This is a genomic window from Caproiciproducens faecalis, assembly GCF_019448085.1.
GTDB classification, from domain to species: Bacteria; Bacillota; Clostridia; order Oscillospirales; family Acutalibacteraceae; genus Caproiciproducens; species Caproiciproducens faecalis.
This window is the reverse complement of record NZ_JAGFNZ010000006.1, coordinates 1-115,343: the sequence shown is the minus strand read 5'-3', so window position 1 is coordinate 115,343 and position 115,343 is coordinate 1. Positions and strand designations below refer to the sequence as shown.

General features: G+C 49.4%; 114 protein-coding genes, 3 tRNA genes and 1 rRNA gene (1 of these 118 running past the window's edge). 76 read left to right on the top strand and 42 right to left on the bottom strand.

Features of this window, described 5'->3' with window-relative positions; genetic code table 11:
* The 4 genes from J5W02_RS13830 to J5W02_RS13815 all read right to left on the bottom strand — a co-directional run.
* A protein-coding gene (locus J5W02_RS13830) for an ATP-binding protein (protein ID WP_219966291.1) crosses the window boundary here: on the bottom strand, positions 1–336 show its start. Its footprint begins 1,098 nt before the window's first position; only the first 336 of its 1,434 coding nucleotides appear in the window; the start codon lies at positions 334–336; its stop codon lies off the left edge, out of view.
* Positions 337–368: 32 nt separating this feature from the next.
* On the bottom strand, positions 369–938 hold the full coding sequence (locus J5W02_RS13825) for a hypothetical protein (RefSeq protein WP_219966290.1): 570 nt from the start codon (positions 936–938) through the stop codon (positions 369–371).
* 88 nt (positions 939–1,026) lie between these two features.
* Entirely contained in the window at positions 1,027–1,296 is a 270-nt protein-coding gene (locus J5W02_RS13820; RefSeq protein ID WP_219966289.1) for a hypothetical protein, read from the bottom strand.
* The gene (locus J5W02_RS13815) at positions 1,293–1,478 is read right to left on the bottom strand and encodes a hypothetical protein (protein ID WP_219966288.1); all 186 of its coding nucleotides are present in this window, start codon (positions 1,476–1,478) and stop codon (positions 1,293–1,295) included. Before J5W02_RS13815 ends, J5W02_RS13820 begins: the two co-directional genes overlap by 4 nt.
* A gap of 72 nt (positions 1,479–1,550) precedes the next feature.
* Between J5W02_RS13815 and J5W02_RS13810 the strand changes: the two genes are divergently transcribed.
* Complete coding sequence (locus J5W02_RS13810) at positions 1,551–1,940, top strand: hypothetical protein (RefSeq protein WP_219966287.1); 390 nt, start codon at positions 1,551–1,553, stop codon at positions 1,938–1,940.
* Between the two features lie 192 nt (positions 1,941–2,132).
* Here J5W02_RS13810 and J5W02_RS13805 read toward each other — a convergent pair whose 3' ends face one another.
* Both J5W02_RS13805 and J5W02_RS13800 read right to left on the bottom strand, forming a co-directional pair.
* Positions 2,133–2,336 (bottom strand): helix-turn-helix domain-containing protein, encoded by a 204-nt coding sequence (locus J5W02_RS13805; protein ID WP_219966286.1) that lies wholly within the window; start codon positions 2,334–2,336, stop codon positions 2,133–2,135.
* Between the two features lie 115 nt (positions 2,337–2,451).
* A complete protein-coding gene (locus J5W02_RS13800; protein WP_219966285.1) occupies positions 2,452–2,649 on the bottom strand; it encodes a helix-turn-helix domain-containing protein in 198 nt (65 codons plus the stop codon).
* Between the two features lie 225 nt (positions 2,650–2,874).
* Between J5W02_RS13800 and J5W02_RS13795 the strand changes: the two genes are divergently transcribed.
* The 4 genes from J5W02_RS13795 (at position 2,875) to J5W02_RS13780 (ending at position 6,452) form a co-directional block, all read left to right on the top strand.
* A complete protein-coding gene (locus J5W02_RS13795; RefSeq protein ID WP_219966284.1) occupies positions 2,875–3,657 on the top strand; it encodes a helix-turn-helix domain-containing protein in 783 nt (260 codons plus the stop codon).
* An 18-nt stretch (positions 3,658–3,675) separates the two neighbouring features.
* On the top strand, positions 3,676–4,098 hold the full coding sequence (locus J5W02_RS13790; protein ID WP_219966283.1) for an ImmA/IrrE family metallo-endopeptidase: 423 nt from the start codon (positions 3,676–3,678) through the stop codon (positions 4,096–4,098).
* 95 nt (positions 4,099–4,193) lie between these two features.
* Positions 4,194–5,063, top strand: a complete 870-nt coding sequence (locus J5W02_RS14795) for a toprim domain-containing protein (RefSeq protein ID WP_255575775.1) — start codon at positions 4,194–4,196, stop codon at positions 5,061–5,063.
* A 135-nt stretch (positions 5,064–5,198) separates the two neighbouring features.
* A complete protein-coding gene (locus J5W02_RS13780) occupies positions 5,199–6,452 on the top strand; it encodes a tyrosine-type recombinase/integrase (protein WP_219966282.1) in 1,254 nt (417 codons plus the stop codon).
* Positions 6,453–6,565: 113 nt separating this feature from the next.
* On the opposite strand, the gene J5W02_RS13775 is transcribed toward J5W02_RS13780, so the two are convergent.
* Both J5W02_RS13775 and J5W02_RS13770 read right to left on the bottom strand, forming a co-directional pair.
* Positions 6,566–6,642: transfer RNA gene (locus J5W02_RS13775), tRNA-Pro, on the bottom strand.
* 27 nt (positions 6,643–6,669) lie between these two features.
* A tRNA-Gln gene (locus J5W02_RS13770) sits at positions 6,670–6,743 on the bottom strand.
* A 205-nt stretch (positions 6,744–6,948) separates the two neighbouring features.
* On the opposite strand from J5W02_RS13770, the gene J5W02_RS13765 reads away from it, so the two are divergent.
* Positions 6,949–7,476 (top strand): nitroreductase family protein, encoded by a 528-nt coding sequence (locus tag J5W02_RS13765; protein ID WP_219966281.1) that lies wholly within the window; start codon positions 6,949–6,951, stop codon positions 7,474–7,476.
* Positions 7,477–7,526: 50 nt separating this feature from the next.
* Here the strand turns inward: J5W02_RS13765 and gatB are convergent, their stop codons facing one another.
* From gatB to pdxR, 6 genes are all read right to left on the bottom strand, one after another.
* Complete coding sequence (gene gatB, locus J5W02_RS13760) at positions 7,527–8,945, bottom strand: Asp-tRNA(Asn)/Glu-tRNA(Gln) amidotransferase subunit GatB (protein WP_219966280.1); 1,419 nt, start codon at positions 8,943–8,945, stop codon at positions 7,527–7,529.
* Complete coding sequence (gatA, locus tag J5W02_RS13755; RefSeq protein WP_219966279.1) at positions 8,942–10,405, bottom strand: Asp-tRNA(Asn)/Glu-tRNA(Gln) amidotransferase subunit GatA; 1,464 nt, start codon at positions 10,403–10,405, stop codon at positions 8,942–8,944. The genes gatB and gatA overlap by 4 nt, the downstream gene beginning before the upstream one ends.
* 9 nt (positions 10,406–10,414) lie before the next feature.
* A complete protein-coding gene (gene gatC / locus J5W02_RS13750) occupies positions 10,415–10,693 on the bottom strand; it encodes an Asp-tRNA(Asn)/Glu-tRNA(Gln) amidotransferase subunit GatC (RefSeq protein ID WP_219966278.1) in 279 nt (92 codons plus the stop codon).
* Positions 10,694–10,720: 27 nt separating this feature from the next.
* Positions 10,721–12,472, bottom strand: coding sequence for an aspartate--tRNA ligase (gene aspS, locus J5W02_RS13745; RefSeq protein ID WP_219966277.1), 1,752 nt, complete (start codon positions 12,470–12,472; stop codon positions 10,721–10,723).
* Between the two features lie 153 nt (positions 12,473–12,625).
* The gene (pepT, locus tag J5W02_RS13740) at positions 12,626–13,843 is read right to left on the bottom strand and encodes a peptidase T (RefSeq protein WP_219966276.1); all 1,218 of its coding nucleotides are present in this window, start codon (positions 13,841–13,843) and stop codon (positions 12,626–12,628) included.
* 111 nt (positions 13,844–13,954) lie between these two features.
* Positions 13,955–15,325, bottom strand: coding sequence for a MocR-like pyridoxine biosynthesis transcription factor PdxR (gene pdxR / locus J5W02_RS13735; RefSeq protein WP_219966275.1), 1,371 nt, complete (start codon positions 15,323–15,325; stop codon positions 13,955–13,957).
* A gap of 121 nt (positions 15,326–15,446) precedes the next feature.
* Here pdxR and J5W02_RS13730 point away from each other — a divergent pair, with 121 nt between their 5' ends.
* The 4 genes from J5W02_RS13730 to J5W02_RS13715 all read left to right on the top strand — a co-directional run bounded on the left by J5W02_RS13730 (position 15,447) and on the right by J5W02_RS13715 (position 18,844).
* Positions 15,447–15,974 carry a TIGR04002 family protein gene (locus J5W02_RS13730; protein WP_219966274.1) on the top strand — a complete coding sequence of 176 codons (528 nt, stop codon included), beginning with the start codon at positions 15,447–15,449 and terminating at the stop codon, positions 15,972–15,974.
* Between the two features lie 20 nt (positions 15,975–15,994).
* A complete protein-coding gene (locus J5W02_RS13725; RefSeq protein ID WP_219966273.1) occupies positions 15,995–16,570 on the top strand; it encodes an ECF transporter S component in 576 nt (191 codons plus the stop codon).
* Positions 16,571–16,658: 88 nt separating this feature from the next.
* Positions 16,659–17,972 (top strand): lipopolysaccharide biosynthesis protein, encoded by a 1,314-nt coding sequence (locus tag J5W02_RS13720; protein WP_219966272.1) that lies wholly within the window; start codon positions 16,659–16,661, stop codon positions 17,970–17,972.
* A 149-nt stretch (positions 17,973–18,121) separates the two neighbouring features.
* Complete coding sequence (locus tag J5W02_RS13715; protein WP_219966271.1) at positions 18,122–18,844, top strand: hypothetical protein; 723 nt, start codon at positions 18,122–18,124, stop codon at positions 18,842–18,844.
* 159 nt (positions 18,845–19,003) lie between these two features.
* On the opposite strand, the gene J5W02_RS13710 is transcribed toward J5W02_RS13715, so the two are convergent.
* The 3 genes from J5W02_RS13710 to J5W02_RS13700 are packed head-to-tail and all read right to left on the bottom strand — an operon-like array spanning position 19,004 to position 21,483.
* On the bottom strand, positions 19,004–19,753 hold the full coding sequence (locus J5W02_RS13710) for an amino acid ABC transporter ATP-binding protein (protein WP_219966270.1): 750 nt from the start codon (positions 19,751–19,753) through the stop codon (positions 19,004–19,006).
* Positions 19,741–20,553 carry an amino acid ABC transporter permease gene (locus tag J5W02_RS13705; RefSeq protein ID WP_219966269.1) on the bottom strand — a complete coding sequence of 271 codons (813 nt, stop codon included), beginning with the start codon at positions 20,551–20,553 and terminating at the stop codon, positions 19,741–19,743. Before J5W02_RS13705 ends, J5W02_RS13710 begins: the two co-directional genes overlap by 13 nt.
* 39 nt (positions 20,554–20,592) lie before the next feature.
* A complete protein-coding gene (locus tag J5W02_RS13700; RefSeq protein ID WP_219966268.1) occupies positions 20,593–21,483 on the bottom strand; it encodes a transporter substrate-binding domain-containing protein in 891 nt (296 codons plus the stop codon).
* A gap of 359 nt (positions 21,484–21,842) precedes the next feature.
* Between J5W02_RS13700 and J5W02_RS13695 the strand changes: the two genes are divergently transcribed.
* Genes J5W02_RS13695 through J5W02_RS13685 form a run of 3 tightly spaced genes read left to right on the top strand, consistent with a single transcriptional unit; the run spans position 21,843 to position 25,977 of the window.
* Positions 21,843–22,373 (top strand): MarR family winged helix-turn-helix transcriptional regulator, encoded by a 531-nt coding sequence (locus J5W02_RS13695; protein ID WP_219966267.1) that lies wholly within the window; start codon positions 21,843–21,845, stop codon positions 22,371–22,373.
* Positions 22,358–24,088, top strand: a complete 1,731-nt coding sequence (locus tag J5W02_RS13690) for an ABC transporter ATP-binding protein (RefSeq protein ID WP_219966266.1) — start codon at positions 22,358–22,360, stop codon at positions 24,086–24,088. Before J5W02_RS13695 ends, J5W02_RS13690 begins: the two co-directional genes overlap by 16 nt.
* Positions 24,088–25,977: an ABC transporter ATP-binding protein gene (locus J5W02_RS13685; RefSeq protein WP_219966265.1), complete on the top strand. Its 1,890-nt coding sequence runs from the start codon at positions 24,088–24,090 to the stop codon at positions 25,975–25,977. Before J5W02_RS13690 ends, J5W02_RS13685 begins: the two co-directional genes overlap by 1 nt.
* A gap of 56 nt (positions 25,978–26,033) precedes the next feature.
* On the opposite strand, the gene J5W02_RS13680 is transcribed toward J5W02_RS13685, so the two are convergent.
* From J5W02_RS13680 to J5W02_RS13670, 3 genes are read right to left on the bottom strand one after another with little or no spacing between them, the layout of a single operon-like run.
* Entirely contained in the window at positions 26,034–26,957 is a 924-nt protein-coding gene (locus tag J5W02_RS13680; protein ID WP_219966264.1) for an AEC family transporter, read from the bottom strand.
* A complete protein-coding gene (locus tag J5W02_RS13675) occupies positions 26,957–27,121 on the bottom strand; it encodes a hypothetical protein (protein ID WP_219966263.1) in 165 nt (54 codons plus the stop codon). Before J5W02_RS13675 ends, J5W02_RS13680 begins: the two co-directional genes overlap by 1 nt.
* A gap of 44 nt (positions 27,122–27,165) precedes the next feature.
* Positions 27,166–28,485, bottom strand: a complete 1,320-nt coding sequence (locus J5W02_RS13670; RefSeq protein ID WP_255575774.1) for an HAD-IIB family hydrolase — start codon at positions 28,483–28,485, stop codon at positions 27,166–27,168.
* Between the two features lie 203 nt (positions 28,486–28,688).
* On the opposite strand from J5W02_RS13670, the gene J5W02_RS13665 reads away from it, so the two are divergent.
* From J5W02_RS13665 to J5W02_RS13650, 4 genes are all read left to right on the top strand, one after another.
* Positions 28,689–29,378, top strand: coding sequence for a potassium channel family protein (locus J5W02_RS13665; RefSeq protein WP_219966262.1), 690 nt, complete (start codon positions 28,689–28,691; stop codon positions 29,376–29,378).
* Positions 29,360–30,025, top strand: coding sequence for a potassium channel family protein (locus J5W02_RS13660; RefSeq protein WP_219966261.1), 666 nt, complete (start codon positions 29,360–29,362; stop codon positions 30,023–30,025). Before J5W02_RS13665 ends, J5W02_RS13660 begins: the two co-directional genes overlap by 19 nt.
* Positions 30,026–30,135: 110 nt before the next feature.
* Positions 30,136–31,674: a TrkH family potassium uptake protein gene (locus tag J5W02_RS13655; protein ID WP_219966260.1), complete on the top strand. Its 1,539-nt coding sequence runs from the start codon at positions 30,136–30,138 to the stop codon at positions 31,672–31,674.
* The gene (locus J5W02_RS13650; protein ID WP_219966259.1) at positions 31,650–32,156 is read left to right on the top strand and encodes a hypothetical protein; all 507 of its coding nucleotides are present in this window, start codon (positions 31,650–31,652) and stop codon (positions 32,154–32,156) included. Before J5W02_RS13655 ends, J5W02_RS13650 begins: the two co-directional genes overlap by 25 nt.
* Before the next feature lie 76 nt (positions 32,157–32,232).
* Here J5W02_RS13650 and J5W02_RS13645 read toward each other — a convergent pair whose 3' ends face one another.
* The 4 genes from J5W02_RS13645 to J5W02_RS13630 all read right to left on the bottom strand — a co-directional run bounded on the left by J5W02_RS13645 (position 32,233) and on the right by J5W02_RS13630 (position 35,613).
* Positions 32,233–32,901, bottom strand: a complete 669-nt coding sequence (locus J5W02_RS13645) for a potassium channel family protein (protein ID WP_219966258.1) — start codon at positions 32,899–32,901, stop codon at positions 32,233–32,235.
* Entirely contained in the window at positions 32,898–33,344 is a 447-nt protein-coding gene (locus J5W02_RS13640; RefSeq protein WP_219966257.1) for a potassium channel family protein, read from the bottom strand. Before J5W02_RS13640 ends, J5W02_RS13645 begins: the two co-directional genes overlap by 4 nt.
* Before the next feature lie 99 nt (positions 33,345–33,443).
* On the bottom strand, positions 33,444–34,136 hold the full coding sequence (locus tag J5W02_RS13635; RefSeq protein WP_407928389.1) for a response regulator: 693 nt from the start codon (positions 34,134–34,136) through the stop codon (positions 33,444–33,446).
* Positions 34,129–35,613 (bottom strand): ATP-binding protein, encoded by a 1,485-nt coding sequence (locus J5W02_RS13630; protein ID WP_219966255.1) that lies wholly within the window; start codon positions 35,611–35,613, stop codon positions 34,129–34,131. The genes J5W02_RS13635 and J5W02_RS13630 overlap by 8 nt, the downstream gene beginning before the upstream one ends.
* 339 nt (positions 35,614–35,952) lie before the next feature.
* Here J5W02_RS13630 and J5W02_RS13625 point away from each other — a divergent pair, with 339 nt between their 5' ends.
* From J5W02_RS13625 to J5W02_RS13595, 7 genes are all read left to right on the top strand, one after another.
* Positions 35,953–36,342 carry a fluoride efflux transporter FluC gene (locus tag J5W02_RS13625; RefSeq protein WP_219966254.1) on the top strand — a complete coding sequence of 130 codons (390 nt, stop codon included), beginning with the start codon at positions 35,953–35,955 and terminating at the stop codon, positions 36,340–36,342.
* Entirely contained in the window at positions 36,339–36,707 is a 369-nt protein-coding gene (gene crcB / locus J5W02_RS13620; protein WP_219966253.1) for a fluoride efflux transporter CrcB, read from the top strand. The genes J5W02_RS13625 and crcB overlap by 4 nt, the downstream gene beginning before the upstream one ends.
* A 106-nt stretch (positions 36,708–36,813) precedes the next feature.
* A complete protein-coding gene (locus J5W02_RS13615; RefSeq protein ID WP_219966252.1) occupies positions 36,814–39,408 on the top strand; it encodes a heavy metal translocating P-type ATPase in 2,595 nt (864 codons plus the stop codon).
* A 23-nt stretch (positions 39,409–39,431) separates the two neighbouring features.
* Positions 39,432–39,695 carry a metal-sensing transcriptional repressor gene (locus J5W02_RS13610; RefSeq protein ID WP_219966251.1) on the top strand — a complete coding sequence of 88 codons (264 nt, stop codon included), beginning with the start codon at positions 39,432–39,434 and terminating at the stop codon, positions 39,693–39,695.
* 290 nt (positions 39,696–39,985) lie between these two features.
* A complete protein-coding gene (phnD, locus tag J5W02_RS13605) occupies positions 39,986–41,872 on the top strand; it encodes a phosphate/phosphite/phosphonate ABC transporter substrate-binding protein (RefSeq protein ID WP_219966250.1) in 1,887 nt (628 codons plus the stop codon).
* 148 nt (positions 41,873–42,020) lie between these two features.
* Complete coding sequence (locus tag J5W02_RS13600) at positions 42,021–43,028, top strand: CAP domain-containing protein (RefSeq protein WP_255575772.1); 1,008 nt, start codon at positions 42,021–42,023, stop codon at positions 43,026–43,028.
* A 193-nt stretch (positions 43,029–43,221) separates the two neighbouring features.
* Entirely contained in the window at positions 43,222–43,512 is a 291-nt protein-coding gene (locus J5W02_RS13595; protein WP_219966249.1) for a hypothetical protein, read from the top strand.
* An 85-nt stretch (positions 43,513–43,597) separates the two neighbouring features.
* Here the strand turns inward: J5W02_RS13595 and J5W02_RS13590 are convergent, their stop codons facing one another.
* A complete protein-coding gene (locus J5W02_RS13590; protein WP_255575771.1) occupies positions 43,598–43,972 on the bottom strand; it encodes a phage holin family protein in 375 nt (124 codons plus the stop codon).
* 181 nt (positions 43,973–44,153) lie between these two features.
* On the opposite strand from J5W02_RS13590, the gene ytaF reads away from it, so the two are divergent.
* The 20 genes from ytaF (at position 44,154) to J5W02_RS13490 (ending at position 63,466) form a co-directional block, all read left to right on the top strand.
* A complete protein-coding gene (gene ytaF / locus J5W02_RS13585; RefSeq protein ID WP_255575770.1) occupies positions 44,154–44,771 on the top strand; it encodes a sporulation membrane protein YtaF in 618 nt (205 codons plus the stop codon).
* A gap of 153 nt (positions 44,772–44,924) precedes the next feature.
* Positions 44,925–46,490 (top strand): spore germination protein, encoded by a 1,566-nt coding sequence (locus J5W02_RS13580; protein WP_219966247.1) that lies wholly within the window; start codon positions 44,925–44,927, stop codon positions 46,488–46,490.
* Positions 46,483–47,625, top strand: a complete 1,143-nt coding sequence (locus J5W02_RS13575) for a Ger(x)C family spore germination protein (RefSeq protein WP_219966246.1) — start codon at positions 46,483–46,485, stop codon at positions 47,623–47,625. The genes J5W02_RS13580 and J5W02_RS13575 overlap by 8 nt, the downstream gene beginning before the upstream one ends.
* Positions 47,520–47,855 carry a hypothetical protein gene (locus J5W02_RS13570; RefSeq protein WP_219966346.1) on the top strand — a complete coding sequence of 112 codons (336 nt, stop codon included), beginning with the start codon at positions 47,520–47,522 and terminating at the stop codon, positions 47,853–47,855. Before J5W02_RS13575 ends, J5W02_RS13570 begins: the two co-directional genes overlap by 106 nt.
* Before the next feature lie 35 nt (positions 47,856–47,890).
* Complete coding sequence (locus J5W02_RS13565) at positions 47,891–48,991, top strand: GerAB/ArcD/ProY family transporter (RefSeq protein WP_219966245.1); 1,101 nt, start codon at positions 47,891–47,893, stop codon at positions 48,989–48,991.
* 379 nt (positions 48,992–49,370) lie between these two features.
* The gene (locus J5W02_RS13560; protein WP_219966244.1) at positions 49,371–51,437 is read left to right on the top strand and encodes an NAD(P)/FAD-dependent oxidoreductase; all 2,067 of its coding nucleotides are present in this window, start codon (positions 49,371–49,373) and stop codon (positions 51,435–51,437) included.
* Positions 51,430–52,410, top strand: coding sequence for a polyprenyl synthetase family protein (locus tag J5W02_RS13555; RefSeq protein ID WP_219966243.1), 981 nt, complete (start codon positions 51,430–51,432; stop codon positions 52,408–52,410). The genes J5W02_RS13560 and J5W02_RS13555 overlap by 8 nt, the downstream gene beginning before the upstream one ends.
* Positions 52,411–52,415: 5 nt before the next feature.
* Positions 52,416–53,318 carry a UbiA family prenyltransferase gene (locus tag J5W02_RS13550; protein WP_219966242.1) on the top strand — a complete coding sequence of 301 codons (903 nt, stop codon included), beginning with the start codon at positions 52,416–52,418 and terminating at the stop codon, positions 53,316–53,318.
* Between the two features lie 14 nt (positions 53,319–53,332).
* A complete protein-coding gene (locus J5W02_RS13545; RefSeq protein ID WP_219966241.1) occupies positions 53,333–53,722 on the top strand; it encodes a NusG domain II-containing protein in 390 nt (129 codons plus the stop codon).
* A 9-nt stretch (positions 53,723–53,731) separates the two neighbouring features.
* Positions 53,732–54,277 carry a Gx transporter family protein gene (locus J5W02_RS13540; protein ID WP_219966240.1) on the top strand — a complete coding sequence of 182 codons (546 nt, stop codon included), beginning with the start codon at positions 53,732–53,734 and terminating at the stop codon, positions 54,275–54,277.
* A 21-nt stretch (positions 54,278–54,298) separates the two neighbouring features.
* A complete protein-coding gene (locus tag J5W02_RS13535) occupies positions 54,299–55,366 on the top strand; it encodes a hypothetical protein (protein ID WP_219966239.1) in 1,068 nt (355 codons plus the stop codon).
* Between the two features lie 77 nt (positions 55,367–55,443).
* Positions 55,444–56,490, top strand: coding sequence for an FAD:protein FMN transferase (locus tag J5W02_RS13530; protein WP_330659763.1), 1,047 nt, complete (start codon positions 55,444–55,446; stop codon positions 56,488–56,490).
* 43 nt (positions 56,491–56,533) lie between these two features.
* Positions 56,534–58,234: a menaquinone biosynthesis decarboxylase gene (locus J5W02_RS13525; RefSeq protein WP_219966238.1), complete on the top strand. Its 1,701-nt coding sequence runs from the start codon at positions 56,534–56,536 to the stop codon at positions 58,232–58,234.
* Positions 58,221–59,090, top strand: a complete 870-nt coding sequence (locus J5W02_RS13520) for a UbiA-like polyprenyltransferase (protein WP_219966237.1) — start codon at positions 58,221–58,223, stop codon at positions 59,088–59,090. The genes J5W02_RS13525 and J5W02_RS13520 overlap by 14 nt, the downstream gene beginning before the upstream one ends.
* 11 nt (positions 59,091–59,101) lie before the next feature.
* Positions 59,102–59,689: a UbiX family flavin prenyltransferase gene (locus J5W02_RS13515; RefSeq protein ID WP_219966236.1), complete on the top strand. Its 588-nt coding sequence runs from the start codon at positions 59,102–59,104 to the stop codon at positions 59,687–59,689.
* Entirely contained in the window at positions 59,679–60,647 is a 969-nt protein-coding gene (locus tag J5W02_RS13510) for an ABC transporter substrate-binding protein (protein ID WP_219966235.1), read from the top strand. Before J5W02_RS13515 ends, J5W02_RS13510 begins: the two co-directional genes overlap by 11 nt.
* Positions 60,648–60,671: 24 nt before the next feature.
* Positions 60,672–61,463, top strand: coding sequence for an ABC transporter ATP-binding protein (locus tag J5W02_RS13505; protein ID WP_219966234.1), 792 nt, complete (start codon positions 60,672–60,674; stop codon positions 61,461–61,463).
* Entirely contained in the window at positions 61,444–62,199 is a 756-nt protein-coding gene (locus J5W02_RS13500; RefSeq protein WP_255575769.1) for an ABC transporter permease, read from the top strand. Before J5W02_RS13505 ends, J5W02_RS13500 begins: the two co-directional genes overlap by 20 nt.
* A gap of 150 nt (positions 62,200–62,349) precedes the next feature.
* Positions 62,350–62,688 (top strand): four-helix bundle copper-binding protein, encoded by a 339-nt coding sequence (locus tag J5W02_RS14915; protein WP_219966232.1) that lies wholly within the window; start codon positions 62,350–62,352, stop codon positions 62,686–62,688.
* A gap of 214 nt (positions 62,689–62,902) precedes the next feature.
* Positions 62,903–63,466: an acetylglutamate kinase gene (locus tag J5W02_RS13490; RefSeq protein WP_255575768.1), complete on the top strand. Its 564-nt coding sequence runs from the start codon at positions 62,903–62,905 to the stop codon at positions 63,464–63,466.
* A gap of 287 nt (positions 63,467–63,753) precedes the next feature.
* Here the strand turns inward: J5W02_RS13490 and J5W02_RS13485 are convergent, their stop codons facing one another.
* Positions 63,754–64,080: a hypothetical protein gene (locus J5W02_RS13485; RefSeq protein WP_219966231.1), complete on the bottom strand. Its 327-nt coding sequence runs from the start codon at positions 64,078–64,080 to the stop codon at positions 63,754–63,756.
* A gap of 284 nt (positions 64,081–64,364) precedes the next feature.
* Here J5W02_RS13485 and J5W02_RS13480 point away from each other — a divergent pair, with 284 nt between their 5' ends.
* The 3 genes from J5W02_RS13480 to J5W02_RS13470 all read left to right on the top strand — a co-directional run bounded on the left by J5W02_RS13480 (position 64,365) and on the right by J5W02_RS13470 (position 66,156).
* Positions 64,365–64,928, top strand: a complete 564-nt coding sequence (locus tag J5W02_RS13480; RefSeq protein ID WP_219966230.1) for a PadR family transcriptional regulator — start codon at positions 64,365–64,367, stop codon at positions 64,926–64,928.
* A 77-nt stretch (positions 64,929–65,005) separates the two neighbouring features.
* Complete coding sequence (locus J5W02_RS13475) at positions 65,006–65,641, top strand: 4Fe-4S binding protein (protein ID WP_219966229.1); 636 nt, start codon at positions 65,006–65,008, stop codon at positions 65,639–65,641.
* 32 nt (positions 65,642–65,673) lie between these two features.
* On the top strand, positions 65,674–66,156 hold the full coding sequence (locus J5W02_RS13470) for a flavodoxin family protein (RefSeq protein WP_219966228.1): 483 nt from the start codon (positions 65,674–65,676) through the stop codon (positions 66,154–66,156).
* A 546-nt stretch (positions 66,157–66,702) separates the two neighbouring features.
* Here J5W02_RS13470 and J5W02_RS13465 read toward each other — a convergent pair.
* From J5W02_RS13465 to J5W02_RS14845, 9 genes are all read right to left on the bottom strand, one after another.
* Positions 66,703–66,789: transfer RNA gene (locus tag J5W02_RS13465), tRNA-Leu, on the bottom strand.
* Positions 66,790–66,921: 132 nt separating this feature from the next.
* Positions 66,922–67,716 (bottom strand): RnfABCDGE type electron transport complex subunit B, encoded by a 795-nt coding sequence (locus J5W02_RS13460; RefSeq protein WP_219966227.1) that lies wholly within the window; start codon positions 67,714–67,716, stop codon positions 66,922–66,924.
* Between the two features lie 11 nt (positions 67,717–67,727).
* Positions 67,728–68,333: an electron transport complex protein RnfA gene (locus J5W02_RS13455; RefSeq protein ID WP_330659765.1), complete on the bottom strand. Its 606-nt coding sequence runs from the start codon at positions 68,331–68,333 to the stop codon at positions 67,728–67,730.
* Positions 68,333–69,022 (bottom strand): electron transport complex subunit RsxE, encoded by a 690-nt coding sequence (gene rsxE, locus J5W02_RS13450; protein ID WP_219966225.1) that lies wholly within the window; start codon positions 69,020–69,022, stop codon positions 68,333–68,335. The genes J5W02_RS13455 and rsxE overlap by 1 nt, the downstream gene beginning before the upstream one ends.
* A gap of 1 nt (position 69,023) precedes the next feature.
* Positions 69,024–69,578: an FMN-binding protein gene (locus tag J5W02_RS13445; RefSeq protein WP_219966224.1), complete on the bottom strand. Its 555-nt coding sequence runs from the start codon at positions 69,576–69,578 to the stop codon at positions 69,024–69,026.
* Positions 69,568–70,521: an RnfABCDGE type electron transport complex subunit D gene (locus J5W02_RS13440; RefSeq protein ID WP_219966223.1), complete on the bottom strand. Its 954-nt coding sequence runs from the start codon at positions 70,519–70,521 to the stop codon at positions 69,568–69,570. Before J5W02_RS13440 ends, J5W02_RS13445 begins: the two co-directional genes overlap by 11 nt.
* Positions 70,521–71,861 carry an electron transport complex subunit RsxC gene (rsxC, locus tag J5W02_RS13435; RefSeq protein WP_219966222.1) on the bottom strand — a complete coding sequence of 447 codons (1,341 nt, stop codon included), beginning with the start codon at positions 71,859–71,861 and terminating at the stop codon, positions 70,521–70,523. The genes J5W02_RS13440 and rsxC overlap by 1 nt, the downstream gene beginning before the upstream one ends.
* 148 nt (positions 71,862–72,009) lie before the next feature.
* Entirely contained in the window at positions 72,010–73,074 is a 1,065-nt protein-coding gene (locus J5W02_RS13430; protein WP_219966221.1) for an FAD:protein FMN transferase, read from the bottom strand.
* Between the two features lie 128 nt (positions 73,075–73,202).
* A complete protein-coding gene (locus J5W02_RS14845) occupies positions 73,203–75,491 on the bottom strand; it encodes a diguanylate cyclase domain-containing protein (protein WP_219966220.1) in 2,289 nt (762 codons plus the stop codon).
* A gap of 435 nt (positions 75,492–75,926) precedes the next feature.
* Here J5W02_RS14845 and J5W02_RS13420 point away from each other — a divergent pair, with 435 nt between their 5' ends.
* The 17 genes from J5W02_RS13420 (at position 75,927) to J5W02_RS13340 (ending at position 92,007) form a co-directional block, all read left to right on the top strand.
* Positions 75,927–76,415, top strand: coding sequence for a YbaK/EbsC family protein (locus tag J5W02_RS13420; protein WP_219966219.1), 489 nt, complete (start codon positions 75,927–75,929; stop codon positions 76,413–76,415).
* Positions 76,416–76,427: 12 nt separating this feature from the next.
* Positions 76,428–77,090 carry a tRNA (guanosine(46)-N7)-methyltransferase TrmB gene (gene trmB / locus J5W02_RS13415; protein ID WP_219966218.1) on the top strand — a complete coding sequence of 221 codons (663 nt, stop codon included), beginning with the start codon at positions 76,428–76,430 and terminating at the stop codon, positions 77,088–77,090.
* A gap of 96 nt (positions 77,091–77,186) precedes the next feature.
* A complete protein-coding gene (locus tag J5W02_RS13410) occupies positions 77,187–78,200 on the top strand; it encodes a methionine ABC transporter ATP-binding protein (RefSeq protein ID WP_219966217.1) in 1,014 nt (337 codons plus the stop codon).
* Positions 78,190–78,852 carry a methionine ABC transporter permease gene (locus J5W02_RS13405; RefSeq protein ID WP_219966216.1) on the top strand — a complete coding sequence of 221 codons (663 nt, stop codon included), beginning with the start codon at positions 78,190–78,192 and terminating at the stop codon, positions 78,850–78,852. The genes J5W02_RS13410 and J5W02_RS13405 overlap by 11 nt, the downstream gene beginning before the upstream one ends.
* 28 nt (positions 78,853–78,880) lie before the next feature.
* Positions 78,881–79,732 (top strand): MetQ/NlpA family ABC transporter substrate-binding protein, encoded by an 852-nt coding sequence (locus J5W02_RS13400; protein ID WP_219966215.1) that lies wholly within the window; start codon positions 78,881–78,883, stop codon positions 79,730–79,732.
* Positions 79,733–79,888: 156 nt separating this feature from the next.
* Positions 79,889–80,794 (top strand): magnesium transporter CorA family protein, encoded by a 906-nt coding sequence (locus J5W02_RS13395; RefSeq protein WP_219966214.1) that lies wholly within the window; start codon positions 79,889–79,891, stop codon positions 80,792–80,794.
* 251 nt (positions 80,795–81,045) lie between these two features.
* Positions 81,046–82,041, top strand: a complete 996-nt coding sequence (locus tag J5W02_RS13390; protein ID WP_255575767.1) for a LacI family DNA-binding transcriptional regulator — start codon at positions 81,046–81,048, stop codon at positions 82,039–82,041.
* Between the two features lie 18 nt (positions 82,042–82,059).
* The gene (locus J5W02_RS13385) at positions 82,060–83,229 is read left to right on the top strand and encodes a phosphopentomutase (RefSeq protein WP_219966213.1); all 1,170 of its coding nucleotides are present in this window, start codon (positions 82,060–82,062) and stop codon (positions 83,227–83,229) included.
* A 13-nt stretch (positions 83,230–83,242) separates the two neighbouring features.
* Complete coding sequence (deoD, locus tag J5W02_RS13380) at positions 83,243–83,953, top strand: purine-nucleoside phosphorylase (RefSeq protein WP_219966212.1); 711 nt, start codon at positions 83,243–83,245, stop codon at positions 83,951–83,953.
* A gap of 134 nt (positions 83,954–84,087) precedes the next feature.
* Positions 84,088–85,176: a BMP family ABC transporter substrate-binding protein gene (locus J5W02_RS13375; protein ID WP_219966211.1), complete on the top strand. Its 1,089-nt coding sequence runs from the start codon at positions 84,088–84,090 to the stop codon at positions 85,174–85,176.
* A gap of 100 nt (positions 85,177–85,276) precedes the next feature.
* The gene (locus J5W02_RS13370; RefSeq protein WP_219966210.1) at positions 85,277–86,827 is read left to right on the top strand and encodes an ABC transporter ATP-binding protein; all 1,551 of its coding nucleotides are present in this window, start codon (positions 85,277–85,279) and stop codon (positions 86,825–86,827) included.
* Positions 86,802–87,929, top strand: a complete 1,128-nt coding sequence (locus tag J5W02_RS13365; RefSeq protein WP_219966209.1) for an ABC transporter permease — start codon at positions 86,802–86,804, stop codon at positions 87,927–87,929. The genes J5W02_RS13370 and J5W02_RS13365 overlap by 26 nt, the downstream gene beginning before the upstream one ends.
* Complete coding sequence (locus tag J5W02_RS13360) at positions 87,919–88,839, top strand: ABC transporter permease (protein WP_219966208.1); 921 nt, start codon at positions 87,919–87,921, stop codon at positions 88,837–88,839. Before J5W02_RS13365 ends, J5W02_RS13360 begins: the two co-directional genes overlap by 11 nt.
* Positions 88,840–88,878: 39 nt before the next feature.
* Entirely contained in the window at positions 88,879–89,544 is a 666-nt protein-coding gene (gene deoC / locus J5W02_RS13355; protein WP_219966207.1) for a deoxyribose-phosphate aldolase, read from the top strand.
* An 80-nt stretch (positions 89,545–89,624) separates the two neighbouring features.
* Complete coding sequence (locus J5W02_RS13350) at positions 89,625–90,053, top strand: cytidine deaminase (protein WP_219966206.1); 429 nt, start codon at positions 89,625–89,627, stop codon at positions 90,051–90,053.
* Complete coding sequence (locus J5W02_RS13345) at positions 90,046–90,672, top strand: HAD family hydrolase (protein WP_219966205.1); 627 nt, start codon at positions 90,046–90,048, stop codon at positions 90,670–90,672. Before J5W02_RS13350 ends, J5W02_RS13345 begins: the two co-directional genes overlap by 8 nt.
* A 12-nt stretch (positions 90,673–90,684) precedes the next feature.
* Complete coding sequence (locus J5W02_RS13340) at positions 90,685–92,007, top strand: pyrimidine-nucleoside phosphorylase (protein WP_219966204.1); 1,323 nt, start codon at positions 90,685–90,687, stop codon at positions 92,005–92,007.
* Between the two features lie 52 nt (positions 92,008–92,059).
* Here J5W02_RS13340 and J5W02_RS13335 read toward each other — a convergent pair whose 3' ends face one another.
* Together J5W02_RS13335 and J5W02_RS13330 are read right to left on the bottom strand one after the other, a co-directional pair.
* On the bottom strand, positions 92,060–93,796 hold the full coding sequence (locus J5W02_RS13335) for an ABC transporter ATP-binding protein (protein WP_219966203.1): 1,737 nt from the start codon (positions 93,794–93,796) through the stop codon (positions 92,060–92,062).
* Between the two features lie 27 nt (positions 93,797–93,823).
* Positions 93,824–94,339 (bottom strand): peptidylprolyl isomerase, encoded by a 516-nt coding sequence (locus J5W02_RS13330; protein ID WP_219966202.1) that lies wholly within the window; start codon positions 94,337–94,339, stop codon positions 93,824–93,826.
* A 248-nt stretch (positions 94,340–94,587) separates the two neighbouring features.
* Between J5W02_RS13330 and J5W02_RS13325 the strand changes: the two genes are divergently transcribed.
* Together J5W02_RS13325 and J5W02_RS13320 are read left to right on the top strand one after the other, a co-directional pair.
* Positions 94,588–95,376 (top strand): exodeoxyribonuclease III, encoded by a 789-nt coding sequence (locus tag J5W02_RS13325; RefSeq protein ID WP_219966201.1) that lies wholly within the window; start codon positions 94,588–94,590, stop codon positions 95,374–95,376.
* A complete protein-coding gene (locus tag J5W02_RS13320) occupies positions 95,367–96,971 on the top strand; it encodes an MBL fold metallo-hydrolase RNA specificity domain-containing protein (RefSeq protein WP_219966200.1) in 1,605 nt (534 codons plus the stop codon). Before J5W02_RS13325 ends, J5W02_RS13320 begins: the two co-directional genes overlap by 10 nt.
* Before the next feature lie 77 nt (positions 96,972–97,048).
* Here the strand turns inward: J5W02_RS13320 and mscL are convergent, their stop codons facing one another.
* The 3 genes from mscL to J5W02_RS13305 are packed head-to-tail and all read right to left on the bottom strand — an operon-like array spanning position 97,049 to position 101,646.
* Complete coding sequence (mscL, locus tag J5W02_RS13315) at positions 97,049–97,456, bottom strand: large-conductance mechanosensitive channel protein MscL (protein WP_219966199.1); 408 nt, start codon at positions 97,454–97,456, stop codon at positions 97,049–97,051.
* A complete protein-coding gene (locus J5W02_RS13310) occupies positions 97,453–98,742 on the bottom strand; it encodes a 2-hydroxyacyl-CoA dehydratase (RefSeq protein WP_219966198.1) in 1,290 nt (429 codons plus the stop codon). Before J5W02_RS13310 ends, mscL begins: the two co-directional genes overlap by 4 nt.
* A gap of 9 nt (positions 98,743–98,751) precedes the next feature.
* Positions 98,752–101,646, bottom strand: coding sequence for an acyl-CoA dehydratase activase-related protein (locus J5W02_RS13305; protein ID WP_219966197.1), 2,895 nt, complete (start codon positions 101,644–101,646; stop codon positions 98,752–98,754).
* Positions 101,647–102,007: 361 nt separating this feature from the next.
* Here J5W02_RS13305 and J5W02_RS13300 point away from each other — a divergent pair, with 361 nt between their 5' ends.
* The 3 genes from J5W02_RS13300 to J5W02_RS13290 are packed head-to-tail and all read left to right on the top strand — an operon-like array spanning position 102,008 to position 105,136.
* Complete coding sequence (locus tag J5W02_RS13300; protein ID WP_219966196.1) at positions 102,008–102,607, top strand: flavodoxin family protein; 600 nt, start codon at positions 102,008–102,010, stop codon at positions 102,605–102,607.
* Between the two features lie 39 nt (positions 102,608–102,646).
* Positions 102,647–103,387 carry a YebC/PmpR family DNA-binding transcriptional regulator gene (locus J5W02_RS13295; RefSeq protein ID WP_219966195.1) on the top strand — a complete coding sequence of 247 codons (741 nt, stop codon included), beginning with the start codon at positions 102,647–102,649 and terminating at the stop codon, positions 103,385–103,387.
* Positions 103,388–103,435: 48 nt separating this feature from the next.
* Complete coding sequence (locus J5W02_RS13290) at positions 103,436–105,136, top strand: PASTA domain-containing protein (RefSeq protein ID WP_219966194.1); 1,701 nt, start codon at positions 103,436–103,438, stop codon at positions 105,134–105,136.
* Positions 105,137–105,189: 53 nt separating this feature from the next.
* On the opposite strand, the gene J5W02_RS13285 is transcribed toward J5W02_RS13290, so the two are convergent.
* Positions 105,190–106,296, bottom strand: a complete 1,107-nt coding sequence (locus J5W02_RS13285; RefSeq protein ID WP_219966193.1) for a DUF3810 domain-containing protein — start codon at positions 106,294–106,296, stop codon at positions 105,190–105,192.
* Between the two features lie 161 nt (positions 106,297–106,457).
* Between J5W02_RS13285 and J5W02_RS13280 the strand changes: the two genes are divergently transcribed.
* From J5W02_RS13280 to J5W02_RS13255, 6 genes are all read left to right on the top strand, one after another.
* Positions 106,458–106,949: an LURP-one-related/scramblase family protein gene (locus tag J5W02_RS13280; RefSeq protein WP_219966192.1), complete on the top strand. Its 492-nt coding sequence runs from the start codon at positions 106,458–106,460 to the stop codon at positions 106,947–106,949.
* A gap of 186 nt (positions 106,950–107,135) precedes the next feature.
* Positions 107,136–109,760 (top strand): valine--tRNA ligase, encoded by a 2,625-nt coding sequence (locus J5W02_RS13275; protein ID WP_219966191.1) that lies wholly within the window; start codon positions 107,136–107,138, stop codon positions 109,758–109,760.
* A gap of 57 nt (positions 109,761–109,817) precedes the next feature.
* Positions 109,818–111,110 carry a bifunctional folylpolyglutamate synthase/dihydrofolate synthase gene (locus J5W02_RS13270; RefSeq protein WP_255575766.1) on the top strand — a complete coding sequence of 431 codons (1,293 nt, stop codon included), beginning with the start codon at positions 109,818–109,820 and terminating at the stop codon, positions 111,108–111,110.
* 146 nt (positions 111,111–111,256) lie between these two features.
* On the top strand, positions 111,257–111,589 hold the full coding sequence (locus tag J5W02_RS13265; protein ID WP_219966190.1) for an STAS domain-containing protein: 333 nt from the start codon (positions 111,257–111,259) through the stop codon (positions 111,587–111,589).
* Entirely contained in the window at positions 111,576–112,025 is a 450-nt protein-coding gene (spoIIAB, locus tag J5W02_RS13260) for an anti-sigma F factor (protein ID WP_219966189.1), read from the top strand. The genes J5W02_RS13265 and spoIIAB overlap by 14 nt, the downstream gene beginning before the upstream one ends.
* Before the next feature lies 1 nt (position 112,026).
* A complete protein-coding gene (locus J5W02_RS13255) occupies positions 112,027–112,677 on the top strand; it encodes a sigma-70 family RNA polymerase sigma factor (protein WP_219966188.1) in 651 nt (216 codons plus the stop codon).
* A 44-nt stretch (positions 112,678–112,721) separates the two neighbouring features.
* On the opposite strand, the gene metA is transcribed toward J5W02_RS13255, so the two are convergent.
* Positions 112,722–113,645 carry a homoserine O-acetyltransferase MetA gene (gene metA, locus J5W02_RS13250; RefSeq protein ID WP_219966187.1) on the bottom strand — a complete coding sequence of 308 codons (924 nt, stop codon included), beginning with the start codon at positions 113,643–113,645 and terminating at the stop codon, positions 112,722–112,724.
* Positions 113,646–114,072: 427 nt separating this feature from the next.
* Between metA and J5W02_RS13245 the strand changes: the two genes are divergently transcribed.
* Positions 114,073–115,343 (top strand): 16S ribosomal RNA (locus J5W02_RS13245); the annotation flags it as partial.

Here is a 115,343-nt window from a genome sequence, read left to right as displayed (position 1 = left end):
AAGCTGAAGCGGCGTGATAATATCGTCAAGGAACGTCTGCGGCCGAGGAACGTTCAGACCGTTTTCTTTCAGGTTCAGATTTGATGTTTCCATATCGACCTTGCGTTTCCGGTCAATACGGAGGCCGGTGTCGGTTTCAATAATGATTTCTGCTTCGTCAGCACCCTGCTTGACTATGTAATCCCGGTCGGAGCGGTTGGTTAGGGCGTAACGGATCGCGTCCAGAACGGATGACTTGCCGGAGCCTTTCTTGCCGGTCAGCTCGACCGATTTATCGGATATCTGCGTTTCATGCACACCGAACGCGGTGCGAATTTTAATTAGACTTGTTTTCATTTGACTTTTTCCTCCAATCTGCTATAATGCAGTTAAGATATTTTGGTTTGCGCCGCTAATGGAATTGCCGTTCCTTTGGCGGCTTTATTATTTCTTTTATTTCTCTGCTGATCTAAATTTGTAATCCATCTGCAATTTTTGGGGAAATAGCCTTTATCGTTGTCAATTCGGTCAATCGTCAAATTGCCAGTGTATCCACTATTTAAAGCCCAGTTGCAAAATTCAATAAAATCGTTTCTCCATTCGTCACAAATGGTAATTCCTCTGCCTCCATAAATGCGATAGCATTTGTTCGATGGTGAATAGCACCGGTTTTTCATTGATTGCCAAATATGGTATATTCTCATATGGCTAATTCTCATAGTGCCATATTTATTTCCGTTGGGCTTTAGCTGCTTTAGCTTGGCATCTGGCCTGTCGCAACCGCAGCTTTTTGTTTTTCCGGAAAGCAAATACGAAACTCTCACGCAGATTTCTTTACCACAAGAACACTTGCATAGCCAGTACCTTTCACGGTGGGGAGAACTGTGATCGTATTTAATTACCGTTAGTTTCCCGAATATTTGCCCTGAAATATCTTGTTTATAATGCGTTTTCATCATCCTTTCTCACCAATAAGGAAGCGGCATTTTTATTTTGCAGGAGATATCCGCCCTATTCGGCGAAATAATGCTTCATCTAATCCACGTTTCACATCACATTCTTTCGCCCATTTGTACGCGTGGCAGAATTGCCGGCATACTTCGGGAGGAAATCTGCTTTTGCACTTTTCGCACGGGTCATACACGGCTTGTCCCTCCTTTCCGTCCAATTGAATCCCCTGATCCCGATTCCCGCAGCAACGGTGCAGATGATACCGGAAATTGCGCACGGGAGAAGCGGCTGGATTTCAGCGGCTCCGGCGGATATGTACAGGCCGATCAGGCCTATGATAAACAGTGCAGCGTAAAAATGTCTCATGGTTTTTCCCCTTTCTTCGCGGCCCAATACAGCGCCTGTGTGCAATGGCTTGCGGCGTTTTCAACTTCCTGTTCCATCACGAAATAGGCGTTCAGTTTGGTCACGCTGTTGCCCTGGGCATCTGCCGCCGCTTCGAGCGCAGACTGTAACTGCTTCAAAGTGGATTTTACTTTTTCATCCATCGTTTATTTCTCCTTTACTTGAAATATTTTCCTTTCCGCAGTAGAATAATGTCGGAAAGGAGGCGATATAAAATGAATGAGTCCAAAAAAGAAATGTTGTTGACCGCTCAAGCAGAAATAAATGTTGATCGAGAATCAGGAGATACTCGCTCAAAAATAATAGTACTTACTAACTTTGGAATCATAGAATGTGAATTAGACCATAGAATCAAATTGAGTGAAATAAAAGAAGACAAAGAATATCCAATGACTCAGTTGGCTTTTGCGATTGATGATGATCCGGGAATAGACCAAAACGCAGAGACTAAAATAGATAAAGACTGCGTTTTGCTAAAAGAAGCCGTTATCCATTCGTTCTCATCTTCGGGAACAGTTACCTTGGGGTCAGTATGCCTTTCTGTGGATTCCGTGCAAGGCGTTTCAATTGGCCGCTTGAGTAACAATTCTCAACATTTTGAATGATACTCGCCTGCTTGCCGTCTTTGAGTGCCAGCTCAAGGGCGGCTATTTCTTTGGGCTCGCCTTCGATCGTAATAATCCCCGCCCGTATCAGCTTGTCTCTCGTCGCGCAGCACGGGCATATGTAACCAGATTTTGGTATCTGCTGTAGGATACTGACTCGCCAGAGTTTGCCGCAGCGGCAGCAGCGGGCGGTCATGAGGCGACCTTTTGGCGGTCTAAATAAGCAAGCATGTCCTCTTTATTTACCCGCCAGAGCTTACCGATCTTAAATGCCGGGAACTCTCCGCGTTGGGCGAGTTTGCGAATCCTGTCCAGACTGACACCAAGCAAGGTCGCAGCGTAGGGAAGATCAAATACTACCGGTACCCGATCCCATGTGGTTTCGTATTTTTGCATTACTAGCTCCTTTCATAGTTCAAATTACGCCGCAGTACCACAAATGGGTCTGCGAAAATTACAAGGGATTGCAATACAGAACATTTGTGCTATACTATGTATTACTCACAAGAAATTAGACAGCCTGTTTTTGCTGAACGAGTTCTTTTAGGCTTTCACGGAAAGCCTGTTTCGCTTTTTTGGGGCTGCGGTGGCCATTCAAAACCGCGCTGACATATTTAGGGTTGTAACCAAGCTGAGCAGCAAGCTGTTTGGCTGTTATCCCATTTAGGTGCATTTCACCAATAATTTCAGCTGTCCATTGTTCAGGCATATAAAATTCACCTTCTTTACTATAAAATGTTGACTTTGGTTAGCTTTTGAGTTAATATAATTACACTTACGAAAATTACAAAACTTAAAGTTAGCCAATAAGCGAAATTGATTACTTGGGTTATCTGTTTAAGCACAGTATAGCTTAATTTAGTTATCAATGTCAATGCAAAAAGCTTAATTTGGTTAGCTTCTGTGTTTTGCACAAAAAACTGGGGGCTGAATTGTGTTCTTTGATACATTTAAAATGCTGTGTGACAAAAAGGGCGTTAGCCCTAAAAAAGCCGTAACTGAAATTGGACTAAGTAATTCTTTAGCTACCAAGTGGAAGAAGACAGGTGCAACGCCACAAGGTGACACTCTGTCCAAAATAGCAGAGTATTTTGAGGTGTCGGTCGATAGTCTTTTGTTTGATGTAACTATTTGCGAAGACTGCGAATTCCTTTATTCTCCCAAAGTCCCTTCTGATGTAAAAAAACATTTTGAGAGGCATAAACAATGGGAAAATGCAAAGAAAAAATTCGGAATATGGAATAAGTCAGAGCGTGAAAAAAGATATGAATTTGAGCAAATAGAACAAGACCGTTCTCTCCTTCTTACCGATCGAATTAAAGCCGCTGAAAATCGGATATTTGCCTATTTTTCACATAGTGTAGTACACAGTGATTTTGACATAGCCCATATCAGTTTCAAAGAATACATTCCTTATTTTCTCGGGAGTCAAATGGGCTCTTTTACTCCGGACGTCTATAGTAAATTAGTTGAAAAATACGGTACAAAGTTCGGAATGAAAGGAACTGATTGGAAAGCTGAAGAAAAAAAGGTACCTATACTGCCAAAAATAAAACCCGTCATTCCGCAGAAAAACGAGCCTGATATTACCTTTGATGATTTTACTTACGCACTCCATAGTGAAGCGCAGGAATTGACCGATGAAAACAAACAGAAGCTTTTGGAAATGGCTCGACTGTTTAAACTGAGCCAAGATCAAGAGAAAAATAAAAAATAGCTCTTTGGGGAGGGCTGTATGACGGAGTTGTCCAAACTATATAGTGATCTCGATAAACATAAAATCAAACTTTTTACGAAGGATATAGGTTTTGCTGATGCAGCGACGATTGAGGTTAACGGCGAATACGGCATTTTCTTGGATTTGGCATGTTTTCAAAGTATAAAAAGCTATAAAGAATGTTTGGCCCACGAACTCGGCCATTGTGCAACCGGGTGCACGCATAAGGTAAGTAGCCCCTTGGATTTGGTCGCAAAGCATGAGTACAAGGCTAACCGCTGGGCAATCGAACGATATGTGCCATTTGAGGATTTGCAAGCTGCTTTTATGCAAGGGTATTCCGAAATATGGCAGTTGGCTGAATATTTTGATTTGCCGGAAAGTTTCATTAAAAAAGTGGTTGATTATTATTTTATTGCGCGTGATAAGAAAATAGGATAAATAAAAATCCCGCCCACTACCGTAAAAGTGAACGGGATAAAACTGAAAATTCCAGCTAGGATCCTATGACAATATTCCAATTAGGAGGGAGTTCCATGGAAACATCAATTAGAGGTCTTTTTAAGACCATAACCGTGACAGAAAGTTTAATATCGTTTTCAAAGAATAGTGGAAAAGTTTTGCTGGAAATTCCCTTTTCCCTGGTGACCAATTTCATTTTTGTGGAAGGTACAACCTTTAAATATGGATATTTTACTGTTTGCACATCAGACGGAGCGGGGTATGGGGTTGACCATGGGAAATCTGCATCGGATAAAAATAGCATTACCTTTAACTCGACTTGTAACGATCAATTTAAACTTTTATACTCGCGGCTTCTAAACGAGGTTGAATTAAAATCGGTTGAAGATTTAATGCCCAAAGGTGAACACAATATGGACAAGAACCTGTCCGAGCTCGCCAGCCCCCATTTGGGCTTGAGCCACCCTGTAAAAATATGCTTAAACTGTGGTGAGATTCTCCTTGAGCAGGCACAACGATGCCCTAAATGCGGCGAAAAAGGGGAGGGGCTGCGGGTTATTGATTCGGAAGATTCGCATCAGAAACAAACACTTCGAGAGGCCGCAAAGCACGACGGCAAAAAAGGATTTTGGCAGCGTACAATCGAAGAGGGGCGTGAAATAAACCGTCAGAAAGAAGCGGCAAAGATAGCCCAGCCAAAGCCGCTATCAAAGAAAGAACGCATCAAAGAAAACAAATCCAACGGTATTGCTTGTTGCCCAAAATGTGGTTCTACATCGATTAGTGCAGATAAAAAAGGCTTTGGTGTAGGAAAGGCTATTGTCGGGGCGAACATTACAACTCAGATACCGGGCGCAGGAATTATTGGTGCCGTTGCAGGAAACATAGGCGCAAAGAAAGTGATAGTCACCTGCCTTAACTGCGGGCACCAGTGGAAAGTTTAAAATAAAAAAACCGCCCTCTCCTACTTGCGATAGGGAAGAGCGGTCACCATCAACCGAGGGCTGACAGTACGGTATATTACACGCAACAATATTGTACCAGTTCAGCCCTCCAAAATCAATAGGAGGGCTATAATTATGCCTAAAAAGGAAAAAACACCAACAAAGCCGGTCAGAAAGCGGGTTTATCTCGGCAAGGATAACGGTAAGCCCATTTATAAAAATGCGTATGGAAAAACGGACGATGAAGCTGCAGAGAAAGCGCTCCAAATTAAGATCGCACGGAAAAAAGGCGTTGACGTTACCGCTGACCGGGACACTTTCAAAAAATGGGCGGATCGTTGGCTTGCGATGAAAAAGGGCGATGTATCCAATGGTCGGTATAACGTCTACTCCTACGCCGTGGATAAGATGGAGAACCTATGGTTTATGCCGATCATAAAAGTGCAGACCGGAGATATACAGGACATTATCAATGTCCTGTCCGAGAGGAACCCACGAACCGGAAAACCGACCGCGAAAAAAACTTTGATTGATGTAAAAAGTTCCGCGAAGCAGATCTTCCAGATAGCCATCGAATCCCGAGTGATCGAATATAACCCGGCAGAGGCTGTTAAGATACCCAAAAAGGCCCCGCAGAGCGAACGAAGGGCATTGACTGATGAAGAACAGCAGTGGATTATCAACACACCTCACAGGGCACAGCGTGGCGCTATGATAATGATGTATGCCGGCCTTCGTCGTGGGGAGCTAATCCCGCTGCTTTGGTCGGATATTGATCTCAAGGCAAAAACAATTGACATCAACAAATCGGTCGAGATCATCGACGGAAAAAGTGTCCTAAAAGACGGCGAGGCTAAAACAGAATCCAGCATCCGTACAATTGATATTCCGCAGCAGCTTGTTGATTTCCTAACATTTGAACGGAAGAAGGATCATATCACTGCGGAAACGGAGGATACGCTCGTAATGCGATCGGTAAAGGGGAAGATGCTCACCGAAAGTGGCTGGAAACGTTTATGGGATGCATACTGGAACGTCCTGAATCTTAAATATGGGGACTTTACAGCATATAAAAAAGTGCACCCGGAGATTGATTTTGAAAAGCCTGAATCTGTCCACAATCCCCACGGAGTACCACCGATGATACCGCCAATCACCGCCCATTGGCTGCGGCACACCTTTGCAACGCTTTTGTATCTTGCCGGCGTTGATGTTCTTACTGCGCGGGATCAACTTGGACACGCGGACATCAAAACCACATTAGAGATATACACGCACCTAGATAAGATCTATAAGCGTAACAGCATGGATAAATTGAGTGAATATATTTCTGGAAAAAGCGCTAAAAAAGATGGTGCCGTAGATACCGTGAGTTTTACCGCCACATGAGCGCCACATTGTTAATGTTTTTTCATGTTTTTTCGTGTTTTTAATGCGCAAATAAGAAATAAAAAATCCCGCCTGAATAACTGGAAAATCCAGTATTCATGCGGGTTTCAAGCTGGTCGAGGTGACTGGATTCGAACCAGCGGCCTCTACGTCCCGAACGTAGCGCTCTACCAAGCTGAGCCACACCTCGAAAAATGCGGCCCCAAAAATGGGGCCATGGCTGCGGAAGAAGGATTCGAACCCTCACAAACAGAGTCAGAGTCTGTCGTGCTACCTTTACACAATTCCGCATCAAAATATTTCGAACAGCAGGATTAATTATACCAAAAACCAGAAAAATGTCAATCCTTTTTTAAAAATTAAATCTTTTGTTTTTTAATTTGTATTTAACACAAATTGATTGATAAATCATCAAAGGTGAGATATAATTGAAACAATTTATATTAAAATGGATTGTGTGCCAAATGGCGTACGAGTGATTAAGGAGGAATTTACATTGATACTCAACCATACCATAGAAGCTTTACTCGACCGGCGGGCTGTCCGCGCTTATCGGCCGGAGCAGATCTCCGAAGAGGAGCTGACCGATATTTTACTCGCCGCAAAATTTGCTCCTTCGGCAATGGGGATGCAGGCAAGGCATTTTACTGTGGTACAGAATAAACAGCTGATTTCCGATATTGTCTCTGTTGCTGTGGAAGACGGTGCGAAATTCGTGCCGGGTCATGTGCCATTTTACAACGCCCCCACTGTCATCGTTCTGTCGGCTCCCGAATCAGCGAAATATAACCGGGAAGACTGCGCCTGCGCGATTTTGAATATTATGCTTGCCGCACAGGCTTATGGTCTTGGCAGCTGCTATATCTGTTCGGTTAACGACGGTCTGCGTGACGAGCGCATTGCGAAGCGACTGAAGCTGCCGGATCATTACATCCCGTTCGGATGCGTATCCGTTGGGTACCCCAGCGAAAACGCTCCGGCGCCAAAAGAGCGCAGAACGGACGATATCAGCTATGTCAGATAATCCAATCACAATAGATCAGTATGGACGCCGGAATTCCGGCGTCCATACTTTTATTTTTGTATCAGCGTTATTAACAGCTTTTCTGCTTCCACCGCATCTGCGCGGCCGCGTGTCGCTTTCATAACAGCGCCCAGAATTGCCTTGAGCGCCTTTTCCTTGCCTGAAAGGTAATCGGACACTGCGTTGGGATTGGACGCAATAGCCTGCTCACAGGCAGCTTTCAGCGCGTCGGTGTCTACACCGCCCATGTCTGCCTCGCTGATAAGTTCCTTTGGAGCCTTCCCGGTGTCGAGCATTTTTTCAAGCGTTGCCTTTAAAAGGTTCATTTTGATTTTTCCTTCGTCCAGCAGCTTTACAAGCGCGTTTAAGTTTTCGGGCGTTACGTTCACCTGAAAGCTTTCTTTTGCGCTGTCTCCTTCCAGACGGCTGAAAATCTGCCCGATCATGCAGTTCGCGACGACCTTTGGATTTTGAACGCCGTCAATGGCGGTTTCAAAATACTCGGAAATGCTGCGGTATTTAATCAGCTGCTGCGCGTCGGCTTCAGGAATTCCGTACTCCGCCATATATCGCTCCTGCTTTTGATGGGGCGGTTCCGGGAGTTTCTCCCTCAGTCGGGCGACCATCTCGTCGGAAACCTGAATGGTCACAAGATCCGGTTCGCGGAAATAGCGGTAATCGTGAGCGTCTTCCTTGCCGCGCATGCTCTCCGTGCAGTCGTCTTCTTCGTTATAGCGCCGGGTTTCCTGTACGACCTTTTCGCCGCTCTGCACCAGGTCAATCTGGCGGTTTACTTCGTACTCCATTGCCTTAGCCATATGGGTAAACGAGTTCATATTCTTGATTTCGGTTCTGGTACCGAATGCTTCGGTACCCTGCGGCCGTACGGAAATGTTCACGTCGCAGCGCAGGGAGCCTTCCTGCATTTTGCAGTCGGAGATACCGATAAAACGCATAATAAGCTGCAGTTTCTCAAGATATTCCCTTGCCTCGTCAATGCTGCGGATATCCGGTTCGGTAACAATTTCTATCAGCGGCACGCCGCCTCGGTTGTAATCCACATAAGTGCTGCCTCGCTGATGCACCAGCTTTCCGGCATCCTCTTCAATATGAATGCGAAGGATTCGGACTTTTCTGCCGTTGCTCAGTTCCACATACCCGTTTTTGCACAGCGGCATGTCGTACTGGGAAATCTGGTATGCTTTCGGCAGGTCGGGGTAGACGTAGTTCTTGCGGTCCATTTTGGAAATGGGACTGATTTCGCAGTTTGTCGCCAGTCCGGCCATAATGGCGTATTCCACCACTTTTTTATTCAGCTTGGGCAAAGTGCCCGGCAGCCCGATACAGACGGGGCAGCAGTGCGTGTTCGGGTCACCGCCGAACTCCGTGGTGCATGAACAGAAGATTTTTGTTTTGGTGGACAGTTCAATATGGGTTTCCAGCCCGCAGACCAGTTCATAATTGCTCATAGCTTCACCCCCATGTCCGCGCGGGGGAATACCGAGTTGCCCGCAGCCGACTCGTATTGGTGCGCCATATTCAGAATGGTCGGCTCGCTGAAGCTGTTGCCGATCAGCTGCATGCCGATGGGCAGCCCTGTGCCGTCAAAGCCGCAGGGAATGGAAACGGCGGGCAGCCCGGCAATATTCACCGGTACGGTGCAAATGTCCGTCTGGTACGTTTCCACCGCGTCCTGAGCGGTGAAGTTCAGCGGGAAAGCCGTCATGGGGACGGTGGGAGCAAGAATCACGTCACACTTCTGAAAAGCGTCCTGAAACGCTTTAACAAGAGTACCGCGCAGATTCTGCGCCTTTTTATAGTACGCGTCGTAGTAGCCCGCGCTCAGCACATAGGTGCCCAGCAGGATTCTGCGCTTGACCTCTTTGCCAAAACCCTCGCTGCGCGTTTTACAGATCATTTCATTGCGATCGCTGTAATGCGGGGTGCGGTAACCGTAACGGATACCGTCGTACCGTCCGAGGTTGGAGGAAGCCTCCGCGCAGGCCAGGATATAATAGACAGGCAGGCTGTATTTCAGAGACGGCATGTCAAAATAGACGATCTGCGCGCCAAGGGATTCATACACTTTGATGGCGTTCTGAATCGCATCATTTACGTCGTCGCGGATGCCGTCAAAGTATTCCTTCGCTATACCGATCTTCTTGCCTTTAATACTGTTGTTCAAGCTTTCGCTGGCCGGTTTTCCGGTATTGCCGCGGCAGGTGGAGTCTTTTTCGTCATACCGGGAAATTGCGTCGTATACCAGCGCGGCATCCTCCACCGTTGCGGTGATCGGCCCGATCTGGTCAAAGCTTGACGCGTAGGCGATCAGCCCGTAACGCGAAACAGCTCCGTAGGTAGGCTTTAAGCCGACCAGTCCGCAGAAGCTCGCTGGCTGGCGGATGGAACCGCCCGTGTCGGAACCGAGCCCGTAAACGGCAAGGTTGCCGCCCACTGCGGATGCAACACCGCCGGAGCTGCCGCCTGCCACATGGGAAAGGTCGTGGGGGTTCAGCGCGCCGCCGAAGCACGAGGTTTCACAGGAAGAGCCCATGGCGAACTCGTCCATATTTGTTTTACCGAGCAGTACGGCGTTCTGCTGCTGCAGAATCTCCCATACCGTCGCGTTGTAAATCGGGTAGTAGCCCTTCAGTATATTGGAACAGCAGGTGGTTTCGATTCCTTTGGTAGAGATATTGTCCTTCAGGGTCATCGGAATCCCCGCAAGTGGAGAGAGCTCTTCGCCGGAAGCGATTTTTTTATCCACCGCTTTCGCCGCTTCCATTGCCAGCTCCGCGGTGGGGTTGACATACGCATTGATCTTTTTATTGTCGCGTTCCATCGCGTCAAGATAGTTCTGTGTAAGCTCCTGACAGCTGATCTGCCGGGACTGCATCAGCCCGCTCAACTTTTTAATCTGACTTTCCATCCGTACCTCCTACACGCGTTTTCGGACCAGAAAGTATCCGTCATTCTGGCTCTCGGCGTTTTTCAGTATTTCTTCCCGATCATAAGAAGGAACAACCGTATCCTCACGGAATACGTTGGAGAGGTTATTGATGTTGTCAAAATCGGAAGCGTCGGCGCTGGCGGCGTTGATCGTGTCAGCAAAGCCGATGATTTCGCTCATATCCTTCGTCAGTTCGTCCAGTTCTTCGTCACTGACGGAAAGTTTCGCCAGGTTGGCGATATTCAGTATTTCCTCATGGGTAATCACAGGGGAACCCCTCCTTTTCGGTCAGGTTTATTTTCTCAGCTTAATGTGTACCTCGCGCAGCTGCTGCTCGGTGACTTCGCTTGGGGAGCCCATCAGCACATCCTGCGCGTTGGAGTTCATTGGGAACGCGATCACTTCGCGAATATTGTCCTCGCCGGTTAAAAGCATCAGCATACGGTCCACGCCCGGGGCCATGCCCGCGTGCGGCGGAGCGCCGTACTGGAACGCGTTGTAGAGCGAGGTGAATTTGGTCTGAATATCCTCTTCGGTGTAACCCGCGATTTCAAACGCCTTGACCATCACTTCAATATCGTGGTTGCGCACCGCGCCGGAGGAAAGCTCCACGCCGTTGCAGACGATATCGTACTGGTAAGCCAGAACTTCTTCGGGTTTTTTGGTCATCAGCGCCTCCATTTCGCCCTGCGGCATGGAGAACGGGTTGTGGGTAAAGATATAATTTCCGGTGTCCTCGTCGATCTCGTACATCGGGAAATCCACAATAAAGCAGAGCTCGAACGCATCCCTGTCGATCAGGTCAAGCCTTTCGCCAAGCTCCGTGCGGATTTGTCCCGCAAGCTTCGGAGCCATGGTGCGGTCGTCCGCAATAAAGAAAATGACGCAGCCGGGCTCAAGCCCCGCGCGGCGGGCCAGCTCCTCGCGCTTGTCGTCCGGCAGATATTTGTTGATAGGGCCTTTGTACTCATTCTCAGCGGTCACGCTGATATAGCCAAGACCCTTCATCCCGATTCCTTCGGCGAATTTCAGCATGTTCTCAAAGAAGCTCTTCGGCTGAGAAACGCAGTTCGGCACGTTGATAGCACGGATGGTTTTTCCCTTAAACGGGGTAAAGGCCGTATTTTCAAAAATATCTGTAATATCGATAATAGTGAGCGGGTTGCGCAGGTCGGGCTTATCGGTGCCGTATTTCAGCATCGACTCTTCGTAGGGAATGCGTACGAACGGCGCTTTAGAAACCCGCTTGTCAGAGAACTTTTCAAAGGTTGCGCCCAGAACTTCCTCCGCCACGGAGAAAACATCCTCCTGTGTGGCAAAAGCCATTTCAAAATCGAGCTGGTAGAATTCACCCGGAGAACGGTCGGCCCTTGCGTCCTCATCGCGGAAGCAGGGGGCAATCTGGAAATAGCGGTCAAAACCCGAAACCATCAGAAGCTGCTTGAAAATCTGCGGCGCCTGCGGCAGAGCATAGAATTTGCCCGAATGCCTGCGGCTGGGAATCAGGTAGTCACGCGCGCCTTCCGGAGAAGAAGCGGAGAGAATCGGCGTCTGGATTTCCAGAAAGCCCATTTCCGTCATCTTGCTGCGCAGATACGAGATCAGCTGCGAGCGCAGAACAATATTCTGATGTACCTTCGGGTTGCGCAAATCCAGAAAGCGGTATTTCAGACGAACATCCTCTTTGGTTTCCTTCGACAAGTCCACTTCAAACGGCAGGCCGTTCAGTGTTTTGCCCAGCACGGTGAGGGCGGAGACCTTTACCTCCACCGTGCCGGTATTAATTTTGGGATTAACAGTGTCTTCGTCGCGCAGTATAACGGTACCGGCGGCGGTAATGGTGCATTCTTTCGTTACATTTTCCAGCAGGCTTTCGTCGTAAACAACGATCTGCACCACGCCGTAATGGTCGCGCAGATCCAGAAATTTTACGCCGCCGTGGTCGCGGATATTTTCCACCCAGCCGGCCACGCGCACTTCGCTGCCAATGTCCTTTTCGCTGACTTCGCCGCACAAATGTGTACGGTATTGGTTCACACAAATCATATTCCGTTAATCCCCTTTAACCACTTTGATAATTTAAAGCATAATTATACCATAAAATGCATCTTTCGGCAACGGAAACTCTTTTTGATTTCCATTGCCGTACACTTTATCACTTTACTATATCACATTTTGCAGGAAATTGCGATATAAAATTCATTGCGCTTTTACAATATTCCTCAGCACTTCGACCATGCTGTCCATGGACTGTACCGGAATATACTCGAACCGGCCGTGAAAATTGTGTCCGCCGGTAGAGAGGTTGGGGCAGGGAAGACCCATAAACGAAAGCCGTGCGCCGTCCGTACCGCCGCGGATCGCCACGATTTCCGGTTCCACGCCCGCGTCCTCCATTGCTTTTTTTGCCTTTTCAATGATGAACATATGCGGCTCGATTTTTTCCTTCATATTGAAGTAGGAATCGTGCAGAGTAAGCTCAACGGTGTTGTCACCGTATTTTTCGTTGAGATAACCGGCGACTTTTTCAAAACGGGATTTTTTCTCTGTGAATTTTTCCATGTTGTGGTCACGGATAATGTAGCGCAGAACGGTCTTTTCTTCGTCACCCTCCATATGGCTCAGGTGGTGAAAGCCCTCGTAGCCCTCGGTGCAGGCCGGAATTTCGTTCGGGGGCAGCATGGAGTTAAACTCAATCCCCATCAAAAGCGCGTTCTTCATCCGGTTTTTCGCGTCGCCGGGGTGAATGTTCACGCCGTTGACGGTGACCATGGCTGCCGCCGCGTTGAAGTTTTCGTACTCGAGTTCTCCCAGCTTTCCGCCGTCCACCGTATAGGCGTAATCCGCGCCGAAATGTGCCACGTCGAATCTATCCGCGCCGCGTCCGATTTCCTCGTCCGGGGTGAAGCCGACCGCGATTTTTCCGTGCCTGACCTCGCCGTCGCCCAGTCTTTCCAGTACCGTCATGATTTCCGCCACACCGGCTTTGTCATCGGCGCCAAGCAGAGTGGTTCCGTCGGTGACGATGAGATCTTTCCCTTTGTAATCGCGCAGGCTCTCAAATTGTGCGGGACTCATCACGATCTGTTTCTCTTCATTCAGTACGATGTCCCCGCCGTCGTAATGCTCGACGATTCTCGGCTTGATTCCGGCGCCGCTCGCAGACGGGCTGGTGTCCATATGGGAAATCAGCCCGATGACCGGCAGCTTTTCCTCGCAGTTTGCGGGCAGTGTTCCGTAGACATAACCGTATTCGTCCATACGGGCATCCGTGAGGCCCAGTTCCTTCATTTCTTCCACCAGGGCTTTTGCCAGCGCTTTCTGTTTTTCCGTACTGGGGCAGACGCTTTCCGGGGCGCTTTCGTCGGAGGTGGTGTCAAACGCGACATACTTCAGGAATCTTTCGTACGCTCTCATTTTGTGTTACTCCTTTTTATCCGATGGGAATCCGCCGGTGGTAAGAACTGCGGCGGACTCCCATTTATTGTTAATGTACCCTATTTTACTACGATGAGCCTGAAAAAACAATCAGGAGTACCACGCACTTTTCAGGCATTCCACCGCCGCGCCGATTTCCCGGATGGGAATCCCGGCAAAGCCGAGCCGGACTCTGTGGGTGCCGTCCTGCGGCGGCATTGTTCTTACGCCATTTTCCGCCGCAAGAGCGCAGAGCTCCTGCGAAGTTTTTTCAGTCTTATAGTCCAGAATGAGGTACAGCAGCGTTTCTTCCAAAAGAATTTCCATCCTGCCGCCGAAAGCATTTTTCAGGGCTTTCATCAGCGCGGTGCTTTTGGCTGCGTACAGCTTTCTCAGCCGGCGCAGGTGTCGCTCCAGCTGGCCGCTTTTAATATATCCGCTCAGGGCGAGCTGCTCAATTTTGGAAGCGGTCTGGTTGTAGCGGCTTGCCCGCGCGAGGTAACGTTCCAGAAGGGGCTCTGGCAGCACCATATAGCCGATACGCACCGAAGGAAGCAGCAGTTTGGAAAAGGAGCCGATATAAACGATGCTTTCACTTCCCGCCATGCTCTGCATAGCCGGAATCGGGCGCGCATTGTAGCGCAGCTCGCCGTTGTAATCGTCCTCAATGATGATGCCGCCGGTTTCCTTTGCCCAGCTGAGCAATTCAAAGCGCCGCCCCATGGGCAGGCTTGCGCCGGTCTGAATGCGGTTGGAGGGGCTGACAAATAGCAGCTTAACGCCGCTCTCTTTCAGAGCGTCCATCCGGATTCCGCTTTCATCCGCCGGAAGATGCAGAACGGACAGCCCGCAGTCGGAAAAAATCTGCTCCGCCTGCAGAAAGCCCGGCTCCTCCATCGCAACCCGCGTGTCATGCCCGTTCAGCAGACCGCATAGTATGGTTAACAGCGGCTGCGTTCCCGCGCCGATGACGATCTGCTCCGGTGAAGCAACCACCCCGCGTACACTGTAGGTGTAGGCCGAAAGTGCCTCGCGCAGCGCATACTCTCCCTGATGCTCACCGTATCCGGCGATCACCTCCTGCCGGTTCAGCACCTCGCGAATGTGCCGCCGCCAGACCTTGATATCGATATTGTCACTGTCTACGCAGTCGCTGCCGAAGTTGTAGCGGATCGCCGGAGCATACGCCGGCAGGGTGCCGACGCGGCGGGGCTTGCGGCGGACGTCGTCGTGCGCCGCGGTCAGGACAAAGTAGCCGCGCTGCGGCCGGGACTGGATATAGCCTTCCACGCAAAGCTGCTGATACGCGTTTTCTACCGTGGTGCAGCTCAGTTTTAAATCCTCCGCCAGCCTGCGGATGGAGGGAAGACGTTCCCCTTTTGCAAGGTGTCCCGCCTCAATGGAGGCTTTCATGGTGAGATACAGCTGCTGGTACAGCGGGGTGCCTGAGTCGGCGTCTAAAATCAGATAATCGTAGGTCATGGGATTCCTCCAAAAACTGTACTGGTTATATTTTTATAAACTGTATATTTTAATATGAACAGTTCTACGTTACTATTATAGCACAGCTTTCAAGCAAATCAATCATTGGAGTGTTCTGATTATGAAATCAAACCGATATTCTGCGACCGGAACCTATGTCATGACGGCCCTTTTCGCCGCGATGATTTTTGTGGTTACGGCCTATGTCCTGCATATCCCGACGCCCGCGACGGGCGGGTATATCCACCTGGGGGATTCCATCCTTTATCTTGCTGCCAGTATCCTGCCTACGCCTCTGGCGATTGCCGCCGGGGGAATCGGCGAAGCGATGTCCGACGCGCTGACGGGAAGCGCAGCGTACGCGCTGCCGACTTTTTTGATTAAATCCGCGATGGTACTCTGCTTTTCGGCAGCGGGCAAAACGATTCTTCATAAAAGAAATGCCACTGCGGCCGTTGCCGCCGGAATGATCTGTATAGCCGGGTATTATCTGACGGAGGTTTTTTTCCTCCACAGCTTTGTTTCTCCGCTGGCAGAAATACCGGCGAATCTGGTGCAGGCAGGCGCGAGCGCGGCGGCTTATTTTCTGCTGGGAAACGCACTGGACCGGATCAACATCAAAAACCGCATCCGTGCATTTGAACATTAAAGGCTTATGGGGGTATTCTTATGAAAATCAATTCCAACCGGCAAAAAGCTACGGTCAATGTTGCGCTGACCGGTCTCATGGGCGCTCTTGTGATCGTGGGGACCTATCTGAACATTCCGATTCCCGTACTCGGTGACAAAACCATGATTAGTCTGGGCAATGTGTTCTGCATTCTGTCCGGTTTGCTTTTAGGGCCTCTCTACGGCGGTGCCGCGGCGGGCATCGGCTCGTTTATCTTTGACTTGGTCGGCGGCTGGGCTTCCAGCGCACCGTTTACGCTGGTGTTTAAGTTTATCATGGCCTTTGTCTGCGGCTCCATTGCCTGGGGCGGGGACAAATCCGCAAAAAAACTCTCCCGTCTGATTCTGGCGGCGGTTTTGGGTTCTCTGAGCTACTGCGCCCTGTACCTTGGCTATTCCTATGTCAAGGAACTGCTGATCGGTTCCGCGGTGCAGGTCGTCAACATCAAGATTGCGACTAAAGCCGCCACGACCTTTACAAATGCGGTCATTGCGGATGTGGTTGCCGTACCTCTTTTCATTACTCTGCGCAGGGCATTGGCAAGAAATCATATCGGTACAAACCTTCAGGAATGACTGCTGAAATATTGTTAATTTTTTGCGATCATGCTATAATATACTTCTTGTCAAAGAGAACAACGGCAGGTATTGGAGTATCAGATAGATGAAAGAGAAAAAAGACCGCAAAATCAGAAGTTCCATTGTGCGCGACGCGCTCAGTACCTTTGGCACAACCGCATTCGGAGCGGTAATGGGGTTCATTTCCTCCCTTGTGATTACGGGTGTGCTGGATCCGGCTTCCAAGGGGTATATTACGCAGCTGCAGTATGTGGGAACGCTTTTGGTCACCTTTCTTTCCCTGAGCGTCAGCTCCGCGGTGATTTACTACACCTCGCGCTATGGGCTGAAAAATGTGAGGAAAGCGCTGACAAAAATCTGCATAGGAATCGTTGCCTTAATTGTTGTCATCGGTATGGCAAGCGTGTTTGTACTGCGCAACAGTTATTTTGCGGACACTCCGCTGCTTTACAGCGTGCTTGCGGTGGTTTACGGCGTGTTTTCCTTTTTATCCACCGTCTACACCTGCATTCTCCGCGGTGAAAACAAATTCAGCGCATACAATATTATTACTCTGATTCAGCGCGTATTGACCACTGTGTTCGCGTTTAGCGTATTTTTCTGGAAAACGCCGCTGGTGATTATTCTGTCCAGCATCCTGATTATGGTGGCTATGATCGGAATGTGCATTTCCGTGCTGCGCAGGGGTTCGGAGCAGACGGTAGGCACAGAGGACGATGTTCTGGTCGGCGCCGGTACCATGGTGAAGTACAGTTTAAAATCCCATGTCTCCAACATGCTCACCTATGTGAACACCTATGCCGCCAATTTCATTGTGAAGGGATATTACAAGGTCGCCGCACTCGGCGTGTATTCCTTTGCGTCCACCCTGATGGAGCAGGTCTGGCTTTTGCCAAACGCCGTCAGCATGGTCATTATGTCCCGGATTGCCGGTATGAAGGTGCAGGAGGATAAAGTCAAGCTGACGCTGATGTCCTGCAAAATCGTTACTTACATCACTTTTGTGTGCGCATTCCTGCTGACCTGGATAGCACAGATTTTTGTTCCGATTGTATTTCCGAAATATATAGAAGCGATTCCGGCATTGCGCATTCTGATTATCGGTTCCATCTTTATTACTTACGCAAAGGTGCTTGCAAATTCCATCGCGGCGTACGGAAAGCCGGAGTTGAACATTATTTCCACCGTGATCGGGGTTGCATTTAACATTGTTCTCAGCTTTGTTCTGATTCCCAGCATGGGGATTAACGGTGCGGCGGTGTCGACTTCCATTTCCCTTACGGCGCAGGGACTGACCTCCATTATCATTTTCTGCCGGTTTACCCGGACGCCTTTTTACAAACTGCTGTTTCCGAGCAAAGAAGAAATTTCGATTGTGACGAAAATCATCAAACACTAAAGAATGATTGCAATAGCAAGCCCGTGGGTTTTGTCCCGCGGGCTTTTTTCATACAGCCTTAAAATAAAGAACATTCAACCGTCACATTGCACCAATATAATATCCATACATCAGGAAGATATTACCAATTAAGAATGGAGCTGTGAATCATGATGGATAGTATGGTAAAAAGGGTTGGCGCGGTGCTGCTGGCTGCCGTCTGTGCGGTCAGCCTTGCTGCCTGTTCCTCGCAGGCAGCGGCAGCCGACACCGCATCACAGTCCGCCTCCGGGAATGATACGGACAATCAGACAACGGTGTATGGCAAAGTAACGGCGGTTAACGGCAGCAAAATCACTCTTGTACTGGGCACGCTGAACCGGGGAGAAGGCGGTCAGCGGCGGGAAGGCGGGAACCAGAGCGGCGCTTCCCGCAGTGGAGAAAAAGGAAATCCTCCGTCAAAAAACAGTACCGGTTCGGGAAGCAGTCATTCTGAAAGCCAGAACCCAAAGCAGTCGGATTCCGGAAAAGCAGGGAATCTGGGTTTGCTGACGCTCACCGGAGAAACGAAAACCATTACTATTTCCGATGAAAGCGTGGTTACCAAGCAAAACATGCATTTTAACCGGCAGGCACCGAATGGAAAGGCGGAACAGGGGACGGGTTCCTCGACCTCTTCCACAGGGGATACAAGCGATACATACAGTACAAAAGGAATCAATAATACTGATGGTAATGCAAAAGGGGAATCTGCGTCCCTCAATGACATCACGGTCGGCAGCATTTTAAAGGTTACCACCGAAACGGGAACCGACAAACTGGTGTCCGTACAGATTCTAAGCGGGGGCACGGGCGAAAAGCCGGTCGAGTCGGGTACTTCCAGCCAGTCCTGAGTTCAGGAGCGGAAACCGGAAACAATGATTTGCTAAGTTAGCCGCGTAGAAAAACCCTACTGGAAACAAAATGCGCTTTGATACGGTTTTTAAGGCCGTTCAAAGCGCATTTATGTTACAGTGAAAAAACAAGGGCTGTTAAGCAACAGCCCTTGCCGGTTATTGATTGCGGAAACGGGATAAAAACTCACGGGTACTCTCCTGCTGAGGATTGGAAAAGAGCTTTGCGGGAGTGTTTTCCTCGGCCACGACGCCGTCCGCCATAAAGACCACGCGGGAGGAAACGTCACGGGCAAAAGCCATTTCATGGGTTACGATCACCATGGTCATGCCTTCCTGTGCAAGGTCGCGCATAACCTGAAGAACCTCGCCGACCATCTGGGGGTCAAGCGCACTGGTGGGTTCGTCAAACAGCAGCATTTCCGGTTCCATGGCAAGTGCGCGCGCGATGGCGACACGCTGCTGCTGACCGCCGGAAAGCTGGTGGGGTTTCGCGTTGATATATTCGCCCATACCGACTTTTTTCAGGTACTTCATTGCGATCTCTTCCGCGGTTTTCTTATCTTTTTTCAGCACCTTGGTCGTGCCGGCCATGCAGTTTTGGAGCACGGTCATGTTGTTGAACAGATTAAAGGATTGGAACACCATCCCCACTTTGGAACGGTACACGTTGACGTTGCTTCCTTTGGAGGTGATGTCCTTACCGTGGAAAAAAATCTGGCCGGAGGTTGGGGTTTCCAGCAAATTAATACAGCGCAGAAGCGTTGACTTGCCGGAACCGGAAGCGCCGATAATGCAGATGACGTTTCCGTGGCAGGTCTCAAAATCAATATCCTTCAGCACTTGGTGGTCGCCGAAGCTCTTGCTCAGGTGGCTCACCTGCAGAATGGGGGAATTTACTTCTTCCATGTTTGTTTGCCTCCGTGCTTCTTAACAGGATTATGACCGCAGGGATCGGCCATCATATCGATCTCTACCAGAGAATAGTAGCCGGAACCGTCGATCTTGCGCTCCATCCAGCGCAGCAGGCGGGAGCAGGTAAAGGTCATGATAAAGTAAATCACGCTGATAATGAAGAATACTTCAAAGTACCGGAAATAGGCTCCGGCAGCGGAGTTTCCGGAAAAGAACAGCTCCGTGACCGAAATGATATTCAAAACGGAGGTGTCCTTGATGTTGATAATCAGATTATTACCGATCTGCGGAAGAATATTGCGCAGCGTCTGCGGCATAATGACGCTGAACATGGTCTGCCAGTGTGTCATACCAATCGCTTTTGCGGCCTCCGTCTGGCCCACGTCAATGGAGTCAATCCCGCCGCGCACGGTTTCCGCCATGTAGGCGCCGGTGTTGATGGATACGATGAAGAACCCGGCGAACATGGCGCTCATATCCACGCCGAACATCTGCTTCGACCCGTAATAAAGCACCATGGCCTGAACAATCATCGGCGTTCCTCGAAAAACCTCTATATACGCGGCCAGAATAAACTGCAGAAGTTTATACAGAATTTTAAAGACAGGATTGGCCTTTTTATTGTAGGGCAAAGTCCTCAATACACCGACCAGAAGGCCGATGATACAGCCGATCAAGGTGCCGATAAGCGCCAGCATCAGTGTTACGCCGGCGCCGCGCAGAAAAATCATTCCGTATTTATTGAGCAGATACAATACCCAACCGAAAAAATCGGCTTCGTTGGGGAGATTCATAGATTACACTCACTTCCTGCATGGACGCGACGAGTTTTTTTACTGTGCCATTGGCTGCTTTGAAATCGCATCCTGCATAATTTTGTCGCGGTCGGCTTCATTGATACCCGAAAGGGCTTTATTGATTGCCTCTTTTAAATCCGTGGCGGATTTTGAAACCGCAATACCAAGGTTCACTTGTTCATCGGAGGCTTTAAAATCGTCTCCGCTTTTGGAAAAGTCGAGCATAACCAGATTTTTGTTAGTAGAGGTGGCGGCCATCGCCGTGGGCTTGTCTGTTACAAAAACCTCGGTTTTGCCGGAGGTCAGAGCGACGATCAGCGCGGGAACATTTTTCATGGCCGGCTGGATTTTCGCGTCCGGAATCTGTTTGAGCATATCGTACCAAATGGTATTCTGCTGGGAAGTGCAGGTGGCGCCCTTCAGGTCAGCCACCCCCTTGGCGGAGGCATATTTGCTGTCGGATTTTACCAGAGCGTAGATGGAAGCCTTGTAATAAACGTCTGTAAAATCAACGGTCTGAAGACGTTCCTTTGTAATGCTCATGCCCGCGATCGCGGCGTCCAGCTTGCCGGAAGATACGCCCGGAGCAAGGCCGTCCCATTCGGTTTTTACAATCTGCAGATCATATCCGATTGCGTCCGCAATCTTTTTTGCCATCATGACGTCGTAGCCGTTGGCGTATTCGCCGCTGCTGTTGGAAATAGCCACCGCTCCGTTGGAATCGTCCGCCTGTGTCCAGTTGTACGGGGCAAATGCGCACTCCATGCCAACCTTGAGCACCTTTTTCGATGTGGAGCTGCCCGATGCGGCAGATGCGGCGGGCGCGGAGGTCTGTGCTTCATTTTTAGCGCAGCCCGTTAAAGAAAACATGCTGATTGCCATGGCCGCGCAGAGCATGGCAGATAAAACCCTCTTTGATTTTTTCATATTGATACCCCTTCCATTTAAAAAAAGCAATACCGGCACAAGCCGGTGAAACCAATATAAGCTGATATGCAGGGAAAATGAATGAATGCTGCAAAAAATTGTCATTTTATCTGTTGAACCTGCTGAATTATTGCAAATTATAATATGATTACATATAAATGTCAATGGCTGTTTTTTGAAAAATAATGCATGGCACGGGGCTGTTTTATGCATTTTGCACTTTGATAGCACGCTAAAGCAGTCTATTAAAAAATATTTTAATATTGACATTTTTTTTCGTTTCCATTAAACTGAATTAATACTTAACCGGTTAAATATTAATCGGTTAAGTATTTGCGCTGAAATGAGGGAAAGAAAGTATGAGAACAGATCTTCGTTCGATTGTCCAGAGCCTGGGCTATCTGAATATTCTGCGCCGTATTCATATCCACAGGGCGGCTGCGGACAACAATATCTATTTCGGCCAGCTGCCGATTCTGGAGTATGTGGAGCAGCACGACGGGTGTACCCAAAGAGAGCTTGCCGAGCAGCTGCAGGTCAGTGCGCCTTCCATTGCGACTTCCGTAAAACGGATGCAGAAGACGGGCCTTCTTGAAAAAAAACCGGATCAAAACGATTTGCGTTGCACCCGCATTACCATTACGGCAAAAGGAAGAAAATTGGCCGAAAAAAGCCGGATGTGCTTTGATGAGATTGAAGCGCGCATGTTTGTTGGTTTTACAGAGGAGGAGTGTGAGCAGCTCGGCGGTTATCTGAACCGGATGATCGGCAATATTCTGACGGATGAATTCAAAGGAAGGAGCATGTACTCCCTGATTGTCACCATGACCAATGAGAAAAAGCAGCGCTCCGAAAAGGAAGGAGAGGGAAACCTGTGTTCAGACAACTGACTCCGTATATGCGAAAATACTGGTGGGCTATGGTGATTGCCCCCGCTACGATCATCATTGAGGTGCTGGTGGAAATCCGCATCCCTATTTTGATGGCGGGGATTGTCGATCAGGGTATCCCGGGCAAGGATATCGGCTATGTAATGAAAACCGGGGCAGTCATGGTGCTGATGGCGCTCCTTTCACTCGTGCTCGGCACGGTGTCCTCCCGGTTTGCATCTATCGCCGGCATGGGTTTCGGCAGTGAAATCCGCCGCGGCCTGTTCAACAAAGTGCAGGAATATTCCTTTTCCAATATCGACAAATTCGGCACCGCCTCTTTGGTGACCCGGCTCACCACAGACGTAAGCAATGTGCAGATGGCGTTCATGATGGTGGTGCGTATGATTGTGCGCGCCCCGGTCATGCTGGTGAGCGCCACCGTAATGGCGTACTATATTAATTCCAGCCTTGTCACGGTGTTTCTGGCGGCGATTCCGTTTCTTGCGGTTATGCTGGCCATCATTGCGGTGACGGCGTTTCCCAGATTCCAGGCAATGCTCAAAAAGTACGATGTGATGAACGGTTCCGTACAGGAAAACCTGATTTCCATCCGGGTGGTAAAGGCTTTTGTACGTTCCGGATATGAGAAAGAAAAGTTTAAAAATGCAAACGACAGATTAATGAAGGCTTCCGTCAGGGCGGAAAAAATTCTGCAGTTCAATATGCCGATCATGCAGCTGACCATGTACGCCTGCATCGTTGCGATTATGTGGTACGGCGGCGGAATGATTATGGCGGGTTCTATGAAAACGGGCGAGCTGATTAGCTTTATCAGCTATGTTACCCAGATTTTGATGCAGCTGATGATGCTCTCCATGATCTTTGTGAGTGTGGTCATGTCCCGTGCTTCAGCGGGCCGTATTGCGGAAGTGCTTTCCGAAAAACCGGATATCGCGGACAGCGGGTCCGGCAAAGACCCGGCAGTCAAGGACGGCTCCGTCCGTTTTGAAGATGTTTCCTTCCGCTATCAACAGAGTTCGGAGGATAATATTCTGAGCCATATTAATCTCGAAATCCATTCCGGAGAAACGATCGGAATCATCGGCAGTACCGGCAGTGCCAAAAGCACGCTCGTCCAGCTGATTCCCCGTCTGTACGACGTAACCGGCGGCCGGGTGCTGGTCAGCGGCAAGGATGTGCGCGATTACCGCATCCATGATCTGCGTGACGCGGTCAGCATGGTTCTCCAGAAAAACGTGCTTTTCTCCGGCACGATTCGGGATAACCTGAAATGGGGCAGCGAAGACGCTTCGGATGAAGAGGTCGAGCAGGCCTGCCGTGCCGCACAGGCGCATGACTTTGTCATGAGCTTTCCGGACGGCTACGATACTTATCTGGGGCAGGGGGGCGTCAATGTTTCCGGCGGACAGAAGCAGCGGCTCTGTATTGCGCGCGCGCTGCTGAAAAAACCGAAAATCCTGATTCTGGACGACAGCACCAGCGCGGTGGATACCGCCACAGAAGCGAAGATCCGTGAGGCTCTGCGCCTCAATCACAGGGATATTACCACCATTATTATTGCACAGCGCATTACCTCCGTTTGTGACGCGGACAGAATCATTGTGATGAACGAAGGGGAAATCAATGCGGTCGGTACGCATGAGGAACTGATGCAATCCAATGAAATCTACCGTGAAGTTTATGATTCTCAGCAGAAAGGGGTGGCTGACTGATGCCGGGACCAAGAATGGCGACGGGCGCAAAGCCCAAAAGCATCCGTAAAACGCTGCTTAGAATCGGCGGCTACGTTGTAGGCCAGAAGATGAAATTTGTTTTGGTTGTGCTGTTCGTCCTGATTAGTGCGCTGGCAAATGTGGCCGGAACGTATTTTATCAGGCCGCTTTTAAATGATTGTATTGTGCCGATGATCGGAAAGCCGGTTACGGCGGAAAGCCTTCAGCCGTTTGTACGGATGATCGCGCTGATGGCCGGTATTTACGCGGTCGGCGTACTTGCCACTATTGCCTACTCACAGATTATGGTGCGCGTTTCCAACGGCACCCTCAACGCGGTGCGCAACGACCTGTTCAATAAAATGCAGGATCTGCCCATCCGCTATTTTGACACCCGCACCCACGGCGAGTTGATGAGCCGCTTCACGAGCGACGTGGACACCCTCCGTGAAGCCATTACCATGGGCGTGACACAGCTGATGTCCTCTGCGCTCACGGTTGCCGGCACCTTTATTATGATGCTTTTCCTCAGCCCGCTTCTGACCCTGCTGATCGTGGGTATGCTCGTCATTATGACAAGGATTCTCAAAACCATCGGGGGCAGGTCCGCCGGAAATTATAAAAAGCAGCAAAAGGCAATCGGAATGGCGAACGGCTATATTGAAGAGATGATAGAAGGGCAGAAGGTCGTCAAGGTTTTCTGCCATGAGGATAAGGTAAGGGATGAGTTTCAGGAGCTGAACGAATCGCTCCGCCAGAGCGCTACCGATGCAAACTTTTACGCCAATGTGGTCATGCCGATCATGGGTAATCTGACTTACGTCAATTACGCAATGACGGCGGCCGCCGGAGCGGCGCTTGTCATCGGCGGCAGGATGGACATCGGTTCCATTGCTTCCTTCCTGCAGTACACCAGAACGTTTTCTCAGCCGATTACACAGATCTCTCAGCAGCTCAACGTGGTTCTGGCGGCTCTGGCCGGCGCGGAGCGTATTTTCGAGGTCATTGACGCCGAGCCGGAGGGCGACGACGGCTGTGTCACCCTGGTCAACGCTGTCCGCAATGAGGACGGCTCTCTGACCGAAACGGAGCATCGCACGGGAACATGGGCGTGGAAGTACCCCCACAGCAACGGGACTATAACCTATACCCAGCTGAACGGCGACGTCCGTTTTAATGACGTTACCTTCGGCTACGACGAAAAGAAAACCGTTCTGCACGACGTTACGCTTTACGCAAAACCCGGCCAGAAAATTGCCTTTGTCGGGTCGACCGGCGCCGGAAAAACGACCATTACCAACCTGATTAATCGGTTCTACGAGGTCAACGACGGGGAAATCCTGTATGACGGGATCAATGTGAAAAAAATCAGAAAAGACGATTTGCGGCGCTCGCTTGCCATGGTGCTGCAGGATACCCACCTGTTCACCGGTACGGTGCGTGAAAATATCCGCTATGGAAAGCTGGACGCTACGGATGAGGAAGTCATCGCGGCCGCAAAGCTGGCAAACGCGGATTACTTCATCCGGCATCTGCCGCAGGGGTACGACACCATGCTGACCGGGGACGGTTCCAATCTAAGTCAGGGACAGCGTCAGCTTCTTGCCATTGCCAGAGCCGCTGTGGACAATCCGCCGGTACTGATTCTGGATGAGGCGACAAGTTCCATCGACACCCGTACGGAGGCTCTGATTGAAAAAGGCATGGATAAGCTGATGTACGGGCGGACGGTGTTCGTGATTGCGCACAGGCTGTCCACCGTTCGAAACGCCAACGCCATTATGGTGCTGGAAAACGGAGAAATCATTGAGCGCGGCAGCCACGATGATCTGATCCGCGACCGGGGGAAATATTATCAGCTCTATACGGGGCAGTTTGAATTATCATGATGCACAAAAAAGGACGTTTCTTTTGAAACGTCCTTTTTTGATCGGTTTGTGGCCATTTAGAAAATCTCTTTTGCCAAAGCACAGAACACGGGCATTGTTGCCGCGGACAACAGGGTCGTCAGTGCCACCGCCTTGGAAGCGAGCTTAGCGTCGCCGCCGAACTGTACCGCAAACATCGCGGTAGCCGTTGCCGCCGGTGCCGATGAGAGAAGCAGAATGGTAGATGCGATCGTCTTGTCAATTCCAAACGGAAGGAACAACAGAAGGGTCAATCCAGGGAGCACAACCAGTCTTAAAGCGGAAAGCAGGTAAAGGCTGCGGCTCGTAAACAGCTCTTTCAGATTGATTCCGGAAATATAGATTCCCACCACCATCATGGCAAGGGGCGTGTTCATGGACGCCATGGAATCAATCGGAAATTTCAGAATTTCCGGCAGCTGCAGGGAAAAGGCAAAAAGCGGAAATCCAACCGCAAGCCCGATGATTCCCGGATTTGTGAGGATCTGTTTCACCCCCGGCGACCGCTTTTCGCTAACACTGGCGTAGCCGTGTGTCCACATCAAAAAGTTAAACGCAGCGTTGTACATGGATGCGTAGGCGACTCCCGTGCTGCCGAAGACAGCTTCCACCAGCGGAATTCCCATAAATCCGCTATTGGAGTAGACAGCTCCGAAGCGCAGAATTTTCTTTTGGTTGTTGGGGCTTTTACGGAAAAACAGCATACTGACAAAGATCGCTGCGCCCATGGAAACCGCCGACCAAAAGGTAGCAGAAATCAGTGCCGTGATGCCGATATCGCCGATGATGCTCTGCAGCGAAGCAATAATCAGGCAGGGAGTTACAACATATAGAAGAATGGAAGTAATCTGCTGTGCACCGCGTTTTGTAATCATGCCGGTTTTTCCGCAAAGATAACCGATAAAAATCATTATAAAAAGAACGAATACTTTTTCAAAAACAGTTAAAAAGGATGTCAGCATCAGAAATTCTCCCCGATCATTATCAGTTTTTGATTTGCACGAACCGTGGGAAATTTGGTGGTGTAGTAATAATTCAATTCAAGCGTCCTTTCATGATATGTATTATGTAAAGACTTTGGCCTGTCGCTGCCCCACGGAGCGGCGGCGGGCTGTTTTCTTCCCATTTATCACTGGAGCGGCTATATTCCGGTATCCGGGACCCGGAAAATCAGTCAAGCTTTCTGGAATGGAACAGCTTTTCCATTGTTTTGACCACCGCGTCACTGTCCTGACTGCCGATGAGATTCGGCGCCGTTTTCTTCAGGCTGTCCGAAGCGTTGGCCACCGCGTAGCCGTAGTCCGCCGCTTGAATCATACCCGCGTCGCTCTCGTCGTCGCCGAAGACGGCGACTTTTTCCATTTCAAAGCGCCTTTTCAGTTCCGCTACGGCGTTTTCTTTGGAAGCCTCCACACTGAATATTTCCAGAAAATAATGCTCTTCATTGTGCGGGTCGGGGTAGTAAACCGCGTCGATTTGGCCGGCACAGCTCAGGTTCATAATTTCCTCTCGCAGCATTTGAATCGTTTCCAGCCGGTCGACGGCCATGAGGTAGACGACGTCGCGGTTTTCCGGCAGCGGATTGCAGATATAGTTCTTTAAAGGTCTCAGCTTGTGTTCGTGGTAAAAACGTTCTTCCGCGGCGTTGGTGAAATCGCCGTAGTAGATATGAAGGATATCGTTGACGATCGTGTGCACAAAGCAGTTCAGTCCGTATTTGTCAAATACCCCCAGCACTTCCTTCGCGGTTGCGTAGGGGATATTTTTACTGTAAAGGTAGGTCTTTTTCTTTAAATCGTAAAGGGCCGCCCCGTTCATGGTGATAACCGGCAGTGAAAAAGAAATCCCTTTCAGGATCGGCTCCATCGAAGAGGAGGAGCGCTTGCTGGCGACCGTAATCATGGCGCCCTTCTGCAGAAGCTGGTTCAGCTTGAAGCGGGTGAAACTGCTCAGCTGACCGCCGGAATCCGTCAGTGTGCCGTCAAGGTCACTGACAAACAGCAGTTTTCCGTTTTTGCCCCGGGGCAGATGAAACGCATTGACGCCCAGAGAGACGAAAATGCCGATTAGTGTATCAACAATTCTATTTAAAGCGAAAAAATAAGGACTAGCGTCCTGACCGTGAGAAACGGTAATACTCATAAATACAACGCAGGTAATGTAGGAAGCGGAAGTCCTTTTCGCAAGTACGGTGGTATAAATCAGCGGGATGATGGCCGCGGACACCAGCAAATATTTCAGAACCGGCACATCCGGGGGCAGAAAACTCTTTTCAACCATCATGACCAGCATGCCGGCAATACCGCCGATAAAGGTGCCGATAATCCGGTTAATGGCAACCTTCCGACTGTTGGAGACATACGGCTGCATACACAGAACAGCCGCGATTGCGGAATAAAACGGAATTCCGTCTCCGCGCACAAGATAGATCGCGAAGCAGAGAAAAACCGCAACAGAGGATTTGATGATTCGCATTCCGATTTTGGGCATTTGCAGGACTCCTATAACGATGTTTGTTTTTATTAGTTTACCACAACACGGTAAATTTGCAATGTTCATCTCACCGAATTTCCATCTTTACACAGTATTCATATTAGATACGCCATCTTAACACTATCTTTATGTAAATAATGATAGTCTGTGTGATGGGCTGGCACAGGCAATGTGTTCAGCCTTCGAATATTCTTGTAAAAATGGATGGAGCAGGTGAGATCATGTATGTCATTGTAGTCGGGTGCGGAAGACTTGGAAGCAGGCTGGCGACGGAATTGTCTGACTTTGGGCACGACGTTTGTGTGATTGACCGAAGCGGGAGCAGGCTGGACGTTCTTGGCAGCGGATTCAACGGTCAGAGAATACAGGGAATTGAATTCGACAGCGATAATCTGACCGAAGGGGGAATCCGGCAGGCCGACGCGCTTTTGGCTGTGAGTTCGGACGATAATATCAATATTACCGTGTGTCTGATTGCGGAACGAATTTATCATGTGCCGGAAATCATCGCGCGAATCAATGATCCGGCAAGGCAGTATATTTACGAAAAGCTCAACATCAGCACCATCAATCCGGTGGAACTGGGGGTTGAAATTTTAAAAAACAGACTGGATGCTAAAAACGTCGATACCATTGCAGATTTAGGGGATGGCTGTAAAATCATTGCGTTCACCGTGGGAAAGAAGGATGGGTATACGGTAGAAGAACTGCAGGAAAAGTATGCCTGCACCGTTTCGGGGCTGATTCGAGATAAGACGGTTCAGATCCCACAAAAAGGGGAACCGGTCCTGTGCGGGGACAGAATTGTCTGCACCATTTACAGGGAAGAGGAAGAAAAACTGCTGAAAGCATTGAGTAAAGAGGTGCCGATATGGAATCAATCATTATAGGCGGGGGGAAGATCGGATACAATTTGCTGAAAACCCTGAAAGAAAGAGGATACCAGGTCACGCTGGTAGAGCGGGACAGAGATATTTGCGCAAGAATAGCCGACGAGCTTGACGCGGACGTCATCTGCGGGGACGGCACGGATCTGGAAGTGCTGGACGATGCCGGAATCGCGGAAGCGGAGATTGTGGCTGCTGTGACGGGTACGGATGAGGAAAATCTGGTGATCTGCCAGATTGCCAAGATCAGTTTTCATATTCAGAAAACCATTGCGCGCGTTAACAATCCCAAAAACATAGAAATGTTCAAGGCGCTTGGAGTCGACCGTATCGTCTGCAGCACGGAAGTGATTGCAAATCTGATTGAATCGGAGCTTGACCGGGAGGAATACCGCATTATCCAGACCTTTGAACGCGGTTCCATGCTGCTGGTCGAACTGGACATCGGCCATTCCCACCCGTGGTGCTCGATGGTGGTCAAAGACCTTCGGCTTCCTCAGGAATGTGTGATTACTTCCATTGTACGGGAGGAAAAAGTCATCTATCCAAGAGGCGACACGCAGATTCATGAAGGAGACAAGGTGCTGTTTATTACCAATCATACCGCCTTGATGGAACTCATGGATTTTTTACGCGATAGGAGATCATAAAATGCAGCACAAAAAAAATGAACTGATGGGACTTGCGACCGAGCTTTTGGGGACTCTGGTCTATACCGCTGTGATTCTTCTTGTCACAGTGATGATCGTGAGGTCTTGAAATGAAAATCAATCGCAATACAGTCGGCAGTCTGGAAATTATCAGCTACTATACGGGTTATATTGTCCTGTGTATGGCGGTACTGACGCTGATTCCGATTATTACTTCCCTTATCTTTGCCGAGTGGAACCCACTTCTCGACTTTATTATCAGCATGGCAATCACCGTTCTGGTCGGACTGGGACTGGTGCTGTGCGGGTGGCGCACCCGGCTGCAAAAGGCCAACATACAGTGGAAGCATGGGTTTGTGGTAGCGGCTCTTTCGTGGCTGATTCTGATGGTGTTGTGCGGCATCCCGACCTTTCTCAGCGGAAATGTCGGCTCCATGCTGGACGCCTGCTTTGATGTGATGAGCGGATTTACTACGACGGGACTTGTGCTGACACAGAATCTGGACCATCTTTCCAGCGGGCTGAATATGTGGAGGCATATGCTGACCTTTATCGGCGGGCAGGGCATGGTGGTTCTGGCTCTTACCGTCATGGTGAAGGGCACGAACGGAGCATATAAGCTTTATGTCGGCGAAGCAAAGGACATTGAACTGGTACCCAATGTAAAGGGAACCGCGCGGCTGATTTGGAAGATCAGCATGGTTTATCTGTTAATCGGCACAGCGGCGCTTTGGCTGAACGGAGTACTGATTGGGCTGAGCCCGGTGCCGGCGCTTCTGCACGCGCTTTACATATTTGAGTCCGCCTGGAGCACGGGCGGCTTTGCCCCCATGACACAGAACATTATGTATTATCACAGTGTATCCTACGAAACGGTCGCCATGGTAATCTTTATCATCGGTTCCTTCAATTTCGGTCTTCACTACGCCATCTGGCAGGGAAAACGGAAAGAGCTTGTCAAAAACATTGAGACACAGAGCTTTTTCATTACCTCGTTTCTTGCCTGCATGCTTGCGGTTTACGGGCTGGAAAAGCTGCATGTTTACCCTAACACGGTTTCTTTTTTCAGAAGGGTGGTGTTTAATGTACTGTCCGCCCACACCACAACCGGTTTCGGCAGCATATACGCCAGGCAATTTGCTCTGGAATGGGGAGATTTCGGTATTCTGATTATGATAATTGCCATGCTGATCGGCGGTTCCGCGTGTTCCACCGCGGGCGGCTTTAAAGGGCTGCGGGTGGGAATCGTTTTTAAAGGGCTTTTGATGGATGTTAAAAAACTGCTTTGTTCCGAAAGAAATGTAAAGGCTTATAAGTTCCACTATATGAAGGATCATATTCTTGACGATTCTCTGGTGCGTTCTTCGGCAACGATCATCATCTGTTATATGGCTTTATTCAGCGCAGGAACACTTCTGGGAACCTTTTATGGATATCCTCTGGCCAGTTCTGCCTTTGAGGCCGCGTCAGCTACGGGGAATGTGGGCCTTTCGGTCGGCGTAACTGCACCGGGTACTCCTGCTGGACTGAAAATCTACTATATTATCGCAATGTATTTGGGCAGGCTGGAATTCCTTTCCGTCTTTGCTCTGTTTGGCTATGTGGCGGGAGGTGTAAAAAAGCTATGCGTAAAATCCTTCAGACATTGATTCTCTGTCTTATTCTGGTAATTCCCTTTTCTGTGCAGGTAAGGGCGGCAGATGCCGTCAGCATCAATTCTCTGATTGAAAATGCCAAAGCAATGGACGGAAAAGAAGTTTCCGTCCAGGGGGAGGCGATCGGAGAAATGCTGGAGAGAGGGGAATACTGCTGGGTCAATCTCAATGACGGGACCAACGCGATCGGCATCTGGATGAAAACCGCGGACGCCCGTTCCATTACCCGATACGGCGATTACAAAAACACAGGTGACACTGTGAAAATTACAGGTGTATTTTATCGGGCCTGTGCACAGCATGGCGGCGAAGCGGATATCCACGGAACATCTCTTCAAATTGTAAAGAAAGGGGTTTCTTCCGTTTATCCGGTCTCTTCGGGAAAGCTGCTGACGGCTGTGCTGCTGACCGTGCTGGCGGGCTGCCTGTTCACGGTTTATTACAGGATCAGCCGGAAGCCGAGGCCGGTACCGTAACATCCTTTACAGCAAGAACAAGTAACCCCCGCGGTCAAACCGCGGGGGTTACTTGTTCAGTATTTCACTGCTTTGCTTATCTTTTTTTATGCCCGGACAAAAGCGCCGTTACTTCGTCCACTGATTCCGCCGAGGAAAGAATGACGGCGTGGTCGCCTTCCTCCAACTGGGTGTTCCCCTGGGGAATCAGGGTTTGATCCTCACGGATAATACAGCCGATGATGCTTTGAGGCGGAAGCGGAATTTCCCACAGCTTTCTGTTGAGCACTTTGGAATCGGCATCAATGATTGCTTCACAGACTACGACCCTTCCGTCCGCAATCGGCAGATAGCGGCAAATGTGATCTGCAATTTCTTCCTGCTCAATTCTGTCCTCTAAAAACCGAGTAAAGCTGACGCATTTATCAACGCCCAGTTCTTCAAAAAGCTTCTGATTTTTCGGGTCGTTTACAACAGCCAGTGTTTTTCTGGTCAGCATCTGTTTTTTGGCAATTTCACAGACCAGCAGATTAAAGGCGTCTTTGCCGCTGACGGCGGCAATCATATCCATTTTATCCGCCGCTGCCTCTTTCAGTGTAAGCGGGTCGGTGCCATCTCCACAGACGGTTTCCACCTCGTAGTCGTCGGCGAGCTTTTTGCACCAGCCGTAGTCGTCTCCGACGACCCTGACATGATAACCGCGCGCTTTCAGCGCCGCCGCCAAATAGCGGGTTCTTGTGTGCCCGCCCACCAGTAATATGTTCATACCGCTTTCTCTTCCTTGACATGAAATAAAATTTTCTGAGCTTCCTTAACGGAAAGAATGGTGGGGGAGATCATTATCATATTTATTTCGGGACTGTTGACCGCTTTTGAAGTGTTTTCCACATAAGCAATCACGTTCTTCAGCTGGTAATGCCGGCTGGCAATCTGCGCAATCATGATGTTTGCGGCGTCATCGTCGGTCGCCGCAATCAGTGCTGCGGCGTGCCGAATCCCGGCTGTTTCCAAAATGTCGGTATCCGTTCCGTCCCCGATTACGGAGCAGCCTTCATAGGACGCGGGCAGCTTCTGCAGGGCATTTTCGTCGCAGTCAATCACAGTTACGTTCTGTCCCTCTTCGGCCATCGTACGGGCAAGGGAGCTGCCCAGACGGCCGCAGCCGACAATAATGAGTCCATTGCTTTTTTCTTTGACAAACAATCGCATGGGGATCCCTTCTTTCCGTCCATTATCTTAACACAGGCGGTATTATCGCGGTATTAAGAATAGGAGAAAGATATAAAGATTCCATAAACACGCCGAAAATTATTCGTCGGCAAACCGGTACCCAATGCCGACTTCCGTTATAATGTAGCGCGGCTTCGCGGGATTTTTCTCCAGCTTTCTGCGGATGTTTGCCATAAACACGCGAAGCGACTGCATATCACTGTCCAGATATGAGCCCCAGACTTCTTTCAGAATATAGCTGTGGGTAAGCACCTTGCCGGAATTCCGGACCAGCAGGGCAAGAACGTTGAACTCCATCGGGGTGAAATGCACTTCATTACCCGAAAGAGTGACGGTGTGCTTTTCCAGATTTACCTCAAGCTCGCCGATATGGTAATTTTCCTGTACGGGATTTTCCCCTTTGCACAAATGACGCAGAATCACCCTGAGTCTGGCCAGCAGCTCATTGATGCTGAACGGTTTGGTCAGATAGTCATCCGCACCGGCGTCCAGAGCTTCTATTTTCTCTTTGTCCTGATCGCGTGCGGAAACCACAATAATCGGCATATCGGAAAAGGCCCGTACCTGCCGGATAATTTCAAGGCCGTCCATATCCGGCAGTCCCAAGTCCAGAATCATAATATCCGGATGCTCGCTGACAATGGCCTTCATGGCACCTTTGCCCGTGGTTGCCTCAATGGAGCGGTATTCTCGCGTTTTCAGAGAAAAACTGATAAACGACCGAATTTGCCGATCGTCCTCAACGATTAGAAACAGTTCGTTGCTATTCACCGTTTTTGCTCCCTTCATCTGGCAGATAAAACCGAATTGTCGCTCCGCCGTCTTTATTGTTTTCTGCGGTGATTTTACCCCCGTGTGCGTTTACGATCGTTTTGCAGATTGCCAGCCCCAGTCCAAGTCCCCGTTTTGAATCCGCCCTGGCGCGACCCTCCGTATAAAACAGGTCGAAAATTTTAGGCAGGTCACGCGGCTCGATTCCGGTACCGTTGTCGGATACGCTGAACCAGACTTGGTCCTTTCCGGGTTTCACCGTCACCTGGATCGTATCCCCCGGGGAGGTGTGCTTAATGGAGTTGTTAATCAGATTTATCAGCACCTGTTCAATCAGTTTTCCATCCATCGGAACAAAGATTACGTCATTCGGAATCTCTATTTCCACGCTGCGTCCGTCGGCATATTTGGAAGCGTGGCTGACCGCTTCCCCCACGATCTCCTCCACTGCTTCCTGCTGCTTGCGCACGACCAGTTTTCCCTCCTGTATCCGGGTAAGGCTCAGGATGTTTTCCACCATCTGAGTCAGCCAGCGGGAATCGTCGTAAATCCCCTGTACCAGCCGGATGTTATTTTCATCTTTCAGACTGTACAGAAGAATTTCCGCCACGCCGGCGATTCCGGCAAGCGGTGTCCGCAGGTCGTGGGAAATGGCGCGCAGAAGATTGCTTTTGAATTTTTCACGCTCCGCGTCATTTTTTGCTTTTTTTCTTTCGGCGGAAAGACGTTCCCGCTCCATTGCCGCAAAAATCTGTACGCAAATGGAGGAAAGCAGTTTTTCTTCCTCCGGATGCCCCTGCGTCTGTCCGTACGGAAGGCAAATCAGTGCGTACTGGTGATGCTTGTCGGCAATTGGCTGTACAGCCAGATTTTCGGTTAAGGTCTCCAGTTCCGCGGCGTTCAGCGGCCTGATGTCGACGGTTCGTCCGCTCTGCCGGAGGCTGTATTCCTCAAAAACGGCGTTTTCCGTATCCATCGTAACACAGCAAACGTCACAGTCCAGAAGATTGGACAGGCTTTTGACCGAAACGGTCGCGATATCCTGAACGCTGGCGGCTTTTGCCAGTGAGCTGGTAATCTGAAAAAGGATGTTGGACTGTTTTTCGCGCTGCTTTGCGGTGTTGTTGGAATCCATGATTTTACTGGTCAGCGTGCTGGTGAGGATGGAGGCGGTCAGCATCACAAAAAAGGTAACCAGATAATCTTTATTGTAAACATTAAATGTGTGGTAGGGTTCGGTAAAGAAAAAATTGAAACAGAACATCCCCAGCACGGAGGCACAGATTCCGTAGACATATCCGTTTGTGATCCTCGAAACAATTAATACGGAAAGAATATAGATAACCACCGTGTTGATTTCGGATAATCCCGTATTTTTAAACAGCATGGAAAGAAGGGTGGCTCCGGCCAGAATCAGAACCATTTCTGCCGTCTGCACAATTGGTTTCAGCAATTTGCTTGGGTGGTTATTATCCATAGTGCTCACATCCTTGTTAGTACCGGTGTTTTCCTAATTATATCATATTATTTTTCAAAAAGAAGCGGGGCGGCTCCTGCGGCTGTTAAAAAAGTTTTTCGCGGCCCCAAATTCTACTTGCCGGAATCGCATGGATGTGGTATTATTATCTATATTCATTAGTAAATACGGCTATTGATATGTGCACAAGTCCTGAACCGCGAGAAAAGCAATCCCTTCTTTTCTGGAAAGAATCTTCAGCTTTTGAACGGCAAACGGTGTCAACAAAGCTGACCCTCTCTGAATTTTATTTCAGAGAGAGCCGGCTTTTATTTTATATTTTTCATTACAGGAGGTATCATGAAAAACATCTTATCCATCGGAATTGGCGGCGCACTGGGAACCATGGCAAGGTGCACAGTTCAGGCGGCTTTCTTTTCGGCCCCGGACAACCGAGCATTTTTAGCTATGTTTGTCAACATCAGCGGCAGTTTTCTGCTCGGCCTGGCCTTTGCTTATTTTGCGAAAAAGACTGTCAAGCCGGAAATCAAGCTGGGAATCACCACCGGATTTTTAGGCGGATACACTTCGTTTTCCACACTCTGTAAAGAATCGATCGGCTTTTATTTGTCGGATGACCCGGTTTCTTTTATCGGCTACCTTGCCTTTTCTGTCTTTCTGGGCTTTGGTGCGGCCTGGTCCGGTATGAGAACTGCAAAGCAGTTTCTATTTTTGGAGGACGCCGAATGAGTTGGTTTTTTCTGTGCATCGGCGGCGCCTGCGGTGCGGTGACCCGCTACAAAATAGGGGAATTTCTTTTGCGCCACGCAAAGGACGGATTTCCGCTGGGCGCGCTGTGTATCAATGTCAGCGGCGCAATGCTGCTGGGGGTTATCAGCGGTCTTGATTTTACCGGCAGCCCTTACCTTTTGATGGGGGATGGTTTCTGCGGGGCTTTTACTACTTTTTCCACTTTTTCGGTGGAGAGTGTCAAGCTGCTCAAAAGCGGGAACATCAAAAAGTCCACTCTGTTTATCGGAGCATCCGTGATCTTAGGATTAACCTTGTTTTTAAGTGGATATACAGCGGGAAAATTGTTTACGGGCGCATGGTAGCGCCCGTAATTTTTGCTTTTGCGATAATGAAAATTTATTGTTGACAAATACTATGAATATAAGTATACTGTAAATACACCCCACGGGGGTGTAGTGAGGTGAGACGATGAATAAAAAATTCAATGTAACGGGCATGACCTGTTCGGCTTGCTCGGCAAATGTGGAAAAGAGTGTCAGAAAATTAAACGGTGTCAATTCCGTTAACGTCAATCTGCTTTCAAATAGTATGACGGTGGACTACGACGATACGGTGTCCAATGACGCTCAGGTTATTCACGCGGTGGAAAACGCGGGATACGGTGCTTCCGTGTATTCGCGCAAGGCAAACGCAAACGCGAAAAGCCAGCCGCAGGAGAATCCTGTTCAAAAGGAGCTGCAGTCGATGAAGACCCGTCTGATCGTTTCTTTTACCTTTTTGATTCCCCTGTTATATCTGGCCATGCATCATATGCTGAAGGAATGGATCGGTCTTCCGGTGCCGGAATTCATCAAAGCGACGTTCCACGGGCCGGAAAACGGCGTAGTGTTCGCTTTTGCACAGTTCCTGCTGCTTTTGCCGACTGCCTATGTGAACCGCAAATATTTTCAGGTTGGTTTCAAAACGCTTGCAAAACGGGCTCCCAACATGGATTCCCTGATTGCTATCGGCTCCACAGCCGCAATTGTCTATGGCATCTTTGCCATTTTCAAAATCGGTTTCGGGTTGGGACACGGCGATATGGAGATGGCGGATCATTTTCTGATGGATCTCTATTTTGAGTCGGCGGGTACCATACTGGCGCTGATTACGCTTGGGAAATATCTGGAGGCTAGGTCTAAAGGGAAAACCTCGGAAGCGATTACCAAGCTGATGGATCTGGCTCCGAAAACAGCGATGGTAATCCGTGACGGGGAAGAAATCGAAATTCCGGTGGAAGAGGTCGTCGTCGGGGATATTTTACCCGTTCGCCCGGGTCAGAGTATTCCCGTGGACGGAATCATCGTGGAGGGAAGTTCCTCTGTCGATCAGTCTGCGCTGACCGGCGAAAGCATTCCCGTAGAAAAGCATGTCGGTGACAAAGTCATTGCCGCAACCATTAATAAGACCGGATTTTTCAAGTTTGAGGCGCAGAAGGTCGGTGACGACACCACACTGGCCCAGATCATCGATTTGGTGGAGGAAGCAAGCTCCTCCAAGGCGCCGATTGCAAAGCTTGCTGATAAAATCAGCGGAATTTTCGTTCCGGTAGTCATCGTGATTGCTATTGTATCGGCGGCGGCGTGGCTGATTGCCGGTCAGTCGTTTGAGTTCGCGCTCTCCATCGGAATCGCGGTGCTCGTCATCTCCTGCCCGTGTGCTCTGGGCCTTGCGACTCCGGTTGCGATTATGGTCGGTACGGGCAAGGGCGCTTCCAACGGAATTTTGATTAAATCGGCGGAGGCGCTGGAAACGGCGCACACCGTGAATACGGTTGTTCTGGATAAAACCGGAACCATTACGGAAGGCAAGCCGAAGGTGACGGATATTCTGACCACCGGGCTTGCCGCGGAGAAGGAATTGCTTACCGTCGCCGCTTCCATTGAAAAGCCGTCGGAGCATCCGCTTGCGGACGCCATTGTGGAAAAGGCCTCTGAATTGGGGCTGGTGCTCAAAACGGTTGACCGGTTTGATTCCGTTTCGGGGCAGGGCGTTGTTGCCGTGCTGAATGGCAAGGAGTATTTTGCCGGAAACCGAGCGTTGATGGACAGTAAGCAGGTCGATATTTCGTCCCTGCGAAGTGCCTGTGATTCGCTGGCGGAAAACGGAGAAACGCCGCTGTATTTTGCGCAGGGGCAGAATCTGCTGGGCGTCATTGCCGTGGCGGATGTCGTAAAGCCGACCAGCCGTCAGGCCATTGAAGAATTTAAGGCAATGGGGATTGACGTGGTGATGCTGACGGGCGATAATAAAAGGACAGCCGAAGCGATTCGCCGCCAGCTCCACATTGACCGTGTAGTGGCGGAGGTAATGCCGCAGGACAAGGAAAGCGAAGTCCGCCGGATTCAGGAAAGCGGCAAAAAGGTCGCCATGGTCGGCGACGGTATCAACGACGCTCCCGCGCTTGCAAGAGCCGATGTGGGAATTGCGATCGGAGCGGGAACGGATATCGCGATCGAATCAGCGGACATCGTTTTGATGAAGAGTGACCTGCTGGACGCCGTGACCGCGGTGCAGCTGAGTAAGGCCGTTATCCGCAATATCAAGGAGAATCTGTTCTGGGCGTTCTTTTACAACAGTATCGGTATCCCGCTCGCGGCCGGCGTGTTTTTCTCCCTGCTGGGCTGGAAGCTGAATCCGATGTTCGGCGCGGCGGCCATGAGCCTGAGTTCTGTGTGCGTTGTTACCAATGCGCTGCGACTAAAGCTGTTTAAACCGCGCAGAATAGCAGCGGGAAAAGCACAAAGCACAGTTGAAAATACAATACAATTACAAACGGAAGGAGATCTTTCTGAAATGAAAAAAGTGATTACGATCAAAGGCATGAGCTGTGAACATTGCAAGGCCAGAGTAGAAAAAGCGCTGAACGCTGTTGAGGGCGTGGAAGCGAAGGTGGACTTGAAAAAGAACAACGCAACGGTTTCCCTGAAAACGGAAGTTTCCGACGAAACATTGAGAAACGCTGTACAGGAAGCAGGCTATGAAGTAGTTTCCGTAGAGGAAAAGAAGGGCCTGTTCAGCTGATAAATTTGCATGGGAGGACTGCTATGAAAGCAGACAAAGATAAGGTGACCCGGCTGCTGAAAACGGCGCGCGGCCAGCTCGACGGGCTTCTGAAGATGGTGGAGGAGGATCGTTACTGTATTGATATCTCCAACCAGCTGATGGCAACACAGGCAATCCTGAAAAAAGCAAACAGAGAAATTATCCATGCGCATCTCGGCTGCTGCGTCAAAGAAGCGTTTGAACAGGGAGACTCCGAGGAAAAAATAGACGAAATACTGGCTGTGATGGATAAACTTTCAAAATGATGCCGCGCAATCCGAATGAAATTCGGCGGAAAGACTGTCAAACAACTTTTAAGACACGAAAAATTGAAAACGCTCTGAATCAGCCTCAAAAGCTTGGTTCAGGGCGTTTTTTTCGTCCTATGGTTTTTAAATTAGAAAAAGGAAGAATTTTAAGGGAATATAGATATTATTGACAATTTATGAGATTTGAAATATAATATTGTTGTGTAAAAGAAACGTGGAAATATCAGTAAAGAAGTAAAATTTTATCAGTTTTGAACTGAATTTTTTGATGCTGAGGCGGTAGAAAAATGAATTTTACATCGAAACGGTCGGTCTTTCTTTCCGCAATCGCGATTCTCGTCTTTCAGGCGGCAGGCTTTTTGTTTGATTTCCAGGGATTGGGCGGCTTTCTCTATTCTGTGATCGGTAGCATTCTGATTGTTTTTGCTGTCGATTTTTTGTTTGGAGGAACGCCTGAAAAATCCCGTTCCGCTGAGCAAAAAGAAGATGGACAGGAGAATCTGGGCGAGCGGCTTTTTCAGGTTGCGGAAGCAATGGGCTTTGATTCCCAGCAGCTGATCTGGCTTTCCAAAGACAACATGAAAACCTTTGAAAAAGTAGCAAAGATTTCTTATGAGATTGAAAAACTCAGCGAACAGAACGCGGCCAGTTCGGAAGAAATCAATGCGAGCATCAACGAGCTTGCCGGAGCATGCACCAACCTGAATTCCGGAATTGTCAAAATTGAGGAGCATTCCAAAACTTCTATAGAAATGCTGAATAAGAACGAACAGACCATCCTGAGTATCGGGAGCTTTGTTCTTGACCTCACTTCGGTCATTAAAGTCGCTTCCGACAGCAATCTGGAGCTTCAGCAGTCTTCCGCAAAAATCAATGAAATTGTGGATTATATCAGAAAAATATCGAGTCAGACCAACCTTCTGGCACTGAACGCGGCCATAGAGGCTGCCCGCGCCGGGGAGGCCGGCAGGGGGTTCTCCGTTGTGGCAGGCGAAATTCGGCGTCTTGCGGTACAGACGGATGACGCAATCTCTGTCATTGAAGGCGTTGTCAGAAATATTGTCGATAAAATACAGACATCCAATACGGCCATGACCGAAATCAGCGACAAAATGAAAAATGTCGACGAAATTGTAACGGAGTCATCTCAAATCATTCAGGAAATCAACTCGATCCTGAAAGACGTTCAGCACGCGATTTCCGGCGTTACCGAGGAGTCGCTGATGCAGAAAAACACCGCGGCCGAAATTGAAAAGGCCGTTGAGAACGTGGCGGCTGCGGTGCAGGAAACCCACGACGTCTCCTGCTCCGCGATTCAGATGGTCAATGTCCAGCAGAAGAAAAACGAAACCATTCTTTCCTTCTGCAACAAAATCGGGGAAACAGCCGAAACACTGCAGCAGGACGCCAGGTTCTTTAAAAAGCAGGATGAAATTATCTTTGGCGTCAATCCCTTTGTCGAGCCGGACCGCATCCGGCAGACCTATGTACCCATCCTTGAGCGGGTTTGCGCCAGCGTGGGCCTGAAATGCCGTACCCTGATCGTCAGGAGCTACGACGCGCTCAGCGAAAGTGTGGATAAAGAAATTATTGACGTCGGATGGTTTTCGCCGTTTGCGTATGTCAGTGCGCATGAAAAGTGCGGGGCAAACGTGCTGGTCACACCGAAGGTGCAGGGCCGCTGTTCCTACAACGGCTATATTGTTGCCCGCAAGGACGGCCGGGTGCATTCCATTAACGACCTAAAGGGAAAAACCTTCGCCTATGTGGATGAAAAAAGCGCATCGGGGTATCTTTACGCGCGAGATATGATGAAGCAGAACCATATGGATCCTGATTCTATTTTTGAAAAAGTCGTCTTTGCCGGCAACCACAACAATGTTGTCAACGCTGTTCTTGCCGGGGAAGTGGACGCGGGCGCGACCTACGACGAGGTTTACAATCAGGCGCGCGCGGACGGCCTTTTCACGGATCAGCTTATTATTGTTGCCCGTACGGAGGAAATTCCTAAGGATGCCCTTGCCGCCGGTAGAAATATGCCCGCAGCGCTGATGGAAAAGCTTACCGACGCTTTTGTGAACTTCAGTGACTACAGCGGAATCGATACGACGGTGCAGGGCTTTGTCAAGAATGATGACAAAGCGTACGATATTATCAGAAGATTAAATAATTAATTTTTCTGATTTAGAAAATTTCCATCATCTTCATTAGTTTACATAATTTTCAGTATTGTCTTCTTTATGCTTTGGTGTTACGATAAGTGCAAGAAAAGTTACAAACTTGTAACAATTCAAATTGAGAAGCATGAAAAGGAGATAATACATGAAAACGAAAATACTTGCGTTAATTGCATGTGTGCTGATGTCGGGTACTGCCGGCGCGATTGTGAACAGCGGCAATACAGCGGCTGCACCGAGCCAGAGCACAACCACAAGTACCGTTTCTGTCGATTCTCAGACGGAAGCCGGCACCGTGGAAGAGACCAGTGCAGCACCGGCGGCAGACACACAGGAAACAGGCAGCGCCACCGTTGCCGATATTGTTAAATCCAATACCTCTAGTACCTGCCCGAACACCTCCGCGTCCAACGGAACCGTTGCAGGCACCAATTCCACCAATTGCAAAGTCGGCAGCAACTGTGCCAACAATCAGATCTGCAGTATTGCCAACGGCTGTTTGAACAATTCCAATTGTAAGGCGGGCACCACCTGCACAGTCAAATCCAACTGTCTGGTAAATTCCTCAAACGGCAGCAAATATCAGATTACGATTGGCGGAAAAACATACAACTGCCCCACTACGAATTCAGGCTCCGTCACGAGCTCCAATTCCAAGCCGAGTTCCAGCTCCAAACCGAGCTCCAGTTCTAAGCCAAGCTCCAGCTCCAAGCCAAGCTCCAGCTCTCAGGGCAGTACTTCCAGCGCTCCTTCCACTACGGGCGGCACCTATGCTTCCTTCCAGAACCAGGTCGTTCAGCTTGTAAATCAGGAAAGAGCCGCCAACGGTCTCAAACCCCTTTCCGTCAATAACTCTCTGGTCAAAACGGCAACCTTAAAGTCCGAGGATATGGCAAAGCTGAATTACTTTGACCATCAGTCCCCGACCTACGGTTCTCCGTTCGACATGATGAAGCAGTTCGGTATCAGCTACAGAGCTGCCGGTGAAAATATCGCAATGGGTCAGACATCCCCGCAGCAGGTTATGCAGGGCTGGATGAATTCCCCCGGACACAGAGCAAACATTCTGAATTCTTCTTTCACACAGATCGGTGTGGGTATTGCTAAAAATGCTCAGGGCCGCTATTACTGGACCCAGCAGTTTATTGGCTAAACAGACTTATTTCCTCTGAATTTATTTCAAAGAAGGCTGCCGTTTATTATGGCAGCCTTCTTTTTTGCTGCTAGGAAACGGTTTGGAAAACGCTGGAACAAGATGAGGGGCGCCGTCATAAAGTGGTTACTGGAGGCCTGGACAATGAATTTTGATGGGAATGCAGCAAGGGCCTTCAACAGGAGGAATGAGTATGAATAACTTTTTCACTTGGGAAACACTGACTACCTTTGCGGGATGCGCCGCGGCAACTGCGGTTATTACCCAATTTATTAAAACGGCTCCGATTTTAAAAAACATTGCCACACAATGGGTGTCCTACTTTATTGCGGCGATTCTGCTTTTGGGAGCAACGTATTTTACCGGGGCGCTGACATGGGCTTCCGGGGCGCTGATTCCATTTAACGCCGTTATGATTGCCCTTAGCGCAAATGGGGCATATTCCGCCGTTTTAAGGGCGAAAGGCGCCACAGACAAGAAATAGAACCAAAGGCTTATCAAAAAGGGAGGTCTGAAAAGCATTTGCTTTTCAGACCTCTTTTCAGTTCGCTTTCAGGAATTACTCCACGTTACATTACTCTGACGGGAAAGACCGCATCAACAATGCCGATGACCAAAGCACCCAGAATGGCGCCGATAATGGAAACGCTCATGCCGGGAACCAGGAACTGTGCAACATAAATAATAATCGCGGAGATAATAAATCCTTTGAATCCTTTCCCAAAAGGAGCCGCGTCCACTTTCATCATCTTTTCCACCAGATAGTCAATAACGCTGATTACTACTGCCGCAAGCAGAAATGACCATAATCCGCGGATGGAAAAGCCCGGGGTTAAAAACGATACGACGGCAAGAACCACTGCTGTAATAATCATTCTTCCAAACCAGCGCAGAAATTCCGAACCGGTTGAATGCCCGGTATCCATATGCCCCTCGTGTGTCATTTGTCTATCCCTCCTGTTCCGCACATAAAAATCATTTAGTACGGACAGATATAGTTTTGTCCGAATACCGCCGTGATATCCTTAACAGTGGCTGTCAGTTATTGTTAAGCTCATTCATCATTCTTAATCACACAATTTTGCCGCCAACATAATTATGATAATAAATAATTTTTGGCGGTGAATGAATTTGTATCTGATATCCGTATTATTATTTGCCCTTTCGGCAAATCTTGACAATTTTACAGTGGCGATTACCTTTGGAATGAGAAAAATTAAAATGAATTATTTCATTAATTTTCTGATTGCCGTTATCACGGGGGCAGGCACCTTTTTCTCTATGTGGATTGGAAAAATGATCGGCCGGTTCTTTCCTGTTTCCGTATCAAATACGCTTGGCAGTGTCATTTTGATTCTGATTGGATTATGGTTTCTCAAAGATTTCTTTAAAAAGCCAAAGGAGCCGCAGCAAAGCCGTCAGGATGAGAAAGTAAATCTCAATACCATGCTGAAAGACCCGGAAAAAGCGGATATGGACAGTTCCGGCACGATCGATGTCAGAGAATCGGCAATCCTCGCATTGGCGCTGACCATCAACAATTTCGGGATGGGCGTCGGTGCCAGCATATCGGGTCTGAACATATGCGCCACCACGGTATTTACATTTCTTATCAGCATGGTTTCCATTACTTTGGGGTACCGAGTGGGAAAAGGATTTATTCCGGAATCACTGTGCCGCTTTGTTCCGCTGATTTCGGGCGGCATCGTCATAGCGCTCGGAATTTTTGAAATGCTCATCTGACTATCCTTGTTAAACGGAATATCATTGTTCAAAAAGGCGGGCGTTTTGCTCCGCCTTTTTCCTTTGATATGCAAAGAAGCTGGAGCTGATTTTTACATATTTTTTCATTGTTTAAGCATAATAGAAACAACTGTTTCACGCGGAGGATCCTATATGTTTCATTTTATTTCCAGACATAAAAAAGAAATGGTGACCGATCAGGTTGAACACCTGAATCAGCAGCTGGACAACAATCCGCTGAGCCGGTCCCTGCAAAAAAATGTTGATACCATCCGCAGTCTTTTTACGGATGTAGACATCTTGGTCGTTCGGTATATTCAAAACAGACAGGACAGCAGTCTGCGGTACTGCATTGCCTATTGTGACGGTGTGGTCAGTGGGGAGATCATCAATGAAAATATCATCAAGCCGTTGATTTTATCCGGCGAAAGCGCAGCAGATATGAAATCAGGCGCGCATCTGCTCGACAATCTGGTAGAAAAAGTTCTTCTAATCAGTGAGGTCAAAAAGACAAAGGATATCAAAGAAATTGTCGAATCGATTACCTATGGGGATACGATTCTGTTTATTGACGGTGTTGAGGAAGCGCTTATTCTCAATTCAAAAGGATTTGGAACCCGGGCGATGGAGGAGCCGGAGAATGAGAAAATTCTTTCCGGCCCGAGAGAGGGATTCAATGAAGTCCTGATGCAGAATCTTTCCCTGGTTCGCCGGAAAGTACGCACCAATGAACTGAAAATGAAATTTAAAACGTTTGGAAAGATGACCAGAACCAAGGCCTGCATTTGCTATATTGATAAAATCGTCAACAAGAATCTTTTAAAAGAGCTTTACCGCCGTCTGGATTCCATTGATATCGACGCGGTTCTGGACAGTAACTATCTTACCGAAATGATAAAGGATTCCCCGTGGTCACCTTTTCGCACAACGGGGTATACAGAACGGCCGGATGTCGTTGTGGGAAAGCTGCTGGAGGGAAGAATTGCCATTTTTCTGGACGGTACCCCGGTAGTCATGACCGTTCCCTATCTTTTTATTGAAAATTTTCAGAGCAACGAGGATTATTACCTGAGCTTTTTCTATACTTCGATGTCTCGTTTTCTCCGTATCGTGGGATTTTTACTGACGATCGGCGTTCCGGGATTCTATGTCGCACTCGTGGCGTTTCAGCAGCAAATGCTGCCGACTCAGCTGTTAATCAGTATTGCCGGCGCAAGAAAAAGCGTACCTTTGCCTGCTGCTGCAGAAGCGTTTATCATGCTTCTTGTTTTTGATATTTTGCGCGAAACCGGTATTCGTATGCCTACCAATATTGGACAGCCGCTCAGTATTGTCGGCGCGCTTGTGATCGGACAGGCCGCAGTGGACGCAAAACTGGTCGCCGCGCCAATGATTATTGTGGTTGCTCTGACAGGGATTACCAGCTTGCTGGTTCCTAAAATGAATGCGCCGGTGATTTATTTGCGTGTCTTTCTGCTAATCCTGTCATCGAGTTTTGGGTTGTATGGCTTTGTTATAGGGCTGTCCGGTGTTTTCATTCATATTCTTAATCTGCATTCTTTGGGAATTCCACAGATGTCGCTGAGCGGAGCCCTTCAGTATCAGGATATTAAAGATACCTTTATCCGAGCGCCATGGTGGGATATGATTACGCGTACAAAATCCATGACAGACAATAGAATCCGCTTGAAGAGCAATCGCGGAGGAAACCATGAATAAAAAAATTGTCTGCCTGTTGCTCAGTCTGATTCTTCTGCTTTCGCAGACGGGCTGCTGGAGCTATCGCGGGCTCAATGAGATTACCATTATTGCGGGCATTGGGATCGACCTGGACCCTAAAACCAAAGACTATCTTGTCAGCTGTGAAATCATCGATCTGACGTCTACCGGAAAAGAATCGGGAACCAAAGCCAAATTGGTGGAATCAAGAGGAAAAACGGTGATGGACGCGGTCAGAAATGCTAAAAAAAGATTGCTTAACAAGCTGTACTGGGGTAATAACGAGGTTTTGATTTTTGGAAATGAACTTGCCAAAAGCGGTGATATCGGCAACGTAATCAATTGGTTTCTTACCGACGCGGAGTGCAGGGAAACCGTGTGCCTGGTTGTATCGCAGGAAAAGACAGCGAAAGATCTGCTCAGTATCTATGGACTGGATAATTCCGTAGTTGCTTTTGAAATAAAAAAAATAATAGCTGACGATGAGAATGTCGTTGGAACAATGGAAAACGTTCAGCTTTTCCAGGCGTTCAGTATTTTAAACAGCCCCGGGCGCTCCCTTGCCCTTCCCGCATTTCGCGATGTAAAAAACGATGAAGATATCGTGGCGGAATCAAACGGAGAAGCGGTTTTCAAAGGGGATAAGCTGGTTGGGTATCTGCCTCCGGAAGAGAGTAAATATTATCTGTTTGCGGTGGATGAGATCCACGGCGGGATACTGACCACGTCATCGACAGACGAAGACCAAACGGATGTGTCTCTTGAAATTTCAAAAAGTAAAACCAAAAACTCCTATTCTTACGAAAACGGACAATTGAAGTTTACGATAAAAATTGAAACGGAAGTTGCTGTGGATGAAATGAAGCCCGGTGTGGATTTACTGGACGAAGATACGCTGGAAAAAATAGAGCAAAGAGAACAAAAAATGATTGAAGAGCGAACCGAAAGTGTAATAAAGAAAGTGCAGACGCAGTATAACTCGGATATTTTTGGATTTGGAAACATGATCTACAAGTCGGATGTGAAGCTGTGGCAGCAGCTGGAACCGGAGTGGGACAAAATCTTTCCAACGATACAGGTAAAGGTGGAGTCAAAGGTAAATATCGTGAATACCTCCTTCCTGAAACACAGCTGAAAGCGGGTGTGCCGTTTATGACAATTATCCTAATCACTTTATATTTGGCAGTTATTTTCTTTGATTTTATCCCGCTTACAAAAAAAGGCGATAAAAAAACGAACTGGGTTTATTCTGTGTTTCTGGCGGCCAGTTTTCTCGTGCTGATTCTTTCTATATTTGATATTGTGATCCCGGGACCCTCGGGTGCGATCAAGCAGCTCGTGGGATTTTTTACAAGCAGTAGCTGACGTGCGGCAAAAATCAGGGAAAGGAGCAGATTCGTATGGAAAAAGAATACTTCACATTGCGCCAGATTGTATGCATGATTATCCTTTTCATCTGCGGGAGCAGTGTCGTGCTGGGCGGATCTTCGGAAGCGGGTCAGGACTCCTGGATCTGTCTGATTATGTCTCAGATTTTTGCGATTCCCATGGTGATGATTTACGCAAGAATCGTTCAAATATATCCTGAAAAAAATATTTTTCAAGTATTGGAAATTTTGTTTGGTAAATTTGCTGGGAAAATACTGACCGCACTGTTTACCTGGTATTCCCTTCATCTGGCGGCACTGGTTTTGAGGAATTTTTCAGAGTTTATAGCAATTACGTCAATACCGGAAACGCCTCAATTGGCCCTGATGATCGTCATGGGGCTTGTTTGTGTCCATATGGCGAAGAGCGGAATTGAAGTTTTTGTAAAATGGTCATTGGTTAATTTGGCGGCTCTCCTTCTGCTCATGTTTCTTACCATTTTCCTTTTATTTAACCGCATAGATGTTACAAATTTTCTGCCGATTATGGAACACGACACCAAAACTCTTTTTGCGGGTTCTTACTCACTTTTTGCTTTTCCGTTTGCGGAGACAGTGCTGTTTTTGGGGATTACGGATCATATTCGAAAAGAGGACAAGCCCCTTAAAGTTTTTCTTTTGGGAGAAGGATTGGGTGCTCTGATCGTGCTGGTTGTTATGCTGAGAAATATCTCTGTGCTTGGAGCCGCGATGCTGAAAACGGAGAATTTTCCATCCTATTCCGCGGCCAGAATCATCAATGTCAGCGAATTTCTTGCCAGAGTGGAAGGAGTTATTTCAACGAATTTTATTTTGGGAGGAATCACAAAAATTTCCTTATGTCTGATAACGGCATGTAAAGGGACGGCAAGCTTATTTAATATCAAAGACTATAAAACAATTGTGATGCCCGTTGCGCTTTGCTCAATCGCATTGAGCCTTATTATTTTCAGCAATACCATGCAGATGTTTAATTTTCTGAATGTCTATAAGATTTACGCCATTCCCTTTCAGATATTGATTCCGGCATTGATTTGGGTCTGGAGTGAATTCAAGGCGCATTTTAAAGAGAAGAAGGCTGACAAGCCGGCTTAAGCATTCGTGCGGCCGGCTCTTGTTGATTTATTCAACAGGCGAAAAATACAATGTCATCTTTTCCCTGCGGAAAAATTTTTTTAAAAAGTGCAAATTTTATTGTATGTCTCATTTCTTGAAAGCGATTTCATATTCACAACAAAAATACAGCTATTTTTATAGAAAATTGAGACTGATTCCTATTATTTCCTTTCTTGAAAATGTCTCATGAAACATAATAGTAGGACTTTTTCACTAATACAGAGGGATTATTTCTATATTCCCTCATATTGACTTATTCAAATTGCTTGTTATAATATTGTCGAGATATGTTTTATATATATTATGATTTTTGTCAGGATTCCCTGTAAATTATTCTTTGTTTTGAAAGAGGATTGCTATGGAGAAAAAAATTGTTATTATCGGCGCGGGTTACTCAGGACTGCTGACCGCGAAAAAACTGGCCAAGCGGCTGAAAAAACACGAGGATGTCAGCGTTACCATCATAGATAAAAACCCGTTTCACACTATGCTCACTGAGCTGCATGAAGTTGCCGCCGGCCGTGTGGATGAGGACAGTGTCAAAATCAGCCTCAGCAGGGTGTTTGCCGGAAGAAAGGTAAACGTCAAGCTTGATACGGTTCAGTCCATTGATTTTGACCAGAAATTGGTTACCGGAATCAGCGAAAACTACAGCTATGACTATCTAGTGCTGGCTGCCGGTTCCAAGCCCACTTTTTTCGGCACCAAGGGAGCAGAGGAGTACGCACACACTCTTTGGTCGTACGATGACGCTGTTCGTCTGAAGGATCATATTCATGATTGCTTCAGAAAAGCCGCCCGTGAGACCAATCCTGAGGAAAAGAAGAAGCTCCTTACATTCTATGTGGTAGGCGCCGGCTTTACAGGAATTGAAATGGTGGGTGAGCTTGCCGAATATGTGCCGATCCTCTGCGATAAGTACGAAATCGACCGCTCTCTGGTTACCATTTTCGACGTGGACGTTCTGCCGCGCATTGTTCCGATTTTACCTGACAAACTTTCCAATAAAATAGAAAGACGCCTGAACAAAATGGGTGTCGGTCTTAAACTGAACTCCGGCGTTGTCAATATCGGCGAAGACTTTATCGAAATTAAAAACGGCGAAACGGTGACCCATGAGACCGCCGGGACCGTCATCTGGACCGCGGGTATTGAAAGCGCTGAAATTGCAGGCGAAGCCGCAAAGGTGCTCCAGTCCGCGCGCCGCGGAAGAATTCAGACCGACGCTTACCTTCGTTCTGTAGACAATCAGAATGTCTATGTCGTCGGCGACGATATTCTCTACACTCCGGAAGGCGAAAAGATGCCGGTTCCGCAGCTGGTTGAAAACTGTGAGCAAAGCTCCGATGTCGCCGCGAAAAATATTATCGTTGCCCTTACCGGCACGGGCGAAATGGAAGAGTACAAACCGAAATTCCACGGCGTTATGGTTTGTGTGGGCGGCCGTTACGGTGTTGCCCATGTCGGACTGCCGAACCACATGTTCAGCCTTCCGTCCTTCCTCGCTATGTTTGCAAAGCATTTTATCAATATCATTTATTTCATTCAGGTGCTTGGCTGGAACAAGATTTTCAGCTATATGAAGCATGAATTCTTCACCGTGCGCCACGACAGAAGCTTTGTCGGCGGCCATTTCTCCAATAAAACCCCGAGTTTTCTGCTGGTCGCCCTCAGAATCTGGCTGGGCGCGGTCTGGCTGTATGAAGGCATCATGAAAATCGTGGAAGGCTGGTTTAATTCTCCGCAGCTGACCGGTTTCTTCGGCGGCGCAAACGCCTGGTACAACACCATCCTGAACGGTGCTGCCGCCGGCGGCGCTACACCGGACGCAACCAGCAGCGCAACCACCACCGCGGCTGCCGGTGCGGCAAATGTGGTTAACGCGGTGGCCGGAGCGGCTTCTCTGGCCGTAGACGCCATTTCATCCGCCACAACAGGCGCTGCCGATGCGGCAGGGGCTGCTGTGACCGCGGTTGGGCGTGTTTTGATGAATTTCAGCTTTCTCGGCTGGTTCCAGGTAATTTTTGTAAGCGGAAAAGATCTTGCCAAATCCACTTTAAACGACTTGGCGTTTAAGCTTGACGTGCCGGTGATGAACTGGTTTGTCAATACCTTCATTCTTCCGAATGAAAAAGTACAGCTCTTTATGCAGATCTTTATCGTTATTGCGGAAATCCTGATCGGTCTGTCTCTGATCGGCGGCCTGTTCACCACACTGTCCTCCGGATTCTCGCTGGTTCTGCAGATTATGTTCGTATGCACCACCGGTTTGTACCTGAACACCTTCTGGATGATTTTTGCCGCGATCGCTGTACTGATCGGCGGCGGCAGAGTCTTTGGCCTGGACTATTATGCAATGCCGTATCTGAAGAAACACTGGAAAAACGTTAAATTTGTAAGGAAGCTATATATTTACAATGATTAATGAACTTGCTACAGAGAATGCCGCGGTTGAGTTCCTCACTTATGACGACGCGGTGGAATGTGTAAAACAGGAGGTGGGCAGATTACTGTCTGCCTCTCCTAAACCCATCCGCAATTATACTCAGCACCTGACTCATTCCTGGGGTAAGTTCCTTCGTTCTCACGCTTTGCTTGCCTGTGCCGAAAACAGGGAAGGGCAGATCCATCCAAACGCAGTCAAGTTTGCGTCTGCGATTGAAATTCTGCATCTTGCCACTCTGGTTCACGACGACGTGATTGACAATGCCGATCTCCGCAGGGGCTTTGTCACTCTCCAGAAAAAATTCGGAAAACGTACGGCTGTTATCTGCGGGGACTATCTGTTCTGTCTGGCTCTGGAGCAGGCTTCTTCCATATCGAACAAAAGGGATTATGTGGATTTCAATATTCCCGATTACATGACCAGAATTTGTCTTGGAGAATTAAGACAGAATCAGAATAATTACAATCTGGATCTTTCCGTTGCAAGTTATCTCAGAATTATCTCCGGGAAAACTGCGGCTCTTTTCGAGGCTTCCTTTTACGCCGGGGCAATCCTCTGCGAAGAGGAAAAGGATTCGGTGGAGAAATATATGCGTCTCGGTCACCTGATCGGCATGATCTTTCAGCTTACCGACGACTGCATTGATTTTGAGGCGCCGCTTCAGCTGGCTAAAAAGCCGGTTCAGTCGGATTACGAGCAGGGGGTTATCACCCTTCCTCTGATTTATGCGCTGCAGAATCTTACCGCATTCAAGCAAAAGGCGAGGGAAGAGAAAGTCTCCAGAGAGGAAATCAACTCCGCTGTCACACAAACCGGCGGCCTGGATTACACGAAAGCGGTTTCTAAAAAATATTACGACAAAGCCTTTAAAATTATCCGGGAGCTCAGCGCTTCCGACAGTAAGAAAGAAAGGCTGATGTTCATTCTGAATAAAGCTCACCGCGGGTTATAAAAGCAATGCTGAAAAGATTTTTGAATTTTGTGGAACTGCGGACGAAAATAACCAGTGTCTTTGCTTTTCTGACGGCGCTTGCGTATCTTTTTTACAGAAAGCAGCCGGTCAACTGGAAACTGACTCTGCTCTTTTTCGGTGCCATGCTCCTGTTTGATTTGACCGCTACGGCAATCAACAACTATGAAGGTGCCAAGTCGGCGGGGGAAACACTGCCGTTTCGCCGTTCAACGGCGAAAGCGATGATTTACCTGCTTTTCGCAGTCAGTACCGCTCTGGGGCTGACGCTGGCTTTCCTGACTGACGCGGCGGTGCTGCTTTTCGGCGGACTGTGCTTTCTGTTCGGTCTGCTCTATTCCTGGGGCCCGCTTCCGCTGTCACATCAGCCGCTTGGGGAGCTCTTTTCCGGCGTGTTCTACGGTTTATTCATCCCTTTTCTTCTGCTTTACATCAATATGCCCGCGGGGACATTCTTTACATTTGCGTTTGATTTTCAAACGATTCATCTGGATGTAAATCTTTTTCCGGTTGTTTCTCTCGTGCTGCTGTCGGTTCTGCCGGCCTGTGCGACCGCGAACATCATGCTCGCTAACAATCTCTGCGATCTGGAAAAGGATATTCAGGTGAAAAGATATACCCTTCCATATTACCTTGGCAAAAACGCTTTGCCCGTATTTGCCGGGCTGTACTACCTTTCGTATCTCTCGGTTATCCTGATGGTCCTTTTGAAAATTCTGCCTTCTGTCTGTCTGTTAACCCTGCTGACGATTGTACCCATCAGAAATCATATTGACCGGTTTAGAAAGAAACAGCGAAAAGAAGAAACGTTTGTCCTTTCGGTTCAGAATTATGTTATACTTGTGGGTACCAACAGCCTGCTGATATTTGTCGGCGGTTTTTTAAGCTAAAGGCGGAAATATAAATGAAATTTGTCAAAAAAACCGATCTTATTATTCTTGCCGTTGCGGTCGTCCTTTGTGTGGCCGCGTGGTTTACCTACCAGACCATTGCCGGAAAGAAAGCGGCGAAAGCCGAAATCTTTTACAAATCAGAACTGGTGGAAACGGTTGATCTGACGGCGGGAGTGGATAAGCACTTTTCAATTGAGCAAAATAGAAATGTGGTTTTTCACGTTTTTAAGGACGGTAGCATCTGCTTTGAGGAATCCAATTGCCCCGATAAAATCTGCATACATGCGGGCAGGCTTCACACCATCGGTGAAAGCGCCGCTTGTCTGCCGAACGGTATCGTGATGAAAATAGTGGCGAAGGATCAGCGCAGTTCCGACGATCTGGATGCCGTGATTGGATGAGGAAACAGAATGGCTGAAGAAAAAAACCTGACAAAACGTGAAATCAACTCTCTGCGGATTAAGCGGATGGTTCTGACGGGCCTTCTGTTTGCGGTGGTTCTTGTCCTGTCTGTGGTAGAGAACCAGCTGCAGATTCCCGTGCCCGTTCCCGGCGTGAAGCTTGGGCTGTCAAACATCGTGGTGATGTATTCCCTTTTCTTTGTTGAAAAAAGGGAGGCGCTGCTTCTGGCGGTGCTGAAATCGCTCTTTGTCTTTCTGACCAGGGGCGCAGTCGCGGCACTGCTGAGTTTTTGCGGCGGACTGCTTTCCGTGCTGGGCATGGTCCTGTTTCTGTTTCTCTTCAAGGAAAGAATCTCTTATCTGATGATTAGTATCTTGGGCGCAGTCTTTCACAATATCGGGCAGATGGCTGCAGTTTCCGTTTTATATACCAATATGTTTTTGTGGGCCTATGCCCCGGTACTGCTGATTTCCGGCATTATTGCGGGCGCAGCGACATCAACATTACTCAAGGTTACTCTGCCGGCACTAAAAAAGGTCGGCTTAAGTAAATAAATAAAAATTTTGGAGGAAAATATGAAAAAAGCATTAGCAGTATTCTTAGCCGCAGCACTCACCGCAGTCAGCTTTGCGGGATGCGGCTCATCTACCACTGCCAGTTCCGCCGCACCGGCCTCTCAGGCAGCAAGCTCAAAGGCAGCTGAATCTGCCGCAGCAACCGGTACATTGAAAACAGGTCTGGCTGTCATTACCTCTATCGCGAAGTCCACAGATGTAAAAGACGGAAAAGGCCTTGCAGAGGCAGATTCCACCGTCGTCGCCGTTGCGGTTGACAAGGACGGCAAAATCGTAAAGTGCCTCATCGACGCAGTACAGAGCAAAGTAAACTTCTCCGACGCAGGCAAAATTACGACTCCGCTTGACACCGTTGTGAAGTCCAAGCAGGAACTCGGCGCAGAGTACGGTTTGGGCAAAGCCTCCGGCATCAAGAAGGAATGGAACGAGCAGGCTGACGCTTTCGCAAGCTATGTAGTCGGCAAAACCGCAGACGAAGTCAAGGGCATTGCCGTTGACGCGGAAGGCAAAGCAACCGATAAGGAACTGACCGCTTCCGTTACTATCCATGTAGGCGATTTCATTGCCGGCGTTGAGAAGGCAGTTGCCAACGCAGCTGACAACGGTGCAAAAGCAGACGACAAACTGGGCCTCGGTATCCAGACCAGCATTTCCGGCTCCAAAGATGCCGGTGACAAGGACGGCCTTGCACAGGCTTATTCCTACTACACCGTTACCACAACCGGCGCTGACGGCAAAATCACCAGCTGCATCATCGACGCTTCTCAGACCAACGTAAACTTCTCCAAAGCGGGCAAGATTACGTCTGACCTGAAAGCAGAGCAGAAGACAAAGAACGAGCTGGGCGATGCTTACGGCATGAAGAAGGCTTCCAAGATCGGCAAAGAGTGGAACGAAGAGGCTGCATCTTTTGCTAAGTATGTAGTTGGCAAAACTCTGGACGAAGTCAAGGGCATTGCTGTTGACTCTGAAGGCAAAGCAACCGATAAGGAACTGACTGCTTCCGTTACCGTACATGTCGGCGACTTTATCAAGATCATTGATGAGGCTGTTTCCAGCGCGAAATAATCGGAACTTCAATTGACAAAGTGATTCGTGAGAGGTAGATTCATTTCTACCTCTCCATTTTTTGAGGTGGAAAACTGGTGAAAAGACTGATTTCTGCGATTCTTGCCGTTGCGCTGATGCTTCAGCTCCCGGCCTGCAATACCAGCAAGAAAACACGCTATGAAGCTCAATTCTTACAGCTTTTTGACACAATGACGCAAATTGTGGCTTATACGGAAACCAAAGAAGAGTTTACAAACCTTTCCAATTTGATTTATAATAACTTAAAGGTTTACCATGAGCTTTACGATATCTATAACGACTACCCTGGCATCAACAACATTAAGACGATTAATGACAATGCGGGGAAAAAGCCTGTCAAAGTAGATAAGAAAATTATTGATATGCTTCTTCTGGGCAAAAAGGAGAGCGCCAGCGACAGCGCCGCTTTCAATATTGCGCTTGGTTCGGTGCTGAAAATTTGGCATCAATACAGGGAAGCGGGGATAGACGATCCGGAAAACGCTGCGCTGCCCCCGATGGCCGACTTGAAAGAGGCCATGACGCACACAGATATCAATAAGGTCATCATCGATGAAAAAGCCTCCACGGTGTACCTTGAGGACCCGAAAATGAGCCTGGATGTCGGCGGAATCGCTAAGGGCTACGCCACGGAGCAGGTCGCCAAAATCGCAATGGAACACGGCTACAAATCCGCGCTCCTCAGCGTGGGCGGCAATGTGCGGGCCATTGGCAGCAAGGGCGTCAATAATGAGAAATGGAATGTGGGAATTCAGAATCCGGATAAGGGAAGCGACAAAAAATCCCTCTGTACGATCAACATTCAGGATGAATCTGTTGTGACCAGCGGGATTTATGAGCGGTATTATACCGTGGACGGAAAGACCTACCACCATATCATTGATCCGAAAACGCTGATGCCGTCAACTTATTTTAAAGCTGTTACCATTATCACCCCCGATTCCGGTATGGCGGACATCTATTGCAAGCTGATTTTCAACGTGCCGTATGAGCAGGGGCTGGCCTATCTCAGAACCCTTCCGAATACAGAGGCGCTATGGGTTTTTCCGGACGGTGAGATCAAATACAGTGACCATTTCCAGGAAAAATATATTAAAAATTAAATTCACGGATTCAAAAACTAATTAGCAAGTGGGGAATGCGCGAGTGGCATACAAAGGCCTTCAGAGTTTTATCAGAAAATTGGAAACAAGCGGGGAGCTTAAAATCATTGAAGCTCCCGTATCGCCGGAATTAGAAATTACGGAAATTACCGACCGTGTTTCCAAGGCCAACGGCCCGGCTTTGCTTTTCCGGGAGGTAAACGGCTCACGATATCCCGTTCTGATGAACGCAATGGGAAGCTACAAGCGGATGAGCATGGCTCTGGGTGCGGAAAAGCTGGACGATATTGCGGACGATATCCAGAAGTATCTGGATATCGCCGATAACCTGTCCGTTTTGGGGCTGTTAAGAAGTGTTCCCCGTTTGCTCCGTCTCTTAAGCGTATTTCCTCGAAAAAGCCTGTTGCGGGGAGAATGCCAGCAGGTTGTGGAAAAATTCGTGGATTTATCCTCCCTGCCCGTACTGAAATGCTGGCCGCAGGACGCGGGGCCGTTTATCACCCTGCCCCTTGTCTTTACCCGCGACCGGAAAACCAAACGGCAAAATTGCGGAATGTACCGGCTTCAAGTCCTTGACAGCACCACCACCGCCATGCACTGGCACAAACATAAGGACGGCTCCGAAATCTACCGCGGCTACGCGGAGCAGAACCTGAAGATGCCCGTTTCGGTGGCTCTGGGGTGCGACCCCGCGGTTACCTACGCGGCTACCGCGCCGCTGCCGAAAATGCTGGATGAAATGATGCTGGCTGGCTGGCTGCGCAAATCCGGAGTAAAAATGGTCAAATGCGTTACGAATAACATATACGTTCCCGCGGACGCCGAATTTGTGCTGGAGGGTTATGTCGATCCCACGGAGGAACCCGTTCTGGAGGGACCGTTCGGCGACCATACCGGGTACTATTCCCTTGCGGACTATTATCCGAAGTTCCATGTGACCTGCATCACCCATAAACGGGAAGCCGTCTATCCCGCCACGGTTGTCGGGAAACCGCCGATGGAGGACTGCTACATGGCAAAGGCGACGGAACGTATTTTTCTGCCGCTGCTGCGGATGCAGATTCCGGAGCTGGTGGATCTGAACCTGCCGCTGGAAGGGGTCTTTCATAACTGCGCCATTGTTTCGATTAAAAACAAATACCCCGGCTGTGCGCGCAAAGTGATGAACGCCATCTGGGGCATGGGGCAGATGATGTACACCAAGCTGATCGTCACGGTGGACGAATCGGTGGACGTGCAGGACCTTGCCGCCGTGCGGGACGCGGTGCTCAAAAATGTCAACGGGACTCAGAGCCTGCTTTTTTCGGAGGGCCCGCTGGACGCACTGGACCATTCCTCCAACCGGCCGCTTTTTGGGTGCCGGCTGGGCATTGACGCTGCCAGCCTTACTAGGGGATTTAATGAAGAAGTGACGAATACCTTTAAAATCCTGCGCATCCGCAAGGACCGCGCATGGAAGGGCAGGGAGCTAGTCGAAAATTACCTGTGGAACCACCCGGACAAATTTGTGATCGTGGTGGATGAGGAAGTGGATTCCAGAGACCTTTCCACCGTCATGTGGAAGGTGTTTAACAATATAGACGCAAAAAGAGACATTGCAGTCATCGATTTTAAAATCGGTGTGGACGCAACAAAAAAATGGAAGCAGGAGGGCCTGACCCGGGAGTGGCCGGATGACATTGTCATGACGGGCGCCATGAAGCGGCAGGTCGACAAAAGGTGGAACGAATATGGCATTGACTAAATTGATTGAAAAGATTCGATCATACGGAAAACTGGTAATGTTTTCGCATACGATTTTTTCCTTCAGCTTCGCGCTGGTCTCCATGGTGCTGGCTGCAAACGGCCTTCCGAGCATTTCTACGGTTTTCTGGATTGTGGTCTGTTTTCTGGGCGCGCGTACCGGCGCGAATGCAATCAACCGCGTAATCGACGCAAAGATCGACGCAAAGAATCCCCGTACGGCCGGCCGCCAAATTCCCAAAGGAGAAATGAAAACGGGCGAGGTGGTCGTATTTACGGCCGTTTGCTTCCTCGTGATGCTTTACGGAGCGTATCGCCTGAACTGGGTCTGCTTTGCCCTGTCGCCGGTCGCTCTGTTTTTACTGATTATTTACTCGTACTGCAAGCGGTTTACCTTTCTGTGTCATCTGATTCTTGGCGTTACCTGTGCCTGTGCGCCGGTGGGCGCGTGGCTGGCCGTAACGGGAAAGCTGGAGCTGGTTCCGCTCTTTATGGGCGCCGCCAACACCCTGTGGGTCGCCGGATTCGATATTATCTACGGCTCTCAGGATTATGACTTTGACACAAAAAACGGGCTGCACTCCATTCCGGTCACGTTCGGTGTGAAGAATGCCCTGCGCATCGCCATGCTGTTTCATACCGTCACGCTGATTTGTTTGGTCATCATCGGGCTTCTTGTTCCGCAGTTCGGTTTTATTTATGATGTGGGCGTAGCGATCATTGCCGCTCTGTTTGTCACGGAGTACCGCATGGTCTCGCCGACGAATCTGACTAACGTTAATATTGCGTCCTACAGCGTAAACCAGCTTGTCAGCATTGTATTGCTGGTGTTCGGGCTATTGGATGCTTTTGTTTAGAAAGGCACAAAATGAAAAGAATCATAGTAGGAATTACAGGGGCGAGCGGCAGCGCGTATTTTCTGCGCGTGATGGAAACGCTGGCGCAGCAGGAGTTGGAAATCCATGTGATTGCCTCCGAGCAGGGCCGGAAGGTGCTGACGTACGAAACCGGGGTGATTCTGGAGGAACAGACTCAGCTCTGGAACAAAAGCAAAGCCGATATTATTCTCGAGGATAACGAAAACCTGTTTTCCCCGGTTGCCAGCGGTTCCTACCGCTGCGATGCCATGGCGGTTCTGCCGTGCTCCATGTCCACTGTGGCTGAAATCGCCTGCGGCATTACCAAAACGCTTTTGACCCGTGCGGCTGACGTTATGATAAAAGAACGGCGAAAGCTGGTGCTGGTTCCAAGGGAAACGCCGCTGTCCACATTGCATCTCAGAAGGATGACCGAACTTTCAGAACTCGGCGTAACGATTTTACCGGCTATGCCGGGGTTTTACGGGCATCCGCAGACGCTGGACGAAATCCTCGGCTTTGTCGCGGGGAAAGTGCTGGACAGTCTGGAAATCGAAAATAATTGTTATCAAAGGTGGGAAGGAAACCATGAAAAATAAAATAATAGCAGTTTTTGTTCTTCTAATAATGGTTTTGGCGACAGGGTGCGCCCCTCAGAGTGCTGTGAGCAGCGCCGCGGGCAGCTCCTCGGGCAATCCCGAAAAACCGGTGATCCGCATCGGGATGATGTCGTCTTCTGATGTGATTCCTTATGTTCTTATCAATGAAAACAAGCTTGCCGACAAATACGGTTTCCAGCTTGATCTGGAGGTGTTCACCTCCGCAAAGGACAGGGACGCCGCTTTGCAGGCAGGGGAACTGGACGGCGTGCTGACCGACCTGATCGGCGTGTGCATGTACCAGAACGCCGGGCTGGATGTGAAAATTACCGGTATTACCGACGGGGATTACATCCTTGTCGCGGGCAAAGACACGGGCATTAAAAATATTAATCAGATTAAAGGGAAAAGCATTGCGATTTCTGAAAAAACGCTGATTGAATATACGCTGGAAGATATTTTAAGCAATAATAACATGACCGGCAATGATGTGGTGAAAGAGATTGTGCCGAAGATTCCGGATCGTCTTGAACTGCTGCGCAACAACAAGATCGACCTCGGGCTTTTGCCGGAGCCTTTTGCCACCCTCGCACTGAACGACGGCGCCGTCCGTCTGGGCAGCGCCAATCAGTTCGGTCTGTACCCGGCGGTTTCCGCGTTTTCCAAGACCGCGCTGGACAGCAAGTCCGCCGCGATTCACAATCTTTACAAAGCCTATAACGAAGCCGTGGACTATATGAATCATACTGATATCCGCAAGTATGAGAAAACCGTAATCAAGGCCGTAGGCTACCCGGAAGAAATGATCGGGAAAATCACGGTGAAACCCTTCCGCACCAGCAAGCTTCCCCAAAAACAGGAGGTCGAGGCCGCCGTTCAGTGGGCAAGCAAAAAGGGTCTGTGTAAACCAACGCTGCAGTATGACCAGATGGTGTACGACGTTTATTCCGGATCGTAACAGCAGAATTTCATGGAGAAAAAGATGCTTGTAATAGAGAATTTATCGGTCAGCTACAGAACGAAAAAAGGAAGAGTGCCGGTTATTGACGGGCTTTCCCTGCAAATGGAACAGGGGGAAGTCCTTGCCGTGCTCGGGCCTTCCGGATGCGGTAAGTCAACGCTAATCAACGTTCTGGCGGGAATGCTCCCAATCGACAGCGGCAGCGCGGATTTCGTCACAGAAAACGGGCGGCAGCCGCTGAACCCGAAAACGCATAAAATCGGAGTGATCCCCCAAAACTGTGGGCTGCTGCCGTGGAAAACCGTCAGGGACAACTGCCTCCTTCCGCTGAAACTGCGCAGAGAACCGATAACCGAAGAGCGGGAACGGGAGATAAGCGATATTTATGAGGCTCTGGACGTTTCACAGCTGCTGCAAAGGTACCCCGCGCAGCTGAGCGGCGGACAGGTTCAGCGCGCCGCGCTTGCAAGGGCATTCGTTTTTCATCCGGATTTGTTGTTGATGGATGAACCTTTCTCCGCTTTGGACGCCATTACCCGTCAGGATGCCCGGGAACTTTTTCTGCGCATATGGAACCGGAACCGGCCCACCACGGTTCTGGTGACCCACAGCATTGAAGAAGCGCTGTATCTGGGGAATACGGTTGTGGTTATGGGGACTTCTCACGGTGAAATTCAGTATCGGATGAAGAATCCCTACTTCGGGAACTCAAACCCGGAATCTGTAGATTACCTTGCGGCTAAACGAACCTTACATGAGAAATTAAAGCCGGACGATGAAAGGCGGGGCTGGATTGAACAGACTGCTGAATAAATGCCTGATCTTTTTGCAGGGATTTCTTCTTTTAAACATCATTTGGTATCTGGCATTTGCGATCATGAGAACGACCGTGATTCCAAGTCCGATTACGATTTATCAGAATTTCGGAACTGTTTTCGCAAGTCAAATTTTTATCCATATTCTATTTAGTTTAAAAAGAATCGGAGCCGGCCTGGCGCTTTCGCTCGCGGTAGGGGTTCCCGTTGGAATCTTAATGGCGTATTCGGAAAATGCCAATAAGATCCTGTATCCTCTTATCTATTTCAGTTATCCCATCCCAAAGACCGCGCTTCTGCCGGTTGCCATGATGCTTTGGGGTATGCGGGACGGTTCCAAGGTCGCCATTATTTTTCTTATTGTCGTATTTCAGGTGATTGTTTCCGCAAGGGACAGCGTGCGCAATATTGACCCTTCGGTATATCTTGTAACGGTAAGCGCCGGGGCAAGTCGTGCGCAGATTATCCGCCATATCACCCTTCCCGCCATTTTGCCGGAATTGCTCACCAGCGTCCGGGTTTCGCTTGGAACCGCGGTGTCCATCCTGTTCTTTGTGGAGGGTTACGGAACGAAGTACGGTATGGGATATTATATTTTGGACGCGTGGTCAAGAATTGACTATATTGATATGTATATTGGAATTGTTGTGATTTCCATTGTGGGTTTTGCATTGTTTGTTGCTATCGATTTGCTTTCCGGTCTGCTGTGCCGGTGGAGCACGCCGCTCAAATGACAAACGTGGTTTTCCTCATCTGCACAGCGGTTTAAGAAACGGAACCAACGACGTGAAAACAGGGGCTGCCTTTTCGGGCAGCCCCTGTTTTGCATAGTTTCTATTATTCAGGTAAACATATTGAAAATAAATTCTTAAAGGAAGTTCAACATGGGAATTGTGAATATGAATAATAAAAATCAAACTTGCATTGATGAATGTAACAAATGCGCACAGGCGTGTCTTGAATGTATGAAAATGTGTCTTGAAGAACCTGATGTAGCAAATAGAAAGAAGTGTATTGCCAAACTAAACGAGTGTATCTCTATTTGCCATGAATCCGCAAAATTTATGATTATGGATTCTTGCCATGCTACAAATTTATGTAAACTTTGCGGAACTATCTGCGACGAATGTGCTCAAGAATGTGGAGCGTTTAAAGACGATCATTGTGCTAAATGTGCTGCACAATGCAAAAAATGTGCGCAAGAATGTCAGTCGATGCAATAGGCGGGATAACCCGCCGTACATATATTTGAGCTCCCTCCTGTATAGCCCTTGCGGGCGTATATGGATCGAATTAGCGATATGGTTAATTCTGCTGCGACGGACTGCTCAAAAGAAAAAGCAGAATCGGCCTCCGTATTCTACTCACAGACAATGTACGCCTCATTTTTTGGAGCATATTATAATATCGTTAATTGATTTAAAGGAGCTAACGGAGATGAATCAGAGCTCAACCATTAATTTTGAAAAATGCAAAGTAATGATAGATATATTCGCAACCTTCCGAAAACTTTGGACGCAACATGTCATGTGGACCCGTTCCTTTATTATTAGCACCGCAGCGAATTTGGGAGATCTTCAGGCAGTCACAGCTCGCCTGCTGCGCAATCCGATGGACTTTGCAAATGTGCTCGGACCAATTTATGGGGAGGACAAGGCGAAACGATTCAGCGACTTACTGACACAGCATCTTATGATAGCCGCTCAGCTGGTCAATGCTGCAAAGGCGGGAAATACTGAAACGGTTAATGAGGAACGCAAAAAATGGTATTCGAATGCAGATGAAATCGCCGATTTTCTGGCTGGCCTTAACCCTTATTGGTCAAAAGCTCGATGGACTCTTATGTTACATGACCATCTAAAGATAACGGAAGAAGAAGCAGTTGAAAGATTATCTGGCCAATATGCAAAAGATGTGGCACTATACGACGCAATTGAAGATCAGGCTTTGATGATGGCTGATTATATGGCTGATGGAATCTTGAAACAGTTTTCGCGCTAATAGATTTTTTTATGGAGTCGCTGCGTTTCGCGGCGGCTTTTGTATTTCGGTCAGTGTTTTTGTTCCTGTACCTCTGCCCAATCCCACATAAAGAGAATAGCGGAAAAAAGGTGAATCCAGACAAAATAAGAGCGCGGTTTAACCGCGCTCTCAATTAACGATGAAAGAACTGTGGAAAAACACTAAATTACTCTGTCTACTCTGGGGTAGCATATCAAATTCAGCAAGATGCTGATTAGGCATAAAATAGCGCCGCTGGTTATTAATCAGCGGCGCCGGCAATTTGTTTACTCGATAACGCTATTTAATCCTACGGAACTTGAAAGACGCTGCATCTGCATTTTCAGAACTGCGTTGGAACCTGATTTAAGAATTACCGATTTAAAGTTCAGTTCTTTATAAAGTTCCAAGCATCCTTTTAGCATTTGTTGCATTTCGACTGGCGATACCGAAAGCTTCGTACAATCTAAAACCAGTTTAAAATTGGAGGGAACAATCCCTGACACTGCCTTGTTAAAATCTTTTAAATAAGCTTGCGCATCATTTGAAGTAAATAGACCCTCAACAATGATATCGATGGTTTGGCTGCCCGTTGTAATCTTATAATTTCCCATAAAACTCCTCTTTTCCCTTTTTAGTTACTCGGAGATTATAACATAACATTTGGCAGTTTATTTTCTATAAAAAAGCAAATAAAAAACTGATTTTCCTTGATTTAGAAATTGTTCTATACGGCAATTCCGGCGGATCTTTCACCGTGGAAATTGGCGTACATATTGATGTGCGAGTGTTCATAACGACAAACTCGGGAACCCGAATATACTTTTGCAATTGACTTGACATATGTATCTTAATGTTATATCATAAAGATATATAAAAGAAACGGAGATATGCACTCATGAAGGAAAATACAGGAAAATCCAAATATGTAGTACTGGGAATGCTGGCGCGTATGCCGCAAACAGGCTATACAATAAAAAAATGGATCGAGCAAGAATATAGTCATTTCTGGCAGGAAAGTTTCGGTCAGATATACCCTACTCTCAAAAAACTGGTTGCCGAGGGTCTTGCCGTCAGTTCCGACGATACCGAAACTGGCAATGGCCGCGGGCAGATCGTATACAGCATAACTGACGCCGGCAGGAAAGAGCTTTCGGATTGGCTGCGTGAGGAGCCTGAGATTGAGAAACTCAGATATGAAATACTTCTCAAGGTTTCCTTCGGCGAAAATACTGAGCCAGAGGTACTGCTCGGGCATCTGGACAATTTTATCAGAAGAAATGAAAAGCTGGTCAAGGACATGAATGGTTATATCGAGCTTTTTGACCAACTCAAAGAGCAGGACACAGACTGCACCTATAGCCAGCTAACTGCGCTCTGCGGTGTTTATATCTATTCTGCAATGAAAGATTGGGCTGTCGAGGCAAAAAAAATAATTTCAGAAAAAGGAACTGATTTGTAATGAGACAGAGGGTTCGTAAAGGTCTATTGGCTTTTTCCGCGCTGATGTTCCCGATAACATTTTTCTTTTTATCGCCTATGGTGATCATTTTGTCTGCGGAAAAAGGGATGCTGAATGGAAGCGCAGTGATTTTTGGGCTGCTCCTGCTGTTTTCAATCGTCGGCAGCCGTCTGTTCTGCGGCTGGCTTTGTCCAGGCGGCGCGGTACAGGACTATGTTTCCAGTGCCAACAATCGCAGTTGGAACAGTAAAGGAAAAAACCTCTCTAAATACATTATCTGGGCGGTTTGGTTTTCGTTCATTGTATTTCTATGGGTACATAACGGGCCACTCAAAGGAGATTTCCTGTATTTAGTGAACATTGATATGCAGTATATTATCATTTATGCAATTGTTATGACTGTAATCTACTTGTTCACGCTTTTGACCGGCAAACGCGGAATGTGCCACAGTCTCTGCTGGATGGCTCCATTCATGGTTATCGGCGAAAAGCTTGCAGATCTGCTTCACATCCCGAGATTCAGGCTGAAAGCAAAACCTGACGACTGCGTTTCCTGTGGAAAATGCAGCGGGAACTGTCCTATGGGTCTGAGCATATCTGATATGGTTAAATCAGGAAACATGGATTCTGTTGAATGTATAAACTGTCTCGAATGCGTCGATGGATGCCCCAAGAAAGCAATTGGTTTTGGAATATGCCGGAAACGGCAGTAATTACAAGTATAATAACATTAAGGAGAATGGTTATGGGCACTTTAGTTGTATATTTTTCATTTGACGGCAACACAAAATTCATTGCGGAAAAGATTGCTGAAACAATAAACGCAGATATTATCGAATTAAAATCGAGCAAGAAATACCCGACGGAGGGATTTTCGAAGTACTTTTGGGGAGGAAAGAGCGTAATTTTTGGTGAAAAGCCGAAACTGATAAACGACAGTATTGATTTCAATCGGTATGAAACAGTATTTATCGGAACGCCAGTCTGGGCAGGATCATATACGCCGCCAATAAAGAGTTTTATCAGGCAATACAAGCTTCAAGGCAAACGGATAGCACTGTTTGCCTGCCACGGAGGAAACGGAGCCGAAAAGTGCTTTGCAAAGTTGAAGGCAGCGCTTCCGGGGAATAAGTTCATCGGTGAGATGGCTTTTTTAGAACCCAAGAAAAATTCTGAGGAAAGTTCCAACAAAGCTGTCAAATGGGCAGATGGTCTCCGGACTATCTAATCGGACGAATTTAACCACTGCATAACTGTGGCCAGCCATTTTCTACAGAAAATGACTGGCGTTTTTATCCTATATATTTGATAATCACATTTCTGGTTCTTTTCATACCAGAATAATAATTATCAATCGGACACACAAATAAAACCAGTTGATAAATAATCAGCTGGTTTTTGTCGTCATGACCACTCGAGGGTCATTCGTAGTGGTGCCGGTGGCCGGACTCGGGTGTTGGCACGCTGTACCCGCGTTCCGCGATTCCCTGCGTTTATCTTGGAAAGATTCGAACTTTTTATGGTTCTCCCAACCTGTACCGCGGTTTGAGAAATGGAGCTATCAACGCGAAAACAGGGACTACCCATTGGGTAGTCCCTGTTTTGGTGCCGGTGGCGGACTCGGGTGTTGGCACGCTGTACCCGCGTTCCGCGATTCCCTGCGTTTATCTTGGAAAGATTCGAACCTTTTGTGGTTCTCCCAACCTGTACCGCGGTTTGAGGAATGGAGCCATCAACGCGAAAACAGGGACTACCCATCGGGTAGTCCCTGTTTTGGTGCCGGTGGCCGGACTCGAACCGGCACGGTATCGCTACCGGTGGATTTTGAGTCCACTACGTCTGCCAATTCCATCACACCGGCATGAACAACGAGTTATATTATATAATAAACTGAGAAAAAAATCAACATAAACCTGCAGGAAAGTCGAATAAAATAAAAACAGAGCGCACCCCGAAAATCCGGTTTGCGCCCTGTATTCTGTTTCTGGAGGGGTTATACTTCGAACATGGTGATGCAGTGCCTTGGGCAGACACCAACGCAATCACCGCAGCCAACACATTTGGCCGGGTCTACGGCAGCCAGGGAGTTTACAACGTGAACGGCGTCATGCTGACAGGTTTTTTCACATTTCATACAGCCAATACAGCCGACTTTACAGACTTTGTTTGTCTGAGCACCCTTGTCGCAGTTACTGCAGCGAACGACGGCCTGCTTTGTTGCGGGGACAAATGTAATCAGGTGTTTCGGACAGGCTTTGATGCACATGGAACAGCCTCTGCATTTGATCGGATCGATTTTTGCCACGCCGTTGCAGACGCTGATGGCATCGTACTGGCAGGCTCTCACGCAATCCCCCAGTCCCATACAGCCGTACTGGCAGCTTGCAACGCCGCCGGCGACAATCGCCGCACCGGCACAGGTCGCGATTCCTTCGTACTCTACCTTGTCGGTTGTGTTGTCGTAGCTTCCAAGGCAATGAACCAGAGCAACCTTCGCTTCGACATCGCCCGTGTCACAGCCAAGGTACTCGGAAATGGTTTTGGCGACCGCTGCGCCGCCCACCGGGCAGAGCCCGGGCTTTGCTTCGCCGGAGGACAGCGCCTTCGCGTATCCGTCGCAGCCGGAAAATCCGCAGGCACCGCAGTTGGCACCCGGAAGCATCTCACGGATTGCTTCCGCCTTTTCGTCCTTGGGAACTGCCATAACAATGGATGCGATTGCAAGGATGAGGCCCGATAAGAGGCCGATACCGGCCACAATCAGAACCGGAGTCAATATTTCATTCATATCTGCATCTCCTAACCCAGCATGCCGTCAACAAGGCCCTGAAAGCCGAGAAACGACACGGCTGTCAGAGACGCGGCAACCAGTGTGATCGGCAAACCCTGAAGGGATTTTGGAATATCGTTGTTTTCAATTCTCTCACGCACTCCCGCGAAAATGACCATGGCGACCAGGAAGCCGATACCGGAACCAAATGCGTTTACAAGGGATTGAATAAAGCCGAAAGTCGGATCGGACTGGCCTTTTTCAATTACCAGCATCGTCACGCCGAGCACAGCGCAGTTCGTGGTAATAAGCGGAAGATAGATTCCCAGCGCATTGTAGAGAGAAGGAATGTATTTTTTGAGTACTGTCTCAATGAACTGGACAAGTGCCGCAATAATCAGAATAAACACGATTGTCTGCAAATAAGCAAGATTCATCGGAACCAGCACAAAGGTGTAAATCGGCCATGTTACGGCCGTAGAGATGACCATAACAACGGTTACCGCGATACTCATTCCGGTTGCGGTGTCCAGTTTTTTGGAAACGCCCAGAAAAGGGCAGATGCCTAAAAATTTGTTCAGAATATAGTTTTCGGTCAGTATGGCAGCCAAAAAGATGGCGACTAATCCTTTTATCACTTCTTAGCACACTCCTTTTCTTTTTCACTCATCATGGAGCAGCTCCCGCAGAGTGGACAGTTCTGGCAGCCCAGCTCGGCCGGTTCGGCGCCTTTTTCAGTTGCCAGCTTGTTCGCTAAAGCAATCATCATGCCAAATACGAAGAAGCCTCCCGGAGGGAGTAAAAAGATGATAATGGGGGATACAAATCCGGCAGTGATCGGCAAGCCGAAAACGGTTCCGGCACCCAGCAGCTCGCGGATGATGCCCATCACCAGCAGTGTGGCGGTAAACCCTACACCCATGCCCAGCGCGTCCAGAATGGACGGAAGAACCTTATTTTTGTTGGCGAACATCTCGGCTCTGCCCAGAATGATGCAGTTTACAACGATCAGGGGAAGGTAAATTCCCAGAGCCGCTTTCAGACTGGGGGAATACGCTTCAATCAGCATCTGTACAATGGTAACGAAACCTGCAATCAAAGTGATATAGCAGGGGATACGAACCTTGTCCGGAATTACCTTGCGCAGCAGAGAGATGACCGTATTGGAACCCACCAGAACAAAAGTAGTGGCAAGGCCCATACCAATTGCGTTGCTGGCAGAGGTGCTCAGCGCCAGTGTGGCACAGGTGCCAAGGACAAGGCGCAGAACGGGATTTTCTTTAATAATGCCTTTACTGAATTCCTGCCATGGAGTTTTTGCCATCTCATTTGCCCCCCTTTACTTTTTGATATTCTTTAACCGCGTCATTGACACAGGTAGTGACGGCCTTACTGGTAATCGTGGCGCCCGTCATTGCCTCAATCTGCGTGTCGGAGGCAGTGCCCGATTTGATGACCTCAAATCCGTTTTCCGGTGCTGCTTTCTTGTACTGATCGCGGAAGCTTTCCTTCTGCGCGTTTAGCCCCAGACCCGGGGTGTCGCTGATCGTCAAAAGGACAACGCCGGTGATTTTGCCTTCCTTGTCAATTCCGGTCATCACCTTTAGATCGCCGCCGTAGCTCTTTGTCTTGGTAGTGAATACATATCCGGCAAGCTCGCTACCATTTTTACCGACAGCGTAGGTGCCGTCCTCAGAGTCTTCAAAATTCTTTGCGGAGGGAAGCACAAGCTGGCGGGATTCGGATTCCGACTGCTTGTTGATCTCCACAATCTTATCGCGTGTCATCAGATTGGTTGCTGCCAGCAGTACCGAGGTAACAAGGCAGATGATAAACAGCGTGATGGTAGGGATGAGTACTTCTTTTGAATCAATTTTCATTTTTAACACGCTCCTTTCCAAATGCCAGCGGGCGTGTCAAACGCTCAATGTGCGGCACCAAAAGATTCATTAAGATAATGGAGAAGGATACGCCTTCCGGAAGCTGACCGAACAGACGGATCAGCATCGTGATAACGCCCGCACCAACAGCGAAGACGATTTTGCCCTTCAGATTGATGGGGGAGGTTGCGTAGTCGGTCGCCATGAAAATGGCGCCCAGCAGCAGACCGCCGGCCAGAATGTCAAACAGAACATTTCTGCCCGCAATCAGGGAAATCACAGCTACTGTGCCGACATAGCTCAGAGGAATGGCCGGGCTGATGACCTTGCGGACCACCAGATAAATTCCGCCCAAAATCAGCGCGATGGCGCAGGTTTCACCGAGGCATCCGGCGCGGACGCCGACAAACATGTTCAGCAGGGTCGGCATTGTGCCGCTGGAGCCTTCCTTTAGGATACCGAGCGGGGAAGCGGTAGTGACGGCGTCGGTTTGATGCAGATAATAAAACGGGGTGTTCCAGCTGCTCATCGGGGCAGGGAACGAGGACATCATAATGATGCGCGCGGTCAGAGCCGGGTTTACGAAATTCTGTCCGATTCCGCCGAACATCTGCTTTACTACAACGATGGCGGCAATTCCGCCGAAAATAACAATGAACGGGCTGACGCCCACCGGAACATTAAATGCAATCAGAATGCCTGTCACGACGGCGCTCAGGTCGCCGATGGTGTTTTCACGCTTCATGACTTTCCTGCAGACGTATTCACTGAGCACGCAGGAAGCAACGGAGCAGACGATCAGCACCAGTGCCTTGAATCCGAAAATAATCACGGAAGCAATGGCCGCCGGGGTCAGCGCAAGGATGACGTCCAGCATGATTTTGCGGGTTGTAACCCCGCTTCTGATATGAGGAGAGGATGATACAATCAATTTATCTGCCATTATTTTTTACCTCCTGCTTTTACCAATCCCTTGCCGAGCCGGATTGCCTGAACAAGAGGTCTGCCCGCGGGGCAGTTAAACGAGCAGGTGCCGCATTCCATGCAGTCCATTACGTCATACTCCTGAAGCTTTTCAACATCCTTGGCATTGGAATATTTTTCAAGCTGAGTCGGGATCAGATTCATCGGGCAGCCTTCCACACAGCGGCCGCAGCGGATGCAGGCGGTCGGCTCAAGCAGTCTGGCTTCCTTTTCGCCAAACGCGAGGATGCCGTTGTTCTGTTTGAGAACCGGAAGCTCATCGCTGGCAAGGGCAAGTCCCATCATTGGGCCGCCCATCAGAATCTTTTTCGGCTCCGACTGGTATCCGCCGCAGAATTCAATAATGTCCGCAATCTTTGTGCCGATTGGAACAATGACGTTCTGCGGGTTGCGGATGGCGGAACCGTCGATGGTAACCCGCTTTGTGACAAGCGGCATTCCTGTTTTCAGGTATTTTGCGATAAACGCGACAGAGGTGATGTTCATCACAAGGCAGCCTACGTCGGCCGGAAGTTTTCCCATCGGAATTTCACGGTCCGTACAGGCTTTGATTAGAACTTTTTCAGCGCCCTGCGGGTAGCGTGCATGCAAAGGAAGTATGCGAACGCGGTCTTCAGGGTCATTGGTTTTACTGTCTGCAATTTTCTTCAGAATTTCAATTACGTCGGGTTTGTTGTCCTCAACGGCAATTATGACTCGTTCCAGCTTCAGCAGGTCGAGTACAGCGTAAATTCCCGAAAATACATCCCAGGAATTCTCAATTGCTTCGCGGTTGTCCGCGGTTATGTACGGTTCGCATTCCGCGGCGTTGACAATCATCGTGTCCAGCTTTTTGTCCTTCGGGACATTCAGCTTTACATGAGCCGGAAAGCCCGCGCCGCCAAGGCCCACCAGTCCGGATTCCCGGATCGCTTTGATAAAGTCTTCCAGTGCTTCTGCCACCGGCGGCTTTACGTCCGGAGAAACAGTCATTTCACCGTCGGAATCAATCACGATTGCATCGGTGTACTGTCCTCCGGGCAGCATGATTTTTTTGATTGCGCTGACTTTACCCGAAACGCTTGCGTGAATCGGGGCACTGATAAACGCGCTGCTGTCCGCAATTTTTTGTCCCACAAGAACGGTTTCGCCTATTTTGACAAGGGGAGTGCAGGGAGCGCCCACATGCTGCTGCATGGGAAGCACCACCTGTGCCGGAGGCGACATCACGGCTGACTCAGTCTGTGCCGTGTTTTTGTTGTGGGGAACGTCCGCTCCGCCATGCGTTTTAAATGGCTTGGTCGGAAATACTAATTCCATGTTTTTGTCCTCCATTACTTACTCAATCTGCTATCAATACCTTCTGGCTTTGATATCTATAAAACAAGCCCGCAGAGTTTGTCCGCAGGCGTGCTGTACGTAAAGTTGCAGTAACCGGGATTTTACTAAGAAGAAGGGTGATAATTTCTTATTTTACATCATCGTTAGTCATAGTATATTGCTTTTCAACAATATTAAATGAATTTTTTAGATTATTTGTTATAAATACCTGATTGTTTGTATCAATAAATATTCCCCCGGCGTTATATTCTTGTAAAAGAGCAGTTCCCTTTTCCGTTCCCAATACAAAGCACGCAGTGGAAAGCGCATCGCTCAGCGCACCGTTGTCGCAGACCACCGTAACGGAAATCAGACCGTTGTTTTCGGGGTAACCCGTTTTCGGGTTCAGCAAATGATGGTAGGTAATGCCGTCCTTCGTAAAAAACTTTTCATAGGTACCGGAAGTGGAAACAAAACCGGAGGTCAGGTCAATTGTCCCCATGGAAGCACTCTGCGTTTCCGAGCTGCGCGGGTCGCGCACGGCGACGTGCCAGGGGGATTGATCCTGCTTAACGCCAAATACACCCACGCTGCCGCCCACGGCAATGATCCCGCAATCCGCGCCGGCCTGCCGGTAAGCTGCAACCGCTTCGTCGCAGGCGGCGCCCTTTCCAATGGCACCCAGATCAACCGCGGTGTAGTGCAGCTTTAACGATGCAGTGGAATCTTTTGCATTGACTCTTAATTGATTATAATCCACATATTTTAGATACTTGTCTATTTCTGCCTTTGACGGAACATGCTGATTGCTTCCTTCAAAATCCCAAAGGGAAGTAATCGGTAAAATCGTGGGATCAAAAGCTCCGCCGGATTTTTGCGCGACATCAAGGCTTTTCTGAAGCACGGAAATTGTTCTTGCGTCAAGACTGACCCAGTCGGAACCGGAGGACTGATTCAGTTTATCAATATCGGAATCTGTGATTCTCCAGGAAATCAGATCTTCCAGTTCTCCTATTTTTTTTGCCGCCGCGGCGGCCGCGGTTTCCCCATTTTTTCCGTAGACTGTCTGCTGGACATAGGTGTCCATTGCAAAGTTCGTGCATTCATAGCTTTTTGTGCGCTGCCCAAATCTGATCCAGAGGAAAGCAAGGCAAATAATGATGGCAGCCAGCAAAGCACTGAGCATTAAAACGATTTTTTTGTGTTTATTCATTTTTTCCTCCATAAAATAACTGTCTAGCATTATATCACGATTCGGGGTTAATTCAAGCTGTATTTAAAATGGAAGCCGTCTGCCGGCCCAAATGCCGGAAAACTGGCTTCCACTTATTTCGAATTTTGTCATCGTGGGATCGGAAAATCAAACAAACCGGAAGGATCATTCAGGTCCCCAAGCATTTGAAGGCTGCTGTCAAAAATCACAAACTGGCTCCTGCCGCAGCGTTTGGCCTCGTAAAGGGCGGCGTCGGCCTTTTTGTATAAATCCGCATAGGTCATGCCGTCTTTCGGATAGACTGCGATTCCAATACTGCCGGAAACGGAATAATTTTTGGAGCTGTTAACAAAAGTTTGCTGAAGGCTTTGGTGAATGGCTGTGGCTTTATCAACAATCAGCGACAGATTATTCAGGCTTTTCAGCAGTACCATAAATTCGTCTCCGCCCACACGCCCCACCACGTCGGAGGTACGGAACAGTTTTTTCAGCTTGTTGCCGATTTCCGCCAGAACGGCGTCGCCGAACATATGGCCAAGGTTATCATTAATATCCTTGAAATGGTCGATGTCGATGATATACAGCGCGCAAAGCTCGCTGCCGACCAGCGCCTGCTCTATGTATGCTTTTGTGGCGGATTTGTTCAGCAGCCCCGTCAGCCCGTCCCGCTGGGCGCTCTGCACCAGCTTTTGCGTGGCTTCTTTCTGGCAGGTGATATCGCTGATTCTCCCGATTGCCCGAACGGGTTCTCCGTTTTCATTAAAAATGGTAGTAATCTTGATGCTGTACCAGAGGTAGGAACCGTTTTGGTCTTTCAGTCTGCATTCGCCTTCCGCGCTGTGCGCTCCGCTGCTGACACTGACAAACATGGAGCGGAATATGCTGAGGTCGTCCGGATGGATGATGTCGCTTTTCAGTATGCTTTCCGGGAAATTCGCGATGACGTTCCGGCTGCCTGTTTGACTGCTGCCGAACATATACAGGCTGCTGGTGCTGTTGGATATCGTACTGTTGAGGATATCATATTCGAAGATCATGCTGTCCGACTGGTCCAGCACAATCTGATAACGTTCATTGCTGATTTCCAGCTCCTGAATAACCGCACGCTGGTCGGTAATGTCTGTCAGCAGACAGTAAAGCTCCGGCTCCGTACCGCTTTCGGCCATTAATTGCCCCTTGTCAAGAACCCAGATCAGAGAGCCGTCTTTCCGGAGCAGACGGTACTGAACGTCTATGACTCTGCCGGTTTGGAGCTGAGCGTCAATACTGCGGCGGATGCCCTCGCGGTCGGGTTCATAGATCATGCGGATAAACTGGCCGCGGAACTGCCGCTCAATTTCTTCCAACGTATATCCGGTCAGCTGCAGAAAGCCGACGCTGCAGTATACAATCGTGAGGGTACTGTCGTATTTGCAGTGCTGCACACAGCCGGGTATATTGGCGGTCAGCGCTTTCAGCTCCTGAATTCCTTTCTTTACATCGGAATTTTTCCGGCGCAGCAGAATGACCGCGTAAACCCCAAGCAGAAGGAAGGTTGCTGCGGTGCCAAGCACAGGAATCCCGCAGAGCAAAAGAATATGCCTGAATTTCAAAAGCATTGCATCGGCGGGAAATACTGCCGCCAGATACCAGTCTGTTCCGGCAACAGGGGTAAAATAAAGATAACGCAAGGATGTTTTGTCCCTGCATTCCACGGTACCGTTTTCCGAACGGTTAATGATGCCTCGGATGCGGTCGATGCTGTCCCGATTGGCTTGATTCATGCTCAGTAAAGAGGAAAAAAGGTTTTCGTCCGTGTTGTTAAACGGCGTGTCCGACTGAAGGATGACGCTGCCGTTCCGGTCGATGAGCAAACGGAACCCCGCACCGCCGTATACGGGTGAATTCAAGGCGCTCCGCATCGAACCGATATCCGAAATTCCCATGATTACACCGGTTATAGAACGGTTTCGGTAAATCGGGACGGAAAAAAGCAAACTCTTTTTTCCATAGAAAGTGAAGGAGCAGGAATCACAAACGACGTTCTTCCCATTCAGGGATTTTTTAAAGAAATCGTATTCCGCTATATTGCTTTTTTCGCCGCTGTCCAAAGTGCAGTCCCCGTTCCTGTCTGCAACGGCGGTCCGTACGAAGGCGCCGCTTTTAGCGAAGGAACTTAGCGCTTCCGCCGCGCTTTGGTCGTTTAACACCTCTCTGCTGCCGGCAAAGGCGGCCAAAGAGGTCAGGACAGAAAACTGTCCGTCAAATTTTCCTGCCAGAGCCGTAGCATTCTGCTGTTCCCTTTCTTTAATTTCCTGATCCATATCAGTTCGGATATCCTTTTTCAGCCAAAAGGAGAAAACAGTAAAAGAGGTGGTCAGAACAGAGCAGGAAATCATTAGAATCAAAACGGTTCTCAGCTTTGGACCGATTTTCACATGCTCACGTCCTTTCCGCTCCGGATATTGAAAGCAGCGGCTGTTCATAAATAAAATATACACTATTTCAATTCTGCGCACAACGATTTATTTCATAAAAATAATTATCATAAAATACTAATATTACAATATTCTTTTTCCATTTTTATGCGGATACCAAAGGGATTATGCTGAAAGCCTGTCCGGTATCCCCCGGCGGCAGAATAAAGACAGCAATGTATTCCTAATAGAAAACAGATACATAAAACCAATATGAAATTTGGACAATTTTGTGTCTTATTACAAATTTGAATAAAAATACTTTTTACTTTCACACAGTATGCTATACTATAAAGAATTCAGGAATTCATCAGAATACAGCAGGGAAATCCTGCTGATTCAAATGCCATTATCTCTTAAAACAGGGATGATTTCCCTATCAAATCGGAGGAAAAAATGTCGGTTCAAAAAGTAAGGGATTATTTAAAGAAATACGGCATGGAAGACCGGCTGCGCGAATTTTCGGTTTCCAGCGCAACGGTGGAACTGGCCGCACAGGCGCTGAACGTAGAGGAAGCGCGTATAGCCAAGTCAATCTCTTTCCACAGTGACGGCGGGTGCGTGATCGTTGTTGCGGCAGGAGACGCCAAGGTGGATAACGCGAAATTCAAGGCTGAATTCCAGACAAAGGCCAAAATGCTTGCTCCCGATGAAGTGGAAATACTGACCGGGTACCGTGTGGGGGGCGTCTGTCCCTTTGGAAATCCGCCCTGTGCCAAAGTCTACTGCGACCAGTCGCTGAAGCGGTTCGCCACAATCTATCCGGCGGGCGGCAGCGCCAGCTCCTGTGTGGAACTGAGCTGCGACGAGCTGTTCAAGGTATCGGAAAGTGTAAAATGGGTCGATGTCTGCAAAAACTGGCAGGATTCGCAAGAAAAAGGATAAGGGTTGGAAATCATGAGAATGCGCAATAAACCGTGGGCCGCGCCGGAACTGGACGCGTGCGATTTTTTTGTCCGCGATCCCGCACAGTATATTGGTAAATGGCACAGCTTTTTTCAGAGGCAGCAGCCCATCCATCTGGAGCTTGGCTGTGGAAAGGGGCTTTTTATCGCCGGGCTTGCTCCGGAAAATCCGCAGATTAATTATATGGGCATTGATCTGAAAGATACCGTGCTCGGTCCGGCAAAACGATATATCGAACAGGCGTTTCAAGAGAAAAACGCAAAGCCCGACAACGTCGTGCTGATCGCACAGGATATTGAGCGGATTCTGACGGTGATGAATGCGGACGATACGGTGGAAAGAATCTACATTAATTTCTGCAATCCGTGGCCGAAGGCCAAGCACCACAAACGGCGTCTGACCTATCCCCGCCAGTTGGAAAACTACAGGCAGATTCTGACGAAAAACGGGGAGATCCACTTCAAAACGGACGACGACGCCCTTTTTGACGACTCGCTGGTGTATTTTGAAGAAAGCGGGTTCGAGATCCTGTCAATCACCTATGACCTTCACGCCGGCGGGCAGCAGGGGAATGTGTTGACGGAGCATGAGAAAATGTTTCTGGAAAAAGGGATTAAAATCAAGGCGCTTGTCGCGCGGAAGACGGATCTTTAAGTTAATTTTATTTATTTTTGCAATATGCATTGACAAATTATTCAATGTTTAATATAATTCCTATATGTTTAGTAATGTATTTGAGGGGGTGCCGGTTTGAGCGAGGCTATTATCGAAATTCAATCGCTGAGCAAGACCTTCCGCACAAAGGACTCTGAGGTGCGCGCGTTAAACAATATTAATCTGACGATTGAAAAAGGCGATATTTATGGCATTATCGGTATGAGCGGCGCCGGTAAGAGTACGTTGGTGCGATGTATCAATATGCTGGAAAAGCCCACGGAAGGAACCGTGCTGTTTGACGGGCACGATCTTTCCAGCCTGAGCAGCAAGGATTTGCGCAAGGTGCGGCGTTCCATGGGAATGATTTTCCAGCAGTTCAATCTTTTGATGCAGCGTACGGCGGAACAGAATATTTGTTTCCCGTTGGAACTTGCGGGTGTGGATAAGACTTCTGCAAGGAAAAGAGCCAAAGAACTTCTGGAGCTTGTCGGGTTGACCGACAGGGCGCAGGCTTACCCTGCGCAGCTTTCCGGCGGTCAGAAACAGCGTGTGGCCATTGCCCGCGCACTCGCGACGAATCCAAAGGTGCTTTTATGCGACGAAGCCACCAGCGCACTCGACCCGACCACCACGACGTCCATATTGGCTTTGCTGAAAGATATCAACCGCCGTATGGGCATTACGATTGTGATTATTACGCACCAGATGAGCGTAATAGAAGAAATCTGCAATCGCGTCGCGATTATTGACAACAGTCAGATCGCCGAATTCGGCGCAGTGGAGGATATTTTCCACCGGCCCCAGACGGCGGCGGCGCAAAAGCTGGTTTATCCGGAGGGGAAGCTTTCCGATAAAATGATAAGCAAGCGATGTATGCGGATTGTGTTTGACGGGAATTCTTCTTTTGAACCGATCATTGCGAATATGGTTCTCGACTGCAAGGCTCCCGTGAACATTATGTACGCAGACACCAAAGACATAGACGGTAAGGCATTTGGCCAAATGGTGGTTCAACTGCCGCAGGATGAGGCTCTGGCGCAGAAAATGTTTGCCTATGTACGCGCGAAAGGTCTGTCCGCAGAGGAGGTGAACGGTTATGTGGGATGAGTCAACGCTGAGCATGTTGGTGCAGGGTATTGGTGAAACCCTGTATATGGTACTGGCGTCTACACTGTTCGCCTATCTGATCGGATTGCCCGTGGGAATCCTGCTGTTCACCAGCGCAAAGGACGGGATCCGCCCGCACGCTTCCGTATATAAGGTACTGGATGTAATCGTCAATCTGACCCGTTCCATCCCGTTCCTGATTTTGATGATTGCTATCTTCCCGTTTACCAGGCTGGTGGCGGGGACTGCAATCGGCGCCACAGCGACGATTGTTCCGCTGACGTTGTCGGCGGCGCCCTTTATCGCAAGGCTGGTAGAGTCTTCACTGAAGGAAATCGACATCGGCGTGATCGAAGCCGCTCAGTCCATGGGCGCGTCCGACTTCCAGATTATCTGGAAGGTTCTGATTCCGGAATCAAAGCCGTCCCTGATTGTTGGCTGTGCCATTGCGGTCACAACCATTCTGGGGTATTCCGCCATGGCCGGCGTTGTCGGCGGCGGCGGACTGGGCACCATTGCCATCAACTACGGGCTTTACCGCTGGCAGGGCGAGATGATGCTGATCGCTACGGTTCTGCTGGTCGTCATTGTGCAGGTGCTTCAGGGCATCGGCATGAAAGCCGCCGGGCTGAGCGATAAAAGGAAGAAATAATTTTACTATTTAAATTTGGGGGTTTATCATGAAAAAACTGTTATCTATATTATTACTCGCGGCAATATCCGTTTCCGTATTCACAGGCTGTGCAAAATCCGGAGCCGCGTCCTCCGCTGCCGCTGCAAGCACCGCGCAAAGCACGGCGGCTGCCAAGAAAATTGTGATTGGCGCATCCCCGACTCCGCACGCTATTATTTTGAAGGAGGCCGCCAAGCTTCTGAAAGAAAAGGGCTACGATCTTGAAATCAGAGAATTCTCCGATTATGTTCTTCCGAACACCGCTCTGGAAAGCAAGGATCTGGACGCCAACTATTTCCAGCATCAGCCGTATTTGGATGAGTTCAATAAGGAAAACGGAACCAAGATTGTTTCCGCGGGCTCCATTCACTACGAGCCGTTCGGCATTTACGCCGGAAAAACCAAGGCTCTTGCCGATCTGAAGGACGGCGCGACCATCGCGGTTCCGAACGATACTTCCAACGAAGCCAGAGCGCTTTTATTGCTTCAGGACCAGGGACTGATTAAACTGAAGGACGGCACGGGCATCACCGCCACCCAGAAGGATATTGCAGAGAATCCGAAGAACCTGAAGTTTACGGAGATTGAAGCCGCGCAGCTCGTGCGCACCCTGCCTGACGTGGATCTGGCTGTTATTAACGGCAACTATGCGCTGGAAGGCAGCCTGAAGGTTACCGACGCGCTCGCAGTGGAAGCGAACGATTCTCTTGCCGCGGCCACCTACGCCAACATTATCGCCGTCCGTGAGGGCGACGAAAGCCGTGAGGACATCAAGGCTCTGATCGAGGTTCTCAAGAGCGATGAAATCAAAACCTTTATTACCAATACGTTTAATGGAGCTGTTGTTCCCGTAAAATAAGCGAAAACAATTGCCTAAAACACCTGTACGGTTTTTCCGTACAGGTGTTTTGGCGTTGAAATAAAGGGTGTATTTTGCTACAATGGTATTAATTTGTCAAACCCGTGTGCGGAGAGACCGCCGTCGAGTGGGAATTGAAAGAATAGGGGTATGGCTATGAAGTGCTATCGAATTACAAAAGAAATTCTTGAGGCAGCGGAAACTCCGTTTGCGCCGGATACCGTTTGTGTCTGTACGCCGGAGGAGCTGCACGCCGGTCATTTTTCCGCGGCGCCCCACACCTTTGACGAGTGCGCGAATCCGGGACCCGCCAAACTGGAGGCGTACGACGGGTACGACTTTATTCTGCTGAATGTGGTCAATGAGGGCGAGCGGTATCTGACCCATCGGATCGGGCTGTATATCATGCCGAATCAGATTGTCTTTGTCAGCAACCGGGAAAACCGCGCGGTACAGGATGTGCTGGATACCTTCGCCAGCAACAGAACCTCCAATTTGAATATTACGAGGATCCTTTATGCATTTTTTAATAACCTGACCATTCATGATTCTGAAGAACTGGAAGCGCTGGAAGAGGAAATCTCCGCTCTGGAAGAAGGGGTGATGGAAGGCGCGAACGAGGATTTTATTAAAGATATCATTGGATTGCGGAAAAGGCTGATGTTCTATAAAAAATACTATGAGCAGCTGCTGGATGTCGCGGAGAGTATTGAAGAAAACGCCAACGGGATTTTAACGTCCGGCGCGTTGCGCTACTTTAAGATGTTTACGGCTCGCGTGGACCGCCTGAACCGAAGCGTTCTGAACCTGCGCGATTATATCACTCAGGTAAGGGAGGCATATCAGTCCCAGGTGGACATCGGGCTGAACGCCATTATGAAGCTTTTTACCGTGATTACCGCCATTTTTCTTCCCCTCACCCTTTTGGTCGGCTGGTATGGCATGAATTTTAAATATATGCCGGAACTTCAGTGGCCGTACGGGTACGCCTTTGCCGCGGGGCTTTCGGTGGCTGTTGTGATCGTCTGCATTCTTTTTTTCAAAAAGAAAAAGATATTATAAAGAAGATTTTGAAATTATTTCAGGAAAGCACTGGAAGTATTTTGCTTATTGTAATATAATAATGATTATTAAGACAGGTTTCGCACAGAAAAATACGGCGTTCCATGTTCATTGTAAACAAAAAAACAGTCTTATACTGGAAAAATATTGACATTTTAAAAGCTAAGATGTAAAATGAAAATATTATGAAACCGGTTTCATAAATAGTGTCAAAAGAGATTTTTTCAACCGCATTTTTTAACAGGAAAGTTATGGTGATGATTTTGGCTCAGATCAGCGATGTGGCGAGATTGGCCGGTGTGTCGTCGGCAACAGTGTCTCGTGTCATCAACGGGACGGCAAGGGTAAGCGAAGAAAAAGTGAAACGCGTTTTGGAAGCGATAGAAGCAACCGGTTTCAAACCGAACGAAATTGCGCGTTCGCTCTACAAAAAATCTTCCAAAATTATCGGATATATTGTGCCGAGCATCCTGAACGTCTTTCTGACTGAGATCGGTCGGGCAATTGAAGATGAGGCGTTTCAGAACGGCTATAAAATGATTCTGTGCAACTCAGACGAAAATCCAAAGAAGGAAGTCGCCTATATCAATATGCTGACCGCCATGAATGCGGACGGCATTATTATTACCGCGAACAACGACAATCTGGATGAGGAAATCCGGAACTGTCCGCTGCCGGTTGTCGCCCTGGACAAAGACGCGGGCAGCCGCTACACCGCCGTGGTTCAGTCCGATAATTACTCGGGCGGGCGGCTTGCCACCGAGCATCTGATTGAGTGCGGGTGCCGCCATATTGTCCTCATGCGCGGGCCGCAGAAGTATTCCAGCGGAAGCCAGCGCTTTTTGGGGTATGTGGATGCCTGCAACGAACACGGGATTCAGCCGCTGTTTATGGAAAGTCAGTACAGCGCGGATGTGAGGGAAAGCTCGCGGGAGCTTCTCAAACGTTTTCCGCATGTGGATGGAATTTTGGCTTTAAGCGATATGACCGCAATGTCTCTTTACAAGGTACTGTTCGAACAGGGCAGAAAAGTTCCGGACGACATCATGATCGTGGGATACGACGGGATTGAGCTCAGCTCACTGATGACGCCGGCACTGACCACTGTGGTACAGCCGATTGAAGAAATCGGCCGTCTTGCGGCAAAATTGATAATAGATCAGGTAGCAAATGGGAAGATTAGTTCCAGAGAAAATGTTTTGCCTGTTTCCCTGCAAATGGGGCAGACAACAAGAATTCCCGGTTGAGAAAGAAAGGCGGAAATTATGAATAAACGCGTTTTTTTGATTGTGCTTGACAGTGTCGGTATCGGGGAAGAGCCGGACGCCGCTGAGTATGGCGACGTGGGAAGCAACACGCTCGCGGCCGCCGCGACAAGCAGTTATTTTACTATGCCCAATATGCGGAAGCTGGGGCTTTTTAACATTGACGGTGTTACCTGCCGCCCGGGGGTAGAGCATCCCGCGGGCGCGGTTGCGCGTCTGAGGGAAGTTTCCAAGGGGAAAGATACCACCATCGGCCACTGGGAAATTGCGGGGATCAATTCTCCAAAGCCGCTGCCGACTTATCCGGATGGTTTTCCGCCGGAGGTTATCCGCGCGTTTGAGGAAAAGACGGGCCGCAGGGTCATCTGCAACAAGCCCTATTCCGGTACCGATGTTATTCGTGATTACGGCAGAGAACACGCCGAAACGGGCGCGCTTATTGTTTACACTTCTGCGGACAGCGTCTTTCAAATAGCGGCAAATGAAGAACTTGTTCCCGTAGAGGAGCTTTACCGCTACTGCCAGATTGCCAGAGAGTTGCTGGTGGGCGAACACGGCGTCGGCCGGGTCATTGCAAGGCCGTTTGTCGGAACCTATCCTGATTATACCCGCACAACGAACCGTCACGACTTTTCCCTGCTGCCGCCGAAGACAACCATGCTGGATCAGCTCAAGGAGGGCGGTCACGACGTAATCGCAGTCGGGAAAATCAACGATATTTTCGCCGGCAAGGGAATTACCCGTTTTATGAGGACAAAGGGCAACGAGGAAGGAATTGAACGGACCATCGAATTGACCAAAGAAGAATTTGACGGCCTGTGCTTTATCAATCTGGTTGATTTTGACATGCTGTACGGTCACCGGAACGATGTGGACGGGTACGCAAAAGGGCTGACCTATTTTGATGAAAAACTGCCGGAAATTCTGGCGGGACTGCGGGAAGACGACCTGCTGATGATTACGGCGGATCACGGCTGCGACCCGATTACGCCTTCTACCGACCATTCTCGGGAGTACACGCCGTGGGTGATTTGCGGCAAACATGTGAAAGCCGGGGCCAATCTGGGCACTTTGCCGACCTTTGCCGATATCGCTGCCACGATTCTTGATTATTTCGGGGTAAAGCCGGAAATTACCGGTACTTCCCAACTGAAAAATATTGTCGACTGAAGAGGAGAAACTTATGTCTAACGTACCAACGCCCCACAATGGAGCCAAAGAGGGAGAAATTGCAAAAACCGTCCTGATGCCGGGTGACCCGCTCCGTGCCAAATTTATCGCTGAAACCTATCTGACTGACACGGTGTGCTTTAACACTGTGCGCAATATGCTCGGTTACACGGGAACGTACAAGGGCAAGCGCGTATCCGTAATGGGCGGCGGTATGGGAATGCCTTCCGTCGGCATCTACACCTATGAGCTTTTCAATTTCTACGGAGTGGAAAACATCATCCGCATCGGTTCCGCCGGCGGGATCGCCGACAGCGTCCATGTTCGTGACGTTGTTGTCGGTATGGGCGCCTGCACAGATTCCAATTACGCGTCTCAGTATCATCTTCCGGGTACCTTCGCGCCGATTGCCAGCTATGACCTGCTCAGACGAGCGGTCACTTCCGCCGAGAAACTCGGCGTTCACACAATGGTGGGAAACGTTCTTTCTTCAGACGTTTTTTACGGCGACGACGAAAACGCGCTGGCGTCGTGGAAGAAAATGGGCGTTCTGGCGGTGGAAATGGAAGCCGCTGCTTTGTACATGAATGCCGCAAGGGCAAATAAAAACGCGCTTTGCCTTCTTACCATCTCTGACTGCCCGTTTACCGGTGAATCCCTCTCAGCCCAGGAGCGACAGACCGGCTTTACCCAGATGATGGAAATCGCTTTGGACATCGCCTGACTTTCTTGAAAAGCCCTTGCAAAACATGGTGAAATAAAGTAAGATATTTTTCGGCATAAATAGAGAACGGGATCAATATCACGGTTTTCGTGGTATTCCATATATCCAAAAAAAATAATCAGGAGGAAAAATTAATGAAGAAGATTGTAGCACTTTTTCTTGCAGTTATGATGACCGCTTCTGTTACCGCCTGCTCTTCCAATGCCCCTGCGGCATCCAGCGCAGCACCAGCAGCAGCCAGTTCAGCTGCCGAAAGCAAAGCGGAATCCGCAGCAGCGTCCGATTTTAAAATCGGCATGGTGACTGATACCGGCGGTGTCAACGACCAGTCCTTCAACCAGTCCGCATGGGAAGGTTTGCAGAAGCTTTCCAAGGATACCGGCGTAACAGTCAAGTATTCCGAGTCCAAGCAGGAATCCGACTACGCGACGAACCTGGATAAGGCTGCCGACGACGGCAACAATCTGATCTGGGGTATCGGCTTTGCAATGGCCGACGCCATCCTTAATTCCGCAAAACAGAATCCTGACATCAACTACGCAATCGTAGATAATGCTTATGAGAAAACCCCAGCAAACGTGACCGGCGTAATGTTCCGCGCTCAGGAGCCTTCCTTCCTGGTCGGCTACATTGCAGCTAAAACAACAAAAACAAACAAAGTCGGTTTTGTCGGCGGTATGACCAGCGCCATCATCGACCAGTTTGAGTACGGCTACAGAGCGGGTGTTGCATACGCAGCGAAAGAGCTCGGCAAAACCATTACCGTTGACTCTCAGTATGCTGAAAGCTTCACAGATTCCGCTAAGGGCAAGGCTATTGCCACCAAGATGTTCTCCAATGGATGCGATGTTGTGTTCCATGCTGCCGGCGGCGTAGGCGTTGGCGTTATTGAAGCAGCCAAAGAAGCCAAGAAATACGCGATCGGTGTTGACCGTGACCAGGCTTATCTTGCACCTGAAAACGTTCTTACTTCTGCTCTGAAACTTGTTAACCAGGCAGTTGAACTCGTTTCCAAGGACGCAATGGACGGCAAGGAAATCGGCGGCCAGACTTACACTTACGGCCTGACCGAAGACGCTGTCGGTATTCCGGAAGAGCACAAGCTGATGGGTGACGACACCTATAACGCAGCAATTGCGCTCGAAGCCAAGATTAAAGACAAGACCATCACTCCTCCGGCAAACAAAGCTGAATTCGCTGAATTCGAAAAAGGACTCAAATAATTAATCATTTTTCTATTTTTTTTGAGCAACGGGGCGCATGGATTTTATTGCGCCCCGTTGTGCTTCAAAAGACTTATTAACGGGCAGGGGGTCTACTGTAATGGAAGTCAACAGGGAATACGCGGTGCAGATGCACGGTATTACAAAGATGTTCGGCTCCTTTTGCGCTCTGAATGACGTCAATCTGGATGTTAAAAAGGGTACAATTCATGCCATATTGGGCGAGAATGGCGCCGGAAAAAGTACATTGATGAATGTTCTGTACGGCCTGTACCAGGCCGAAGCGGGAGAAGTTTTTTTAAATGGGGAAAAGGTCAATATTAAAAACCCCAATATTGCGATTGAACACGGAATCGGCATGGTTCATCAGCATTTCATGTTGGTAGATAATTTTACGGTTACCCAGAATATTATTCTGGGCAATGAAGTCACCAGTCAGTTCGGCGTATTAAATATGAAAAAAGCACGCGAGGAAATTCTTGAAATCGTAAAGAAATACGGTCTTGAAGTAGATCCGGATGCAAAGATAGAAGATATTTCCGTTGGCATGCAGCAGCGTGTTGAAATATTAAAGGCACTCTACCGCGGAGTCGACCTGCTCATTCTCGACGAGCCCACGGCGGTGCTCACTCCGCAGGAAATCGATGACCTGATTCAGATTATGCATAATCTGATCGCGGATGGTAAAACAATCATTATCATTACTCATAAACTCAAAGAGATCAAAGCCTCTTCCGATGTCTGCACGATTATCCGCCGCGGCGAGTATATCGACACGGTGAAAGTTGCCGACGTGGATCAGGAAGAGCTCGCCACCAAGATGGTCGGCCATGCCGTCCAGCTTGTAGTCGAAAAATCCCCGGCCAACCCGGGCGAAGTCGTCTTTGAAATCGACAATCTCACGGTTAAGGACGAACGGAAGCTGGACGCGGTCAAAAATCTGTCTCTGAAGGTGCGCAGGGGCGAAATTGTCGGTGTGGCCGGTATAGACGGAAACGGCCAGAAAGAGCTGGTTGAAGCGATTACCAACCTGACAAAAGCGGAGAGCGGCACCATTAAAATCAACGGGGCGGAAATTCAGAACACGTCCCCGCGCAACGTCATCGACCATAAAATATCCACGGTACATGAAGACCGGCAGAAGCGCGGACTGATCCTTCCGTTTACGGTGGCGGAAAATATGGTCATTGAAAAATACCGCAGCCAGCCGTACAGCAAGAGCGGTATGCTCAACAGAAGCGAAATTCTTTCCTATACCAAGGGTCTGATTAAGGAATTCGATATTCGCCCGGATAACTGCGAAGGCCATCCGGTGCGCGGACTTTCCGGAGGAAATCAGCAGAAGGTGATTCTGGCCCGCGAAATCTCCAACGAGCCGGATCTTCTGATTGCCGTGCAGCCCACCCGCGGACTGGACGTTGGCGCGATTGAATATGTTCACAAAACGCTGGTGCGTGAGCGGGACAAGGGCAGGGCAATCCTTTTGATTTCCCTGGAACTTGACGAGGTTATGAATGTAGCGGATACCATCGATGTGATTTACGCGGGAACGATTGTCGACAGCTTCAAACAGGGTGAGGTTGACGAAAAAACCATCGGACTTTTAATGGCGGGAGGGAAACTTGATGAAAACGACAGTCAAAATTCTTAAAAAACCGATTACATCAACCTTCATCGCGATTCTGTTCGGTTTTCTTGTCGCCGCGGTGGTACTTGTATTCGCGGGGTACAATCCCTGGCAGTCTTTCGGGGCGCTGTTCAACGGCATTTTCGCAAAGCCCAAATACATCTCCAACGTCATTATCAAGGCAACGCCGATTATTTTAACCGGACTGAGCGTTGCGTTTGCCTTTAAAACCGGATTGTTCAACATTGGCGCAGAGGGCCAGTACATAGCGGGAACCATTGCCGCTGTTTGCGTTGGCGTCAAGTTTAACTTTGCGCCCGTGATTCAGATTCCGCTTGTTGTTCTTTCCGGTGTTCTTGCCGGTGCGGCTTTCGGCGGGATTATCGGCTACCTGAAAGCAAAGTTCGGCATTCATGAGGTAATCACCAGTATCATGCTGAACTGGATCGGCCTGTATCTTTCCAACTTTGTGGTCAATACGGCGGTTTATCATCAGCCGAATTCCACCAGTTCCTATGCGGTCAATGAATCAAGCTTTACTATGCTCCTGCCAAACTGGAAGGCTTCCAAAGCGGGCATGGCAGCTCTGAAACCGAACAAATGGCTGTATGAGATGATGCTGAAAACGGATGTGAATTTTGGCATCCTCATTGCGGTTCTGATGGCGATTGTCATCTGGTTTCTGCTTTACCGTTCCACTAAGGGCTACGAGCTGCGCGCCGTCGGTTTTAACCGTGACGCCGCTGAATTCGCCGGAATCAACGTTGGCCGCAATATCACGCAGGCCATGCTGATTGCGGGCGCTCTGGCCGGTCTTGCGGGCGCTTTGGCGATTACGGGTACCTCCCCTCACAAAATTTCCCAGATGGCCGCTTTTGAAAACAACGGTTTCAACGGTTTGTCCGTCGCGCTGATTGCCGGTTCTTCTCCGATTGGCTGCATCTTTGCCGGACTTTTGTTCGGCGGACTGCTTTACGGCGGCCAGAGTGTGCAGCAGGATGTCGGCGCTCCGACGGAGATTATCAATATCATGATCGGCACCATCGTATTTTTTGTGGCTCTGACGAAAATAGTGCCGTCACTTGCCGACAGGCTGGAAAAGAGAGGTGCTCATCATGTTAAGTAAAATTCTTCTGCTGCTTGGCATTACACTGATGTATTCGACCCCGCTGGTGTTCGGCGCGCTGGGCGGCGTGATTTCGGAGCGCTCCGGCGTCGTCAACATCGGGATTGAGGGCATGATGACGGTGGGCGCGTTCACGGCGGCCGCAGTCAGCTATTTCACCGGCAATCCCTGGCTCGGCCTGCTTGCGGCCGGTGCGGCGGGCGGCCTGATTTCTCTTCTGCATGCGGTTGCTTCCGTAACCTTTAAGGCGGATCAAACCATTTCCGGTATTGCCATCAATCTGATTGGCCCCGGACTGGCGCTCTTTTTCTGCCGTCTGATGTTTGACGACGCGACCATGACGATGCCGGCAAAAACACTGCCGAAGCTGTTTGGGGAAAGCGGATTTGCCGACAGCCCGCTGAAAAACCTGAACGTGGACGTTACGGTTGTGCTTGCGCTTGCCGTTTCCGCTGCTATGTGGTTTTTCCTTTATCAGACAAAATGGGGACTTCATGTCCGTTCTGTGGGTGAGCATCCTGCCGCAGCCGATACACTGGGCATTAATGTAAGCCGTGTTCGCTACCTCTGTGTGTTTGCATCCGGTATTCTTGCCGGTTTCGGCGGCGCTTCCATGACGCTTGCCATTATCTCTCAGTTTACGCCGACCGCGATTAGCGGGCAGGGCTTTATCGCGCTGGCAGCCGTTATTTTCGGAAAATGGACTCCGTTCGGCGCCTACGGTGCGTGCCTGCTTTTCGGCTTTGCACAGGCGTTGACCATTGTGCTGGGCGGCGGCGACTTTGCCGTTCCGTCCCAGATTCTCGCAATGTTGCCGTACATTCTGACCATTGTGGTTCTGATTCTGTTTGTCGGCCGTTCGGTCGCACCGAAAGCAGACGGCGAACCGTATGAAAAGGGCGTAAGGTAACAGAATAAGGTATTGAAAAATAAAAAGGAGATCATGAAAATGGATCACCAGGAAATACTTGAAAAAGTGGATCATACTCTGCTGACACAGACCGCAACATGGGCAGAGATCAAACAAATTTGCGACGACGCGGTTAAGTACCGTACTGCGTCCGTCTGTATCCCCGCCGCGTATGTGAAGCGGGCAAAGGAATATGTAGGCGACAAAATGGCGGTTTGCACCGTAATCGGGTTTCCAAACGGCTATTCCACCACGGCGGCCAAAGTGTTTGAAACGAAAGACGCTCTTGAGAACGGCGCCGATGAAATCGATATGGTCGTCAATATCGGCTACATCAAAGACGGGCTTTACGATTTGCAGCTGGATGAAATCAGACAGGTAAAGGCCGCCTGCGGCACTCACATCTTAAAGGTCATTATTGAAACCTGCCTGCTGACAGAGGAAGAAAAAATAAAAATGTGTGAGGTAGTGACCGAATCCGGCGCGGATTTTATCAAGACCTCCACCGGATTCTCAACGGCGGGCGCTACGTTTGAGGATGTCGCTCTTTTTGCCGCCCACGTTGGGCCGAATGTCGGAATCAAGGCGGCCGGCGGCATCAAGACTATGGACGACGCGGAGAAATTCGTTTCTCTTGGCGCGTCCCGGCTCGGTACGAGCAGAATCATTAAAATCATAAAAAATGAAGAGGCGCACGGATATTGACCGGCTCCCGGCGAATATAAAAAATCTGAGGAGCGGCGTAAAGTCGTTCCTCAATTTTATCCGGAAAAACAGGTGATAAGATGGAAAATTATAAAGAACTGGTTGCGGCGGCTATTTCCGCCAGAGAGATGGCTTACATCCCCTACTCGGGTTTTGGAGTGGGTGCGGCGCTGCTCACAAAGAGCGGAAAAATCTATAAAGGCTGCAACATTGAAAATGCGACGTTAACGCCGACCAACTGCGCGGAACGCACCGCCTTTTTTAAGGCGGTCAGCGACGGGGAAACGGAGTTTCAGTGCATTGCCATTGTGGGCGGCAGAAAAGGGGAACCCGTCAGCGAGCCGTGCCCGCCCTGCGGCGTTTGCCGCCAGGTTATGATGGAGTTCTGTGATCCCGCCACGTTTCAGATCATTCTGGGAAAAGGCCCGGAGCAGTGGGATGTCTATACGTTAAAGGATTTGCTTCCTCTTGGGTTCAGCCGGAAAAACATGGAGGAAAAGCATGATTAAAAATATTGTATTCGACATGGGCCAGGTATTGGTGGATTTTAATCCGGACTTTTTTATCAGCCACTACGCAAAAGATCCGGAAGATATTCGCCGGATCCGTTCCGCGGTGTTTGAAACAAGCCGCTGGACAGAGATTGACCGCGGCACCATTACGGAAGAAGACCTGATTGAACCGGCCTGTTCCGTTTTGCCGGAGCGGCTGCACGCTGCCGCGACAGAACTGCTGCTTCACTGGATGGATCATATGCAGACCATGGACAACATTCTGCCGCTGGTGCGTGAACTCAAAGAAAACGGCTATCCGCTCTATCTGCTGTCGAACGCAGGAAAGCGAATTCACAGCTTTACACCGAAAATTACGGCGCTGCAGTATTTTTCCGGCATCTTTTTTTCGGCGGACGTCCATTACATAAAGCCGGATGAGGAGATATACTTAAAGTTTTTTGAGAAATTTTCACTGAATCCGCGGGAATGCTATTTTATTGATGACCGCGCGGCAAATGTGGAAGCGGGACAAAAGCTCGGCATGGAAGGGCACTGCTACGAAGGGGATCCGGACGTGCTCCGTACGGCTCTTCAGGAAAACGGAATCTTCCTGCTGGATAAAATGATCGTATGAAGGTGACTGAAAATGAGGATGTATGATATCATCGCGAAAAAGCGCGACGGCGGTACGCTTTCGGATGAAGAAATCCAGTTCTTTATCAATGGCTATGTCAAGGGGGAAATCCCTGATTATCAGGTATCCGCTCTGCTGATGGCCATTTATTTCAAGGGGATGACGGACAGGGAAACGGCTTCCCTGACCATGTGCATGGCCAATTCCGGTGAAACAGTGGATTTGTCCTCCATAGACGGAATTAAGGTGGATAAGCACAGCACCGGAGGAGTAGGCGACAAAACCACGCTGATTATTTCCCCGATTGTTGCATCCCTTGGGGTGCGCGTCGCGAAAATGAGCGGGCGCGGATTGGGTCACACCGGCGGTACGGTAGACAAGATGGAGGCAGTTCCGGGGATGCAGACCTCTATTGACCGTGAAAAATTCTTTGATATTGTGCGAAAGGTCGGCGTCAGCGTCATCGGTCAGTCGGGCAATCTGGTCCCGGCGGACAAAAAACTCTATGCCCTGCGCGACGTTACCGCGACGATTGAGAGCATTCCGCTGATTGCGTCCAGCATCATGAGCAAAAAAATTGCGGCCGGCTCCGACTGTATTCTGCTGGATGTAAAAACCGGCAGTGGCGCCTTTATGAAAACCGTGGACGATTCTATCCGCCTTGCACAGGCAATGGTGGCAATCGGCGAGCATGTAGGCCGCAAAACCATCGCGCTGATTACCGATATGGACCGCCCGCTCGGAAACGCAATCGGCAACTCGCTGGAAATTATGGAGGTTTGCCGGACTTTAAAGGGTCAAGGGCCGGAAGATCTGACGGAAATCTGTTTGGAGCTTGCCGCCAATATGCTGTTTTTGGCGGGTAAGGGAGGTATGCAGGAATGTAAAAAGCTGGCCAGACGCCAGATTGACAACGGCGAGGCTTTTGCGAAGCTGAAGGAAATGGTCGCGGCGCAGGGCGGCGACACTTCCGTTCTGGACGACAGTACGAAATTTGAACAGGCAAAGGTCAAATATGACGTTCCGGCTCTCAGCGAGGGATTTCTTTACTCCATGAATACGGAGCAGTGCGGCATTGCTTCCGTGGAGCTGGGGGCGGGGCGCGAGAAGAAAGAGGATTCCATCGATTTCAGCGCGGGTATCCTACTTCGCAAAAAGATCGGCGATTATGTGAAAAGAGGCGAAGTGATCGCGGAGTTTTACTCTTCTTCATTGGATAAATGCAAACAAGCGGAAAAACTGTTTGAGAGCGCGGTTTTCATCCACCCGGAAAAGCCTGAGTTTGTTCCGATTGTTCACGGCAGAGTGACCGCGGACGGTGTGGAAAAATACTGAAAATAAAAGGCGGGAAGCAATTGCGCTTCCCGCCTTCGTCTATGTTCTGTCTTTAGTCCAGACCCTCAAACTGCATGTTGTAGTATTTTGAGTAAATACCGTTTTTCTCAATCAGTTCCTGATGGGTGCCGCGTTCCTCAATCCCGTCGTCCCCGATAACAATGATTTCATCCGCGTTGCGGATGGTACTGAGACGATGGGCAATGACAATAGTGGTTCTGTCCTTGGACAGCTCTTCCAGCGAATTTTGTATATGGCGCTCGCTTTCATTGTCCAGTGCGCTGGTCGCTTCGTCCAGAATCAGAATTCTGGGATTTTTCAGAAAGACGCGCGCAATTGCCAGACGCTGTTTCTGGCCGCCGGAAAGACGTGTGCCGCGTTCCCCGACATAAGTGTCGTAGCCGTCGTCAAGCCCTGCGATAAAATCATGAATATTGGCATTCCTTGCCGCCGTGATAATCTCCTCGTCCGTCGCGTCCGGTTTACCGTAGGCAATATTTTCTTTGATGCTGCCCGCGAACATGTAGACGTCCTGCTGGACGATGCCGATTGCGCTGCGCAGTGATTTCAGCTTGATGTCCCGCACATCCGTACCGTCGATTTTTACACTTCCGCCGGTCACATCGTAAAAACGGGGCAAAAGAGAACAAAGCGTTGTTTTTCCGCCGCCGGAAGGCCCGACCAGCGCCACGGTTTTTCCTGCCTCGATAGAAATATTAATATTTTCCAGCACGTCGTTTGCGGAATCATAGCTGAAGGAAACGTTTTGATATTGGAGGTCTCCTTTTACGCTTTTCAGCTCGACTGCGCCGGGACGGTCTTCAATATCCGGCTGCGTTTCCACTACCTCAATAAACCGTTTAAAGCCGGAGTAGCCCTTCTGGAACTGCTCGGTAAATTCAATGAGAATGTCGATCGGATTGATAATAATATTGATGTACAGAGCGTAAACCGCCAGATCGGCAACGTGCAACGAACCCCGAGCGATAAACAGGCCGCCGCTGACCAGTACGGTCAAAAATAGGAGACCTTCAAAAAAAGAGGTGCCTGCGCGGAAGCTTCCCATGATCCGGTAGCTGCTCTCTTTGGAATCCAGAAATTTCAGGTTGCTTTCCGTGAATTTCGCCTGCTCCAGCTCTTCGTTGCCAAAGCTTTTCACCACGCGGATACCGGCAAGACTATCTTGAACTCGAGAATTGACTCCCGCAATTTTTTTGCGGTTATCCATGAACACCGCGCGCATTTTCCGGTTCTGATGAATGCTGAAAACAATCATAATCAGCGTCAGACCCAGCAAGATCAAGGTCATCGGCACATTAATCATCATCATCAGCGCGAAGCTTCCCAAAATTTTCAAAAGAGAAATCAAAATGTTTTCCGGCCCGTGGTGGGCAAGCTCGCTGATGTCAAACAGGTCGGACACAAGCTTGCTCATCATTTCCCCGGTGTTGTTGCGGTCATAATACGAAAAGGAAAGCCGCTGCAGGTGGTCGAAAAGATCCTGCCTCATATCGCTTTCCATTCTGGCGCCCATGACGTGGCCCCAGCTGGTAATGTAATACTGGCAGCCGAGGCGAACCAGCTCCATTACCAGCAGAGCCGCCGCAATCCACGGCAGGCTTCTCAGAATCGTGCGGGTGCCCTCCGTAAAGAGGCCTTTGGTCAGAAAGTTCAGAATCTGCGGAAATGCAACGTCAACCGCAGACACAACCAGCGCGCAGAACATGTCAAAATAAAACATTCCGCGGTACGGTTGATAGTATCTTATAAATTTTTTAAAGATGGACATTACCTGCTCCCTATATCACTCAATCAATTACTGCTTTTCGGGTTCGTCGTAGTCCTCTCCAAACGTGTCCACGGTCACGCTCTTCATGATTTCATCTTCATACGGCTTATCCCTGTAGTCGCGGCGAACCGAAACAATGCGCTCGGCTTCCTCCATCCCTTCAATCACCTTGCCGAACGCGGCGTATTCCCCGTCAAGGTGCGGCGCGTCGTCCACCATAATAAAGAACTGGGACCCGGCGCTGTTCGGGCTCATGGATCTCGCCATGGAAAGGACGCCTTTTGTGTGCTTCAGGTCGTTTTGGAAACGGTTGGAACGGAATTCGCCTTTAATACTGTAACCGGGGCCGCCCATTCCGGTTCCTTCCGGGTCGCCGCCCTGAATCATGAATCCAGGAATCACCCGGTGAAAGATGGTTCCGTCATAAAATCCTTTTTTCACAAGGGAAATAAAGTTCCTTACGGTGTTGGGGGCAATTTCCGGATATAGCTCGACTTTCATCGTGCCGCTGCCTGTCTGAATGGTAACAATTGGATTTTTCATAATCTTCCTCCATAGTTCTGTAAAAAGTCATATCCCTATTATAGCGGGAATGAGAGCTTCATTCAAGGCATATTTTTGATAGAAGAAGTATTGCGCTTTCGTCCTTGTGATGCTTTTTCATAAAACTCCAAGGAAAATTATTTACTATTTTCTGTATGAATATGATATAATAACCAAAAGAATTTCCGCAAATCAATGATTGGTTTCTCCGGTGAACCGGGGCACAACGGAAAATGGGGGATGAATGATTGAAACTGATATCTTGGAATGTGAACGGCCTGCGTGCCTGTCTGAACAAAGGGTTTATGGACTATTTTCAATCGGTGGACGCCGACGCCGTCTGTCTTCAGGAAACAAAAATGCAGCCCGATCAGGCGGAAATTATTTTACCGGGTTACCGGCAGTACTGGAATTCCGCGGAAAAGAAAGGCTATTCCGGCACGGCGGTTTTTACCAGAATGGAACCCCTTTGGGTCGGTTATGATATTGGCGATCCGGAGCATAGCGGAGAGGGTCGTTCCATCACGCTGGAATTTGAAGATTTTTACCTTGTAACGGTGTATACGCCCAATTCCCAGCGAGACTTGGTGCGCATTGAGTACCGGATGCGGTGGGAGGATGCTTTCCGAGCGTACCTGAAACAGCTTGACGCAAAAAAGCCGGTGATTGTGTGCGGGGACATGAACGTGGCGCACAATGAGATTGATTTGAAAAATCCAAAAACCAATGTCGGCAACGCCGGTTTTTCCTTTGAGGAGCGCGAAAAAATGACGGAGCTTCTCGCGGCAGGCTTTACGGACACTTTCCGCTACCTGCATCCGGAGGAGACAGGCGCCTACACCTGGTGGTCGTATATGTTTAAGGCCAGGGAGAAAAATGCGGGATGGCGCATCGATTATTTTCTGGTGTCCGACTCGCTCCGTGACCAGGTAAAGGCCAGCAATATCCACTCTGAGGTAATGGGCAGCGATCACTGCCCGGTAGAGCTTATCCTGTCCACTGAAAATACACAGATCGGAGAAAAAGAATGCAACTGATATTTTACGGCGCGGATAAAGAGGTAACCGGCAGCTGCCACTGCTTATTGGTGAACGGAAGAAAAATTCTGATTGACTGCGGCCTGCAGCAGGGTGCGGATGAGGACGACAACCATAAACTGCCTTTTTATGCGTCCCAGATTGATTATGTCATTGTTACACACGCGCATATTGACCACAGCGGGCGGCTGCCGCTTCTGGTTAAGAACGGCTATGACGGAAAAATGTACGCTACCGGGGCCACCTGCAAACTGCTTTCCGTTATGCTGCGCGACAGCGCCCATATTCAGGAAATAGATGCAATGAACGAGAATCGGAAGGGCAGACGTGCCGGCCGTGAGCCGGAGGAGCCGATTTACACCGTCGAGGACGCGCAGGAAACGCTGAACCGTCTGGTTCCGTATTCCTATGGGGAAATGGTGGAGCTTTGCGAAGGGGTACGCTTCCGTTTTACGGACGCCGGTCATCTTCTCGGTTCCGCCGCAGTGGAAATGTGGCTGACGGAGCACGGCAAAACCAAAAAAATTGTTTTTTCCGGTGATATCGGCAATAAAAATCAGCCGATTATCCGTGATCCGCAGTATATCCGGGAAGCGGATTATGTCGTGATGGAATCCACTTACGGCGACAGGGACCATGAGAAGATGGACGACTATGTCCCGAAGCTTGCCGAGGTGTTCGACAGAACCCTTTCCGCCGGGGGGAATGTGGTGATCCCCAGCTTTGCGGTCGGCCGCACACAGGAGCTGCTTTATTATATCCGAGAAATGAAAGAGCGCCGCCTTGTTAAAAGCAATCCGGATTTCCCGGTTTATGTGGACAGCCCGCTTGCGGCGGAAGCGACCAAAATTTACAGCGGCAATCTGGACGGCTACGCCGACGATGCCGCCGTAAAGGTCATCAGGGCCGGATTCAAGCCCATCGATTTTCCCAACCTGAACATCTGCGCCAGCGTGGAGGAGTCCAAGGCGCTGAATATGGATAACGTACCCAAGGTCATCATTTCTTCCAGCGGCATGTGTGAAGCCGGAAGAATCCGCCATCACCTCAAGCATAATCTGTGGCGCCCGGAATGCTCGGTTGTATTTGTCGGGTATCAGGCCAACGGCACTCTGGGCAGGATGCTGGTCGACGGGATCGATCAGGTAAAGCTCTTTGGTGAAGAAATTACGGTACAGGCGCATATTTACAATTTCCGGGCTCTTTCCGCACACGCCGACCGTTCGGGCCTGATTCAGTGGATACAGGCGTTTGAGTCAAAGCCGAAACGCGTGTTCGTGGTGCACGGCGAACTGCAGGTCAGCGAGATGTTCGGCGACACTCTGCGGCAGCTGGGATACAATGCCCTTGTCCCCAATTTTGAAACCTCCTTTGATCTGGCGGAAAACAGCGTTGTGGAGGAGGGTATCGCGCCCGAACTGCGCAGCCCGCGCAGAGAGGAGAAGGGCAAGAAATTCTCGGCATCGTTTGCCCGCCTGATGGAGGCCGGAAAACGGCTGATGCAGATAATTCAGAGAAACGAAGGCGGCGCGAACAAGGATCTTGCCAAATTTGCAGATCAGATCAACGCGCTGAGTGAAAAATGGAACCGGTAGTCCAGTAAAGGTAAAATAATAATCCCCAGCCGATATTTTCTGTCGGCTGGGGATACGTTTTATGAAGTATTTTTACTTCAGTTTTCTTTTTTCAGCAGGTCGCGGATTTCCGTCAGCAGAGCCTCTTCCCGGCTGATCTCCGGGGCGGCGGGTGCAGCCGCTTCCTTTTTCCGCTTCAGGCGGTTCGCCGCCTTTATAACGAGGAAGATTGAAAAAGCGATCGCGATAAAATCCAGTACCGTCTGCAGAAAATTCCCGTAGGTAATGGTAATCGGTTTCGCGCCCTCCAGCGCGGCGGGAATGGTCATTGTCAGCGCGGTCAGATTAATTCTGCCGGTAATCAAGGAAAGGACGGGCATAATGATGTCGGCAACCAGCGAGGACACGATTTTCCCGAACGCAGCGCCTATGACAACGCCGACCGCCATATCCATGACGTTTCCGCGCATGGCAAACTCTTTAAACTCAGTGATTAATTTTCTCATAAATTTTTCTCCGTCTGTCTCGGTGTAAGCTTTTCCCTAGCGACGGCCAGCATCAGCTTGATTCTGTTTTCCTGATTAACGCGAGTGGCACTGGGGTCGTAGTCGATGGGAACAATGTTGGAGCGCTCATCCACCGCTTTAATCCGGTGGATCATCCCCTTGCCGCAGATGTGGTTCGGCAGGCAGCCGAACGGCTGTGTGCACACAATATTTTCATAGCCCTGCTCGACCAGCTCCAGCATTTCCGCCGTTAAAAGCCAGCCTTCACCCATTTTGTTGCCGTAGCCGATGACGTCTTTCACAAGGCTTTTGGTGTGGGCGTAGGGCTCCGGCGCCAGAAACCGGGGCTCTGTTTTTACCGCATGAATCAGAATCTCCTGCATCTTTAAAAGATAATCCATCAACGCCTTGACAACCACATATTTCGCCTTGTTTCCGCCGTATAGCTTAATGTCCTCCAGACGGTTGTCAACCTTGAAAAGACCGAAATTCAAGATGCCCGGTACGTTGACCTCACAGTCCTGCTCCGCCAGAAAGTCCTCAAGATGGTTGTTGCCCAGCGCGGAATACTTCACATAAATCTCACCGACAATGCCGACCTTAATTTTCGGAGTGCGGTTCACTTTAATCTGCGCAAAATCGTGAACGATCTGATGCAGATTTTCCTTCAGCTGTTTCAGGGATAAACCCTGTCCGTTGTTGAATTGCTTCGTCAGAGCGTCCGTCCACTTTTTGACCATCCTTCCGCTTTCACCGGAAATTTCTTCATATGCTTTTGTCTGGTTGTCCAGCAGCATCAGAGCGTCGCCGTAGACAAGAGCGGCAATGAATTTGCGAAGCATCGGTAAAGTCAGGGTGAATCCGGGGTTGCTTTCCAGTCCGGACATGTTGAGGGAAACGACCGGAACCCGCTCCAGTCCCGCTTTTTTCAGCGCCTTGCGCAAAAGGTGGATATAGTTGGACGCACGGCAGCCGCCGCCCGTCTGGGTAATAATCAGCGCGGTGCGGTCAAGGTCGTATTTCCCGGAATGCAGCGCGTCAATAAACTGGCCGATGACCAGCAAAGCGGGATAACAGGTGTCGTTATGTACATATTTCAAGCCCTCCTGCACCACATTCGGGCCGTCATTCGTTAAAAGTTCTATATGGTATCCGCAGTTGTTCAGGACGTTTACAATCAGCTGAAAATGGATAGGCGCCATCATGGGGCACAGGATGGTATATTCCTTCTTCATTTCCTTTGTAAAAAGCAGGCGTCCGTCCTTACTGAATTTGAGTTCCGCCAAAGAATCACCTCATTTTTCCAGTGCGGCAAACAGGCTGCGCAGCCTGATTTTTACCGCGCCGAGATTTGTAATTTCGTCTATCTTAATCTGTGTGTAAATTTTGTCCTTTGCTTCCAGAATGCTGCGCACCTCGTCGGTGGTGATTGCGTCCACGCCGCAGCCGAACGAAACAAGCTGGACAAGGTTCATGTCGGGCTTGTCGCCAATGTATTCGGCGGCCGCGTACAGTCTTGCGTGGTAAGTCCATTGGTTCAGAACCTTGGTTTGGAAGCGTTTGACCTTGCTGCTCAGCACGTCTTCCGAAATGACCGCCGCGCCCAGGCTGACAATCAGCTTGTCGATGCCGTGGTTGATTTCCGGGTCAAGGTGGTACGGTCTTCCGCTCAGGACGATAATCTGTTTCTGCTGTTTCTGGGCTTCCGCAATGATCTGATCGCCCTTTTCGTGTATCTTCGTCAGGTAGCCGTCGTACTCCAGGTACGCGGCTTTTGCCGCTTCTTTTACCTCAGAAAGGGAAATGTCGCTGAAATATTCGGAAAGAATGCCGTGCATCTTTTTCGGGAAATCACGTTTCCTGTGGATTCCCACATAATCGTGGATAAAGCGGAATCCCTCCGGCATGCTCATATTCGCGGAAATGACTTCCGGATAATAGGCGACCACGGGACAATTGTAGTGATTGTCGCCCAACCCCTCGTCAAAATTATAGGACATGCAGGGGTAAAAGATATTTTTAACGCCCCCGTCAATGAGAGCCTGCACATGTCCGTGCATCAGTTTGGCGGGGAAACACACCGTGTCGGAAGGAATCGTGGTCTGCCCTTCAATGTACAGTTCCCTGCTGGAAAGGGGAGAGAGCGTGACTTCAAAGCCAAGGCGGGTAAAGAAGGTGTGCCAGAAGGGAAGAAGCTCGTACAGGTTCAGCCCCATCGGAATTCCGATTTTTCCTCTTTTGCCCGGTACGGGCTGGTAGGAGCGCAGTTCGCCGAGCTTATAGGCGTACATATTCAGCTCATCTTCCGACGTGCGTTTGGTCACCGGCTTTTCACAGCGGTTGCCGCCGATGAAGCGACGGTTGCCGCCGAAAATGTTAATGGTCAGCCGGCAGTGGTTGTTGCACATCCCGCAGGAGGTGACCTTAACGTCGTGCTGGAAGTTTTCCAGCTCCTCTCTGCCGATCAGGGAGCTCTGTCCTTTTGAATGGGCTTTGGCGTAAATACCGGCGCCGTAAGCGCCCATCAGTCCGGAAATGTCCGGACGGGAAACGTTCACGCCCAGTTCGTTTTCAAAGACGCGCAGTACCGCGTCATTTAAGAAGGTGCCGCCCTGTACCACTATGCTGCGGCCCAGTTCTTCCGCAGAAGCCGCGCGGATCACCTTGTAAATCGCATTTTTCACCACGCTGACGGAAAGACCGGCGGAAATATCCTCTGTGGTCGCGCCGTCCTTCTGCGCCTGCTTGACCTGCGAGTTCATGAACACGGTGCAGCGTGAACCCAGATCCACCGGGTGTTTCGCAAACAGGCCCATCTTCGCGAAATCCTCAATTCCATAGCCAAGCGTGTTGGCAAAGGTCTGTAAAAAAGAACCGCAGCCAGAGGAGCAGGCCTCGTTGAGGAATATGTTGTCGATTGCTCCGCCGCGGATTTTAAAGCATTTCATATCCTGCCCGCCGATATCGATGACAAAATCGACGTTGGGCAGAAAACATTTGGCCGCCGTAAAATGCGCCACCGTTTCCACAATGCCGAAGTCGATGTTAAATGCGTTTTTCAGCAGTTCCTCACCATAGCCCGTGACGGCGCCAGCGGCAATCTGGATTTTCGGGAACCGGTTGGAAAGGCTGAGCAGGTATTCCCGGATGATCGGAACCGGGTTTCCGGAATTGCTGCGGTAGATGGAATCCAGCACCTCGCCGTCTCTGCCCAGCAAAACGGCCTTTACCGTGGTGGAACCCGCGTCAATACCGAGATACGCTTCCCCTGTGTAGGCCTGAGCGTTGCCCCGCGGGGCCTTGCACTGTGCGTGGCGGCGGGTAAAGGAGTCATAATCCTCCTGCGTTTCAAACAGCGGGGAAATGGAGAGAAAGTTCGCAGTCTTCCCGTAGTCGCCAATGCGCTCCAGAGCGGTGCTTAGATCTGTTTCAGCGTCACAGCTCAGCGCGGCGCCCATTGCCACATAGTACAGTGAATTTTCGGGACAGATGCCCTGCGTTTTCAGCGCCTGGTCAAAGCTTGAACGAAGCTGCGGCAAAAAGGTGAGGGGTCCCCCCAGGTAAATCACTTTACCGGCTATTTTGCGTCCCTGTGCCAGCCCCGCAATTGTCTGGTTTGCCACGGCGGCGAAAATGCTCGCGGAAATATCGCTTTTGCGCGCACCCTGATTCAGCAGGGGCTGAACGTCCGATTTTGCGAACACGCCGCAGCGCGAGGCAATCGTGTATATTTTCTCGTACTGTTCGGCAAGCTGATCCATCTCATCCAGAGAGATATTCAGCAGAGTTGCCATCTGGTCTATAAAAGCACCGGTGCCTCCGGCACAGGAGCCGTTCATGCGGACTTCCATGCCGCCGGATAAAAACAGCATTTTTGCGTCTTCTCCGCCAAGTTCAATAATGACGTCCGCGTCGGGAATCAGTTTGCCTATCGCGACGCGCGTGGCGTAAACTTCCTGAATAAACGGCAGCTTGCAGGACTGCGAAATTCCCATTCCGGCCGAACCCGAAACCGTAAGCTGGGCCTTCGAGCCTTTGACGATATCGTTATTGATTCTTGTGAGAAGCTCCGCCATTTTTTGCGTAATCTGGGAAAAATGCCTCTCATAAGACTGATATAAAATTTGATTGCTGTCGTCCAGCACTACGCATTTGATCGTAGTGGAACCGACATCTAAGCCGATTTTCATAAAATGCCACCGTTTCTGATTATATTATTCCGTGAACGATAATAATACATTTTAGCCCAAAATACTCCACATTGTCAAGCGACAGACTTTATAAATCTTCGCTCCTGTCGAGCCTGTCCGTCAGTGAAAATTTCCACCTGCCTCATGTACAGCGCGGAATTCGACAGGGGCGCTCATACTGTCGGCGGCGCTGCATGGTATCATTATGAAAATAGAATGCTAAACATTGTTATTCCTTCCGTCAGATGATACAATATACTTTACTACTTCTAATGGATGCTAGCATGATCCGGGCTTGTCATGCGGCTGCCGGGACTGAGCAGCGTCGGACTTCGACGGTTTGTGAAAGGGGTTCCTGTCTATGGAAATTGAAAGAGAGAGTTCCGAACAGAAAAAGCTGGTGCTTGTCTTTTTCGGTTCGCCCAGTAAAAGCGGAACAACCGCAAAGCTTCTGAACGAGTTCCTGAACCCGCTGAAAGAAAATATGCGAATTGAAACCGTCAACGCATACGAACGAAACATAGCGCCCTGTATTGCCTGCAACGTCTGTGCCGGGGAAGAAAGATGCTCTCAGCCGGACTTTGACGGGATTGACGCGCTGATCCGTGAAGCGGACGTCATTGTTGTTGCCACGCCGGTTTATAACCTGAGTCTGCCCGCGCCGCTCAAGGCGATTGCAGACCGTACACAGCGGTATTTTGCGGCGCGGTTTTCCCTCGGTATCCGCAATCCGGTGAAAAAGCATAAGCAGGCCGCGGCTCTTATTACCTGCGGTTCCAAGGACTGCGAGGGGGCGGAAATCATTGCTCGTCAGCTGAAGCTGATGTTTTCCGTTATGAATACCTCTCTGACCGGAACGGCCGTTTGGACGGGAACGGATTTTGAAGCAGGGAGCGAAACGTTTGAAACGGCGCGTAATTCCGCACGGGAGCTGGCGCTTGCCATAGCGTGTGAATTGTGATATTATAAAATGTAACCTTATTATTTGGGAGGAAAAAATATGTCTGGCCATTCAAAGTGGAATAATATTAAACGTAAAAAAGAGAAGACAGACGGCGCCAAGGCTAAGGTGTTTACAAAAATCGGTCGTGAGCTTGCCGTAGCGGTAAAAGAGGGCGGTGGCCCGGACCCCAACACCAATTCAAAATTGAAGGACTGCATTGCCAAGGCGAAAGCCAACAATGTTCCTAATGACAATATTGAACGCATTATCAAAAAAGCTGCCGGAGACGGGGACGATACCAAGTATGAGAACATTACATACGAAGGATACGGCCCGAACGGCATCGCGGTGATTGTGGAAACGCTGACCGACAACCGCAACCGCACCGCCGGTGATGTCCGCCATTACTTTGACAAATTCGGCGGCAACCTCGGTACCAGCGGCTGTGTTTCTTTTATGTTTGCTCAAAAAGGCCTGATTGTGATTGAAAGAGAGGGTCTGGAGGAAGACAAGGTCATGGAGGACAGTCTGGAAGCGGGCGCGTCCGATTTTCAGGCGGATGAGGATGTTTTTGAAATTTATACCGAGCCGGAAGATTTCAGCGGCGTACGCGACGACCTGGAGCAGAAGGGCTACGAATTTGTTTCCGCAGAGGTGGAGATGGTTCCAAACACCTACACCACGCTGACTGACGAAGAATCCGTTACCAAAATGCAGCGGCTGCTCGACGCCCTTGAGGACAACGACGATGTGCAAAATGTTTGGCATAACTGGGATAATCCCGATATGGATGACTAACAATAATAGAAAGTTTTTCCATATTTTGTGAAACATGGAGGAAGCAAGATGACTGGCTTTGACAATCTATGTATGAACTGTATGTCCGATACAAACGGCAAAACCGAATGTTCCAATTGCGGTTTCAGTTCTGCCGAGCCACAAATGCGCCACGCGCTTCCGTATAGAACCAGACTGCAGAAACGGTATATCGTCGGACGCGCGAAAAAGAGCAACGGCGAAGGAATCACCTATATCGGCTATGATACGGTTCTGAACATACCGATTGAGCTGCGCGAGTTCTTTCCGCAGACCCTGTGTGAAAGGCCCGCCGCCGGGACGGACATCCGTGTGATTGGCGGCAGTGAGATTATCTTTGACGAATGTCTGGCCGCTTTTCTAAATTATTCCAGAGAAATCGCGCACATGCGCGAGCTTTCTGCCATCATACAGATATACGATATCTTTGAAGAGAATCATACGGCCTATACCGTTTCCGAGTGGAACGAAAGCATTACGCTCCGCTATTTTGTGGAGCGCAGCGGCGGCAACCTCAGCTGGAACGCCGCACGGCAGCTTTTCATGCCGGTTCTGTCCGCCCTCAGCGCAATGCAGGCGGCGGGAATCAGGCATCTTGGCATTTCTCCCGACACCCTTAACATCATGCAGGACGGAAAAATGAAGCTCGGCAGCTTCTGCATCAGCGCCGTCCGCCGTATGGATACCGATCTGCCCCCCGACTTGGTTCCGGGCTGTGCCGCCATCGAACAGTATGTCATGAACTATACGCCGAATGAGTCGACCGATGTCTATGGCTTTGCCGCGTCCCTGTTTTTTGCCCTGACGGGAACCATCCCGCAGGACGCCCTGAAACGGCGCAACGATATGCGGCTTCTGATTCCGACCAGCATCATGCGCAGCCTGCCGCCGCATGTGGTGTCGGCAATGGCCAACGCCCTGCAGGTTTCACCCGATAAGCGCACTCCCAGCTTTGAGCGGCTCCGCGCGGAGCTTTCCGCCGCGCCGACCGTCACCGCCACCATTGAAGATACCCAGAGAATCCACAGAACTGCGGCTCCCGAGCCGGAGGAAGAGGACGGCAAAAAGAACGTGCCCAATTTTGTGTGGGTGATCCTGACCTGTGTTTCAGCGCTGATTGTGTTCACAATTGTAGGAATCATCTGGATTTCCAACACTGGAAGGAATGAGACGCCGACGCTTGCCTCTGAAACTTCCCAGGTGGATTCCGCGGCGGCGGATTCCCTCGAAATGACCATGGATTCCGTGGAATCCATGGAGTCCACGGACCCCAGCCTGATCGAAGCGCCGGATCTGGTCGGTCAGGTTTATCAGGAACAGAACAATTCCGGGGAGTCCTCTTCCAATCAGGAGTATCAGGTACTCTTGTCCAGCAAGCAATTCAGCGATACCATTCCCGAAGGCTCCATTATCTCCCAGTCACCCGCGGCGGGTACCAAAATGGCAAAAGGGACGGCAATCGTCGTCGTTGTCAGCGAAGGCGCCGCCGTGCGCACCTTGCCGCCGATTACGGGGAAGACGCTTGCGGAGGCTTCGCAGGCGGTTACCTCAGCCGGGTTCACGCCTACGAAAACGGAGGAATACAACTCCAATGTGGATAAAGGTTTGGTAGTGGGCTATCAGGATGTACAGGAAGGCAGCCAGATGGCCTACGGCTCTCAGGTTGTCATTGTTGTGAGCAAAGGCCCGGCGCCGGGCAGCGTTTCCGGAGGGGATTCCTCAGCTCCCTGAATGCGGCGGAGATTTGCGAACAAGAATGAAATATTGATGAAAAAAGGAGCCTTTCATTCGGCTCCTTTTTTTGTGCGGTATTCGGCAAGCAGCAGATCGACCATCCGGCCGTAGCTTTTTACGCCGTCTTGCTGTTTGTTGGCTTTTAGGTAGGAATCGTTTACATGATCCGCCGCGGTGGCAACCGGACCTTCAAACTGTTTCCAGTAAGCGGAATTGTTGGCAAGATCGCGCCTGACCCCGTCGCTCAGGGTACCGGAAATTTGACCGGCCAGATCCGGGTCCGTGCTGTAAAGCGCGTTTGACGCGTAGATATAGGCGAGCATTACGCCGGAATACCGGAAATCCGCGTCCCCGCTTTTTTCACAGACAAGGTAGCCGATGAAGTTGGCTTCGTCCTCGCGCATATACCCGCGTAAATGGGAGAGCTCGTGGCACATGGTTGACGGGATGGAATAATCCGGGATATCGACGTTGACATTTGCTTCAAAGGTAAACGGGAAGAAGATCCCCGTGATGTCTAAGTAGGACATTACCCGAGAGAAATGTACCGGCTTCGGCTGACCGTACCCCGCGCGCAGCAGCGGATAATCTACGCTGATAGAATCGAACGCCGCCTGAGCCTTTTTCGCTGTCAGCAACGTGTTTTCCGTGCTTAGCCGCATGACGGAATCCTGGTCGGTTTTCACCCCTTCCCGCAGCTCGTTTGCCCTTGCGGCAAGGCTGGTGCATAGTGCCGTCAGTTCCGCTTTGGAAGAGGGACGGATGTCCAGCCCGCAGGTCTGCGCAAAGGGATAGCGGTAATAATTGATTCCGCAGGAAACAGCAAACAAAAAATAAAGCACGCTGGCGGTGCAAAGCAGGTTTAGTACAAATAAAGAAAATATCCTTTTTCGTTTCCCGGGGTTATGTATGATTTTGGCAATAAAGAAAATCATATAAAAAACAGCGCCCGCACTGAGCAGTACAATCAGGACTTCCATTAAGGAAAACGGGATCAGTGAAGTAACGCGGTTTCCCCCGCGGGATAAAACAGAATAAATGGTATTGGCATACCACTCCGCAAAATCGGGATGGTTTTGTGCGGTAAAAATAAGCAGCAGGGCGGCCGGCGCAAACGCAAAAAGCCAGATCCGCCTGAAATGCAGCAGCGTTTTCAAAGCGGCACCTCCAATCCCGTTTATTGTAGTATATTCACACACGCACGTCAATGGAATTTGCACTTTGTGTTTTCCATATTTATACGGAAAGGCAGTTGCCTACACGGTGTAAAAATGATATGATAAGCATTGATAATTTATTTTGAAAGGGAGACTGGCGCATGAAGTTCTACATTAAACAGAGCACCGGTACGGAAGCTCTTTTTACCGTAATAGATGCTCTTGGTCAGTCTGTCTACAGCGTTACCGGTGATTCGTTGTCCATCGGCAGCAAGGTTTATCTGATAGACAACAATCAAAATGAGGCGGCCCGAATCTTCAGCCTTGGAATTTCCGCTATGAGCAAGTATTCCATTTCGATCGGCGACAAGGAACGCGCGCGCGTCACGCTGAATCTTGCCGCGTCAAAGCAGCCCATAAAAATCAAAGGGGTCAGCTGGAAATTCCGCGGTGATTTGCTGACCCGTTCCTATGATCTGATAGACTTGGATTCCGCCGTGGTCATGACGCACGGCCGCTGCTGGAACGAAAACGGCGACTGCTTCGCCGTAGACATCGCCAACCAGTCCAATGTCTTGCTGTGTCTCTGCTTTGCCGTCATCCTTGACAGCACCGTCATCGGCGGCTCCCCCAAAGCGATTCCGGCAAGCTGAAAAAATTGACAAATAACCCATGGAATGCCATAATAAACAAGTTGTTTTACAGTGGCCTTATCAATGAATATACAGACCTTTTATACAGTAATTCCATTTGTAATTATAAAACATCAATTCGATTGATACCTGACACCGTTATTGCTTGGCGCTAACAAAAAGGGATAAAATTCAGGAGGAAAATATATGAGCAGGGAACTTGCAAAAACTTATGACCCACAGGAAGTGGAGGACAGAATTTATGACTTCTGGCTTTCCGGCGGCTATTTTCACGCCGAACCGGACCCCGAGAAGCAGCCATATACCATTGTGATTCCGCCCCCCAACATTACCGGTCAGCTCCATATGGGACATGCACTGGACGAAACGCTGCAGGACATTCTCATCCGCTGGAGAAGGATGCAGGGGTATTCGGCGCTCTGGCTGCCGGGTACCGACCACGCTTCCATTGCCACAGAGGCGAAAATCGTTGAGGCAATGCGTAAAGAAGGCATTACCAAAGAAGAGATCGGGCGAGAGGCTTTTCTGGAACGCGCGTGGAAATGGAAGGAAAAATTCGGCGGCAGAATTATTGAGCAGCTGAAAAAATTAGGTTCCTCCTGCGACTGGGAGCGCGAGCGCTTTACGCTGGACGAAGGCTGCTCCAAAGCGGTCAAAGAGGTTTTTGTAAGACTGTACGAAAAAGGGCTGATTTACCGCGGCGAGCGCATCATCAACTGGTGCCCGCACTGCCGCACCTCTATTTCCGACGCGGAAGTGGAGTTCAGTGAGCACGACGGCTTCTTCTGGCATCTGCGCTATCCTTTTAAGGACGGCAGCGGCTATATTCAACTGGCTACGACCCGCCCGGAGACCATGCTGGGCGATACCGCGGTGGCGGTACATCCCGAAGATGAACGCTACGCGGCCATGGTAGGGAAAACACTGGTTCTCCCGCTGGTAAACCGGGAAATCCCGGTCATAGCCGATACTTACGTCGAGCGTGATTTCGGAACCGGCGTGGTGAAAATCACCCCCGCTCACGACCCGAACGACTTTGAGGTCGGTCTGCGGCATGATCTGCCGATCATCAATGTCATGGATGACGGCGGCAATATGAATGAAAACGCCGGAAAATACGCCGGAATGTCAGCGATGGAGGCCCGCAAACAGATTGTGGAGGACCTCAAGGCAGAGGGATTCCTTGTTGAGGTCGAACCGATCAAACACAACGTCGGCTCCTGCTACCGCTGCGGCACCGTGGTGGAACCGCGCGTTTCCAAACAGTGGTTCGTAAAAATGAAGCCGCTGGCAGAGCCCGCTCTTCAGGAAGTAAAGGACGGGAAAGTGAAATTTGTTCCCGACCGTTTTGAAAAAATTTATGACCACTGGATGGAAAATATCAGGGACTGGTGTATTTCCCGCCAGCTTTGGTGGGGGCACCGTATCCCAGCGTGGTACTGCGCGGATTGCGGGGAAATGATTGTTTCCCGCGACGAGCCCCATACCTGCCCGAAATGCGGCTCCAAAAATCTAAAACAGGACGAGGATACCCTCGACACCTGGTTCAGCTCCGCACTCTGGCCGTTTTCCACCCTTGGCTGGCCGGATAAAACCGAAGATCTGAAATATTTCTATCCGACCAATACCCTTGTTACCGGTTACGACATCATTTTCTTCTGGGTGGCGCGCATGATCTTCTCCGGCATTGAGCAGATGGGAGAGGTTCCGTTCAATACCGTTCTGATTCACGGCCTTGTCCGCGACGCTAAAGGCAGAAAAATGAGCAAATCGCTGGGCAATGGAATCGACCCGCTGGAAATTATTGAAAAATTCGGCGCGGACGCGCTCCGCTTTACCCTCGCAACGGGCAACAGCCCCGGAAATGACATGCGGTTTTCCGACGAGAAGGTGGAGGCCAGCCGGAATTTTGCCAATAAGATCTGGAACGCCTCCCGCTTTATTCTCATGAATATCGACGGTCATGACGTAAAGAATGAGCTTCCCGCGAACCTCGCGGTGGAAGATCAGTGGATTATTGATTCCTTCAACCGCGTGACAAAGGAAATCACGGAAAATCTGGAGCATTTCGAGCTCGGCATCGCCGTACAGAAGCTTTACGATTTTCTGTGGGATGAATTCTGCGACTGGTATATTGAAATTGCGAAAATCCGCCTGAATTCCGACAATCAGGAAACCGCGCAGGGTGTGCGTCAGGTGCTGGTGTGGGTCATGAGCGGAACGCTGAAACTGATGCATCCGTTTATGCCGTACATCACGGAGGAAATCTGGCAGACGCTTCCCCATGAGGGGGAATCCATCATGGTCTCCCGCTGGCCGCAGTACGAGGAAAGCCACAGCTTCCCGCAGGCCGCGGATAATATGTGCAGCATCATGGATGCCGTGCGCGCCGTCCGCAACCGCCGTTCGGAAATGAACGTGCCGCCTTCACGCAGAACCCATCTCTATATAGCCACAAACGATGCCGCTATGTACGAGGCGGGGAAAGAGATCATGAAGAAGCTGGCCTATGCCACCGAAGTGGAAATCGGCGAGGACTTTCAGCTGGAGGGTGCGGCGACGATTGTCACGGCCAACGCGAAGCTGTATATCCCCATGTCCGAGCTGGTGGACAAAAAGGCCGAACTCGAGCGTCTGACCAAGGAACTGGAATCCGCTCAGAAGCAGTATCAGAATGCGCAGGAGAAGCTTGCCAACGAGAAATTTATGTCGAAGGCTCCTGCAAACGTTGTGGAGGGCGTCAGACAGAACGCCGCCAAACTGAGCGACCACATTGCACTGATTCAGTCCGGCATTGAAGCTTTAAAATAATGACGAAAGGCGGACAATCTGTCCGCCTTTTCTATCTTTTAGAATGGTAGGTGTAAAATGATGACTTATGAGGAAGCACTTAAAAAAATAGAGAGTCTGCTCCGTTTCGGTTCTAAACCGGGTCTGGATAGGGTGCAAAAGCTTCTGTCCCTGCTCGGAAATCCGCAGGACAAGCTGAAATTTATCCATGTGGCTGGTACCAACGGGAAAGGCTCCACCTGTGCGCTGGTTGCGTCGGTATTGAAGAAGTCCCAGTATAAAACGGGATTGTTTATCTCTCCTTTTGTTACCGACTTCTGCGAAAGAATGCAGATCAACGGGGAAATGATCGGCCATGAGGAGCTGAGCGCCCTGGTGGAAAAAATATTCCCCCTGGTGGAGCAAATGGCCGCAAACGGGGAAATTATCACGGAGTTTGAGTTGATTACCGCGCTGGCAATGGAGTGGTTCGCACAGGAGCAGTGTGACGTCGTCGTGCTGGAGGTGGGACTTGGCGGCCGTTTGGACGCCACAAATGTGATCTCCACACCGTTAGTGTCCGTTATTACTTCCATTTCCCTTGACCATACCGCCATTTTGGGCGATACACTTGCAAAAATCGCCTATGAGAAATGCGGGATCATCAAGGACAACGGCGTGACCGTCTGCTATCCCGGCCAGAATCCGGAGGCGCTTGCGGTGATCCGCAGTACAGCGGAAGAACGTAAAAACCGTCTTGTTATAGCTGATACGGACAGCGTGGAAGTGCTGTCCATGAATATCAGCGGAACGGGGCTGGAGTACCGCGGGCTTCTGGTCAGCCTGCCGTTTATCGGAGAGCACCAGATCAAAAACGCGGTAACTGCGCTTGCGGTTATTGAAGAACTGAAAAAAATGGGGTACCATATTGCCGACCACAGCATCGAGGCAGGGTTTTCCTCAGCAAGCTTTCCGGCCAGGATGGAGGTTTTGTCCGCCGACCCGCTGATTGTGCTCGACGGCGCGCACAATCCCGACGGTACCGCGGCGCTGGCCGGTGCGGTCAAAAAATACCTTGGAAACAAAAAAATCATTGCGATTGCCGGTATGCTTGCCGATAAGGATGTTTCGGGCGCTGTCGGCAATTTTACGGGTCTGTTTTCCCGGGTGTTTACGCTTGCCCCGAACAGTCCGCGCGCACTGGACGCAAAAGCTCTTGCGGAAAAGTTTCAGAGCATTGGAGCGAACGCGGAACCGACGGAAAACGCGGATGCCGCCCTTGCGAAGGCGCTTTCTCTGCTTAATGCGGACAGCGCGCTGTTGATCTGCGGTTCGCTGTATCTCGCGGGCGACATCCGGCCGCGCGTTCTGGAGCTGCTCCATACAAAATAAAAACAGCCTGTCCGCAAATTTCGAGTAAAATTTTACAGGAAAGCCTTTATCTTTATAGATAAGGGCTTTTTTATTGCAATAATCTGAATAAAAGATCTTCAATCTGCCAAAACTAATATGATTACATATATCATGGAGGGATCCGCATGGGTGTCAGATTAATACTCAGGGAGGGCGAAATGACCGCCGTACTGAGCGGTGAAATCGACCATCATTCCGCACGGGAAATCCGCGGTGCTATTGATGAAGCGGCGTCTAAAGTAAAACCGAAGCTGTTAACGCTCGATTTTTCGGGGGTTCAGTTTATGGACAGTTCCGGCGTAGGGCTGATTATGGGACGCTGCAAGCTGTTGCAGATCTGGGGCGGCAGCGTCAGGATTGCAAATTTGCAGCCTAAAATTGAAAAAATTGTCTCGCTTGCCGGGTTGAACCAGCTATGCAGTATTGTAAAGGATGTGAAGATTCATGAAGCCAATTAATGAAATGTCCGTTTCCTTCCCGAGCTGTTCGGCAAACGAATCCTTCAGCAGAGCGGCGATCGCGTCGTTTGCAGCACAGCTTGACCCTACCATTGATGAACTGAGTGATATTAAAACAGCGGTTTCAGAGGCGGTTACCAACTGTATTGTCCACGCCTACCGCAATACCATAGGAATCATATACATAACCTGTAAATTATACGAGAACGGCAGAATCAGCATCCGCATCCGCGACAAGGGCTGTGGCATAGAAGATATAGAACAGGCCATGCAGCCGCTGTTCAGTACTTCTGAAGACGAAGAACGCGCGGGCTTGGGTTTTGCTGTCATGGAGAGTTTTATGGATGTTCTGAGAGTGACCTCCAAACCGGGACAAGGAACATCGGTTACCATGAGTAAAACCATCCAGCGCCGCCGGACGGAAAAGAACCATTAATATGGACAGAGAGCAAACAATCAATGACAATATTGGTCTTGTACACGCCTGCGTCAAGCATTTTAAAGGACGCGGGGTAGAATACGACGACCTTTTTCAGGCCGGTTGTCTGGGCCTTGTCAAGGCGGTGGACAACTTTGACAGCGAGCGCGGCGTGAAGTTTTCCACCTATGCCGTCCCGGTTATTCTGGGGGAAATCAGGCGTCTCTTCCGTGACGGCGGCGCAATCAAGGTCGGCAGGGGACTGAAAGAGCTGGCCATGCGCGCCTCACGGGAATCGGCCGCGTTCAGCGAGCGGGAGGGCCGTTCGCCGACAGTCGGTGAACTGGCAGAGCTTCTGAATGTGGAACCTGCAGAGGCAGCTCAGGCAATTGGGGCTTCCCAGCTTCCACTTTCGCTCACCGCTTCCCCGGAAGAGGGCGGAGGACAGATTGACGTCAGTGTGGAAAGCGGCGACGACAAAATCGCGGAGTTGATTTCCTTGAAGCAGGTTGTTACGGAGCTCCCACCCAAAGACAGAAGCATCATTGTTTTCCGTTATTTTAAAAGCCAAACACAAACACAGACCGCCGAAGCGCTCGGAATGACGCAGGTACAGGTTTCCCGACGCGAAAAAGTCATTCTTAACCAGCTGCGCGCAAAATTGTCATGAGTTTCAGTGTAAAAAGAGCTCTCCGCTGCAGCGGAGAGCTCTTTTCAGTTATCGGTAAGATCTTTCAGGTCATACGGTGTCTGCTGGTATACATAATAGTTCAGCCAGTTGATGAACAAGAGGTTCGCGTGGCTGCGCCATACAAAGGGCGGTTCCCGTGTAACGTCGTCATTCGGGAAATAGTGTTTCGGAATATTTGGCTGGATTCCTTTTTTCAGATCTCTGAAATATTCGTGGGCAAGTGTGTTGCAGTCATACTCCAGATGACCAGTGACAAAGAACTGCCTGCCGTTTTTTCTGGCAATGATATGAACGCCCGCCTCTTCGGAAGCGGTCAAAACAATCAGTTCCTCGATTTTTTCAATATCCTCTATTCTGACTTCGGTATTTCTGGAATGCGGAGAGAAGAAATTATCATCGAAGCCGCGAACCAGCGGATGCCGGCAGTCGAGCAGACGGTGAAGAAATACGCCGGAGAGCTTTTCGGGCAGCTGATATTTCGGTACCCCGAAGTGATAATAAAGGCCGGCCTGTGCGCCCCAGCAGATATGCAGCGTCGAATAAACATTTCGTTTGCTCCAGGCCATGATCTTACAGAGCTCTTCCCAATAATCGACTTCCTCAAAGGGAAGATTTTCGACAGGAGCCCCCGTGATAATCATTCCGTCGAATTTATCATCCTTTAGATCATCAAAAGTTTTATAAAACGTGTTAAGATGAGAAGAAGATGTATTTTTTGAAACATGTGTTGCCATCTGCATCAGTTCCACGTCCACCTGTAAAGGCGAGTTGCCCAGAAGCCTGAGAAGCTGGGTTTCCGTATCAATTTTGGTGGGCATTAGATTAAGGATTACGATCTTCAGCGGACGGATGTCCTGTGTAATCGCACGCTGCTGCGTCATCACAAATATATTTTCAGACTCCAGCACTTCCACCGCCGGAAGATTTTCCTGTATTTTAATTGGCATGCTTTGCCCTCCCTGTTATTAGAAACATGGATTTATTATACCAAACATCTATAAATCCTGCAATATACCACAAAATATTGAAAGTTTCATAAAATAGTGAAAAAAGCGTTGACAATGTATAATGGAAGTGGTATTATAGTGAAGCCGTCGAAAAACGGGAACAAAATGCTTGACAAGTCCACCGAAATGTGATAAACTTCAAAGCGTTCTCCTGTGTAGTTTGACGGAGACCAGGACCTTGAAAATTAAACAACGAAGAAGAATTAAGGAACCCGTAATTATAGAGAGTTTAAATGTACTTTCGGACAAAGAGGGTTGGCGCTCTTCAAAAAAGCCAACAAAGAATACACGTTAGTGTATCGTATTTAGAGCTCTTCAAAAACTCTGAGTATTACGATATAAACGCCTTCGGGCGATTATATACAATATTTTAGAGAGTTTGATCCTGGCTCAGGACGAACGCTGGCGGCGTGCCTAACACATGCAAGTCGAACGGAATTAAGTTTAACACCGAACGCTTCGTTTGGTGGAAACGCCTGACCGAGTGGTGGGTGTTGAACTTAATTTAGTGGCGGACGGGTGAGTAACGCGTGAGTAACCTGCCTTTCAGAGGGGGATAACGTCTGGAAACGGACGCTAATACCGCATGACATATTGAGGTCACATGACCATGATATCAAAGGAGCAATCCGCTGAAAGATGGACTCGCGTCCGATTAGCTAGTTGGTGAGATAAAGGCCCACCAAGGCGACGATCGGTAGCCGGACTGAGAGGTTGAACGGCCACATTGGGACTGAGACACGGCCCAGACTCCTACGGGAGGCAGCAGTGGGGGATATTGCACAATGGAGGAAACTCTGATGCAGCAACGCCGCGTGAGGGAAGAAGGTTTTCGGATTGTAAACCTCTGTCCTTGGTGACGAAAAAAATGACGGTAGCCAAGGAGGAAGCTCCGGCTAACTACGTGCCAGCAGCCGCGGTAATACGTAGGGAGCAAGCGTTGTCCGGATTTACTGGGTGTAAAGGGTGCGTAGGCGGCTCTGCAAGTCAGGCGTGAAATATATGGGCTTAACCCATAGACTGCGTTTGAAACTGTGGAGCTTGAGTGAAGTAGAGGTAGGCGGAATTCCCGGTGTAGCGGTGAAATGCGTAGAGATCGGGAGGAACACCAGTGGCGAAGGCGGCTTACTGGGCTTTAACTGACGCTGAGGCACGAAAGCATGGGTAGCAAACAGGATTAGATACCCTGGTAGTCCATGCCGTAAACGATGATTACTAGGTGTGGGGGGTCTGACCCCTTCCGTGCCGGAGTTAACACAATAAGTAATCCACCTGGGGAGTACGGCCGCAAGGTTGAAACTCAAAGGAATTGACGGGGGCCCGCACAAGCAGTGGAGTATGTGGTTTAATTCGAAGCAACGCGAAGAACCTTACCAGGTCTTGACATCCAACTAACGAAGCAGAGATGCATTAGGTGCCCTTCGGGGAAAGTTGAGACAGGTGGTGCATGGTTGTCGTCAGCTCGTGTCGTGAGATGTTGGGTTAAGTCCCGCAACGAGCGCAACCCCTGTGATTAGTTGCTACGCAAGAGCACTCTAATCAGACTGCCGTTGACAAAACGGAGGAAGGTGGGGACGACGTCAAATCATCATGCCCTTTATGACCTGGGCTACACACGTACTACAATGGCTGTTAACA

Bases quoted from the DNA above. Each gene is read 5' to 3' on its own strand.
- J5W02_RS13700 (WP_219966268.1), bottom strand. From the start codon at position 21,483: ATGAAAAAATCAAAGAGGGTTTTATCTGCCATGCTCTGCGCGGCCATG.
- J5W02_RS13350 (WP_219966206.1), top strand. From the start codon at position 89,625: ATGGAAAATTATAAAGAACTGGTTGCGGCGGCTATTTCCGCCAGAGAG.
- J5W02_RS13320 (WP_219966200.1), top strand. From the start codon at position 95,367: ATGCAACTGATATTTTACGGCGCGGATAAAGAGGTAACCGGCAGCTGC.
- J5W02_RS13430 (WP_219966221.1), bottom strand. From the start codon at position 73,074: ATGAATAAACACAAAAAAATCGTTTTAATGCTCAGTGCTTTGCTGGCT.
- deoD (WP_219966212.1), top strand. From the start codon at position 83,243: ATGTCTAACGTACCAACGCCCCACAATGGAGCCAAAGAGGGAGAAATT.
- J5W02_RS13590 (WP_255575771.1), bottom strand. From the start codon at position 43,972: ATGACACACGAGGGGCATATGGATACCGGGCATTCAACCGGTTCGGAA.
- J5W02_RS13330 (WP_219966202.1), bottom strand. From the start codon at position 94,339: ATGAAAAATCCAATTGTTACCATTCAGACAGGCAGCGGCACGATGAAA.
- J5W02_RS13665 (WP_219966262.1), top strand. From the start codon at position 28,689: ATGGATGGAGCAGGTGAGATCATGTATGTCATTGTAGTCGGGTGCGGA.
- J5W02_RS13560 (WP_219966244.1), top strand. From the start codon at position 49,371: ATGGAGAAAAAAATTGTTATTATCGGCGCGGGTTACTCAGGACTGCTG.
- J5W02_RS13580 (WP_219966247.1), top strand. From the start codon at position 44,925: ATGTTTCATTTTATTTCCAGACATAAAAAAGAAATGGTGACCGATCAG.
- J5W02_RS13565 (WP_219966245.1), top strand. From the start codon at position 47,891: ATGGAAAAAGAATACTTCACATTGCGCCAGATTGTATGCATGATTATC.
- pepT (WP_219966276.1), bottom strand. From the start codon at position 13,843: ATGAGAGCGTACGAAAGATTCCTGAAGTATGTCGCGTTTGACACCACC.
- J5W02_RS13725 (WP_219966273.1), top strand. From the start codon at position 15,995: ATGAAAATCAATTCCAACCGGCAAAAAGCTACGGTCAATGTTGCGCTG.
- J5W02_RS13510 (WP_219966235.1), top strand. From the start codon at position 59,679: ATGAAAAATAAAATAATAGCAGTTTTTGTTCTTCTAATAATGGTTTTG.
- J5W02_RS13640 (WP_219966257.1), bottom strand. From the start codon at position 33,344: ATGCGATTGTTTGTCAAAGAAAAAAGCAATGGACTCATTATTGTCGGC.
- crcB (WP_219966253.1), top strand. From the start codon at position 36,339: ATGAGTTGGTTTTTTCTGTGCATCGGCGGCGCCTGCGGTGCGGTGACC.
- phnD (WP_219966250.1), top strand. From the start codon at position 39,986: ATGAATTTTACATCGAAACGGTCGGTCTTTCTTTCCGCAATCGCGATT.
- J5W02_RS13595 (WP_219966249.1), top strand. From the start codon at position 43,222: ATGAATAACTTTTTCACTTGGGAAACACTGACTACCTTTGCGGGATGC.
- J5W02_RS13790 (WP_219966283.1), top strand. From the start codon at position 3,676: ATGACGGAGTTGTCCAAACTATATAGTGATCTCGATAAACATAAAATC.
- J5W02_RS13470 (WP_219966228.1), top strand. From the start codon at position 65,674: ATGGGCACTTTAGTTGTATATTTTTCATTTGACGGCAACACAAAATTC.
- J5W02_RS13280 (WP_219966192.1), top strand. From the start codon at position 106,458: ATGAAGTTCTACATTAAACAGAGCACCGGTACGGAAGCTCTTTTTACC.
- J5W02_RS13820 (WP_219966289.1), bottom strand. From the start codon at position 1,296: ATGAGACATTTTTACGCTGCACTGTTTATCATAGGCCTGATCGGCCTG.
- rsxE (WP_219966225.1), bottom strand. From the start codon at position 69,022: ATGGCAAAAACTCCATGGCAGGAATTCAGTAAAGGCATTATTAAAGAA.
- deoC (WP_219966207.1), top strand. From the start codon at position 88,879: ATGGATCACCAGGAAATACTTGAAAAAGTGGATCATACTCTGCTGACA.
- J5W02_RS13575 (WP_219966246.1), top strand. From the start codon at position 46,483: ATGAATAAAAAAATTGTCTGCCTGTTGCTCAGTCTGATTCTTCTGCTT.
- J5W02_RS13295 (WP_219966195.1), top strand. From the start codon at position 102,647: ATGTCTGGCCATTCAAAGTGGAATAATATTAAACGTAAAAAAGAGAAG.
- J5W02_RS13460 (WP_219966227.1), bottom strand. From the start codon at position 67,716: ATGAATGAAATATTGACTCCGGTTCTGATTGTGGCCGGTATCGGCCTC.
- J5W02_RS13290 (WP_219966194.1), top strand. From the start codon at position 103,436: ATGACTGGCTTTGACAATCTATGTATGAACTGTATGTCCGATACAAAC.
- J5W02_RS13345 (WP_219966205.1), top strand. From the start codon at position 90,046: ATGATTAAAAATATTGTATTCGACATGGGCCAGGTATTGGTGGATTTT.
- J5W02_RS13670 (WP_255575774.1), bottom strand. From the start codon at position 28,485: ATGCCCAAAATCGGAATGCGAATCATCAAATCCTCTGTTGCGGTTTTT.
- J5W02_RS13365 (WP_219966209.1), top strand. From the start codon at position 86,802: ATGAAAACGACAGTCAAAATTCTTAAAAAACCGATTACATCAACCTTC.
- J5W02_RS13650 (WP_219966259.1), top strand. From the start codon at position 31,650: ATGCGTAAAATCCTTCAGACATTGATTCTCTGTCTTATTCTGGTAATT.
- J5W02_RS13485 (WP_219966231.1), bottom strand. From the start codon at position 64,080: ATGGGAAATTATAAGATTACAACGGGCAGCCAAACCATCGATATCATT.
- J5W02_RS13540 (WP_219966240.1), top strand. From the start codon at position 53,732: ATGGCTGAAGAAAAAAACCTGACAAAACGTGAAATCAACTCTCTGCGG.
- J5W02_RS13815 (WP_219966288.1), bottom strand. From the start codon at position 1,478: ATGGATGAAAAAGTAAAATCCACTTTGAAGCAGTTACAGTCTGCGCTC.
- J5W02_RS13555 (WP_219966243.1), top strand. From the start codon at position 51,430: ATGATTAATGAACTTGCTACAGAGAATGCCGCGGTTGAGTTCCTCACT.
- J5W02_RS13490 (WP_255575768.1), top strand. From the start codon at position 62,903: ATGAATCAGAGCTCAACCATTAATTTTGAAAAATGCAAAGTAATGATA.
- ytaF (WP_255575770.1), top strand. From the start codon at position 44,154: ATGAATTTGTATCTGATATCCGTATTATTATTTGCCCTTTCGGCAAAT.
- J5W02_RS13720 (WP_219966272.1), top strand. From the start codon at position 16,659: ATGAAAGAGAAAAAAGACCGCAAAATCAGAAGTTCCATTGTGCGCGAC.
- J5W02_RS14795 (WP_255575775.1), top strand. From the start codon at position 4,194: ATGGAAACATCAATTAGAGGTCTTTTTAAGACCATAACCGTGACAGAA.
- J5W02_RS13615 (WP_219966252.1), top strand. From the start codon at position 36,814: ATGAATAAAAAATTCAATGTAACGGGCATGACCTGTTCGGCTTGCTCG.
- J5W02_RS13265 (WP_219966190.1), top strand. From the start codon at position 111,257: ATGGGTGTCAGATTAATACTCAGGGAGGGCGAAATGACCGCCGTACTG.
- pdxR (WP_219966275.1), bottom strand. From the start codon at position 15,325: ATGACCTACGATTATCTGATTTTAGACGCCGACTCAGGCACCCCGCTG.
- J5W02_RS13730 (WP_219966274.1), top strand. From the start codon at position 15,447: ATGAAATCAAACCGATATTCTGCGACCGGAACCTATGTCATGACGGCC.
- J5W02_RS13805 (WP_219966286.1), bottom strand. From the start codon at position 2,336: ATGCAAAAATACGAAACCACATGGGATCGGGTACCGGTAGTATTTGAT.
- J5W02_RS13340 (WP_219966204.1), top strand. From the start codon at position 90,685: ATGAGGATGTATGATATCATCGCGAAAAAGCGCGACGGCGGTACGCTT.
- J5W02_RS13800 (WP_219966285.1), bottom strand. From the start codon at position 2,649: ATGCCTGAACAATGGACAGCTGAAATTATTGGTGAAATGCACCTAAAT.
- J5W02_RS13385 (WP_219966213.1), top strand. From the start codon at position 82,060: ATGAATAAACGCGTTTTTTTGATTGTGCTTGACAGTGTCGGTATCGGG.
- J5W02_RS13810 (WP_219966287.1), top strand. From the start codon at position 1,551: ATGAATGAGTCCAAAAAAGAAATGTTGTTGACCGCTCAAGCAGAAATA.
- J5W02_RS14915 (WP_219966232.1), top strand. From the start codon at position 62,350: ATGGGAATTGTGAATATGAATAATAAAAATCAAACTTGCATTGATGAA.
- J5W02_RS13705 (WP_219966269.1), bottom strand. From the start codon at position 20,553: ATGAATCTCCCCAACGAAGCCGATTTTTTCGGTTGGGTATTGTATCTG.
- J5W02_RS13660 (WP_219966261.1), top strand. From the start codon at position 29,360: ATGGAATCAATCATTATAGGCGGGGGGAAGATCGGATACAATTTGCTG.
- J5W02_RS13505 (WP_219966234.1), top strand. From the start codon at position 60,672: ATGCTTGTAATAGAGAATTTATCGGTCAGCTACAGAACGAAAAAAGGA.
- J5W02_RS13710 (WP_219966270.1), bottom strand. From the start codon at position 19,753: ATGGAAGAAGTAAATTCCCCCATTCTGCAGGTGAGCCACCTGAGCAAG.
- J5W02_RS13515 (WP_219966236.1), top strand. From the start codon at position 59,102: ATGAAAAGAATCATAGTAGGAATTACAGGGGCGAGCGGCAGCGCGTAT.
- J5W02_RS13550 (WP_219966242.1), top strand. From the start codon at position 52,416: ATGCTGAAAAGATTTTTGAATTTTGTGGAACTGCGGACGAAAATAACC.
- J5W02_RS13305 (WP_219966197.1), bottom strand. From the start codon at position 101,646: ATGAAAATCGGCTTAGATGTCGGTTCCACTACGATCAAATGCGTAGTG.
- J5W02_RS13655 (WP_219966260.1), top strand. From the start codon at position 30,136: ATGAAAATCAATCGCAATACAGTCGGCAGTCTGGAAATTATCAGCTAC.
- J5W02_RS13610 (WP_219966251.1), top strand. From the start codon at position 39,432: ATGAAAGCAGACAAAGATAAGGTGACCCGGCTGCTGAAAACGGCGCGC.
- mscL (WP_219966199.1), bottom strand. From the start codon at position 97,456: ATGAGAAAATTAATCACTGAGTTTAAAGAGTTTGCCATGCGCGGAAAC.
- J5W02_RS13625 (WP_219966254.1), top strand. From the start codon at position 35,953: ATGAAAAACATCTTATCCATCGGAATTGGCGGCGCACTGGGAACCATG.
- spoIIAB (WP_219966189.1), top strand. From the start codon at position 111,576: ATGAAGCCAATTAATGAAATGTCCGTTTCCTTCCCGAGCTGTTCGGCA.
- J5W02_RS13695 (WP_219966267.1), top strand. From the start codon at position 21,843: ATGAGAACAGATCTTCGTTCGATTGTCCAGAGCCTGGGCTATCTGAAT.
- J5W02_RS13395 (WP_219966214.1), top strand. From the start codon at position 79,889: ATGAAGTGCTATCGAATTACAAAAGAAATTCTTGAGGCAGCGGAAACT.
- J5W02_RS13685 (WP_219966265.1), top strand. From the start codon at position 24,088: ATGCCGGGACCAAGAATGGCGACGGGCGCAAAGCCCAAAAGCATCCGT.
- J5W02_RS13600 (WP_255575772.1), top strand. From the start codon at position 42,021: ATGAAAACGAAAATACTTGCGTTAATTGCATGTGTGCTGATGTCGGGT.
- J5W02_RS13520 (WP_219966237.1), top strand. From the start codon at position 58,221: ATGGCATTGACTAAATTGATTGAAAAGATTCGATCATACGGAAAACTG.
- J5W02_RS13715 (WP_219966271.1), top strand. From the start codon at position 18,122: ATGATGGATAGTATGGTAAAAAGGGTTGGCGCGGTGCTGCTGGCTGCC.
- J5W02_RS13645 (WP_219966258.1), bottom strand. From the start codon at position 32,901: ATGAACATATTACTGGTGGGCGGGCACACAAGAACCCGCTATTTGGCG.
- J5W02_RS13405 (WP_219966216.1), top strand. From the start codon at position 78,190: ATGTGGGATGAGTCAACGCTGAGCATGTTGGTGCAGGGTATTGGTGAA.
- gatB (WP_219966280.1), bottom strand. From the start codon at position 8,945: ATGAGCAATTATGAACTGGTCTGCGGGCTGGAAACCCATATTGAACTG.
- J5W02_RS13445 (WP_219966224.1), bottom strand. From the start codon at position 69,578: ATGAAAATTGATTCAAAAGAAGTACTCATCCCTACCATCACGCTGTTT.
- J5W02_RS13535 (WP_219966239.1), top strand. From the start codon at position 54,299: ATGAAAAAAGCATTAGCAGTATTCTTAGCCGCAGCACTCACCGCAGTC.
- J5W02_RS13630 (WP_219966255.1), bottom strand. From the start codon at position 35,613: ATGGATAATAACCACCCAAGCAAATTGCTGAAACCAATTGTGCAGACG.
- J5W02_RS13400 (WP_219966215.1), top strand. From the start codon at position 78,881: ATGAAAAAACTGTTATCTATATTATTACTCGCGGCAATATCCGTTTCC.
- J5W02_RS13335 (WP_219966203.1), bottom strand. From the start codon at position 93,796: ATGTCCATCTTTAAAAAATTTATAAGATACTATCAACCGTACCGCGGA.
- J5W02_RS13680 (WP_219966264.1), bottom strand. From the start codon at position 26,957: ATGCTGACATCCTTTTTAACTGTTTTTGAAAAAGTATTCGTTCTTTTT.
- aspS (WP_219966277.1), bottom strand. From the start codon at position 12,472: ATGATTTGTGTGAACCAATACCGTACACATTTGTGCGGCGAAGTCAGC.
- J5W02_RS13275 (WP_219966191.1), top strand. From the start codon at position 107,136: ATGAGCAGGGAACTTGCAAAAACTTATGACCCACAGGAAGTGGAGGAC.
- J5W02_RS13825 (WP_219966290.1), bottom strand. From the start codon at position 938: ATGATGAAAACGCATTATAAACAAGATATTTCAGGGCAAATATTCGGG.
- trmB (WP_219966218.1), top strand. From the start codon at position 76,428: ATGAGAATGCGCAATAAACCGTGGGCCGCGCCGGAACTGGACGCGTGC.
- J5W02_RS13675 (WP_219966263.1), bottom strand. From the start codon at position 27,121: ATGGGAAGAAAACAGCCCGCCGCCGCTCCGTGGGGCAGCGACAGGCCA.
- metA (WP_219966187.1), bottom strand. From the start codon at position 113,645: ATGCCAATTAAAATACAGGAAAATCTTCCGGCGGTGGAAGTGCTGGAG.
- J5W02_RS13300 (WP_219966196.1), top strand. From the start codon at position 102,008: ATGGAAATTGAAAGAGAGAGTTCCGAACAGAAAAAGCTGGTGCTTGTC.
- J5W02_RS13420 (WP_219966219.1), top strand. From the start codon at position 75,927: ATGTCGGTTCAAAAAGTAAGGGATTATTTAAAGAAATACGGCATGGAA.
- J5W02_RS13270 (WP_255575766.1), top strand. From the start codon at position 109,818: ATGATGACTTATGAGGAAGCACTTAAAAAAATAGAGAGTCTGCTCCGT.
- J5W02_RS13370 (WP_219966210.1), top strand. From the start codon at position 85,277: ATGGAAGTCAACAGGGAATACGCGGTGCAGATGCACGGTATTACAAAG.
- J5W02_RS13480 (WP_219966230.1), top strand. From the start codon at position 64,365: ATGAAGGAAAATACAGGAAAATCCAAATATGTAGTACTGGGAATGCTG.
- J5W02_RS13780 (WP_219966282.1), top strand. From the start codon at position 5,199: ATGCCTAAAAAGGAAAAAACACCAACAAAGCCGGTCAGAAAGCGGGTT.
- J5W02_RS13545 (WP_219966241.1), top strand. From the start codon at position 53,333: ATGAAATTTGTCAAAAAAACCGATCTTATTATTCTTGCCGTTGCGGTC.
- rsxC (WP_219966222.1), bottom strand. From the start codon at position 71,861: ATGGAATTAGTATTTCCGACCAAGCCATTTAAAACGCATGGCGGAGCG.
- J5W02_RS13255 (WP_219966188.1), top strand. From the start codon at position 112,027: ATGGACAGAGAGCAAACAATCAATGACAATATTGGTCTTGTACACGCC.
- J5W02_RS13390 (WP_255575767.1), top strand. From the start codon at position 81,046: ATGGTGATGATTTTGGCTCAGATCAGCGATGTGGCGAGATTGGCCGGT.
- J5W02_RS13475 (WP_219966229.1), top strand. From the start codon at position 65,006: ATGGTGATCATTTTGTCTGCGGAAAAAGGGATGCTGAATGGAAGCGCA.
- J5W02_RS13375 (WP_219966211.1), top strand. From the start codon at position 84,088: ATGAAGAAGATTGTAGCACTTTTTCTTGCAGTTATGATGACCGCTTCT.
- J5W02_RS13360 (WP_219966208.1), top strand. From the start codon at position 87,919: ATGTTAAGTAAAATTCTTCTGCTGCTTGGCATTACACTGATGTATTCG.
- J5W02_RS13440 (WP_219966223.1), bottom strand. From the start codon at position 70,521: ATGGCAGATAAATTGATTGTATCATCCTCTCCTCATATCAGAAGCGGG.
- gatA (WP_219966279.1), bottom strand. From the start codon at position 10,405: ATGGAAAGTCAGATTAAAAAGTTGAGCGGGCTGATGCAGTCCCGGCAG.